Source organism: Gilliamella sp. Lep-s35, from assembly GCF_009795845.1.
GTDB lineage: Bacteria > Pseudomonadota > Gammaproteobacteria > Enterobacterales > Orbaceae > Gilliamella.
This window is the reverse complement of sequence record NZ_WTEX01000008.1, coordinates 1-97628: the sequence shown is the minus strand read 5'-3', so window position 1 is coordinate 97628 and position 97628 is coordinate 1. Positions and strand designations below refer to the sequence as shown.

81 protein-coding genes and 3 pseudogenes are annotated in these 97628 nt (G+C 35.3%); 41 read left to right on the top strand and 43 right to left on the bottom strand.

Features of this window, described 5'->3' with window-relative positions; genetic code table 11:
* Positions 1-504 precede the first annotated feature (504 nt).
* The 7 genes and pseudogenes from GQ590_RS05460 to GQ590_RS12865 all read right to left on the bottom strand — a co-directional run bounded on the left by GQ590_RS05460 (position 505) and on the right by GQ590_RS12865 (position 7241).
* Complete coding sequence (locus tag GQ590_RS05460) at positions 505-1575, bottom strand: acyltransferase (protein WP_160405783.1); 1071 nt, start codon at positions 1573-1575, stop codon at positions 505-507.
* Positions 1576-1714: 139 nt separating this feature from the next.
* A complete protein-coding gene (locus GQ590_RS05455) occupies positions 1715-1975 on the bottom strand; it encodes a GNAT family N-acetyltransferase (protein WP_160405782.1) in 261 nt (86 codons plus the stop codon).
* A gap of 183 nt (positions 1976-2158) precedes the next feature.
* A complete protein-coding gene (gene pfkA / locus GQ590_RS05450; protein WP_160405781.1) occupies positions 2159-3121 on the bottom strand; it encodes a 6-phosphofructokinase in 963 nt (320 codons plus the stop codon).
* A 96-nt stretch (positions 3122-3217) separates the two neighbouring features.
* A complete protein-coding gene (locus tag GQ590_RS05445; RefSeq protein WP_160405780.1) occupies positions 3218-4111 on the bottom strand; it encodes a cation diffusion facilitator family transporter in 894 nt (297 codons plus the stop codon).
* An 11-nt stretch (positions 4112-4122) separates the two neighbouring features.
* Positions 4123-4698, bottom strand: a complete 576-nt coding sequence (yajL, locus tag GQ590_RS05440) for a protein deglycase YajL (RefSeq protein WP_160405779.1) — start codon at positions 4696-4698, stop codon at positions 4123-4125.
* A 51-nt stretch (positions 4699-4749) separates the two neighbouring features.
* Complete coding sequence (gene murA, locus GQ590_RS05435) at positions 4750-6003, bottom strand: UDP-N-acetylglucosamine 1-carboxyvinyltransferase (protein ID WP_160405778.1); 1254 nt, start codon at positions 6001-6003, stop codon at positions 4750-4752.
* Positions 6004-6885: 882 nt separating this feature from the next.
* Positions 6886-7241: pseudogene (locus GQ590_RS12865) on the bottom strand (transposase).
* A 203-nt stretch (positions 7242-7444) separates the two neighbouring features.
* On the opposite strand from GQ590_RS12865, the gene GQ590_RS05425 reads away from it, so the two are divergent.
* Positions 7445-7747, top strand: coding sequence for a hypothetical protein (locus tag GQ590_RS05425; protein ID WP_160405777.1), 303 nt, complete (start codon positions 7445-7447; stop codon positions 7745-7747).
* A gap of 308 nt (positions 7748-8055) precedes the next feature.
* Here GQ590_RS05425 and ybeD read toward each other — a convergent pair whose 3' ends face one another.
* Positions 8056-8322: a DUF493 family protein YbeD gene (gene ybeD / locus GQ590_RS05420; RefSeq protein ID WP_065636438.1), complete on the bottom strand. Its 267-nt coding sequence runs from the start codon at positions 8320-8322 to the stop codon at positions 8056-8058.
* Positions 8323-8513: 191 nt separating this feature from the next.
* Between ybeD and gss the strand changes: the two genes are divergently transcribed.
* The 13 genes from gss to GQ590_RS05355 all read left to right on the top strand — a co-directional run bounded on the left by gss (position 8514) and on the right by GQ590_RS05355 (position 28773).
* Positions 8514-10424: a bifunctional glutathionylspermidine amidase/synthase gene (gss, locus tag GQ590_RS05415; RefSeq protein ID WP_160405776.1), complete on the top strand. Its 1911-nt coding sequence runs from the start codon at positions 8514-8516 to the stop codon at positions 10422-10424.
* 245 nt (positions 10425-10669) lie between these two features.
* Positions 10670-12211, top strand: coding sequence for an SrfA family protein (locus GQ590_RS05410; RefSeq protein ID WP_160405775.1), 1542 nt, complete (start codon positions 10670-10672; stop codon positions 12209-12211).
* A gap of 9 nt (positions 12212-12220) precedes the next feature.
* Positions 12221-15247, top strand: a complete 3027-nt coding sequence (locus GQ590_RS05405; protein WP_160405774.1) for a virulence factor SrfB — start codon at positions 12221-12223, stop codon at positions 15245-15247.
* The gene (locus GQ590_RS05400) at positions 15244-17916 is read left to right on the top strand and encodes a putative virulence factor (protein WP_160405773.1); all 2673 of its coding nucleotides are present in this window, start codon (positions 15244-15246) and stop codon (positions 17914-17916) included. Before GQ590_RS05405 ends, GQ590_RS05400 begins: the two co-directional genes overlap by 4 nt.
* Positions 17917-18042: 126 nt before the next feature.
* Positions 18043-19044: a hypothetical protein gene (locus GQ590_RS05395; protein ID WP_160405772.1), complete on the top strand. Its 1002-nt coding sequence runs from the start codon at positions 18043-18045 to the stop codon at positions 19042-19044.
* 72 nt (positions 19045-19116) lie between these two features.
* Positions 19117-21021, top strand: a complete 1905-nt coding sequence (locus GQ590_RS05390; protein WP_368669137.1) for a vWA domain-containing protein — start codon at positions 19117-19119, stop codon at positions 21019-21021.
* Between the two features lie 19 nt (positions 21022-21040).
* Positions 21041-21757: an ABC transporter ATP-binding protein gene (locus GQ590_RS05385; RefSeq protein WP_160405770.1), complete on the top strand. Its 717-nt coding sequence runs from the start codon at positions 21041-21043 to the stop codon at positions 21755-21757.
* A 3-nt stretch (positions 21758-21760) separates the two neighbouring features.
* Entirely contained in the window at positions 21761-22981 is a 1221-nt protein-coding gene (locus GQ590_RS05380) for an ABC transporter permease (RefSeq protein ID WP_160405769.1), read from the top strand.
* Complete coding sequence (locus GQ590_RS05375; RefSeq protein WP_202112889.1) at positions 22971-24560, top strand: SUMF1/EgtB/PvdO family nonheme iron enzyme; 1590 nt, start codon at positions 22971-22973, stop codon at positions 24558-24560. The genes GQ590_RS05380 and GQ590_RS05375 overlap by 11 nt, the downstream gene beginning before the upstream one ends.
* Positions 24553-25242 (top strand): hypothetical protein, encoded by a 690-nt coding sequence (locus GQ590_RS05370; RefSeq protein ID WP_160405768.1) that lies wholly within the window; start codon positions 24553-24555, stop codon positions 25240-25242. Before GQ590_RS05375 ends, GQ590_RS05370 begins: the two co-directional genes overlap by 8 nt.
* A gap of 2 nt (positions 25243-25244) precedes the next feature.
* Positions 25245-25727: a hypothetical protein gene (locus GQ590_RS05365; RefSeq protein WP_160405767.1), complete on the top strand. Its 483-nt coding sequence runs from the start codon at positions 25245-25247 to the stop codon at positions 25725-25727.
* A gap of 81 nt (positions 25728-25808) precedes the next feature.
* The gene (locus GQ590_RS05360) at positions 25809-27224 is read left to right on the top strand and encodes a VWA domain-containing protein (protein WP_160405766.1); all 1416 of its coding nucleotides are present in this window, start codon (positions 25809-25811) and stop codon (positions 27222-27224) included.
* A gap of 103 nt (positions 27225-27327) precedes the next feature.
* Positions 27328-28773 (top strand): VWA domain-containing protein, encoded by a 1446-nt coding sequence (locus GQ590_RS05355; RefSeq protein ID WP_160405765.1) that lies wholly within the window; start codon positions 27328-27330, stop codon positions 28771-28773.
* A 269-nt stretch (positions 28774-29042) separates the two neighbouring features.
* Here GQ590_RS05355 and gyrB read toward each other — a convergent pair whose 3' ends face one another.
* The 7 genes from gyrB to GQ590_RS05320 form a co-directional block, all read right to left on the bottom strand.
* Positions 29043-31454: a DNA topoisomerase (ATP-hydrolyzing) subunit B gene (gene gyrB / locus GQ590_RS05350; protein WP_160405764.1), complete on the bottom strand. Its 2412-nt coding sequence runs from the start codon at positions 31452-31454 to the stop codon at positions 29043-29045.
* Between the two features lie 42 nt (positions 31455-31496).
* Positions 31497-32570 carry a DNA replication/repair protein RecF gene (gene recF / locus GQ590_RS05345; protein ID WP_160405763.1) on the bottom strand — a complete coding sequence of 358 codons (1074 nt, stop codon included), beginning with the start codon at positions 32568-32570 and terminating at the stop codon, positions 31497-31499.
* Positions 32571-32618: 48 nt separating this feature from the next.
* Positions 32619-33722, bottom strand: a complete 1104-nt coding sequence (gene dnaN / locus GQ590_RS05340) for a DNA polymerase III subunit beta (protein WP_160405762.1) — start codon at positions 33720-33722, stop codon at positions 32619-32621.
* 15 nt (positions 33723-33737) lie between these two features.
* Positions 33738-35096 (bottom strand): chromosomal replication initiator protein DnaA, encoded by a 1359-nt coding sequence (dnaA, locus tag GQ590_RS05335; protein ID WP_160405761.1) that lies wholly within the window; start codon positions 35094-35096, stop codon positions 33738-33740.
* A 162-nt stretch (positions 35097-35258) separates the two neighbouring features.
* Complete coding sequence (ompA, locus tag GQ590_RS05330) at positions 35259-36353, bottom strand: porin OmpA (protein ID WP_160405760.1); 1095 nt, start codon at positions 36351-36353, stop codon at positions 35259-35261.
* A 193-nt stretch (positions 36354-36546) separates the two neighbouring features.
* Positions 36547-37455: a recombination-associated protein RdgC gene (locus GQ590_RS05325; RefSeq protein ID WP_160405759.1), complete on the bottom strand. Its 909-nt coding sequence runs from the start codon at positions 37453-37455 to the stop codon at positions 36547-36549.
* Positions 37456-37571: 116 nt separating this feature from the next.
* Positions 37572-38321, bottom strand: a complete 750-nt coding sequence (locus GQ590_RS05320; protein ID WP_160405758.1) for a MipA/OmpV family protein — start codon at positions 38319-38321, stop codon at positions 37572-37574.
* A gap of 189 nt (positions 38322-38510) precedes the next feature.
* Here GQ590_RS05320 and GQ590_RS05315 point away from each other — a divergent pair, with 189 nt between their 5' ends.
* The 3 genes from GQ590_RS05315 to GQ590_RS05305 all read left to right on the top strand — a co-directional run bounded on the left by GQ590_RS05315 (position 38511) and on the right by GQ590_RS05305 (position 41891).
* Positions 38511-39899, top strand: a complete 1389-nt coding sequence (locus tag GQ590_RS05315; protein WP_160405796.1) for an aminotransferase class III-fold pyridoxal phosphate-dependent enzyme — start codon at positions 38511-38513, stop codon at positions 39897-39899.
* Positions 39900-39972: 73 nt separating this feature from the next.
* Positions 39973-41022, top strand: coding sequence for a GNAT family N-acetyltransferase (locus tag GQ590_RS05310; protein WP_160405757.1), 1050 nt, complete (start codon positions 39973-39975; stop codon positions 41020-41022).
* A complete protein-coding gene (locus tag GQ590_RS05305) occupies positions 41019-41891 on the top strand; it encodes an arginase family protein (RefSeq protein ID WP_160405756.1) in 873 nt (290 codons plus the stop codon). Before GQ590_RS05310 ends, GQ590_RS05305 begins: the two co-directional genes overlap by 4 nt.
* 74 nt (positions 41892-41965) lie before the next feature.
* Here GQ590_RS05305 and GQ590_RS05300 read toward each other — a convergent pair whose 3' ends face one another.
* From GQ590_RS05300 to GQ590_RS05285, 4 genes are read right to left on the bottom strand one after another with little or no spacing between them, the layout of a single operon-like run.
* Complete coding sequence (locus GQ590_RS05300) at positions 41966-42367, bottom strand: multidrug efflux SMR transporter (RefSeq protein ID WP_160405755.1); 402 nt, start codon at positions 42365-42367, stop codon at positions 41966-41968.
* A gap of 1 nt (position 42368) precedes the next feature.
* Positions 42369-42725, bottom strand: a complete 357-nt coding sequence (locus tag GQ590_RS05295) for an EamA family transporter (protein WP_160405754.1) — start codon at positions 42723-42725, stop codon at positions 42369-42371.
* Positions 42725-43558 (bottom strand): carboxylesterase, encoded by an 834-nt coding sequence (locus GQ590_RS05290; protein ID WP_160405753.1) that lies wholly within the window; start codon positions 43556-43558, stop codon positions 42725-42727. The genes GQ590_RS05295 and GQ590_RS05290 overlap by 1 nt, the downstream gene beginning before the upstream one ends.
* Before the next feature lie 9 nt (positions 43559-43567).
* Positions 43568-44281, bottom strand: a complete 714-nt coding sequence (locus GQ590_RS05285; RefSeq protein WP_160405752.1) for an MtnX-like HAD-IB family phosphatase — start codon at positions 44279-44281, stop codon at positions 43568-43570.
* A gap of 177 nt (positions 44282-44458) precedes the next feature.
* Here GQ590_RS05285 and GQ590_RS05280 point away from each other — a divergent pair, with 177 nt between their 5' ends.
* The 3 genes from GQ590_RS05280 (at position 44459) to glnS (ending at position 48481) form a co-directional block, all read left to right on the top strand.
* Positions 44459-45187, top strand: coding sequence for a winged helix-turn-helix domain-containing protein (locus tag GQ590_RS05280; RefSeq protein WP_160405751.1), 729 nt, complete (start codon positions 44459-44461; stop codon positions 45185-45187).
* Positions 45184-46527, top strand: coding sequence for an ATP-binding protein (locus GQ590_RS05275; protein WP_160405750.1), 1344 nt, complete (start codon positions 45184-45186; stop codon positions 46525-46527). Before GQ590_RS05280 ends, GQ590_RS05275 begins: the two co-directional genes overlap by 4 nt.
* A gap of 277 nt (positions 46528-46804) precedes the next feature.
* Entirely contained in the window at positions 46805-48481 is a 1677-nt protein-coding gene (glnS, locus tag GQ590_RS05270) for a glutamine--tRNA ligase (protein ID WP_160405749.1), read from the top strand.
* An 87-nt stretch (positions 48482-48568) separates the two neighbouring features.
* Here the strand turns inward: glnS and GQ590_RS05265 are convergent, their stop codons facing one another.
* The 3 genes from GQ590_RS05265 to dnaK form a co-directional block, all read right to left on the bottom strand.
* Positions 48569-48808 carry a hypothetical protein gene (locus GQ590_RS05265; RefSeq protein WP_160405748.1) on the bottom strand — a complete coding sequence of 80 codons (240 nt, stop codon included), beginning with the start codon at positions 48806-48808 and terminating at the stop codon, positions 48569-48571.
* Between the two features lie 199 nt (positions 48809-49007).
* Complete coding sequence (gene dnaJ / locus GQ590_RS05260) at positions 49008-50144, bottom strand: molecular chaperone DnaJ (RefSeq protein ID WP_160405747.1); 1137 nt, start codon at positions 50142-50144, stop codon at positions 49008-49010.
* A 128-nt stretch (positions 50145-50272) separates the two neighbouring features.
* Positions 50273-52192 carry a molecular chaperone DnaK gene (gene dnaK / locus GQ590_RS05255; RefSeq protein WP_160405746.1) on the bottom strand — a complete coding sequence of 640 codons (1920 nt, stop codon included), beginning with the start codon at positions 52190-52192 and terminating at the stop codon, positions 50273-50275.
* A 229-nt stretch (positions 52193-52421) separates the two neighbouring features.
* Between dnaK and satP the strand changes: the two genes are divergently transcribed.
* Complete coding sequence (gene satP / locus GQ590_RS05250; RefSeq protein WP_160405745.1) at positions 52422-53000, top strand: acetate uptake transporter; 579 nt, start codon at positions 52422-52424, stop codon at positions 52998-53000.
* Positions 53001-53070: 70 nt separating this feature from the next.
* Here the strand turns inward: satP and GQ590_RS05245 are convergent, their stop codons facing one another.
* The 12 genes from GQ590_RS05245 to polA form a co-directional block, all read right to left on the bottom strand.
* Positions 53071-54015: a hypothetical protein gene (locus tag GQ590_RS05245; RefSeq protein ID WP_160405744.1), complete on the bottom strand. Its 945-nt coding sequence runs from the start codon at positions 54013-54015 to the stop codon at positions 53071-53073.
* A gap of 109 nt (positions 54016-54124) precedes the next feature.
* Positions 54125-54568, bottom strand: coding sequence for a PTS sugar transporter subunit IIA (locus GQ590_RS05240; RefSeq protein WP_160405743.1), 444 nt, complete (start codon positions 54566-54568; stop codon positions 54125-54127).
* Positions 54569-54583: 15 nt separating this feature from the next.
* Entirely contained in the window at positions 54584-55081 is a 498-nt protein-coding gene (locus GQ590_RS05235; protein WP_160405742.1) for a PTS sugar transporter subunit IIB, read from the bottom strand.
* A gap of 32 nt (positions 55082-55113) precedes the next feature.
* The gene (locus GQ590_RS05230; RefSeq protein ID WP_160405741.1) at positions 55114-55974 is read right to left on the bottom strand and encodes a PTS system mannose/fructose/sorbose family transporter subunit IID; all 861 of its coding nucleotides are present in this window, start codon (positions 55972-55974) and stop codon (positions 55114-55116) included.
* 43 nt (positions 55975-56017) lie between these two features.
* Entirely contained in the window at positions 56018-56845 is an 828-nt protein-coding gene (locus tag GQ590_RS05225; protein WP_202112887.1) for a PTS sugar transporter subunit IIC, read from the bottom strand.
* Between the two features lie 49 nt (positions 56846-56894).
* A complete protein-coding gene (locus GQ590_RS05220) occupies positions 56895-57875 on the bottom strand; it encodes a D-isomer specific 2-hydroxyacid dehydrogenase family protein (RefSeq protein ID WP_160405740.1) in 981 nt (326 codons plus the stop codon).
* A gap of 333 nt (positions 57876-58208) precedes the next feature.
* Positions 58209-59882, bottom strand: a complete 1674-nt coding sequence (gene asnB, locus GQ590_RS05215) for an asparagine synthase B (protein WP_160405739.1) — start codon at positions 59880-59882, stop codon at positions 58209-58211.
* 163 nt (positions 59883-60045) lie between these two features.
* Positions 60046-60390, bottom strand: coding sequence for a YdbL family protein (locus tag GQ590_RS05210; RefSeq protein ID WP_160405738.1), 345 nt, complete (start codon positions 60388-60390; stop codon positions 60046-60048).
* 102 nt (positions 60391-60492) lie between these two features.
* Positions 60493-60678, bottom strand: a complete 186-nt coding sequence (locus GQ590_RS05205; protein WP_160405737.1) for a YnbE family lipoprotein — start codon at positions 60676-60678, stop codon at positions 60493-60495.
* A gap of 11 nt (positions 60679-60689) precedes the next feature.
* Positions 60690-62324 (bottom strand): YdbH domain-containing protein, encoded by a 1635-nt coding sequence (locus GQ590_RS05200; protein ID WP_160405736.1) that lies wholly within the window; start codon positions 62322-62324, stop codon positions 60690-60692.
* A 78-nt stretch (positions 62325-62402) separates the two neighbouring features.
* Positions 62403-63827 (bottom strand): glutamate--tRNA ligase, encoded by a 1425-nt coding sequence (gene gltX, locus GQ590_RS05195; RefSeq protein WP_160405735.1) that lies wholly within the window; start codon positions 63825-63827, stop codon positions 62403-62405.
* A 280-nt stretch (positions 63828-64107) separates the two neighbouring features.
* Positions 64108-66876 carry a DNA polymerase I gene (gene polA, locus GQ590_RS05190; protein ID WP_160405794.1) on the bottom strand — a complete coding sequence of 923 codons (2769 nt, stop codon included), beginning with the start codon at positions 66874-66876 and terminating at the stop codon, positions 64108-64110.
* Between the two features lie 218 nt (positions 66877-67094).
* Between polA and folE the strand changes: the two genes are divergently transcribed.
* The 5 genes from folE (at position 67095) to ispH (ending at position 73189) form a co-directional block, all read left to right on the top strand.
* Complete coding sequence (folE, locus tag GQ590_RS05185) at positions 67095-67754, top strand: GTP cyclohydrolase I FolE (protein ID WP_160405734.1); 660 nt, start codon at positions 67095-67097, stop codon at positions 67752-67754.
* 122 nt (positions 67755-67876) lie between these two features.
* Positions 67877-68815: a bifunctional riboflavin kinase/FAD synthetase gene (ribF, locus tag GQ590_RS05180; protein WP_160405733.1), complete on the top strand. Its 939-nt coding sequence runs from the start codon at positions 67877-67879 to the stop codon at positions 68813-68815.
* 37 nt (positions 68816-68852) lie between these two features.
* Positions 68853-71660, top strand: coding sequence for an isoleucine--tRNA ligase (gene ileS / locus GQ590_RS05175; RefSeq protein WP_160405732.1), 2808 nt, complete (start codon positions 68853-68855; stop codon positions 71658-71660).
* Between the two features lie 106 nt (positions 71661-71766).
* Positions 71767-72240 carry a signal peptidase II gene (gene lspA / locus GQ590_RS05170; protein WP_065636580.1) on the top strand — a complete coding sequence of 158 codons (474 nt, stop codon included), beginning with the start codon at positions 71767-71769 and terminating at the stop codon, positions 72238-72240.
* Position 72241: 1 nt separating this feature from the next.
* Positions 72242-73189, top strand: a complete 948-nt coding sequence (gene ispH / locus GQ590_RS05165; RefSeq protein ID WP_160405731.1) for a 4-hydroxy-3-methylbut-2-enyl diphosphate reductase — start codon at positions 72242-72244, stop codon at positions 73187-73189.
* Position 73190: 1 nt separating this feature from the next.
* On the opposite strand, the gene GQ590_RS05160 is transcribed toward ispH, so the two are convergent.
* Positions 73191-73445, bottom strand: a complete 255-nt coding sequence (locus tag GQ590_RS05160) for a YfhL family 4Fe-4S dicluster ferredoxin (RefSeq protein WP_065636578.1) — start codon at positions 73443-73445, stop codon at positions 73191-73193.
* A 268-nt stretch (positions 73446-73713) separates the two neighbouring features.
* Between GQ590_RS05160 and GQ590_RS05155 the strand changes: the two genes are divergently transcribed.
* Together GQ590_RS05155 and GQ590_RS05150 are read left to right on the top strand one after the other, a co-directional pair.
* Entirely contained in the window at positions 73714-74904 is a 1191-nt protein-coding gene (locus GQ590_RS05155; RefSeq protein ID WP_202112885.1) for an efflux RND transporter periplasmic adaptor subunit, read from the top strand.
* A 1-nt stretch (position 74905) separates the two neighbouring features.
* A complete protein-coding gene (locus tag GQ590_RS05150) occupies positions 74906-76873 on the top strand; it encodes a MacB family efflux pump subunit (RefSeq protein ID WP_160405730.1) in 1968 nt (655 codons plus the stop codon).
* A 111-nt stretch (positions 76874-76984) separates the two neighbouring features.
* Here the strand turns inward: GQ590_RS05150 and GQ590_RS05145 are convergent, their stop codons facing one another.
* Both GQ590_RS05145 and GQ590_RS05140 read right to left on the bottom strand, forming a co-directional pair.
* Complete coding sequence (locus tag GQ590_RS05145) at positions 76985-77710, bottom strand: DsbA family protein (protein WP_160405729.1); 726 nt, start codon at positions 77708-77710, stop codon at positions 76985-76987.
* Positions 77711-77724: 14 nt separating this feature from the next.
* Positions 77725-77994, bottom strand: coding sequence for a YihD family protein (locus tag GQ590_RS05140; protein ID WP_065636595.1), 270 nt, complete (start codon positions 77992-77994; stop codon positions 77725-77727).
* A 145-nt stretch (positions 77995-78139) separates the two neighbouring features.
* Here GQ590_RS05140 and mobA point away from each other — a divergent pair, with 145 nt between their 5' ends.
* Entirely contained in the window at positions 78140-78727 is a 588-nt protein-coding gene (mobA, locus tag GQ590_RS05135; protein WP_160405728.1) for a molybdenum cofactor guanylyltransferase MobA, read from the top strand.
* A gap of 242 nt (positions 78728-78969) precedes the next feature.
* Here the strand turns inward: mobA and GQ590_RS05130 are convergent, their stop codons facing one another.
* From GQ590_RS05130 to GQ590_RS05120, 3 genes are read right to left on the bottom strand one after another with little or no spacing between them, the layout of a single operon-like run.
* On the bottom strand, positions 78970-80127 hold the full coding sequence (locus tag GQ590_RS05130) for an ABC transporter permease (protein WP_202112884.1): 1158 nt from the start codon (positions 80125-80127) through the stop codon (positions 78970-78972).
* Positions 80124-81275 (bottom strand): HlyD family secretion protein, encoded by a 1152-nt coding sequence (locus GQ590_RS05125; protein WP_202112883.1) that lies wholly within the window; start codon positions 81273-81275, stop codon positions 80124-80126. The genes GQ590_RS05130 and GQ590_RS05125 overlap by 4 nt, the downstream gene beginning before the upstream one ends.
* Before the next feature lie 57 nt (positions 81276-81332).
* Positions 81333-81830, bottom strand: coding sequence for a MarR family winged helix-turn-helix transcriptional regulator (locus tag GQ590_RS05120; protein ID WP_065635343.1), 498 nt, complete (start codon positions 81828-81830; stop codon positions 81333-81335).
* Positions 81831-82119: 289 nt separating this feature from the next.
* Here GQ590_RS05120 and nirB point away from each other — a divergent pair, with 289 nt between their 5' ends.
* The 5 genes and pseudogenes from nirB to GQ590_RS05095 all read left to right on the top strand — a co-directional run bounded on the left by nirB (position 82120) and on the right by GQ590_RS05095 (position 88627).
* Positions 82120-84642: a nitrite reductase large subunit NirB gene (gene nirB, locus GQ590_RS05115; protein WP_160405727.1), complete on the top strand. Its 2523-nt coding sequence runs from the start codon at positions 82120-82122 to the stop codon at positions 84640-84642.
* 1 nt (position 84643) lies between these two features.
* Positions 84644-84976, top strand: a complete 333-nt coding sequence (nirD, locus tag GQ590_RS05110) for a nitrite reductase small subunit NirD (RefSeq protein ID WP_065635341.1) — start codon at positions 84644-84646, stop codon at positions 84974-84976.
* A 26-nt stretch (positions 84977-85002) separates the two neighbouring features.
* Complete coding sequence (gene nirC, locus GQ590_RS05105; RefSeq protein ID WP_160405726.1) at positions 85003-85770, top strand: nitrite transporter NirC; 768 nt, start codon at positions 85003-85005, stop codon at positions 85768-85770.
* A gap of 37 nt (positions 85771-85807) precedes the next feature.
* Positions 85808-87178, top strand: coding sequence for a siroheme synthase CysG (gene cysG / locus GQ590_RS05100; protein WP_160405725.1), 1371 nt, complete (start codon positions 85808-85810; stop codon positions 87176-87178).
* A 368-nt stretch (positions 87179-87546) separates the two neighbouring features.
* Positions 87547-88627: pseudogene (locus tag GQ590_RS05095) on the top strand (IS3 family transposase).
* Positions 88628-88667: 40 nt separating this feature from the next.
* Here the strand turns inward: GQ590_RS05095 and GQ590_RS05090 are convergent.
* Positions 88668-88820 (bottom strand): annotated as a pseudogene (locus GQ590_RS05090) (IS5/IS1182 family transposase); the annotation flags it as partial.
* A gap of 150 nt (positions 88821-88970) precedes the next feature.
* The gene (locus GQ590_RS05085) at positions 88971-91415 is read right to left on the bottom strand and encodes an AAA family ATPase (RefSeq protein ID WP_202112882.1); all 2445 of its coding nucleotides are present in this window, start codon (positions 91413-91415) and stop codon (positions 88971-88973) included.
* Positions 91416-91569: 154 nt separating this feature from the next.
* Here GQ590_RS05085 and GQ590_RS05080 point away from each other — a divergent pair, with 154 nt between their 5' ends.
* From GQ590_RS05080 to GQ590_RS05050, 7 genes are all read left to right on the top strand, one after another.
* Entirely contained in the window at positions 91570-91839 is a 270-nt protein-coding gene (locus GQ590_RS05080; protein ID WP_160422552.1) for a hypothetical protein, read from the top strand.
* A gap of 23 nt (positions 91840-91862) precedes the next feature.
* Positions 91863-93524 (top strand): DNA repair protein RecN, encoded by a 1662-nt coding sequence (gene recN, locus GQ590_RS05075; RefSeq protein ID WP_160405723.1) that lies wholly within the window; start codon positions 91863-91865, stop codon positions 93522-93524.
* 52 nt (positions 93525-93576) lie between these two features.
* Positions 93577-94803: a bifunctional phosphopantothenoylcysteine decarboxylase/phosphopantothenate--cysteine ligase CoaBC gene (gene coaBC / locus GQ590_RS05070; protein WP_160405722.1), complete on the top strand. Its 1227-nt coding sequence runs from the start codon at positions 93577-93579 to the stop codon at positions 94801-94803.
* Entirely contained in the window at positions 94787-95245 is a 459-nt protein-coding gene (gene dut, locus GQ590_RS05065; RefSeq protein WP_160405789.1) for a dUTP diphosphatase, read from the top strand. Before coaBC ends, dut begins: the two co-directional genes overlap by 17 nt.
* Complete coding sequence (slmA, locus tag GQ590_RS05060; protein ID WP_160405721.1) at positions 95242-95835, top strand: nucleoid occlusion factor SlmA; 594 nt, start codon at positions 95242-95244, stop codon at positions 95833-95835. The genes dut and slmA overlap by 4 nt, the downstream gene beginning before the upstream one ends.
* Before the next feature lie 59 nt (positions 95836-95894).
* Entirely contained in the window at positions 95895-96743 is an 849-nt protein-coding gene (locus GQ590_RS05055; RefSeq protein ID WP_160405720.1) for a mechanosensitive ion channel domain-containing protein, read from the top strand.
* A gap of 529 nt (positions 96744-97272) precedes the next feature.
* The gene (locus GQ590_RS05050; RefSeq protein ID WP_160405719.1) at positions 97273-97491 is read left to right on the top strand and encodes a transposase; all 219 of its coding nucleotides are present in this window, start codon (positions 97273-97275) and stop codon (positions 97489-97491) included.
* A 35-nt stretch (positions 97492-97526) separates the two neighbouring features.
* Here the strand turns inward: GQ590_RS05050 and GQ590_RS12860 are convergent, their stop codons facing one another.
* Positions 97527-97628, bottom strand: coding sequence for an integrase core domain-containing protein (locus GQ590_RS12860; RefSeq protein ID WP_160405718.1), 102 nt, complete (start codon positions 97626-97628; stop codon positions 97527-97529).

Here is a 97628-nt window from a genome sequence, read left to right as displayed (position 1 = left end):
TTTTAGTCCGTAGACTTTTATCTTTTGTCTCGCAAGTGCCCACACAGATTGTCTGTTTCTTCTTTTTAAAGAGCTGACAGCTTTTAATTAACCCAACATTTCGCTGTTTTACTTCGCTGTCTCAAGGGTTGCGTATACTACGCTAACCTTTTTTATTCGTCAAGATCTTTTTTTAAAATTTTTGATCTTGCCTACCGACCTTATTCACCGTCTGCTTGTCGCTGACTGCGTGTCAGTGGGTGCGCATTATAGGGCCTTAAAAAAATCATGCAAGCGTTAATTGCAATTTTTTTTCTATTTGCGTTTTATTTGTTCAAATCTTTATGTTCTATACATTTGACATAAATAAAATAAGCGTAATTTGCTATAGAAAAAAACAATTTATTAACTTAATTTATATGAAAATATGAAGAATCTCATATTTTTAACATGGATCTAGAACATTAATTTATATTCTAAATTTAATAAAAATATTTCAAAACACCAAATCAATTAATAAGATATCTAACGAATTGCGCCAATAAGGTATTTTGCTTTATTTTTGAAAAGTAGTGTTATTATTTTAGCAATACTGACACTTACGATTAAAGTTAACACTAAAAAGATTACAGCCCCTAATGATGCTAACCAACCATTGTCGGTTTTGATTACATAACCTAGAGGAGAAATATACAGTAGCTGTTCAAGTTCTAAAACAATAATTTCATGAATAAAATAGATAGGAAAACTAATATTTGCCATATAAGACAAAAATTTATAAATTCGTCCTTCATTAATCTTATGATTCAATTTATCTAAAAAGTAAAGTGCTAAGATAAATAAAATGATTTTTTGTAATGTATCGTAATAAAGTTTTTCAACAATTAAGTGGTTCATATAACGATAAGCAAATGGAATCCAAAAGCATAAACAAAAAAAGAATATAACCAAAAATAAATTACTTTTTACAGATTTCATAATGGTTTGATAGTTTTGTTTTATCATCATACCCGTTAAATAAACAGGACCATAATGCAATAAATTTAAAAAGGGTTTAGTGAAATCAGGCTTAGTAAACATAACTACCCAAAACATAGCAATCAAACCAGCTATAATTAAACTCTTTTTCGATAAAAAATATAATAAAGGAGCCATTAAGTAGATAATGATGATCATCGGTATAAACCATAATGGCAATAGTTGTGTTCCTGTCAACATCATTTTAGTTATTGCGCTAATTATGTTAGTTTCAGTTGACGAATACCAAGGTAAACTTGATAAATATTGATAATGAAAAAATATAAAACAGAAAATAGATATTGAAATGTAAGGACATACAACCGTCTTAAATTTTGATAAATAATATGTTTTAGTATCAAATTTGTATGTTAGATGTTGAAATAAAAAACCGGCAATTAATACAAAAAATGTCGTAAAATTAAATGCAAATAGATTCAAGAAAGAAAATAAATAACTGTTAGTAATTAAGTTGGTGTTTTTAAATACACCTAAGCAGTGACTAAAAACAATCATGATAATTGCAACGCCACGTAAAATATGAATCGAATGAATTTTTTGCGGTTTTTCTGTTACCATTTTAGATACTGTAAATAATGAAATAAATTAGCATACATTATCACATTTCTCTGTGACTGAAACTATAATTATAAAAATAAATCCCCAAACAAATTAAAAATAAAATATCATTTAAAATCAACTAATTAAATCCATCACTTCAATCTAATTTTCTAGCCAATTTCTTAATAGCAAACGAGCAAATAGGAATAATATCACGGTTTTCTTGTTGTAATCGTCTTACTACAATGTCTAATAAATTATCAGCAATACCTTGCCCTCGATAAGCAGGATTAACATAGGTATGATTAATAGTAGCTTTATCTTTTCCTAACCTTGTAAAAGTTATTTCAGCTATCTCTTTATTATTGGCATCACAAACATAAAAACGATCATTAGCTTCTAAAAAATGTAACGACATAAAAATACCTATATCATAATAGTTAATTATAACCATTTAATTAATAATAAATTTAGTATCAAATAATTTTAGAAAAATAAAAAAATAGGTAGCCATTGTTAACATTTCATTTCCAACAACTCACCTATAATAAAACAATTAAATCTTTCTCAATTAAGGTTATATTTTAATCACAATTAGTATTTAAAATAATCGTTTAGCAGTATTATATAGTTCTATATCAAATGAACGCTTCATATTATTGATAGCTTCGATGATATCGTGGTGCACTAACTTACCATTTTGTACACCTACACTTCTACCTGCATGACCTTCAAGTAATAATTGAACCGCATAAGCCCCCATACGTGACCCTAAAATACGATCATAAGGCACTGGTGAACCACCTCGTTGAACATGCCCTAAAATTGTTGCACGAGTTTCGTGATGGACTGCAGCTTCAATATCAGCAGCTAGTTTGTTTACATCACACATATGTTCTGTAACCGCTACAATTGCATGTTTTTTACCTTTCGCAAAGCCAAGTTTAATTTCTTCAATTAGATCTTCTTTAGTATAAGAAACTTCAGGAATAATCATAAACTCACAACCGCCAGCAACAGCAGCATTTAAAGTTAAATCGCCACAATCTCGCCCCATAATCTCAATAACTGATATACGGTTATGCGAAGAACAAGTATCACGTAATCTATCAATTGCTTCAACAGCCGTACTAAGTGCAGTAAAATAACCAATAGTGTAATCGGTACCACGAATATCGTTATCAATAGTGCCCGGTAAACCAATACATGGAAAACCTTCTTCAGTTAACCGCATGGCCCCCATATATGAACCATCACCACCAATAACAACTAAAGCATCAATTTGATGTTTTTTCAAATTAGCGATGGCTTTTTGTCTTACGGCTTTATCTTTAAACTCTGGAAATCTGGCTGAGCCAAGAAATGTACCACCACGGGTAATGATATCAGACACACTTGAACGCGCTAACTGAATGATACGGTCTTCACAAAGCCCCATATAACCATCATAAATACCAAAAACATCCAATCCTTCTGTTAATGCAGTTCTTACCACTCCTCGAATAGCAGCATTCATTCCTGGAGCATCGCCACCACTGGTTAAAATACCTATTTTTTTTATCATATAAAATAACTCCAAATGATTAACTTTTCGTTATTATAGAGCCTTAACAGATATCTAACAATAGAAGATTAATCGCCATTTTGATTGTTTTTTCTGCTACATCATTTCGTCTGGTACAACAGAAATGGGATCTTGATGAATAATAACAGTTGCTGGTGAAAACTGCTTTGAAATTTGCTTTTCAATAGAATCGGCAATAGCATGGGCTTTAATTAAAGGCATATTATCATCAAGTTCTATATGCAATTGGATGAATTTAACAGGGCCTGCCTGCCTCGTTTTTAAATCGTGAAAACCGTAAACCTCTGGATACTGACTAATAATTTCTGCAATCAATATATTATCGCTTTCAGGTAATGCTCTATCAAGCAAATCTTGAATAGCATTATAGGCAATATGAAAAGCATTATAACAAATATATAAAGCAATAAAGCATGCAAATATTGCATCAGCATAGGTAATACCATACCAACTAAAACAAAGAGCAACTATAACGGTAATATTCAGCAAGAGATCAGAAGAATAATGTAACATATCAGCTTGAATAGCATTACTTTTAGTAATTTTGATAACGTGCCTTTGGTATAAAACAAGAACACATGTAATTGCAGCAGAAATTGTCGAAACAGCAATTCCTAGCAAAGGAAACTGTAGTTCACTTGGCTGAATAAAAGATCGAATACTAGAAAATAATAAAATTATTGCAGAACCAATAATAAACGCACTTTGTGATAATGCTGCTAAAGGTTCTGCTTTACCATGGCCAAAGGTATGCTCATCATCTGCAGGTTTTAACGCATAACGAACTAAAAAATAATTAAAACCAGAAGCAATTAAATCAATACTTGAATCCAATAATGAAGCAAGCAAACTTATTGAACCTGTTAACCAACAAGTAATAAATTTAACTAAAATGAGAAAAATAGAAATTAAAACAGCACTTAATGTTGCTCTTTTAACTAATTTTTCATACAAATGTGAATTTGACATTTAGAGCCTATTTATTGATAGGTTTCAATCCCCAATGGAAGAACCAGCTGCTGAGCAACCTCAGCAGCCTTTGCTCGTCCTAGCAAAACCTCAATAATTTTTAAAGCAAAATCAATAGAGGTTGCAGGCCCTTGGCTAGTAATGACTTTATTTTGTTCATCAAAATAAACTCTATCATCTTTCCAATTCTGAAATGCCTCTTTAGTAGTTGGGTAACCAGTCATATTAGCATTAGGAAACAAATTATGATGTTGTAAAACCATAGCAGGAGAAGCACAGATTGCTGCAACAATTCCCCCTTTTTGATGTGTTTGTTTTAATTTTTCAATCAACAATGGGCAATCACGAAAATTTTCAGCGCCTTTCAAACCACCTGGCAAAATAACAATTTCAAAATCAATGTGTTGAATATCTAAAAGCGTTTTTTTAGCTAAAATTGTTACTCCCCGAGAACATTCAACCTCACGAGAGTTTGATATGCTAGCGGTAGTAACATTAATACCCGCTCGAGTTAATAAATCAATTGTTGTTACCGCTTCTGTTTCTTCGCAGCCATCTGATAAAAATACCAATGCTTGCTTTGTCATTACTTCGTTCCTTTTAAACAAACAACTTAATCATTTTTAGTTTGATGAAGTTTATTTTACTCTTTCAATATTAGCGCCTAATTTTCTTAGTTTAGCCTCAATATTGTCATAACCACGATCAATATGATAAATGCGATCAACCGTTGTTAAACCTTCAGCAATACAACCGGCTAAAACTAAACTTGCTGATGCACGCAAATCCGTTGCCATCACTTGTGTACCACTTAGCATTTCAACGCCGTGAGTAATTAGAGTATGGCCTTCAATTTCGGCCTTAGCTCCCATCCGAATTAGCTCAGGTACATGCATAAATCGATTTTCAAAAATCGTTTCTTTAATAATTCCTGTACCTTCGGCAACCATATTCAATAATGAAAATTGTGCTTGCATATCAGTGGGGAATCCTGGATGTGGAGCCGTATGAATATTGACAGCTTTTGCTCGTTTTCCTTGCATATCTAAACAAACCCAATCTTCGCCAACTTCAATTTTAGCTCCAGCTTCCTTTAATTTCGAAAGCACTGCATCAAGCAAAGTTGGATCAGTTTTTCGACAAGTGATTTTACCTTTAGATATAGCTGCAGCAACTAAAAAAGTTCCCGTTTCAATACGATCAGAAACGATCTCATGAATGCCACCACCTAAACGTTCAACCCCTTCAATCTCTATGCGCATTGTGCCCGCACCGGTAATTTTAGCACCTAGCATATTTAAAAATTTAGCTGTATCAACAATTTCGGGTTCGCAAGCTGCGTTTTCAATGATAGTTTTACCCTCAGCTAACGTTGCTGCTGACATAATGGTAACTGTCGCTCCAACACTGACTTTATCCATAACAATATGAGCACCTTTTAGGCGTCCATTTACCGATGCTTTTACATAACCGTCATCGAGTTTAATTGTCGCCCCTAATTGCTCAAGACCAGTAATATGAAGATCAACAGGTCTGGCACCAATAGCGCAACCACCAGGCAATGAAACTTGACCTTGCCCAAAACGAGCAACAAGTGGACCTAAAGCCCAAATTGAAGCACGCATGGTTTTAACTAACTCATAAGGTGCACAGTAGTTATTAAGGTGACTTGCATCAAGATGAATAAAATCATTTCTTTCACATTTTACGCCTAACTGGCTTAGCAATTCTAATGTTGTGTCAATATCTTTCAGCTTGGGAACATTTCGAAGCTCTACTGGTTTTTCAGCCAAAATTGCAGCAAATAAAATTGGTAGCGCAGCATTTTTTGCGCCAGAAATAACCACTTCACCATTTAACGCGGTTGGGCCTGTTACATGAAACTTTTCCATTATTAACTCTTATAAATTATTATGTTTGATAAATTATCGAACATTATAGAAGTTATTTATAAATAGATAAATGAATTTCATGAAAAATTGAAACACTAATTATTAACCAGAATTCATTTTAGCCATATATAGGACAACATCGCGTGGTTTACACTTCATAGTTAAAATAATTCGCTAAAAACGCATGAGGCGTTTGAGCTTTTGTTTCTCTCTTTTGAGTCGCTAAATACTGGCTAATTATATAACTTACCATTAACATACGTATCGCTATTTCGGCTTTTCCATTGGATTATGAGCTGGTGATTTTTGTCGATTTTTGGTTGATATGCTAGTTATTACTCATTTTATCTAACCTAATAATTTATTTAAATAAATAAAGACAGGATTATTTTGTCAAAAAGTTTCAGGAGTGTACTACATTTATGTATAAAAAACCTAAAAATAAAATAGATAACAGAAAGTGAATATTCTCTAGTTTGCTGTTTCGTTTGATTTTTAAGTAACGTTAAACCTTTGCTATTAACCTGTCGTATTTCGCTCAGATAGGTTTTGTTATCGCCTTTAGCTTGCTTTTTTAATTTATCTTCAATTGATTTTTATATTTTAATCAGATTGTTAACACCATAATTAATGGTTTTATAACGTTCATTTTTACTACTTAAAGGGATAAAAACTTTAATTGGGCTTTATTTAGCACGTGATAAGAGGTTTGGCTACAGACCATAAAGCGTTTAGCCAAATTAGTAATGGTTATTTTTCTTTATGATATCAGCGCCCTATCGCTTGACTGTGATAGAGCGTTCATTTTGTTTTTTATGGATACTTATAACAGTAATTTTTCAAATTACTAGGGGCAGTTGATCTTTGCTGTACATAAATTGCTCAACAATACATTGGCAGCCATATTAACATAAATGCCAGTGATACCATACTGGCATAATTCCTTTCTAACTTATCGTATCTAGTTGATATTGAACGATATTGCTTGATTCTAGCAAAGGCATTCTCGACTAAATGACGATAGCGATAAAGGCACCTATCCATACTGTTTTTATCTGTATCCTTACCATAATTACGTTTAGCAATCACCGTTCGTCCGCCTTTTTGACGAACAAAGCACCGAAAAGGCTCTCTTCAAACGTCATCCGATGCTCGGATTTATTATAAACTCGGCCGGTATTTTTCATTATTTGTAGTAGCTTTTCCCACCGTTTATCTGTTAGCATTGTTCTTGGCATGATGAATTGAGTTATGGTTGTTTTTTGCAGAATTATTATAACTCACATCATGCCGTCTAAAAAATAATCACGAAAGATCAACACGCCCTAATTACCCTGAAAGTAAAATAACAATATCTGATTACGAGGATATTTCTAATGATTTAGATGAAAAATGGATTTCAGCTCCCTTTCAAGTTAATAGCGAAGGTTTGGTGATAAATATGTCTGATGGTATAAAAAATTATAATATGATCTTAGATAGTGCTGCCACTACTTCAATTTTAAAAGAGCAATCACTTTCACCAAAAACAACTATAATTAATAATGATGGAAGCGATGATAAATTTGTATCTATTAATTTTAATAATATTATTAATGATAACATTGAGGCTGTTATTCTAGATTCTATTCCAGATGAAATTCAATCGGATGGTATAGTAGGACATGATTTTCTTAGTAAAAATATAGTAAAGATTGACTTTAAGAATAAGCGACTTTGGGTTAGGTTTTATGAACTAAAATAATTTTTTACTTTCTATTATTCAATGCTGAGAAAATAATAATTTCTACATATAATGCATAGCAATCTCCAAACTGTGGTGGTGCGAAGTAGCTAGTATTATAAATCACCTTTCTACTGTCTTCACTCCACCGTGTTTAAAATTGCACTTCATGTTTGAATTCAGGTTTTTCTTTATAGAAATGAAAAATTTATTCACAAATCAGTCAGAAATGTTATTGATTTTATTGGGTTTTTTATTTTGGTTATATTACTCAAAAGAGCACCTTATCAATACCAATAAAACGCCATTTTGAGTAGAAAAGCAAAACGCTATAAAACCATTCTTACAATATCGATTTCGCCCAATTCTTTATAAAGATTCTCGATCTGATCAATATGCGTTGCATTGATGGTAATTGAAACTGAATGATAATTACCTTTACTGCTCGGTTTAATTGATGGCGTATAATCACCTGGAGCATGCCGCTGAATAACAGATACCACTTTGTCGACAAGCTCTGGTTTGGCTTCTCCCATAACTTTATAAGTAAAAGAACATGGGAACTCTAATAATTCATTTAATTTTGTTGATTGCATAATTTTATTTTCTCAGTTACTGATTCGATATATTGGCATCAAGGATCATTAGTATATATAGACGATTTAGCATTCTTCAAGTAACCAATAATAAACATCGCTTTTTAAAGTATATATTTTAAGCTATGATAAGAAAATTCTAACATAGTGAAATAAACGTATCTTGCTATTTACTATAAGGCTAAAACATCATGTCATCTAATTCCAATCATAAAGAACCTTTCGGCACATTATTAGGTTATGCACCAGGCGGTGTTGCTATTTATTCATCTGATTATGAAACATTAGATAAAAATCAATATCCAAATGATGCGTCATTTCGTAGCTATTGTGGATATGAATATATGGGCTACAAATGGCAATGCGTTGAATTTGCAAGACGATTTTTATTTTTAAATTATGGCATTGTTTTTACTGATGTGGGAATGGCACATGAAATTTTTTCACTTCGTTTTTTAAGACAAGTTGTTAATGAGGCAATTTTACCTTTACAAGCATACGCTAATGGCAGTAAAAAAATGCCAGAGGCGGGCTCGTTATTGATATGGGATGATGGTGGCGTGTTTGATCGTACAGGTCATGTTGCGGTTATAACCGAAGTATTTGAAGACAAAGTACGAGTAGCAGAGCAAAACGTTATCCATATGCGACTACCTATTGGTCAACAATGGACGCGAGAACTAAAGATGACCGTAACAAGTGAAGGTTATCAATTACATGATACGTTTGATAATACTAAAATTTTAGGGTGGATGATCCAAACTGATGATACAGCATATAGCTTGCCACAACCAGCAGTGCCTAGCCCATTACTGACTATTCATAGCGCTCACCTTAAAAATGAAGGGCAATTTGATAAAAAATGGCTAAATGAGTCAGATCCATTAGACAACGCCTATGTATTAGCAGCAGGTCATGCTATTAGCCATGATGATCATTATCGTTATTTCATAATTTCGGAAAGTGCTGAACAAGAATTAATTCGAGCCACCAATGAATTACATTTAATGTATTTACATGCAACCGATAACGTTTTAAAAGATAATGATTTATTGAGGAATTTCAATATTCCCGAAATACTTTGGCCAAGATTGAGGCTTTCATGGCAGCAACGCCGTTACCAAATGATAACTGGACGATTAGATTTTTGTATGGATGAACGAGGCTTAAAAGTGTATGAATATAATGCTGATTCCGCCTCGTGCCATACTGAAGCGGGAGATATTTTACAAAAATGGGCTATTCAAGCTGGATTAAATCGAGGAACTAACCCTAGCAGTGGTTTACTCAATGCCTTAGCTAACTGTTGGCGACATAGCGATGCCCAACCTTTTGTCCATATCATGCAAGATAATGATAGTGAAGAAAATTATCATGCGTTATTTATGCAAACAGCGCTTACTCAGGCCGGATTTGATAGCAAAATCTTACGGGGACTAAGTGGGTTAAGATGGGATAAACGTGGTCGACTTGTGGATGATGACGATCGCCAAGTCACCTGTGTTTGGAAAACATGGGCTTGGGAAACGGTATTAGAGCAACTTCGTGAGGAAAGTGAAGCGCAAATTGCAGGCATACCAATTCGCACTTGGCATCCAGAAAATACAGTCAGGTTAATTGATGTATTATTGCGACCAGAAATCTCAGTTTTTGAGCCATTATGGACGGTAATTCCAAGTAATAAAGCTATTTTACCTGTATTATGGTCACTGTTTCCAAATCACCGTTATTTATTAGAATCCACATTTGAACTCAATGAAAGCTTAATTAAAAAAGGTTATGCTGTTAAACCAATAGCAGGACGCCGTGGAAGTGATATTCAATTAGTCAGTAATCAAGAACAGATCCTTGATAAAACAGTTGGACGTTTTGCTAAACAAGAAAACATTTACCAAGAGCTATGGTGTTTACCAAAAGTCGAAGATCGCTACCTACAGCTATGTACTTTTACTGTTGGTGGACATTATGGTGGAACTTGCTTACGCTCCGATCCTTCTTTAGTTATAAAAGGTGAAAGCGATATGCAACCATTGCGTGTATTAACAGATGATGAGTTTTTGAAACAATCTTGTGAAAAAGTTTCAGGAGAAGTACGTGTTTAAGTATAAAAAAGGACTTGTTAGTTATTGCTAATTGATTCTAAAATAAATATAAATCAATTGATTATTAGTATTTATTTATAATTTATACAAGTTGGTCTATTTATGACACAACCTAACAAAAATATGCTTAACACTCATAAGTCTATAATGACATCAATTACAATAATGGTGTTTTCTGTTAAACTTGTTTTTGTTGTAAAAAAATGTTAAGAAATAAAAATAATGTAAAAAATAGAAAGGAATATATGGCAAATACATTACTTAGAAGTGGCGATATCAAAGATTTCAAAATGTTGGGATATGATGGTAAAGCAGCTTATTTGGTAGCGACTCAAATTCGTGAAATGTTTAGAGTTAAGCTAGGTAAACAATATGCTGATTATTTAGCCATTCCTCAGCGTAATGATCAAGGTAATATTATTGATTGGTATATTCCTTTTGATTCAAATCAGCCTGATGGTCAATATGATATTATTCCTTGGACATCCGCTAGCGAATCAGAGCAGGAATCAGCGCTGATTTTGCTTAAAGAATTTGAACATAAAGTCATGAATTTGGGTAAGCAATTAGCTAGCAACCCAAATTTAGATGGCGATCAACTGCTTTTTAGTCGACTTATTTATGATCCCAAAAATAGCGTCGATAATGCTGAATCTAATTTGATGGCAATCCGTTTTCCAAGTAATCAGTTTGTTTACATTGTTAATGGTCAACCTGTCATTACTTTTTGGGGCTTTGTACATCCTCAAACGCCTCAAGTTAATTCACCATTCTATTGTTTAGAACCAGTAAAAAAAGTCACACCAGCAGCGACTGTTACTCCACCGCCGATACCAAAACCAATCAATACCAAACCATGGTGGAAACGTTGGTGGGTATGGTTATTAGGCTTGTTACCTTTGTTATTGCTTCTTTTAGCCTTCTTTTTATTACGAGGCTGCTGGTTAAATCCTAAAATATCGGTTAATCCGTCATTATCGTTACCTGAAAATGGTAATGTCAGTGTACCTGTTGTTAATGATGAAAAAAAGGTTGAAAAAGAACCAGAACGAGAGTTAAAAACTGAAAATGTTGTGGTAGATAATCGGTTAGGTGTTGCTGGTAACAGCATAGTAAATGGTGCGATTTCTGGCGATGCTAACACTATCCCTAATAATACTAATGTTGCTAGTGATTCAGCTGGCCATTCTATGCCGCTTGGCAATAACGAGGGCAATAATACACCAAGCCCTGATGCTCAAGATAATAAAAATGAGCAAATAGTGCCTCCTGATGTTGGTAATTCTGATAATAAAGATGAAAAATCGGCACAATCCGATAATACAAAAGATAATGCAGATGGGAAAAATGAGCAAAATAGCACTGTTCCAACATCTACATCATCAGATAATGTTAATCCTGCTGTTGATCAAACAAATAACTTAGCGCTACCTGCTGATGCAATAAAAGAGGGGTCAACAAAATTCTTAAATGGCCAATGGTCTGTCAATGGTGGTATTCAAGACAAAGCTACAGGTAAGCCATTGCAATTAAGTTATAACTTTAACGATGGAAATGGCGAGGTCACAGTAACACGTAGTGATGGCGTGAAATGTGTCGGTAAGGTTGGTACAAATATCAAAGATACTCATTTAGCTATTGCGGGTAACAATGAAGCGATTTGTAGTGATAATAGCAAATATCAACTACCAAACATTCAATGCACACCTGGCAACAATAATAAAGCTAATTGCCAAGGAATTTATAATAATGGGACTTCATTCCCAATAACGATGAAAAAACAATAAAGGTTATATATGCTTCCAGAATTACGCAATTATGGTCAAGAAGTCACACTTATTATGAATAGTGGTATTCAGTTTCTTGACTTTGCACTTAAAATCGATTGGAAAGATAATCAATGGCGCAGCAAAGTTAATGGGTGTTTTATTGATCCCTCAGAAAGTGGTGCACTAATTAGATTGATTGAAGATGTCGACAGTGGTCAATTTTTTACGCCTGATAACCGTGCGTTTGCAGTTAAACCAACACAAGAAATTAGCGTTGATCAATCATTAAAATTATTTGATGGTATTTGGCTACCTGTTCCTGTTTTACGTTCAATTCCTCCTGAACGTTTTGATAAAGGCCCACATAACTGGAGTCGAGTTCGAATTGTTAATATTCCCGAAGGGGAAGATCCTAACGGCAATACACACCGAATCACGTTTGCATTTGATACAAAAGTATTTGCGAATTTACAAGATGTTGCCTACCTTGCCCCAACCGAAAACGATGTAATGACCGGTGCTGTATTTAGTTTAGCACATCGTTCCGATCACGTGTCATGGTTTTTAGAACTTAAATGGATAACCAGTTGGTTAATTGATCTCTTTCAAGAGTTGGCGCCACAACCTGAGCGCTTAAAGATTCATAAAGATGATATTAATCAAGAAATAAAAAATAAAACTTACTATGGGCATTACCTAAACATTATCCATTTACTTGCTGATTCATTGCAATTGCCAACAATTAAAATTGTGTCAAATAATAAAGATGATATTGTTAAATCAATTCCTGTTGATATGATTTTAGATGTGGGAAATTCTCGAACTTGTGGCATTTTAATTGAAGATCATGCTCAAGATAAAGATAGTTTAAATCATCGTTATGAGCTTGAAATTCGTGATTTAACTCAGCCAGAGCATATCTATAATGAACCATTTGAAAGCCGTGTTGAATTTGCTCAAACTTTTTTTGGTAAAGAACATTTTTCATTGCAAAGCGGACGCCGTGATACGTTTCGTTGGCCAAGCATTGTTCGAGTAGGAAAAGAAGCTAGCAGACTTGCCAGTCGGCGTGAAGGTAACGAGGGATCAACTGGACTTTCAAGTCCAAAACGTTATTTGTGGGACCAAGACAAATACGAACAAGGTTGGCGTTTTAATTCTTATTATGTAAAAAGTGATCATGAACCATTTGCAACTGCTGAACCTTTCTCAAGTTTAATTAATGAATATGGTGAAGCACTGCACATTCTTAGCAATGATATTCAAGAAGAGTATGATCGCAAGATGCCGGTATTCCACCCAAAATACTCAAGAAGTTCGTTGATGACATTTATGCTATGTGAAGTGTTGATGCATGCATTAATGCAAATAAACAGCGTCGCTCAACGTAATAAACTGGAACACGCTAAAACGCCACGCAATTTACGCTCAATTATTTTAACTATTCCACCAGCCATGCCAAAGCCAGAGCAAGCAATATTTAAAAGTTGTGTATATCAAGCAATTGGCTTAGTTTGGAAAAGCCTTGGTTGGGATGGCTTAGATGATAATATTGATTTTAACAACCCAGAACAGCTAAAAAGTGTATGGCCGAATATTCCTGAAGTCCATATTCAATGGGACGAAGCAACTTGTGGCCAAGTGGTTTATTTATTTAACGAAACACAAAATAATTATAATGGTCGTTGTGAAGAGTTTATTGCTTCAATGGTGCGTCCAAGTAAAGTAGATAAACAAAAGCTAACTATTGCAACCGTTGATATTGGTGGTGGTACGACGGATTTAGTGATTAACGACTATCAATTAGATTACGGAGCAAATGGGCAAGCCAATAGCAGTAATGCTTATATTGTACCAACACAGCGTTTTCGTGATGGATTTAAAGTTGCAGGAGATGATATTTTACTTGATATCATCCAAGATACGGTGTTAACCGCTTTGACAAATGGCTTAAAACAAGCAGGTATTGCTGACCCTAACCCAATTTTGTCCACCATTATTGGCTCTCAGCAACTGTCTATTCAAGATGCGGTATTGCGCCAGCAACTTACCTTACAGCTATTTACACCAGTTGGATTACAAATATTAAAAGCGTATGAACTTTATGACCCATTACACTCAGAAAAACACGATTATCGTTCAACCTTTGGTGAATTATTACAACATAACACAATGACTGACAATGTGCTTAATTTTATTAATGAACCTATTAAGCGCGCATTAAATAATCCTGATTTTTCAGTACTTGATTTGGATATCGAAATTAATCTAAAACGCATTCATTATCTGTTTATTCGTGGTGATTATTATAATATTTGTAAAACATTTGATGCACTATCCGAAATTATTAGCTGCTATCAGTGTGATGTGCTTTTATTAACGGGTCGTCCTTCTCGTTTACCGGGCGTTCAGAGTTATTTCCGATCACGTTTATCAATGCCTGCAGGGCGAATTTTACCGTTACATGGTTATTATACGGGGGGATGGTATCCGTTCCATAAGCAAGAACGCATTGATGACCCTAAAACAACCGCAGCGGTGGGAGCAATGCTGTGCTTTTTAAGCAAAAATCTAAGGTTACATAATTTTTATTTTAGATCCTCAAATATAGATTTATATTCAACCGTTAAATACATTGGACTTTTAGATAATCTTAATATGATTAAAAAAGAAAATGTCTATTACCAAGATATTGACTTAGATAATCCTGATTATGACTTTCCTGAGCACTCGTTCGAAATTAGAGGTACCACAAGGCTTGGTTTTAGGCAACTTGACGTTGAAAGGTGGCCAGCATCACCTATCTATATATTAACTATTGAAAATAGTGAGGTGGCTAAGCGTTTAAGTGCCGATGGTGTGATTTTAGAAGTTACATTAGGAATTAAAAATAAACAAAAAACGGTTGAAAATTTTTATATTAAAGATGTAAAAGCCTCGGATGGGCGTGCTTGTAATAAAAATCAGGATATTAAACTAAGCTTAAATACTATGGTTAATTCTGGATTAATTAGCACACAATATTGGCTTGATAGTGGAATGATAAAACGATGAAAAACTTAAACGAACAACTACCTAAATCTTGGGATCAGGTCTATCAAGCATCGGCAGAGGCCATTGATTGGGTGAATCAAACACGCCATTCATCTAAACGTTTAGATAGTGAAGCGGATAATTTAATTTTAGATTTACGCCGTTTACGAAACAGTGCAAAACGATTGGGCGATGTATCAACTAAATCTGTTGCGGTTGGTTTTTTTGGTTTATCACAAGCGGGTAAATCTTACCTTATTTCAGCACTTGCTGCAGGTGAAAACGGTAAACTAGAAACAGTTGTCGATAATGAAGTGTTAGATTTTATTGACCATGTTAATCCTGTCGGTAGTGGTAAAGAGGCAACGGGACTAGTGACACGTTTTAGTCGCATTGCTAAAGGCGGTATAGCTAACTATCCATTAGAATTAAAATTATTTAAAGAGATAGAAATTGTAAAAATCTTAATAAATGCTTATTTTAAAGATTTTGATCAGCAAAAAATCTCCAATAAAATCGACTTTTCACAGTTAAACCAGTTGATCCAACGTTTAGAAAACAAAAAACAAGCCCACTATGTTGGTGGTGTGAGTGAAGATGACATTGTTGACCTATACGATTATTTATCTGAAAACTTTGGCAACTCGCTTGAAGAATTAAAAGGCGGTTATTGGGATAAAACCATTCACCTTCTGCCTTATCTAACAACAGCTGATAGAGGTGAGCTGTTTTCGGTTTTATGGGGTGGAATTGCTGAACTCACCAATATTTATACACAATTGGTGTCAACTTTATCAAGTTTAAGTTATGCTGAAACAATATACGCGCCACTTTCTGTCTTAATCAAAGATAATAATGGTACTAAGTCACAAATCGATAGCATTATGAATGTTGATATTCTTGAACGATTGAATACCGACAAAGATTCTTCAGTCACCATAACACCATTAAATGGCGAACCCGTTGCAATCTCTTTAGCACAACTTGCTTTTTTAACTGCTGAATTAATCTTTCCATTAGTCAATAAAACTAGAGTACCAACGTTTGAAAATGTGGATTTACTTGATTTTCCTGGATATCGAGGGCGTTTAAATTTGATATCGATTTCAGATGTTAAAGAAGGTAACCCAATTGCTCAACTTTTATTACGTGGTAAAGTTGCTTATCTATTTGAAAAATACACTGATAGCCAAGAAATGAACGTACTTGTTGTCTGTACACCATCAGATAAACAATCCGATGTTAATGATGTAGGTCCTGTACTTGAACGCTGGATCGATAAAACACAAGGCGAAACGGCTGAAAAAAGAGCCACTAAAAAAGCAGGGTTATTGTGGGCAATTACCATGTTTGATAAACGCATTGGCACATCATTAACGCTATCTGAAGATAATCTTAAAAATAGCTGGGGTAAAGGCGGTTTACTACAGCAAACAATTTTAGAACGGTTTGGTAGTTATGATTGGTTAAGTAACTGGTCAAACGATCATAAATTTAATAATGTCTTTTTAGTCCGTAAACCTGGATTCGATGTGCCATTTTTAAATGTCGAACCAAGCACTAGCCAAGAGCTTGATTATAGAGAAAATTATCAAGATAAAATGAATGTATTAAAAAGTACATTTGTGCAAAATAGTGATATTAAAGAATATGTGTTCCAGCCAGAAGAAGCATGGGATGCCATGTTAAAGCTTAATGATGGTGGCATAGGGCGAATTAGCCAATACCTAGAACAAGTTGCTATTACAGAAGTTAAACAACAACGAATTGTTGAACAACTTAACGAAAAAATTGAGTATATCATCAATATGCGTTTTGATACTTGGTATCAAGCGGACAATGATGAAGCATTAGCTAAGAAAAAGCAGATCATTGCCGATGTTGTTAAAGAGTTACAAAGTAAAGCATTATTGTTAGGCGAACTACTCAAAACCCTTGAATTACCAGACCAAACTATTAGAGCTCTTTACCATTCTAGTACTATGGATAATGAAACGGCTCAAGATGGTAACGATAATTTATTAGATAATTTATCAAACGATTTTGGTTTAAATGCTGATTTTGAATTGTTTTCTGATTCAAGTTTATCACTAACAGCTAAATCAACAGAAGTATTACCAACTGAATCAAAGTTTGCAACAACAGTCTTTTCGGCATGGTTAGAACATTTAAGAAATATTGTGTTAGATAAGCATATTCTGCAATTTTTTGGTATTGATAAAAAGTCACTTTCTTTTATTATTGAAGAACTTATTACTGCTGCAAACCGAATGAAATTGGAAGAAAGTTTAACTAAACGCATTTTAAATAATGAAAATATAGGTAGTAAACGTGATGATCTTGAGTCTAGACAGATCAGTACTATTCATACTTTGCTAGCAGACTTTATTGCTTGGCTTGGTTTTATTCAAGGACAAGCAAGTGATATACCAATGAGTCGAGTTAATCAAGGTAAGCCGATATTTTCTTCACCATCAAGTGAATTTAATGCCCAATCATCGAATTCATTACCAAAACTGAACGATCACACTAAAAATTATTCTCAGTATGCGATATTTGATTGGTTTATTGCGTTTGCAACACTGGCGCAAGAAAATGTTGGACATCATGCAGGGCGAGAAATTAGCCAAGAGCAAAATAGCCGATTAGGCGAGATTCTGGCTTCTTTTAAACAATCGCGGATTAATTAAAAATAGCATCACTACACAATAAAACATAACAGGAAAGCTAATTTTGCATAAACGAGCTTACCTGCTTAATAGTAATAGATTGCATGAAAGATACTCACATATTTGAGTATAAAAATAGAGGATATCATGGCATTAAGAATTGAGTTAAGTAGTTATAAACCCGGTATTGTGAAGTTTTTAGCTCAAAAATGGAGCGGTAGTTCTGATATTGATATACTTATCCAACGAAATCAAGATGGTTATTATTTATCAGCCATTAATCAATGGAGCCCTGAAAAAAGTTGGCACCCCCTTGAAAACATGTCAGTTGAAAATGAACAATTAACAGGGTATGTTGGCGAATGGTTAGTTGACTCTTTGGTGATACAAGAAAGTCAGCTCCGATTTCTTATACAAGTTCGTGATAAGCAAAATCAAAGTTATGTTGATAGTGGTGTTGTTAGTATTGAGGATGATGTTCTTCCTTCCATTGCATTAAGCACACAAACAGCCCAACCGAATGTTCAACAAGCAGAACCTATAATTGAGCCAGAGGTTCAAGAGAACTCACCATTAATTGAAGAACCTAACCTTGATGCTGAACCGGCGACATTAGACGAACCTATTGAAAACAACGCAGACCCTGAACCTAAAGCAATAGAAACAAAAGAAGTTGTTAAACCCAAAAGCCATCTTGGGCTAATTTTGGCAATTGTGATTGCGTTGATGATGTTAATTGGATTGGGTATTGCTGTGTGGTATTTTTTATTTTTCAAAAATCAATCACTGCAAATCCCATTAGTACAAACTAGTGGACAATGTAGTGTCAGTAATGCGAATACCGATGACTTAACTTTTATTCAACAATGCTTACAAACCAAACCCAAATCGGATGAAATTATTCAAGTCATTACGGAAGCTAAAAAAGCAGAAAAATGCAATATTGCTCAGCGATTATATGCAAATCAGGCACAAACCGATGCCAAAATAGCTATGTTATATGCAAAAGAGTATGACGAAAAATTTTATAAAGCCAATAACTGCTTTAAATCAGATAAAGAAACAGCTATTTATTGGTACGAAACATCGTTAACCAAAGAACCTAATAATAACTTTGTTAAAGATCGTTTAACACAATTACAAAATTAGTGAGGAGCAAGAATGAATAAATTAGCTGTCTCAAAATTCATTTCGACGATAGGTCTAACATGTTTACCTTTGATGGGGTTTGCTATTGAGCCATTAAAACAAGATGGTAAAACAACCCTATACCAACGCGTATTAAGCACACCAACATGTGAATTAAAAACCAATATTACCGATTCTAAAGGTAAATCAGTTCCTGCTTTTTCACGTTATTATGTTTATGAGCGCAAAAATAATAATAATCAAGAGTGGCTTAAAGTAGGACCTGACTCTTATGGTAAAACAATAGGTTGGATTAACAATTCGTGTGCAATTGCTTGGAATATGCAAATGACATTAGTTTTTACTAACCCCGTTGATCGTGATCCTTTATTATTTTTCAAAGATAAAGCGACATTAACCAAAATAGTCGATGCAGACAAACCCGAAACCTTATTAAAACCGATTCGTGATGCATTAAAAGCCAATAAACAAGTAACAGAAGTCGTTGCTCAGGAGCCAAAAGAGTTTGTTGATTTTAAAAGTAACTTCTATTTATTGCCTATTTTGCAAGGTGAAGAAGTCATGAATGGGCAAGGATTTTATGAACGTGTATTAGAAGTTGCCTCAGTAAGCAAACAAGATACTTTGATAAAAAATAACACCAAATCAACCACAAACCAAACGACAGATGATAGTACTAATCAAGTTGTCCCATTTAAAGCTGCCATTGTGTTTGTTATCGACTCGACTATCTCTATGGATCCTTATATTTCAAGAACTAAAGAGGCGGTAGAGCGTGTTTATCAGCATATTGAAAAAGAAAACTTACAAGGGCAAGTTAAATTTGGATTGATTTCATTTCGTTCTAGCTTAAAAGCATCGGATAAACTTGAATTCGTCACTAAAGTTTTTGCTGATCCCAACAAAGTCAAAGATAAAGAAGATTTCAAAAAACTAAGTGCTTCACTTAAACAAGCTTCTGTTTCTACCTCGTATTTTGCCGAAGACTCTTATGCGGGGGTTGCTCAAGCATTAAATGACATTAATTGGAATAGCTTTGGTGCACGTTATATGATCTTAATCACCGATGCTAGTGCCATTCCAGGCGATGATAAGCTATCAAGTACAGGTATGGATGCTGCTCAGTTACGGCTTGAAGCTCAGCATAAAGGTGTTGCCATTTATGCGTTACATTTAAAAACACCAAGTGGGGGTAAAGATCACCAAATTGCAGCAACGCAATATTCAGATCTAACTTATAACGATTTTATTCATAAATCACTTTATTACCCAGTTAACGCAGGTGATGTGAATGAATTTGGTCAAAAAGTGGATTCATTAGCAAAAGCACTATCAGAACAAGTAAAACTTGCTTATCAAGGCGAAGCGTCTGTTGGTAATGCGCTTAATGCAAAAGATAGTGATACAGACATGTTGAAAGATGCATTATTACTTGGTAAAGCAATGCAGCTTGCCTATTTGGGGGATGTTAACGGTACTAAAGCACCGTCAGTTTTTAAAGCTTGGATTGCTGATAAAGATTTTGTTAAACCGACCATACCAACGGCTGAACCGCGCATTTTATTAACTAAGTCTCAATTAAGTGATCTAAGCGATATTGTTAGCAAGATCGCTAATGCAGCTAATGATGGATTGATTTCTGCCGATGATATGTTTTCGCAACTTCGCTCTGTTGCTGCCGCAATGGGACAAGATCCAAGTAAATTAAAATCAGATTCTGTCACAAAAATTGCTGATTTAGGCTTGTTAGGTGAATATTTAGATAATATTCCATATAAAAGCGATGTAACGGGGCTTGATAAAGATACATGGAAAAGCATGAGCGGGCTTGAGCAAGAAAAGTTCATCCGTAATTTAAATAGTAAAATTCGCTATTACCAAAAATGTAATGCGGATGTTGACCGTTGGATATCATTGGCTGAGGGAAGTGATCCTCGTGAAAATGTGTATCCTATCCCATTAGAAATGTTGCCATAATGCTGTGTTATTAGAAAACATGTTAACTATCAACCAACTTGCTATTTCGCGCTCAACAGGCAAATCCTTTTTTAGTGTTTGCCTGCCAAATCTAACTGTAAAAGCGGGTGAAGTCGTTGTTATTCAAGGCGATAGTGGTGCCGGTAAAAGCACCTTACTTGAAATGGTAGGAATGATTTTAAAACCAGATAACATTGGTAGCTATACCATGGCTATAGATCATTGTGATATCGATATTGCAACGCTAATTAAGCAAAATAAGATCGATCAATTAGCTAATATTCGAGCTAAATATTTAGGTTTTATGCTACAAACAGGTGGATTATTGCCATTTTTAACGGTTCGTGACAACATTTTATTATCATTAAAGTTATTACAAAAAAAAGTGGATAATAATCGGTTTGATTATTTAGTGCAAAAACTTAATATAGCGCATTTAATCAATAAATACCCCAAACAGCTATCAATTGGTGAAAGGCAACGAGCCTCTTTTATTCGCTCAATTATTCATAAACCTGCATTATTACTTGCCGATGAACCAACTTCGGCATTAGATCCTTATAATGCGAATTTATTGTTTGATCTAATAATTGAACAAGCCCAGCAAGATAATATAGCAGCGATGATAGTCACTCATGATTGGCAACGCATAGCTGATAAAGGCTTATTTACCTTATCAGCTAAGTTAACTTCATCACAATCATCAGAATTTTTACCATTACAAGATAAGGCGTAAAAGATGACTAAAGCACTATCAAAATGGTTACTTATTGCTCGTTTATCTTTAGCAGACTTATGGTATGACAAAAAAGTATCATTTTGTATTATTGCCTCAGTGATCTCAGTGATTACACCACTATTATTACTATTTAGTTTAAAATATGGCATAGTTTCGCAACTTCGTGAGCAATTAGTAAACGATCCACAAAATTTAGAAATCAAAATTGTTGGTAATTTACAACTTAATGACGAAATGTTTAATTGGATAAAAAAGCAACCTGAAACCGCTTTTGTGATCCCACTTACACGCTCGTTAAACACGCAAGCTGATTTAATCAAAGACGCTAGCCATTTTGTCAATAATGCCGAAATCATTCCCACCGATAAAGGCGATCCAATAACCTATGGATTAGTATTATTGAGTAAAAATCAGATCCTATTAAGTGCACTATCGGCCGAAAAAATGCAGGCTAGCGTAGGTAGCCATATAAAAATGGCAATTACTAGGCAGCTTGATGGAAAACTTGAAAAAGGAATAACCGTATTAGAAGTTATGGGCATTATTCCCGAAAATCGTTATAACCGAGCTGCGGCTTTTGTCTCTTTAGATTTACTTATTGCGATGGAAGATTTTTATGATGGTTATCAAAGTGACATATTCAAAACATCCACAGGACAATTAAACCCACTTAACCACACATCGTTTGCTCGCGCACGTATTTATGCTAACGAACTAGATAATGTTGCGCCATTGGCCTTTAAATTACGAGAAAAGCATATTGAAACTCGAACGCAATCTAACGCAATCGAAAACGTAAAAGCGATCGATCGTGTACTTAATTTTATTTTTAGTGTTATTGCGATCACGGCAGGAATTGGCTGTATTTTATCATTTTCTGGCTCATTTTTATCCAATATAGAACGTAAGCGCAAGGATATCGCTTTCATGCGACTAATTGGTTTTCAATCTAAAGAAATTATGTTTTATTTAATCAATCAAGCGATTACATTAAGTTGCTTGGCATTTTTTATCTCTTTTGTGCTATTTTTATTAGGAAATTATGCGTTTAATACGATTTTAGGTGAAAATTTAGTTTCACAACCTATTGTAAGTCGATTACAATTTTATCATTTTATTATTGCATTTATGCTGATCCTATTTATTTCAGCTCTAGTTGTAGCCATAGGAGGTCGACGTGCTATTAAGATCCAACCAGCAGAAAGCCTGCGTGAAGCATAATTATACTCAATTAGCATGTTTTGGATTGGTAGCAATCTGTTTAATTCCGTCGTTAAGTTTTGCAGAACCTTGGGACAGCAAATTTTACAACCCAAAGCCCGCAAAAGATGACGTAATTTTACCTATGCCGTGTGATGGCAGTTTAGTCATGAAAAAGGTCTTCACACCAACTAATAAACCACTTGATGATGTCAAAATTATTTTAGGTAGTAACCAAAAAGAGCTTGGTTTTGCTGAATATGCAACACCAAATTATATTTCTGGTAGCTTTTCTGACTCGGGCAATGAAAGATATTACCTAATAGGTAAATATGAAATTACTGCACTACAATACCAAGCAGTCATGAATGACACTTGCCCAACAGCTAAATTAAATCTTTCTTTTCCTATCACTGATATTAGTTGGTTTGATGCTATTGCATTTACTGACAAATATAACCGTTGGTTAATTAAAAATCAGGCAAAAATAAAATCAAATTCTATTCCTAAAGGATATATTCGTTTGCCTAATAATACGGAATGGGAATATGCAGCACGAGGTGGGGCAAAAGTAACTGAATCGGAGTTCCGTGAATCACGATTCCCTATGACAGGTAATCTTGAAAGCTATGCGTGGTTTTCTGGCGCTAAGTCAGCTAATGGTAAATTACAGCTTATTGGAAGATTAGAACCAAATCCGCTAGGTCTTTATGATATTTTAGGCAACGCTAGCGAAATGATGTTTGACTCATTTAGAATGAATAAACTTGATCGCTACCATGGTCAACAAGGTGGAATGATTGTGCGTGGTGGCAGCTATTTAACGCCTGAATCATCAACCACTAGTGCTTTTCGTACTGAAAAACCTTTTTATGATGATAAAGGCGCTTATAAAAGTAAAGATGTTGGGTTTCGTTTAATTTATACCACAGAAGTAATGAATTCTAATGATAAAATTAAAGAGCTAGATAAAGAATGGAGCGCATTAGGCAACGAAACAGACAACACCAAAAGTAGCAATGTTGTTGGTGAGCTTGAAAAAATCACCAAACAAGTCGAAGATGAAAAAACCAAAAAAGAATTAAATCAACTCAACACACTTTTACGCAGTGCAAACCAAGCGCGTGACGAACAACGCGATCGCTCCATACAATCAGCATTACAATTAGGCGCATTTTTGTGTGCTAATGTTTCAGATTTAAATAGCAAGTTTGAATATAATGACAACTTATATAAAACAATGGTTAATGAAGTGTGTGATCCAAAAGAAACAGACACACTAGATGACAGCAACATGTGTTCAAAAGTGAAATTAGATAATTTAAAACAGGTTGTTGATGAATCCAAAAGTGCGCGGGATTTTATATTAAAATATTATTCCGATACCATTGTTAACACTGCATCAAACTATGAAAAAAAGACAATTAATGATCAAGCTAAATCAACACAATTTATTTTAGAAAATAGTGGCAAAGCAAATATGAGCGATTATTTAAAACTTTATTTCAAGCATATTAATCAATATGTTGAATCAGGGAAAATCGAACGAACAGCTTGGCTACAAACATGTAATGAAATAAAAGGAAAAAATAATGAATAAAATTATAGTAGCCATTACTTTATGTTTATCGCTGATTTTAACAGGTTGTCAAGGGGCTGGTGGAGTAAGCTCTAGAAACGTCGATCCTGCATTAACTAAAAGCAATACAGCCAAATTTTTTAGCAAATCAGCATGGCAATCTTGTGCTATTGGTGCGGGTTTAGGTGGTATTGGCTGTGTATTAGCAGGTGGAAAAACTAAGGTATGCCTTGCATCTGCGGCGGTTGGTTGTGGTGTGATGATGGGCGCAAACTATTATCTTGATTCTAAACGTGCTCAGTACGCTGATGCCGAAACACGTCTTGATGTTTATATCCAAGACATTCAAAAAAATACCTACGAAGTGCAAGCTGTGACCGAAACAGCTAAAGCTGTATTAGATAAGAATTTAGCAACACTTAAGATATTAAATAATCAAATCAAAAAAGACACATTGAATAAAAAACAAGCTCAAACCGATTTAGCACAAATTGATGCCAATATTGCCTATTTGACAGATAAGTTACAGAGTATGAAGAAAGTTGAAAATGATTGGATTTTAATATCATCCCAAGAACAACAATCTGGTGTAAAAGTATCAAAACTTGATAAACAAATAAACCAATTACATAAACAAATTTCAGTACTTGAAAATCAAATTACTCTTGTTACAAAACAACGTTCAGCAGTTAAGGTTAGCTAATTATGAAAAAAAGATATCTTTTATTACTCAGCCCACTTGTTTTTTTAGCGGGTTGTTCAACAACACTTGAACAGTGCGATCCCAAAAATACAGATATTGGTATTATCGATAAAATTAGCTGTAATTATTCAGGAAATTACCAAGCTCGGGTTGATCATAAACAACAAATTCTTGAAAATGAAAAAAGAGCCAATCAGCAGTTTAAAGAAATTTATGCCACTATTGAAAAACAAAAAAATGATAGTGCATTAAGTATTAAACAAAAACAGGCACAACAACAAAAACTGAAAACTGATTTAACTAAACTCACTAACGAAATTAAACAAAAAGCTAAAGGTCGTAATGACTTACAAGCCCAAGTATCTGATATTGAGCAACAACTTAAAAAAGTGAACAGTTCAAGTAGTTCAGAGCTTGAAAAACAAGTTGAGTTAGACAAGCTAAACAAAAAACTACAACAATTACAAAAAGCACTCAATATATAACTATATTGCTTGTTCAATAAAAGCTGAAATAAAAACAGAAAAAGTTAAATGAACACCTAAGTAAAGAGAAGAGCATTAGCAATGCAACGAATAACAAGAATTGTGTTTGATCATAATAATATTGAAAAGAAGTCTTTATTAGAACAATATCATTCTTTATTAGCATTGCTAAAACCTCATTTAACTGAACGGACATTTTCAATTTTAGCTATACCAAAATTAATTGATGATAATCAATATATTGCTTGGCATACTCCGTTAGAGGGGCAACCAATCTTATTGAGCAATATCAGTAATGAATCACAAAAAAATAAGATAGAAAAAACTCTACAAAATCGCCTCAACGATATTGAAGAAACAGTTAAATTAATTGCTGTTACTGACCAACAACGAGTATTTCTTTCATCATGGTTACCTAGGCTAAAAAGCTTACGTAACTCTATTTATGTCATTAATGATGATCCTGTTATTGTTAACACCTTTGAAGATCCTATTTTACCTGCTTTAGCTCCTGTTCCCATTATTGCAAAAACATCATTTTGGCGTTGGTGGGATTTTTTACTTTTAGGCTTATTACTCCTTGGACTACTTGGTCTGCTTTGGTATTTATTTTGCCCATATGGAAAAGAAAAGCCCGTAATTGCTGAACCAGTACTAACTCAACCAGTTGAAGAAAAGAAACCAGAACCTACTATTATTGAAACACCTAAGAAAGAGCAACCACCTGTTGCAAAATCTGAGCCTGAACCGATAGTACCAGCCCCCATACCTGCGCCAATACCAGCACCAGTACCTAAAAATTGTATTACTCGTCAACAAATTGCGAATAATGCTGACACACCTAAAATGGTTATGATATTTGACAATTCAGCATCAATGAAATTGACATTGATGGAAACGCCAGAATCTATTGATAAATACTTGCATGCTGATTGGTATTCAATGAGCGAAGATGAGGCCGACGCATATCAAAAACGCATGACACGTTTACCTAATCGTTTATCAAGTAGTAAAAAGGTTGCATTGTCAGCCATTGATAAAATACAACCAAATATTAATATTGCGTTAGTTACGCTTTCTTCTTGCCCTGTGGCAGAAACGACTTCGTTTTACAGCTATAATAATAGAGGTAAGCTAAAAAATAAAATTAATCGATTAAATCCATTAGAAAGCCACAGCTCAACGCCTTTATATAGCGGTATACAGCAAGCTAGTAAAATGCTTAATGGTGTAAAGCATGATGATTACATATTAGTAATTAGTGATGGTGCAGATAATTGCACCAAAGCAAATATTTGTACTTTAGCGAGCGAAATTGCCGCTAAAAAACCTCGCCTAAAAATCAACATTGTTGATATTGCAGGCGAACATAAAATTGACTGTGTAGCTAATAAAACGGGTGGTAAAGTTTATATAGCTCAAAACCCAACACAGATAGTCAAACAAATGAATAATGCTGTTTCGAATATGAATATTAGTAAACCGATATGCGAATAACTATTTTTTTAAACAATAGGCTATAATTAACTATCGAATTTATTATAAATTTATTTGTAATGACTATAAAAATAATAATGAAATGTAAGGACTTAAACTCACAATGCAACGAATAACACGGATAGCTTTTGATTCTAATGACCCTGATACAATTCCTCAGTTAGAACAATATCATTCCTTACTTTTATTATTAAAACCACATTTAACTGAACGTACTTTTTCAATTTTAGCCACACCAAAGCTAATTGATAATCAGCAATATGTAGGTTGGTATACTGATCTTGAAGGGCAACCGCTTTTACTTGATAACATTATCAACCAATTGCAAAAAGACGAGATTACCCAAACATTACAAACACGCCTTAATGACATTGAAACTGCAATAAACCTTATGCCATTAAGTAACGAAGAGCAAAATTTAGTTTCGATGTGGCTTCCTAAAATTAAAAGCTCAAGCAACTTAATTTATGTCATCAATGATGAACCTGTCATTGTTAATACTTTTCAAGAAGGTGTACAACCTGCACCTGCGCCAATTGTTGCGCCAATACCATTTTGGCATTGGTGGCATTTTTTACTTTTAGCCTTATTTTTAGTTGGACTACTTGGCTTACTTTGGTACTTATTTTGTCCGCTTGCAAAACCTAAAATTGTGCCTGCTGAGCCAGTATCGAAGCCAGTTATTTCGGCACCGGTTGAAGAAAAACAGCCAGACCCTGTGCCAGAGCCAGCAACAAAACCACAACAGCCCGAGCCACCGGTGGTGTCTGAGCCTATTGTAAAATCTGAACCAGCGTTAACACCAGCGCCAGTGCCTAAGGTAAAAAATCCGCCTAACTGCATAACCAAAGAAGAGATTAAAAAAAATTCTAATCCTTCAAAAATGGTTATGATTTTTGACAACTCATTATCAATGACCGTCACCTTAAATGAACCACCCCATGAGGTTGAAAAATACTTCCAATATATGTCCTATGGTTATGGTCGTAACATGTCAGAACAAGACAGAATCAATTATGAAAAACGCATGACACGCTTACCAACTCGTTTATCAAGTAGTAAGAATGTAGCAACCTCAAGTATTGATAAAATACAACAAAATATCGATATTTCGCTTGTCACCTTAACAAGTTGCCCAACGGCCGATGTTTCGCCATTTTATAATTACACAAATCGAGGAACGCTAAAACGAAAAATAAAACGACTAACACCAACAGCGGCAGGTGGTGGTGGAACGCCTTTATACAGTGGGCTACAAAAAGCTAGCCAAATGCTTGATGGTATAAAACGTGATGATTATATTCTGATAATCAGTGATGGCGAAGACAACTGTTCAAGAAATAACATCTGTACACTAGCTAATTATATTGCATCACAAAAGCCACGGTTAAAAATTAATATTGTCGATATTGCTGGCGAACACAAAATTGATTGCATTGCTAATGCCACAGGTGGCAAGGTTTACATAGCCCAAAGCCCTAAAGATATGATAAAGCAGATGAATAAAGCGGTATCAAGCTTAAAAATCAACAGACCAACTTGCCAGTAAAAAACAAACTGTGCCAAATTATTCGTTTGGCACACTAAGTTAGTTTGTGGTTGGCACATTTGAACGCTTTGAAATTTAAAAAATATAAGCACATTTTATAGACTTAAAATAAAAAAGACATTATCTTTTATAAAAAATTGGTCAGGAAAGATATTGATTTTATTTAGGTTTTTTATTTTTCGCCAAAAACAGCTTTCTCACAATCCTTATTCCCAATAAAAAACCAGACATGACGTCTGGTCTTTTTCCGTTTTTTATTACGGTAACATTTAGAAATCTAAATTCGCCGCTTTAAGGGCGTTTTCTTCAATAAATAGTCGGCGTGGTTCAACTTCATCACCCATTAATGTAGTAAATAATTGATCCGCTTCAATTGCATCTTTTATGGTGACTTGCAACATGCGACGACTGGTTGGATCCATTGTGGTTTCCCATAACTGTTCTGGGTTCATTTCACCAAGACCTTTGTAGCGCTGGATCGTTAAACCACGGCGAGACTCTTTAATTAACCAATCAACAGCTTCATCAAAAGATTCTACGGGTTGTTTGCGTTCTCCACGTTGAATAAAGGCGCTGTCTTCAAGTAGATCTTTTAATTGTGTACCAAGGTGGCAGATATTACGGTATTCATTACTATGGATGAATACTTGATCTAATGGATAATTAGTATCTACACCATGAGTTTTTACTTTAATGATTGGCACATATAGCTGTGCTTTTTCATTATATTCAGCTGAATAAAGGTAGCTGCTGCCATGTTGTTCTTTGTTTGTTAGTTTTTCAACAAGTGTTTTTGCCCAATTTTCGGCCTGTTGTTGATTTTGTAAAATACTTTCGTTTAATACATCATGATAAACCAATTCACAAAGCAATGCTTTCGGGTAACGGCGCTCCATTTTGGTGATAAGCTTTTCAACTTTTTGATATTCTGCAATCAGTCGTTCTAATGCTTCGCCTGCAAGTGCAGGTGCATGGTCATTGACATGTAACGAGGCATCTTCAAGTGCTAAGGCAATTTGGAATTGCGTCATGGCGTCATCATCTTTAATGTATTGTTCTTGCTTGCCTTTTTTGACTTTGTATAAAGGCGGTTGTGCAATATAAACATAGCCACGCTCAATGATTTCAGGCATTTGGCGATAAAAGAATGTTAATAATAAAGTGCGAATATGCGAGCCATCAACATCGGCATCGGTCATGATAATAATGCTGTGGTAACGCATTTTATCTGGGTTATATTCATCACGCCCAATTCCACAACCTAATGCGGTAATTAGTGTTCCGACTTCTTGAGATGAGAGCATTTTGTCAAAACGGGCTTTTTCAACATTAAGAATTTTCCCTTTTAGTGGCAATATCGCTTGGTTTTTGCGGTTACGCCCTTGTTTTGCCGAGCCACCCGCAGAATCCCCTTCCACTAAGTATAATTCAGATAAAGCTGGGTCTTTTTCTTGGCAGTCAGCAAGTTTACCCGGCAAGCCACCTAGGTCTAATGCTCCTTTGCGTCGTGTCATTTCGCGCGCTTTGCGTGCTGCTTCACGTGCTCTTGCTGCATCAATAATTTTGCCAACCACAATTTTGGCATCGGATGGGTTTTCTAGTAGGTATTCGGCGAGTTTTTCGCCCATGACAGATTCAACGGCTGATTTGACTTCTGATGAGACGAGTTTGTCTTTAGTTTGTGACGAGAATTTAGGATCAGGCACTTTGACCGATACAACTGCAATGAGTCCTTCACGAGCATCATCACCTGTGGCGCTAATTTTGGCTTTTTTACTGTATCCTTCCGCTTCCATGTAATTGTTTAATGTCCGCGTCATTGCACCACGAAAACCCGCTAAGTGTGTTCCACCATCGCGCTGAGGAATGTTGTTAGTAAAGCAGTAGATATTTTCTTGATAACCGTCATTCCACTGTAATGCTACTTCGACACCAATATCGTCTTTTTCGGTGCTGAAGTAGAAAATTTTAGGATGAATCGGATTTTTGTTTTTATTAAGGTATTCAACAAAAGCCTGAATACCACCTTCGTAATGATAATGCTCGCTTTTTCCTGTGCGTTCATCAAGTAATTTTATTGATACCCCTGAATTTAGGAAAGAGAGTTCACGAAGTCGTTTAGCAAGTATTTCGTAAACAAATTCGATATTAGTAAATGTTTCAGGACTTGGCCAGAAGCGAACGTATGTACCTGATTCTGTGGTTTCACCAATGATGTTAAGTGGTGCTTGTGGTACCCCTAAGTTGTAAATTTGTTGGTGAATTTTTCCATCACGATAAATGACAAGTTCTAATTTATCTGATAAGGCATTAACAACCGAAACCCCAACGCCATGCAAGCCGCCAGAAACTTTGTATGAGTTGTCATCGAATTTACCACCTGCGTGTAATACGGTCATGATAACTTCAGCAGCTGAAATACCTTCTTCTTCATGAATACCCGTTGGAATTCCACGACCATCGTCACGAACAGAAACCGAGTTATCAGGGTGGATGGTGACTTCAATATGGTGGCAATAACCCGCTAATGCTTCATCAATGGCATTATCGACCACTTCAAAAACCATATGGTGAAGTCCTGTTCCATCATCAGTATCACCAATATACATACCTGGACGTTTACGGACAGCATCAAGCCCTTTGAGTACTTTAATGCTGGAAGAATCATAAGAATTAGACATGGATTTCTCGACTTAATTGATTGTTTATATCATTCTGTATACTTACAAAATTATACCAGATTTTATGTGAAAAATCTTATCATTTTCATCGATCATATGGCTAATTTGATCTTGGCTAACTGCAGTAATAAACACTTGTGAATTAGCTAATTTTAATCGTTTTGCTAGCAAGTCACGTTTATTTTGGTCTAGTTCTGAAGCAAAATCATCAATCAAGTAAATACAAGATTGTGCATTTTGTTTTGAGTAATATTCACCTTGAGATAACCGTAAAGCACACATCATTAGCTTTAGTTGACCTCGGGATAAAAGATCTTCGACAGGAATATTATCGATACGTAATTTTATATCCGCTTTATGTGGTCCAAGGGTGGTGTAATTAAGGAGCTTATCGCGATCGTACTGCTTTTGTAGCTGTTTGGAGTAATTAATTCCATGATCCCAACCTTGATAATATTGACAATTAAGTTGATATTCAGGTAAAAAATCACGGCAAGTCTTAGTAATTTCAGGAAAAATATGGTGTAAATAATCGGCTCGAATTTGGCTAATTTTTTCGGCAATTGGGGCGATCTCTTTGTCCCACGGTAATAATTGTTTATAACTGTTGGCTTGTTTTAACAGTGCATTACGTTGCTTAAATAGGCGTTTTAAATTGTTCCATAAATGAACAAATTCAGGGTAATGATGAAAACATCCCCAATCGATAAATGCACGGCGATATTTTGGACCACCACTCAATAAATCAAACCCTTCAGGCGTCACTAATTGTATTGGTAATAATTTGGCTAAATCGGCCAATCGAAAGCCTCCGTCTCCATTTATTTTTATTTTATTTTCGTTATTGCGTGATTTTGCAAGACCTATTGAATGAACTTGCTGATTGGTACTTTTTATCTCACTAAATAATATAAGCTCAGGTTGTTCATGTTGAATAATTCGATTTGATTGGGCATGCCTAAATGCTCGTCCATGACCAAGCATATAGATAGCTTCAAGCAGACTAGTTTTGCCACTGCCATTATCACCAACAATGAAGTTGAAGTATGGTGATAAAACAAGCTGTGCATAATCAATATTACGAAAATGATGAACGTTGATGGTTGAAAGAGTCATATACTGTCAATTATTCCGGCCGAAGCCGGACAATTAAATAAGATTTGATTATAAGCGCATCGGCATAACAACATAAGTGGCAGATTGATTGTTGAGATCTTCAATTTGTACACTTGATACTGAATCAGTAAGTAATAGTTGTACGCTATCACATCTTAATGTGTTTAATATGTCGAGTAAATAAGTAACATTAAAGCCAATTTCAAGCTCTGATGACTCATATTTTACATCAACAACTTCTTCTGCTTCTTCTTGTTCCGGATTATTGGCTGTGATTTTTAGTTGATTGTTATGGGCATGAAGTCGAATTCCACGGAATTTTTCATTAGATAAGATAGCAACCCGTGACAGGGCATTTCTTAGCTCTTCGCAGGCGACTTCAAGTGGTTTATCTGGATTACGAGGTAATACCCGTTTATAGTCAGGAAATCTGCCATCAATAAGTTTTGATGTAAATGTGAAATCACCAAGATTAACGCGTAAGTTATTATGACCAATTTGCATTGTGATAAGTTCGTCGTTATCACTAACTAATTTTGCCAGTTCAAGCACCCCTTTTCTTGGTAAAATGACCGCGTGGTGATTTTTTATATTTTGCTCAATGGGCTGTGCGCATAACGCTAGTCGGTGTCCATCGGTTGCGACAGTTTTTAATAGGCTATCTTCAATTTCAAATAACATGCCATTTAAGTAATATCTGACATCTTGATTTGCCATTGAAAATTGTACCGCATCAATAAGTCGTTTTATTGTTCTTTGTGGTACTGAAAGATCAACATCACTTTGCCAATTTTCTAAATTAGGAAAATCGTTAGCAGGTAGCGTTGCTAAAGAAAATTTACTACGACCCGATTGAATCATTAATCGATTATCGTCAACACTTATCGATATCTTTGCATCATTAGGTAGGTTTCGACAGATATCAAGAAATTTTCTTGCCGGTACTGTAGTTGCGCCAGGTTCACTTGGCTCAATTAATGGTAAATGAGATATCATCTCTATTTCAAGATCCGTTCCTGTCATTGATAGTGTGTTGTCATTAACTTGTAATAATAAATTTCCCAAAATAGGTAACGTCGGGCGATTACTCAATGGGGCGCTGACAAGTTGCAATGGTTTTATCAGTTTTTCACGATCTATAATAAATTTCATAGTATTGATTCTTTTTTAAGTTGATAATGTTCTAATTAAATTGGAGTAATCTTCTTTAATTGCATTGCTTTCTTCTTTTAATTCGGCAATCTTTCTGCATGCATGTAATACGGTGGTGTGGTCTCGCCCACCAAAGCCGTCACCGATTTCAGGCAGACTTTTATTAGTAAGTTCTTTGGCAAGCGCCATTGCGACTTGTCGTGGTCTTGCAACTGAACGAGAACGGCGTTTAGAAAGTAAATCAGATACTTTAATTTTATAATATTCCGCAACTGTCTTTTGTATATTTTCAATAGTGACAAGTTTTTCTTGTAAAGCGAGTAAATCTTTTAAAGCATCTTTAACAAAATCTATGGTAATAGCTTTACCAGTAAAATTAGCGTTGGCAATAACTCGATTAAGCGCGCCTTCCAACTCACGAACATTCGAACGTAGTCGTTTAGCAATAAAAAAAGCGACCTCTTCAGGTAATCTGATATGATTTTCTTCGGCTTTTTTCATTAAAATCGCAACCCGTGTTTCAAGTTCGGGCGGTTCGATTGCAATGGTTAGTCCCCAACCAAAACGTGATTTTAGGCGATCTTCAACGCCATCAATCTCTTTAGGATAACGATCTGATGTTAAAATAATTTGCTGATTGCCTTCTAATAACGAGTTAAAGGTGTGAAAGAACTCTTCTTGAGATCGCTCTTTATTGGCAAAAAATTGAATATCATCAATCAGTAAGGCATCAACTGAACGATAGTAATTTTTAAACTCTTCTATCGCATTGTTTTGTAAGGCTTTTACCATATCTTGGACAAAACGCTCTGAGTGCATATAAACAACTTTAGCATTGTTTTTTGCTGCCATTATTTGATTACCCACGGCATGTAATAAATGCGTTTTACCTAAACCCGTCGAACCGTATAAAAATAAAGGGTTATAAGCTTTGCCTGGGTTTTCAGCTACTTGTTTGGCTGCAGCAGCAGCAAGTTGATTTGATTTACCTTCAACAAAACTATTAAAAGTGTGCTTATGATTAATACCCGAACGATAAGTATGATTGTGATTTGTCTCTTTTGTTGTTTGCCAAGCAGGTAAAACTTCTGCTTTACGTTGGTTATTTTGCGTTTTTTTATCTTTGGATACGGTTGAACCAACTTCAAGAAATAGTTTTAAAGAATCGTCATTGAAAAGCTTATTTAGCAATTGGGATATCGTAGTTAAATATTTATTTCTTACCCAATCTAACACAAATCTATTAGGTGCATAAATATAGAGTTTATTATCGACCATTTCCGCTTGCAACGGGCGAATCCATAAATTAAATTCTGTCGTAGGGATTTCTTCTTGTAACTGAGAAAGGCAATCTTGCCAAATTGCGGTAGGCACGGCAACTCCTTCAACTTTTCTTACTAACAATACTGAGAAGCAGTATAATATCTTTTGTGGATAATTTGTAGATCTAAGTCAATATATAATTTAGTTGTTAACAAAAAAGAGATAAAAAACCCGGCTTTTAACCGGGTCTTAATGAATAACTAAAAACAAAAATTATTTTGTTGAATTAGTTACTTGAACTTCTTGAATGTTACGTGCTTTAACTTCAATTTCAACACGACGATCTGGGGCTAAACATGCTTTTAAGTTAGCGCCACGAAGTGCATTACATTTAGTACCAGTAACTGGTTGAGATTTACCTACACCACGAGCACTGATTAAGTCAGCAGGAACACCTTTAGCAACTAAGTATTTCATTACTGAGTGAGCTCGTTGTTCTGATAATTTTTGGTTATAGCTCTCTGAACCAATACGGTCAGTATGGCCAATTACCACTACTGCGCTTTCAGTTGGGTTGATTTTAACAAGATTTGTTAATAAGTTATCTAATGCTTGACGACCTTCAGCTTTTAAGTCAGCTTTTGCATAAGCAAATAGCACGTCTTCATTTAATACATAACGTTTTACTTCAGTTTTTAATTCAACTGGAGCTGGTGTATCTAATGTTGCTAAACGGTAAGTAACACCTAAGCTTACAGTACCCGCATCTGGAGATGCGTCAGTTTTAGTGTGAATATGTTGCACGTATTGGTATTCTAAACGAGTTGATAAATCGTCAGTTAAACGATAGTCAACACCTAAAGCATAAACTGGAGAAACGTCTGTTTTTGAACCATGATCAAGTTTTTCGTATTTTTTTACTAAACCGCCATTTTTCCATTTAGCGATAGTGACCATACCACCTGCACGACCATAGATATCTAGACCGTCAATGATAGGGTAGCTCAATTTACCAGTTAAAGATACGCCTTGAGCAGATACTTTACTATGACCTAGATCATAGTTTTTACCTGCATAGTGGAAAGATCTTTTATATTTAGCAGATCCTAACCAATCGTAGCCTAATTCAAATGCTAAATAAGGGTTTGCTTGGAAACCAAGGAAAGCACCACCAGCAACATTGCTGCGATCTGAAGTGCTGACTCCGACGTTATCCCATACGCGAACTCTATTTGCATCTAAACGATAAAGTTCTGACCAACCTAATTTAGCACCTGCATAAAAAGAGTTATTTTCATATGCCGCATTAGCTGCAGTAGCTGTTAAACTTGCAACTGCAATCGCTAGAGCTAGAGTAGTTTTTTTCATTTTATTGCCTCAACTTAAATGTTGTTATAGACGATGTTTAATTTCTTTATTGTTTAAAATTTACTTTAAATAAAAAGAACAATTATTTATTGTTATATAATTATGTTACCCATAATCTGTTGCGTAGTATAGCATAGATAATAGGCAAATCTATAGTTATTGCTATCTAATAAAAAATATTTAAATAATTTTATCAAATGATTTTGTTAATAGTCATATAAAAGTCATTAATGGTATTGGCTAATGAATTAGCCATAATAAAGAAGTCAGCTTCAAGTCTTTTATTAAACTCATCTGAACCGATATCTTCATTTTCATCTAAAATAACCGAATCAAATTTAATTCGTTTAAAAGTTAAATCACTATTAACAATAAAGCTGACGCCTCTTTCATCGATAATTTTAATTTTAGTGAGCCATTTACCAGAATCGAAATGAACACGCATTTCATCACTGGTGATTTCTTGATTTTTGCAACTGATAATTCCATTACCTTCAAGCGGATCTTTAAGCTCGGCCTGATCGCCCAATAAAAATGGTGGGAAATTTAGGTTTTCCCTTGTCCATGTGGTCATGATTTGTTCAAGTGGTTTATCAATAGATAACGGCGTTAATGCAAGCGAGCCAAGCTCTTTACGCAAAATAGCTAAGATATCTTCGGCTTGTTTAAAGCTACTACAGTCAACAATAATGCGTTTATTATGCGTATCTAACCATAACCAATAGTGATTATATTTACTAAAAGCTCTTGGCATTAAGTCAATCATGACCTCATCTTTTAAAGTGGCTTTTTCGTTTTTGGTTAACTTCCTACTTAGCGCTTGTTCTTGTTTATCAATTTTTTCTAATAAAGCTTGTTTGATTACTGGAGAGGGCAATATTTTTGTCTCTTTTTTGATGCGTAATAATAAATGCCCTTGCATATCAACAATAAAATCCTCTTGATTATTATCATGATAAGGCGAAACCCAGCCCATTTTTGTGGTATCTAAATTTCCACAAGGTGTAAAAGGGTGTGATTTTAGTGCGTTTTCAATCGCATCTTTATTAAGTAACGTGTCGTTATTGAGTTGATAAATGATGGCATTTTTAAACCAGAGCATACTTTTCTATTTCCTGAATTTTTTGTAATAAAGATTTTATTTCATTTAAACAGCAATTACTGATTATCGTAAGTATTGCTATTATGATTTTGATATTGAGTTTCAATCAATATTAATTAAAAGTTATAAGATAACCCCATATAAACCGAAGTGATAGCACTATTGTCAACCATAGGACTACTTGCCGCATCGCCAGTTAATTTGTCGATATGAATACCGCCAAAAGTCGCTATATTTTTGGTTAATGAATATTGTGCAGCTATTTCGGCATAAGGTGTTAATGAACTGTCTGCATTAAAGTATCGCAATTTTGAACGAGACGATTCTTTATGCGAAATACCATAATAATAATTATTATGTTTACTATTAGCCCAATTTATACCAATAGACGGCGCTATAATTAAATTACCCTGCATATAAGGGACAGTATAATCGGCATTAGCTAAAACACTATTACTTTCGTTTAATACATCAGCGCCGATACTACTAGAAACCACTCCCCAATTGGTCACAATAGAATATTCTATTTCTGCCAGTAATGTTGAGTGACGGCTATTAAGTTGCCTTAATTGGTGATTATCTGAATTGTGTGGTTTAAATTCATTAGATAAGTAGCGAGCACCTATTGAGACACTTTGATTATCAGTATTATAAGCATAAACGCCAGCAGATAAATCATCAATAAAAAATAGCCCATTGTCATAATCGATATGAGGAATAGGGTAATAATTATCATTATAATTTTTATAAGGTGAATTTGCCCAACCCATGCCTAAACCAAGGGAAGTTGGCTCAGCTAATGCAAACTGTGCAGTTCCTAAAGTGATTATAGATAAAATAGAAAGTCCACAAAGTGTTTTTTTCATTTTTTTATGCTTATATAAAAAGTGAATGTTTATTACAAATTAATAAGATTTAATTGTTTAGCTAATCGTCACACAATCTATACATTAACTGTACATTGTAACAAGCAAATTTCTTGAATAATAATGCCACATTTTATTGTATTTGAATATTGATTAGTGAGATAAATTATGAGTAAACCAACTTTAGAAATGACTAACAGTCGTCCTGATGATGCTACATTGTTAGCTGATGAAGCGAAATATTGCTCTTTTGGTGATACCGTACATTATGTTGAGCCACCAAAAATCTTTGACGGTTGTGAAGGTAGCTACATGTATGACAAAGAAGGTAAAGCTTTCCTTGATCTACAAATGTGGTACTCAGCATGTAACTTTGGTTATGCCAATGAACGCTTAAACAATGTTCTTAAAAAGCAAATTGATACCTTACCACAATGCGCTAGCCAATATTTACATCCTACAAAAATTGAATTAGCCAAAACCATTGCCCAAGGTATGGAAAAGCGATTTGGTTATGAAGGGCGGGTACATTTCAATGTAGGTGGTTCACAGTGTATTGAAGACTCGTTAAAAGTAGTGCGTAATGCAACAGGTGGTAAATCACTAATGTTTGCTTTCCAAGGTGGATACCACGGCCGTACACTTGGCGCCTCATCAATCACATCAAGTTATCGTTACCGTCGTCGTTATGGTCATTTTGGTGATCGAGCGATGTTTGTTCCATTCCCATATCCTTTCCGTCGTCCTAAAGGTATGACTGCTGAAGAATATGGCGAACATTTAGTTGCTGAGTTTGCACGCCTATTTGAAACCGAATACCACGGAGTTTGGGATCCAAAAGTAGGGCAAGCCGAATACGCGGCATTTTATGCTGAACCTTTACAAGCAACGGGTGGTTATATTGTTCCTCCTCGTAATTACTTTAAAGGTCTTAAAAAAGTTTTAGATCAGTATGGTATTTTATTAGTCGTTGATGAAATCCAAATGGGCTTTTATCGTACAGGTAAACTTTGGTCAATTGAACATTTTGATGTTAAGCCTGATGTTGTGGTTTTCGCTAAAGCATTAACTAATGGTCTTAACCCACTTGGTGGTTTATGGGCGCGCGAAGAATTAATTAATCCTGAAGTGTTCCCTGTTGGCTCAACACATTCAACATTTGCATCAAACCCACTAGGTACGGCAGTTGGTCTTGAAGTATTAAAAATGACTTCTGAAACTGATTACGAAAAAATGGTTATGGATAGTGGAGCTTACTTCCTTGAAGGCTTAAAAACACTAGAGAAGAAACACAAAGAGATTGGCGAAGTTGATGGTTTAGGTTTAGCTCTTCGTGCAGAAATTTGTACAGAAGATGGCTTTACAGCCAATAAAGCACTTGTTGACAAAATGGTTGATATTGGTATGTCAGGTGATCTTGATTGGAAAGGTACCAAAATGGGCTTAGTACTTGATATTGGTGGTTACTATAAAAATGTGATTACTTTTGCGCCATCATTACATATTTCTCGTCAAGAGATTGATCAAGGTATTGAGCTTCTTGATCAATTAATTACACGAGCTAAAAAAGAACTTTAATCATTCATCTTAAATTCCCGCCAATATTTATTGGCGGGCTTGCGTGCTACAGCCAATCATTTATTTGAACGTTATGAAATACATCAACCAGTTAGAACCCAATGAATTAATAGACAATTTTCTAGATCATCCGCCACAAGACTTTTCAGCATGGCTTAGTGAAGATGGTGTGCCTGTTTTTTCAGCAAAGTTTGATCTTTTGACTACTGCCGATGATGATTTCAGACATAAAATTCAAAAGCTTCCTTTTTATCATAAATGGCAACGCTACTTAAAACCCAATACCTGCTTTGTTGGAGCAACAGTTTCTGAATATGCGTTATTAAACGATAAAGTTGATGAAAATCAATTGGCTGAAAACATAAAAACGGCTTACGCTAAACGATATCCTTTTTTGATTGTTAAAGATATTCCTGTTTCATCGCCTTTATTGAGTGAAAAAGACAACGACTATTCATTGCGCTTTATTTCATCACTAAAAGCACAAGGTTTTATTGAAGTTGAAGGGCAAGCACTGGCTTGGGTACCGATTGATTTTAGTGATATAAATGAAGTCTTTTCCCGTTTTTCGTATAGTCGACGTAAAAATTTTAGACGAAAACTAAAATCACGCAATAAACTAGCCATTCATATTTTGCATAGTGGTGATGAGTGTTTCTATGACCAAGCAGTTTTAGATGAGTATTATCAACTTTATCTTAATGTTTATGAGCAAAGCGAAATACATTTTGATTTATTGACTAAATCTTTTTTTACTCAGCTATTACAAAACAAACCCCAAAATGCGCATATTGTAACTTATTATCATGATGATAAATTGGTTGGGTATAATATTTGTTTTGTGGTTAATAATATGTTAGTTGATAAATATATTGGTATGGTTTATCCACAGGCAAGAGCGCTTAATCTCTATTTTGTAAGTTGGTTTGTTAATCTTGAATATGCTTTACAGCAAGGTTTTAGTCACTATATTGCAGGTTGGACTGATCCCGAAGTAAAAGCTTCGTTAGGTGCAAAATTTACCTTTACAAAACATTTAGTTTATATTCGCAATCCATTATTAAGAGCTGTATTAAGAAGATTGATTAGTCATTTTGAAAGTGACAAGGAGAAAGTAGCATGACATGCCCTATTATTCTCAACTTTGATCAAAGTGTTGGTAAAATTGATTATGCTAACACAATTGATGTTACCCAGTGGCAAGATACAATTCGTTTTGGCTGTACTAAAAAGACGTTTAACCAATTTAACAATGTGTTACAGCAATTTTTACCAGAAAATTATGGTACAGTACTAATGGGTAGTGGTGATTTTCATCATATTTCATTATTGCTTATTGAACGTTTAGCAAAGCAATATTCTGCTGATAACCCGATTCAAGTTGTGATTTTTGATAATCATCCTGACAATATGCGTTATTTGTTCGGTATCCATTGTGGATCATGGGTAAGTTATGTGGCAAGTTTGCCTTTTGTGAGCCATGTGCATGTGCTTGGTATTACCTCTCATGATATTGGGCTTGCTCATTTTTGGGAAAATCGATGGGCGCCACTGTTTCATAAAAAGTTGACCTATTGGAGCTTAGATGTCAATGTCACATGGGCCAAAAAAATAGGTTTAGGCCATGCTTTTCGGCATTTTGCGACACCAGATGATCTTATTGCTAACTTTCTATCGGAACAATATCATAGCGCACAGCCTGTTTATGTCTCGATTGATAAAGATGTATTGAGTGAAGAGGTTATTCACACCAACTGGGATCAAGGTAGATTACAAACTTACCACCTACTTGATACTATTTCTTCAATTAAATCTAGAATTGTCGGTAGCGATATTACGGGGGAACTATCAATATGGCAGCCAGCAAATTGGTTTAAGCGTTTGCTTAGTTCGCTTGATAAACAACCTACCATATCACCAAATAACCTTGTTAATTGGCAACAAGAGCAACATCAGCTTAATTTGACGTTATTAAAGGCATTAGCAGTATAAATTTTTGTAAAAAAGTTTCAGGAAAGTACGTGTTTAAGTATAGAAATCACTTACTTTCCTTGCTATATCAGAACTTAACGTTGAAGATTGTTTGACTCTTGTTTAGATAATTTACTTTCTGCTAACGCTAAAAAAAGAATGCCAGAAACAATTAGTATTGTGCCAATTAACTTGAATAATGTAATTGGTTCGTGAAATAGCCAGATTGAAACAACCATAACTGTTACAACCTCAAAGTGAGATGCTGCAAAAGCAGGGCCTACAGGGGCTTTTTTTAGTAACGTCATCCAAGTAAAAAAAGTTAAAATATACCCAGCTATTGAGATATAAATCCATGGATTAGTAAATACACGAACTAACCAATCAACGCTCATAGCTAATGGTTCTGCATGTATTGCAGTTAATTTAAAACTACACTGTGCAATAGTGTCAAAAAACAACAATACGGTAAATCCAATGATATAAAATCTGGCCATATTAAGACATTCCTACAAAAATAACGCCTGCTGTGATTAATAGCATGCCAATTAAGCGATAAATGGTTAGCAATTCCTTAAAAATAACTCGACCTACTAGCATGATAGTAATGATATTAAATGAAGCAAGTAATACGCCTTGCGAAAGCGGTACTAATGTTAAAAAAGCCAACCATAATAAAAATTCAGCTACATAAGCGATAATGCCAACCCAAATCCACTTATTTTTAGCTAGATCTAACCAATAGTACCAACCATCGCGGTTATTGGGAGCAGTGGCGGCGAATTTAAAAGCAACTTGCCCTAATGTATCAAAACAGATATTACTAACCCAAAGAATGATAACTAATGGCGACATTATGCTTTGATTCCTTCAGCAATATTATCAAAAAACGACGCGCACTCTTTGATTACTTCACGGCGTTGGCTATCAATTGTAATTAAATGATAACTATCATTTAATACCACTAATTTTGTTGGACCTGATACCGATTTTTCAACTAATTTGGCATTGGTTTCTATATTAGCAATATCATCATTACCTGAATGCATAATTAAACAGGGTGATGTCACTTTAGGTAATTGCTGACGCATGGCTTTTGCCAGTAATTGCATTTCGGCAAGTGCAGGAAACGGGTTACCAGCAAGCCCTGCTGATGCCGCATCGCCACTTAACATACTTTCAGAAACCACAGCTCGAATACGCTCGTCTTTAAGCCCGTAAGGTGGTTTTTCAATAAACACTTTCTTTTGGAAAATACCCAATTTCTTAAAATAAACCAGTAAGAAAAACAGTTTTTTTGCCCAAAACGGCATACTCCAACCATCATAACAAAATGTCGGTGCTAACACGCCAACACCTTTAATTTGTTCAGGTCTGTCTGCGGCCAATTTTAGTGCCAATAATGCCCCCATTGATAAACCTGCTACAAACATATTCTCTACATGCTGTGCTAAATAATCAGCCCCATCTTGCACGCTTTTATACCAATCTTGCCATGTTGTTTTACACAGATCTTCTTCAGTACCACAATGCCCAGCTAATTGAATGGCATAAACGGTAAACCCTGCTTTATTTAAACCATTAGCTAAAATTCGCATTTCATTCGGAGTGCCAGTTAAACCATGAATCAATAACACGCCGTTTTTATTACCAGGTAGAAAGTAAGATAAATCTTCAATTTTACTCATTAAAATTCCTTATTCTTTTACCATCATGACAGGAATAACCCTTTGTTGTGCCTGTTTTAATGCGTTAGTTACATCTGCAAAGCTAGTGATTTTACGGTGTACTATTTTATTTTTTTCACAATAATTAACGAGCTTATCTTTGGCAAAAACAAAATCAACATTATGTGATACGCAATAGTCTGAAGTACCATCGCCAACATAAAGAATCTGCGTAAAATGCTGTTGTTTTTTAACATGGTTACATTTGCAGTTACCACTTTGCTTAATACAGCTTTTATTTGTGTAAGGGAATTCAAGACGCCAACTACGCGCATTATTATGCATCAGTTTATTGGCAAAAATAGGTAAATTTTTAATACCATGACGCTTTAAAATAAACTCAATGGCATAATCCAATCCATCACTCACCACATGAACGGGAATACTATTTTGTTCGGCGTAATTAATAAAAGCTTTAAAAGCAGGATCAATCTCAATTTGTGATAAAACGCAATTAAGCTCCTCTAAGCAGGCGTCCATTAAAGCAATTTGTTTGCTCATACACTCTTGAGAGCCAATTTTGCCATTAACCCATAATTCTTCAAGCTCATCACAACCATCTTGACCAAAGTGGCTAAGTAACGTGTCAGTCACATCTTTTACGCTAATTGTGCCATCGAAATCACACAAAACAATTGGTGAGTGATGCTGTGTATAAGATGGGTGAAAGACCGTATTTGTCATCGACGAAAAAGTGTTCATTTTTAATATAAAAATAGTCTAATTATAGATATTGGCACAAATTCTCTCATAGAGTGGCAATAAACTTTGTAGGCTCTTTGTATATATTTTGTAACGGAGAATAAATTGTCTGTATAATGAAGTATCTTCAGTACAAGTAGTGGTAACTAAAAGCAGATAATGAGTGAACGTATATTAATCATCGAGGATGATCAACGGTTAGCCAACTTAATTCAAGTTTATCTTATTCGACAAGGCTATTTTGTGGAGTGGCATAATAGCGGTGCTGGCGCTGAAGAAAAGATCCAACAACTAAATCCTGATTTAGTCATATTAGATGTCATGCTACCTGAAAAATCGGGTTTTGACATCTGCCGAGATATTCGCTCATGGTTTACTAACTATATCCTAATTATGACGGCTAGCGAAGATAATATTGATGAAATCGTAGGACTTGAATTAGGCGCTGATGACTACTTGGCAAAGCCTGTTGAACCAAGACTACTGCTTGCCCGAATTCGAGCACTATTACGTCGAAAACAGATAGAAACCGACAAAGAAAACACAAAAGAACTTGTTATACCTCAGAATAATAAAACATTAATTTTCGAACAATTAGCTATCGATGGCGAAAATCGCAAAGTCCTATTGCAAGAACACGAGATTGATTTAACCACCGCCGAGTTTGATCTGCTTTGGCTATTAGCCAGTAATGCAGGAAGTATTTTGTCTCGAGATGATATATTTTCACAAGTTCGCGGTATTGATTTTGATGGCAGTGATCGTTCCATTGATGCTCGAGTCTCAAGACTTCGCCGAAAATTACTTGATGATCCCGATAATCCGTCACGAATCAAAACCGTTCGAGGCAAGGGCTATTTATTTATGCGAGAAGGGGAAAACCATTGAGACAATTACTTGCTAAGCCGCTATTTTTTAATCGCCGAATTGTCTTTTACCTCGTTATTTTACTATCATTGCAATGCATTATTGCCTATGGTGCATTACTGGTATTTGATTCGTTACCTTCATCATTAACTGATATGCCCGATGATCATATTGTCTTTCGAGAATCACAACGTGGCACGGTCAACTTGATTCGTATGCGCATTGATGAAAACAAAGATCGCCCTCTACAAAGTGTTGTTGACGAATTACAGCCCTATTTTGGCTATCCTATCACCATTCTACCGACTAACAAAAAACTCCCCAACACTGTGAACAAAGAGTTAGAAAAATTAGGATTTTCATATGATAGTGATGAAGAAGTCATCTATATTGCTCTAAAAGACGGCCATTTGTTGCAACTAGGTCCAATGGTAATGCGAGATATTTTAAAATCCAATACAATGTCATTATCTGTGTTTTTAATTATCTGGGCTTTGTTTAGCGCGATTATCTTTTTTATTTTAATTTATATGGCTTTTAGCGCTGTCTGGAAAGATTTAGTCAATATCAGACAAACAGCTGAACAGCTAGGGCAAGGTAATTTAAAAGCACGGACTGAAAATGTTAAAGGTTGGTTGTTTAAGCCGCTTGCCAACGTACTAAACAACATGGGCATGCACATTGAACACTTAGTCAGCACCAATCAAACCATATCCCACGCAATGGCACACGAACTGCGTACGCCACTGGCTAGAATGCGATTTGAACTTAGCATGCTTGAAGAATCTAACGACGAACAAGAACGCTTATTGTTACAAAAAGGCATGGGTGATGATATTAACGAGCTTGAAACATTAATCAACGCCAGTTTAAATTACTTTAAAATGCAACAAAGTAATATTGAACTCAACTTAACGCGTATATCGCTAAAACAGTGGGGAGAAAGAATCTGTCAATCGTTAATATTATTTAAACCCAAAGACTTTGAACTTACTTGCAATAGCCAAAATGCTCAAGCAACTATTGACACCAATTTAGCTGAAACAATCGTCAAAAATCTGCTGCTTAATGCCTTTAAATATGCCACCCATAAAGCCGTATTAAACATCAGAAAACAAGAAAATCGTGTTATTATTGAAATTGATGATGATGGTGCAGGCATCCCCTTCGATGCACGAGAAAAGATCTTCATGCCTTTTGCTAGACTTGATACCAGTCGCACCCGCTCAACAGGCGGATACGGGCTTGGTTTAGCTTATGTAAAATTAATGGCAGAATTTCATAACGGCAAAGCGTTTGTTGTTACAAGTCCATTAGGGGGAGCAAGATTTGTGGTTTCATTAAAATCAGGGGATGAATAACCGCTGTATTTATTTGTAAACGTGGACAAAAAGTTGTCAGGAAAGGGATTGATTTTATTTGGTTTTTATTTTTGTTTTTTAGTTACCTAGATTAGGTCTTGGTTATTTTGTTAAAAAACAACATTGTTTAACCAAAAGTTAATTTTGTCGATACAAATACCTGTTTTCCGTTTCAGAAATAACAAAAATTTGTTATATTCATCCACCAACACAAAAAGTAACGGCAAGAAAATATTCTTAATTTGTTATTAATAAATATATCATCAGAGGTTTTTTTATGAGCGGTTCATTACCGACAGAGACTGAAACTCGTCCAACTAACTTTATCCGTCAAATTATTGATGCGGATCTTGCTGCTGGCAAATATAAAACAACGCATACTCGTTTTCCGCCAGAACCAAACGGCTATTTACATATTGGTCATGCTAAATCAATCTGTTTAAACTTTGGCATTGCACAAGACTATCAGGGTAAATGTAATTTACGTTTTGATGATACCAATCCAGCTAAAGAAGATGTTGAATATGTTGAATCGATCAAACAAGATGTTCGTTGGTTAGGATTTGAATGGGATGGTGACATTTGCTATTCGTCTGATTATTTTGACCGATTATATGAATATGCCATTGAGCTTATCAAAAAAGGACTTGCCTATGTTGACGAGCTATCTGCTGATGAAATTCGCGAATATCGGGGCACATTAACTCAACCAGGTAAAAACAGCCCTTATCGTGATCGTCCTATTGACGAAAACTTAGCACTGTTTGAGCAAATGAAAGCGGGTAAATTTGCTGAAGGAAAAGCCTGCCTAAGAGCTAAAATTGACATGGCATCACCATTTATCGTTATGCGTGATCCTGTGATATACCGTATTAAGTTTGCTGAGCACCACCAAACAGGTAACAAATGGTGCATTTACCCAATGTATGACTTTACGCATTGCATTTCTGATGCGATCGAAAACATCACACATTCACTCTGTACGCTTGAATTCCAAGACAACCGTCGTTTATATGATTGGGTATTAGATAATATCACTATCGAAGCACGCCCACATCAATATGAATTTTCAAGATTAAATTTAGAGTATGCCATTACCTCTAAACGTAAATTAAATCTATTAGTATCAGAAAAAATTGTCGATGGTTGGGATGATCCACGCATGCCAACTATATCTGGGCTGCGTCGCCGTGGCTACACACCAGCGTCGATCCGTGAATTTTGTCGCCGAATTGGTGTTACCAAGCAAGAAAATACCGTTGAAATGAGCACGCTTGAGTTTTGCATTCGTGAAGACTTGAACGAAAACGCACCTCGCGCAATGGCGGTGCTCGATCCTGTTAAGGTTGTGATTGAAAACTTTTCAGACAATATTGATGAAATACTTAGCATGCCAAATCACCCAAATCGTCCAGAATTAGGCACGCGTGAAGCGACCTTCACCCGTGAAATCTATATAGACCGAGCCGATTTTAGGGAAGAAGCCAACAAAAACTACAAGCGCCTAGTACTTGGTAAAGAAGTGCGTTTGCGTAATGCCTATGTAATTCGTGCTGATCGTGTTGAAAAAGACGCCGAAGGTAACATCCAAACAATCTATTGTAGCTACGATCCGGCTACATTAAATAAAAACCCAGAAGACGGACGTAAAGTGAAAGGCGTGATTCATTGGGTTTCGGCTAAGTTTGCAAAATCTGCTGAAATTCGCTTATATGATCGCCTATTTAACACACCAAATCCAGGCGCTGCTGAGGACTTCTTAGCAACCATCAATCCAACATCTTTAATCATTAAACAAGGTTTTGTTGAAGCAAGCTTACAAAATGCCAAGGTTGGAATGGCTTATCAATTTGAACGTGAAGGCTACTTCTGTTTAGATAGCAAATATGCAACCGACGATAAGCTAGTGTTTAACCGAACCGTTGGTTTAAGAGATAGCTGGAGCGAAGCATAATTTAACTCAACCATTCGCCGACTTATTGGGTCGGCGAATGATTGTAGTTGCCGCCTCATTTACATTACTTCAATCTAATTCAATAAATTATTCTTCGTGTTTAAACAATTTTGTTTGTTGTTCTAAATAGCTCAGCACATCAGATATTCGGTGTTTGCCTGACATTGATTGTACGCTATTGGCTGTATTTATTAGCGGCATGCCTATCGAGGTAACATATAGTGGGTGCTTACTTTGACCACGAAGAACTTCGATCAAATACTCGCTATTGCCTGAAAACGGCTTTTTAGCAACACCAATAATAGGAATGGTTTTGTGCTTGTCCAATCACTAAATAACACGCTATTTAGATTTAGTAATACAAAAAATTTCTGAAAAATGGATGATGGCTGAATCAATAGTCACCTTGAAATGCTAATACACAAATTTATTTATAGGATTTGACTAACAAGAAAGTTTTAATGTTTAGCTTGTATGCAGTTGAACAATTTATTTTGCTGTTCAACCGCATTATAGCTATATTAAATTAACCAAAAAACTTTTTCACTTTGTCAAAAAAGCTTTTTTCTTTGGGACTGTGTTTAGCATTTTTATCGGCTTTAAAACTTTCGCCTAGCTCTTTGAGTAACTCTTTTTGTTTACTGGTTAAGTTCACAGGCGTTTCAACCACAACATGGCAATAAAGATCCCCAACGGCACTATTTCGTACGGATTTAATACCTTTTCCTCTTAAACGGAACATTTTACCTGTTTGGGTTTCTGCTGGAATGGTCAAGCTAACTTTACCGTTTAAGGTTGGTACTTCCACTTCACCGCCAAGCGATGCCAATACAATGTTAATTGGGATTTCGCAATGTAAGTTTGTACCATCTCGCTCAAAAATAGCATGCGGTTTCACTTGCACTTGTACATATAAATCACCAGATGGAGCACCATTTAAGCCGGCTTCACCTTCACCAGAAAGTCGAATACGGTTACCAGTATCAACACCGGCAGGAATTGTAACCGATAATGTTTTTGTTTTTTGTATTCGGCCTTCACCGTGACATTTTTTACATGGATTTTTAACTACTTTACCGCGACCATGACACGTTGGGCATTCTTGCTGTACTGCAAAAAAACCTTGTCGCATTTGAACAGCACCAGAGCCATGGCAAGTGTTACAAGTTACAACATCAGAAGCCTTTTGTGTACCTTGACCATGGCAAGTATTACACGTTACCCAAGTTGGGACCTTGAGTTCTTTTTCAACACCTGCTGCCGCTTCTTCAAGTGTTAGTGTGATATTGTATTGTAGATCTGCACCTCGAGAGGAGGTTTGTCGACCACCACGACCACCGCCAAAGAAGTCACTGAATATATCATCAAAGGCAGAACCGCCACCAAATCCGCCAAAACCTCCAAAACCGCCAGCACCAGCGCCACCATGACCTTGTTCAAAAGCGGCATGACCATATTGATCATAAGCGGCTTTCTTTTGTGGATCAGTTAAGATTTCATAAGCTTCTTTGACTTCTTTAAATTTTGCTTCGGCTTCGGCTTTATTGTCCTGATTTTTGTCAGGGTGATATTTCATTGCTAGGCGCTTATAGGCTTTTTTTATCTCACTTTCACTGGCACTTTTACTGACGCCTAATGTTTCATAATAATCTTTCTTCGCCATAATTAACCTTTATTTTTATCTCTTTTCATAAACAACTAAACGGGCTTGAGGAGACCTCGTGCCCGTTTAATGTGTTATATGTTTAAAATTTGTTGAAATAACGCATTAAAAAACATACTAATTAATGATTATTTTTTATCTTCATCAACTTCTTTGAAGTCAGCATCAACAACGTCATCTTCTGCTTTTGTGTTTCCACCTGCAGATTGACCCGCACCTTGGCTTGCTTGAGCTTGTTGTTGTGCTAATTCAAGCAATTTTTTAGACGCTTCCATTAAGGCATTAATTTTTGCTTCAATTTCGGCTTTATCTTCACCACGAGCGGCAATTTCTAAAGCACTTACTGCATCTTCAATTGCTTTTTTATCATCAGCTGATAACTGATCACCCGCTTCAGTCACTTGTTTACGAGTTGAGTGAACAAGGTGATCTGCTTGGTTACGAGTTTGAGCTAACTCTTCAAACTTACGGTCTGCATCGGCATTAGCTTCCGCATCATTAACCATTTTTTGAATTTCTTCTTCACTTAAACCTGATGAAGCTTTAATAGTGATATTTTGTTCACGGCCAGTATTTTTGTCTTTCGCTGATACATGTAAAATACCATCGGCGTCAATATCAAAAGTTACTTCAATTTGTGGCATACCACGAGGTGCCGCTTGAATGCCATCTAGGTTAAATTGACCTAGCGATTTGTTATCACTTGCACGTTTACGTTCACCTTGTAATACGTGGATCGTTACCGCTGATTGGTTGTCTTCCGCTGTTGAGAACACTTGACTATGTTTTGTTGGGATAGTTGTGTTTTTCTCAATCAAGGCAGTCATAACACCACCCATGGTTTCAATACCTAATGATAATGGCGTTACATCAAGTAATAAAACATCTTTTACATCACCACCAAGTACACCACCTTGAACCGCAGCACCAACAGCAACCGCTTCATCTGGGTTTACATCTTTACGCGGCTCTTTACCAAAGAAGTCAGCAACGGCTTTTTGTACCATTGGCATACGAGTTTGGCCACCAACTAAGATAACATCTTTGATATCAGATACCGAAAGCCCTGCATCTTGTAATGCAGTTTTAACAGGATCCATTGAGCGTTTTACTAAGTCTTCAACTAAAGCTTCTAGTTTAGCGCGAGTCACTTTAATATTTAGATGTTTAGGACCACTAGCATCAGCAGTAATATAAGGTAAATTAATATCAGTTTGTTGTGCTGATGATAATTCGATTTTTGCCTTTTCTGCCGCTTCTTTTAAGCGTTGCATTGCAAGTGGATCGTTTTTCAAATCAAAGTTTTGTTCACGTTTAAATTCGTCAACCAAATAATTGATTAAGCGTGAGTCAAAGTCTTCACCACCTAAGTGAGTATCACCATTTGTTGCAAGTACTTCAAAAGTTTTTTCGCCATCAACATCATCAATTTCGATAATAGAGATATCAAATGTACCACCACCAAGGTCATACACAGCAATAGTGCGGTTACCCACATCTTTATCTAAACCGTAAGCAAGTGCTGCAGCTGTTGGTTCGTTGATGATACGTTTAACTTCTAAACCAGCAATACGACCAGCATCTTTTGTTGCTTGACGTTGTGCATCGTTAAAGTAAGCAGGAACAGTAATAACCGCTTCAGTTACTGCTTCACCAAGATAATCTTCTGCTGTTTTTTTCATTTTCTTTAAAACTTCAGCTGAAATTTGTGGTGGAGCAATTTTTTGTCCTTTAATATCAACCCATGCATCGCCGTTGTCTGCTTTTACAATTTTATACGGCATAATACCAACATCACGTTGTACTTCGGCGTCTTCATAACGACGTCCAATTAAACGTTTAATCGCAAATAATGTATTTTGTGGATTAGTTACTGCTTGACGTTTTGCTGGTTGGCCAACTAAGATTTCCCCATCTTGTGTGTAAGCAATAATGGAAGGAGTTGTGCGGTCACCCTCTGCGTTTTCTAAAACTTTTGCTTGACCGTTGTCCATTACAGCAACACATGAATTTGTTGTACCTAAATCAATACCAATAATTTTACCCATAGTCTATTCTCCTCAAAACCTGTATTTTATTTCTTGTATATAGGTCTTAAATATTAATTTTCAAGCCCTTAAATTCCACAAGAAATGTTTTTGTTTTCACATAAATGGGAACGTTATTGTTAATATCAAGGGGAATAAAAAAATAATTTTCTTAAATCTTGATTATAGCCTTTTCAACACTTATCATTGCCGCTCTTTTTCATTATCAAAATTAATTTATAGGATCTTTATGGAACAAGCAAAACTTGCAAATCCAGGCCCTCTTGGTTTGATGGGATTTGGTATGACAACAATTTTATTAAATATTCATAATGCAGGGTTTTTCCCGGTTATGACGGCGATTGCATCAATGGGTATTTTTTATGGTGGTCTTGCTCAAGTGATTGCAGGTATTTTAGAGTTTAGAAAAGGTAATACTTTTGGAACAACTGCATTTACCTCTTATGGTTTCTTTTGGATTGCATTAGTTGGTATTTGGTATTTACCAACCTCACCAGCAACAGCACCATCTGACGCAACTTTTGTTGGTATTTTCCTTGCTTTATGGGGTATTTTTACTGGCTTTATGTTTATTGGTACATTAAAAGGCAATCGTGCTTTGCAATTCGTCTTTGCTAGTTTAACTATTTTGTTTGCTTTGTTAGCTATTGGTAATATTTCTGGTAACCATGGCATTATCCATGTAGCTGGTTTTGAAGGTATTATTTGTGGCGCAAGTGCTATTTATCTTGCAATGGCAGAAGTACTTAATGAACAATACGGACGTACTATTTTACCAATTGGCGCACCTAAAGGCGCTGCGCATTAATTGATGTATCACCCCTACCTAATTATTTGGGTTGGGGTGATTTCTTATCTTCACAATAACGTTAGCTCTACTATTTATCATTATTGGTACTTATCAATGATCGACTTATTTCAAGCAGTGATTGAGTATGTTTGTTTATCACTTTATCGGACAAGTAGTTATCTTTTGCACTATGGGCATTTTTTATAACAATTTTACCATTTTCATCTATATCACCCGATGTGATCATGATGTAATTGGGTATTTGTGTTTCCATTTTGCCACTGTAAAAAGTAATATCTTCTAGTTGTAGATTTGATTGTTGCGGTTTTAGAAAAATTAACTCGTTACCATTGCCAATACTATCGATAAAAATAAATTTTTTGTCTTTCATTTGGTTAGAATAGCTTTCCAACATTTTTAAACCATATTGGTTGCTATTGCCACCATCATATAAAACAAAAGCTATTTTTTTCTTCTCTTTTTTATTAAGTTTATTAATTAAATTTATGATGGTAATAATGCTTGATGAATTACAAACAAAGTTCTTTTGGTTAGGAATGCCACTTTTAAATTTAAAGACGAAAAAAAATAACAAAACCGTTGAAATAATTGAGCCAACTCCTGAAACACTAAAAAAACCTTGAGTACGGATATCAGGAATCAAAACAAAATAATTTAGTATCAATGAAGCAATGAATAAAATAATGATTGGCGCAATACTGATAAAGTAACTTAATTTACTAAATTGTGGAGAAAATGCGTATTTTTTTTGAATATTGAAGTTATTAACGCCAGTATCGTAATAAGTGCAAATAATTAATTCAGCTTTATTTAAATCACCAATATAAGCATTGTAATAGTTTTCATATCGTCTTGTTGCTAATTTCAACTTGGCTAGTTTAGCATCAACCATATAGCCTAATTGAATTAGTTCTTTAGATATCACTCTTAAAAAAGCAATCTTTTGTTTAGCAGAAAATCGTTTACCAAATATGACACAGTATCGGAGCACAAGATCTTTAAGTATTTTCATTATTAATAAACTAGTTAGATATAAAAATTAAACAATATAGTGAATATAACTTTATTAATCATATTCACTATACACTTGATAATATTATCAATTAGCAAAATTAAACTAATTAATAATCATCTTCATTCTGAGATTGATGGGAATGAGTAAGATTAGCAATAGCATCTTGAATATTATCATGACCGGCGTCAAGACACTCTTTGGCTAATTCTTGTACTGATAATGAGTCTCTATTACATACTGCATTAATTACCATAGGTAAGCTCATGCCGGTAATAACTTTAACATCCATACCCAATTCACGCCATTTGGGCACGCATTTCATTGAAGCATTGTAAGGAGAGGCTCCATATAGATCGACAAAAATTAAGACTCCTTTGCCTGAATCTAAAGATTTTGAACAATTAAATAGATCCGTTTTTAATTGATTAATATCTTGCCCTGGATTGAGTGATAGTGTTTCAAATTTGTCTTGTTCTCCAACTATCATTGTTACACTATCTTTCATCCCTGATGCCATTTTGCCATGGCTAATTAATAAGACACCTATCATTTTTACCTTCCTATATTATTCAAACATTTTGATTGCTTCATTTAATGTTACTTTTTTCAAAGAAGGTGTTGCTTGAAAATAGATATCCATATCCGGGTAACTATTTTGTAAATCGATCAATAGATCAAGTTGCTCTTTGTTAATCGATACTTCTTTAATGATTGATGTTGCCCCAGGAACTAGCGGTAAACCACCAATATTTAGGTTTGTTATTGGCACTCCTGCTTTAATAATTTTATACATTACTTCAATGTTCTTTGTAATTAAAATAACGTTAAAATCATCGTACTTGCGATCATTCCAATATCTTACTGCACCATCTTCTTTTAATACTCTAATTTTATGACCAGTGCTAGCACCAGCGCCTAGAATGATATTTTTTGTGAACTCGTCATTTGCTGAATAGTCATCTACCACAAATAAGGCATTAGCCCCAGCTGCTTTTGAAACATTAGTTGCAACTTGACCATGAATAAGACGACTATCTACTCGAGCTAAAACAACTTTTCCCATAATTTAAAACCTCTATTTTTTATATAATTATTTTATAAAATGCCAATTGCAGCTAAAACACCAAGTAGGATTGTTAATCCAATTAATGCATTGGTTACTTTTAAACCTTTTTTAGAGAAATAAAAATATAATCCCATTACAACAATAAGTGGTAACACTCCTGGTAAAATTTTATCCAATGTATCTTGTATAACGAACTCTTTGCCTGATAAGGTAAATTTTAAACTTGATGAAACTTTGATATAACTGGCAGCTAAGATACCCATCATAAACAAACCTAAAATAGATAAGCCTTCAATAAGCATCTGCATTTTATTACCAACAACTTCTGTTGCCGCGTTTTTCCCTAACTTAAATCCTAATTGAGCAAAATAATATCCAACAAAAAGTTGATAAATTACAAAGGCAAAGAAAGGAAATAATGCCCCAATTGCTAAACCTTCTTGTGCCCAAGGTAGTGCAATTGCGATAAAAATATATTGTACTGTGCCTGAGTCAATCGCATCGCCAATACCCGCTAATGCACCCATTAACCCAGCTTTAGTATTATAAAGTACATCATCATCAATACTGATTGGTTTATTTTGATATACTTCATCGGCTCTTACTGACTCAAGTGAGGCCATAATCCCCGAAATCGTTCCTCCACCCCAAGTTATTTGAGTATTAAAGAACAATAAATGTCTTTGGTAAGCCGCAGCCAGTTCACTTTTTGATTTATATAGTTTTTTTAGGATTGGCATTAATCCCCACATCAAAGATGCCGCAAGATAACGATCAAATGAGTGTGGGATTTCATTGGCATAATACCATCGTAACCACGCAATAGTGATATCCTTTTTAGTGATTGTTTCCGGCTTTAGATCAATACTTTCTTGTACGATTTCTGTCATTATAAAGTTCCTCTATCTAATTTATTAATCGAATATCTATAGATTAATAATCATCATCATCTTCATTATTATTGGCATTATTTCTAGGTTGGTCTGCTGCAGCGTTTACCGCTTCACTTTTTGCCAAGACAAAAATAAATGCAACAATAGCGCCAACAATTGCGTAAGTTACCATTGTTATATTGAGTGGTTTTGTAATTACCGCTAAAAAATAAGCCAATAAAAAGAATATGATGTAACTCTTTTTACCAATCACATAAATGGTTAATGCAATACCAACAGCTGCCAGCCCACCACCAATGACATTAAGGATATGGAAAACAAGTCCGCCCGCATTTGATTTAATCACATCGGCAATAATCGGTGCTCCAAAATATAATGCGACAAACATAAATGGTATAAATAGAGCACAACTACAAATGATTGGTAGTATGATTATAGAAAATGTTAATTTTGAACTATTTGCTTCTTGCGCATATTTTTCTGTTAATTTCATAATCATAGTGTTAAAGAAAAACCTTAGTTGATACAAATAAGATCCTAATAAACCAACGGGTACAGCGACCGCAACAGCAGCAGTGGGCTCCATTTTTCCGAGTAATGCTACTGGAACAGCAACTGCCGTAGCAATAGAAGGTTCTGATGGCATTTGACCACCAGGAGAAAATACACCCATATAAATTAATTGTATTGCCGCAGTTGTTATCATGGCATTTGTGATATCATTAAAAACTATCCCAACAATTAAACCTGTCATCATTGGGGTAAATCTTAATGTTAATGTTGCACCTCCTAGTCCCCTAGACATTACCATCGCAACCCATACAGAAATGATGGCTGCTTGAAGAAACGTTACATGCATTTCTTGCATATATAAACTCCTTAATGTTTTTATTATTACTTAAAAATTAAAAAAATAATTAAGAAACAATTGATTGTAGTTCTAATTTGTTAACAAAATTTTCTACATCTTGTACACATTTTTCTCCCATTCCTTGTAAGCATTCAATTGCATAAGCTGAGGTATGTGGTGTAACAAGTACTTTTGGATGTTTAACTAAAGGATTATCGTTGTATGATGGCTCGACATACATTACGTCTGTTGCATGCCCAGCTACAATTTCACTATCAAGTGCTTTTAATAATGCACTTTCATCAATCAATTCAGCTCGAGCAGTATTTGTGATATAAACGCCTTTCTTCATTAAAGAAAATTGGCGCTCTTTTAAAATATGGTAACTGGTTTCATTTAATGATGCGTTTAAAGAGATGATATCTGAATTTTGGAGTAAATAATCTAAATCAACAATTTCAATATTATTTTTACTCGCCCATTGTTTATTAACTTTAGGATCAACAACGAGTAGCCGAGCATTAAAACCATGCTTAAATATTTCTGCTACTCGACTGCCAATATTACCGCATCCAATAACACCAACGACTTTACCCGTAACATTAATACCTAAAAAAGAGGCTCTTTTCTTCCACTCATTTGACTTAACTGCAGCTTGAGATTGAACTGTTTGTCTGATTAATGCTAGTAAATTGGTTACTGCATTTTCAGCGACAGCATCTCGTTCAACTAAAGGAGGAACTATAGTAACAATCGTACCGTGTTCTTTGGCAGCAATAACGTCAACGTTATTAAACCCGATTCCATGGCGAGAAAGTAAAAATAAAGGATCTTTTTTATTATCAAAAAACTCTTTATTAAAAAATGGCCTAACGCTTGCAATAAATATATTGTATCCTTGCAATGCATCAGCTAGTTCCTTTCCTGAAATATTATTATCAAAAGTAAAATGTTTTACTTCACCTATTTTTTCTAATCGCTGTAAATGATCAGGAAAGTATTTCCCAAAACTACTGGAGTTGATTACTGCAATTTTATAATTTTCCACTCAATGCTCCTAGTTAATAAACCATTACAATTATATTTATTAGTAAATAAATACCGTTTATTTTCCATTCAGCTATTATGTGACTGGTAACATTTAGTATAGTTTATTAAATTTAGAAAAAAGTGAATTTAGATCACATTTTGAACACATTTTTTCTAGAAAATAGACATTTATTTAATGAATAACAAATTCTTTTAACTTAGAAAGTTTTAGATAAATATTGAGGAAATTTGGAATATGAGATTAGCAATCAGAAAGGCTATTATTACGTAAATTCAATCAATAAAAAAGGGCAACTATGCCCTTTTTAATCAGTTATAAAAATACAATCAATTATTTTTTATAAGCGTCGTTATGAACACCCACCGCCGCACGGCCTGATGGATCATTTAAGTTTTTGAATGATTCATCCCATTCAATCGCTTTAGCTGTTGAACATGCAACTGTTGGGCCACCAGGTACACAATGAGCCGCACTTTCAATTGGAAATAGTTCATTAAAAATTTCACGATACATATAAGCTTCTTTCGAAGTTGGCGTATTATATGGGAAGCGGAATTTTGCATTTTCTAATTGCTGATCAGTAATTTTACTTTCTGCAATTTCTTTTAATGTATCAATCCAACTATAACCAACACCATCAGAAAACTGCTCTTTTTGACGCCAAACAACCGATGCAGGTAAGTAGGACTCAAATGCTTCACGGACAATATGTTTTTCCATTTTGCCATTGCTACCACACATTTTATCTTTTGGATTAATGCGCATTGCGACATCTAAGAACTTTTTATCAAGGAATGGGACTCGAGCCTCAACACCCCAAGCCGCCATCGCTTTATTTGCACGCGCACAATCATACATATGTAGTGCTGCTAATTTGCGTACCGTTTCTTCATGGAACTCTTTAGCATTTGGCGCTTTGTGGAAATAGAGGTAACCACCAAACACTTCGTCAGCACCTTCACCAGAAAGCACCATTTTAATGCCCATTGCTTTAATCTTACGCGCCATTAAATACATTGGTGTTGATGCACGGATTGTGGTGACATCATAAGTTTCAATAAAATAAATCACATCACGAATCGCATCAATACCTTCTTGAATAGTAAAGTTAATTTCATGGTGAACTGTGCCTAGATGATCGGCAACTGCTTGTGCAGCTTTAAGATCAGGTGCACCTTTTAAACCGACAGCAAATGAATGCAACTGTGGCCACCATGCTTCTGATTTTTCATGATCTTCAACACGGCGCGCTGAGAATTTTTTAGTGATTGCTGAAATGACGGAAGAATCAAGCCCACCTGATAATAATACACCATATGGCACATCAGACATTAAATGGCTTTTTACTGATTCTTCTAACGCAATGCGAAGCTCATTAATGTCAGTTTTGCTATCTTTAACGTTGTCATAATCCATCCAGTCACGTTTGTAGTAGGTTTTGATTTCACCTTCAGTACTAGATAGATAACACCCAGGAGGGAATGCTTCAATTGTCTTACAAACAGGCACTAAAGCTTTCATTTCAGAGGCAACATAAAATGTGCCGTTTTCATCATGACCTGTATACATTGGAATAATACCAATATGGTCACGGCCAATAAAATAGCTGCCTTTGTTGATATCATAAAGGATAAATGCAAACATGCCTTGTAATTCATCAAGGCAATTAATACCTTTTTCTTGATATAAAGCAAGAATCACTTCACAGTCAGACCCTGTTTGAAATTCATAACGATCTTTGTACTGATTTCGGAGTTCTTGATGATTATAAATTTCGCCATTTACTGCTAAAACTAATGTTTTATCTTTATTATAAAGCGGCTGAGATCCTGTATTAACATCTACAATTGATAAACGTTCATGAGCAAGAATAGCTTTATCTGACGCAAAAATACCAGACCAATCAGGACCACGATGACGTTGTAGGCATGATAGTTCTAATGCTTTTGTTCGTAGTTGTTCTGGATCTGATTTAATATCAAGAATACCTAAAATCGAACACATTGATTTTCTCCATTTCAAATCGCATAAGCGATACAGTTACAAGTAAAAACTAACTAGATAAAAATTTCATAACATTTTTTACTTTTATTCAATATAAAAAATATTATGAACAAATATTTAAATAAACAGCATACACATTATTAATACACAATAAAAGCGTTAATTATTTTTTTAACCATTGGCCTTGTCGCTTAATATATTGCCCTGCAGGGGTCTTTTCTTGCGCTTTACTACCGGCCTTTTTTTCTACTTCATTTAAAGGAACATTACTTTCAGCTGATACTTTTTGATACTGTTCTTTACGAGCTTGATTAATAAGTTGTGCAATTTCAGAAGCGTTACCTTCGTTTTTTACTACACCTAAATAGCCATCAGCTTGTTCACCGACAATACCTTGTGCTTTGGCTTGGCTTAATGAATCAATTGCTTGTTCTAAATTTAATGCAAATACAGAAAAAGATAAAACAGTTGATAATAATATTATTATTGCTTTTTTACAGATAGTCATAATAAACTCCTTAATGAGTACATCATATTTTATTAATTTAAATATGAATAACAAAAATTTTTAATACCACGTATTTTGTGTTACACAATCAAATCGATCAATCTAGTATAATCCTGATTTATTGATAATATTATCTAATGCTTTATCGACCTTAATATTAATTTCATGGTCTATTTTTACATTCAAATTGATATTAATCGGTTCGCTCGGTGCTTGAACTTTGACAGTAGGCGAACATCCGATTAACGTTCCAGCTAATACCATAATTACCATAACATTTCGTACCATAAAATAACCTCTTATTTTGAAGATTTCCTTTTTAAATGTGCTTCAATACGTTTACGAATAGGCTCGCTAACTTGATCAGATAGCTGTAAACTCATAAGTAATTTACTGATATTTTCTTCAAGATTGATATTTAAATTCACTGCCTTGCCATTTTCAACATCTAAATTACTTCCTTGAATATTTAATCCTAGTTTGGCAATATCATTGGCATAATCAACCGTTCCTGATAACTTAGTATAATGAAAATTTTTAATAATATCAGCGAGTATTTTCATATTCGGGTTACTTTGTACATAATTTTTAAGTGCTGAGTTTTCAAATTGTAAATATCCATCTTTAGTGGTAATTAATTGGCCTTTTTTTATAACCGCTTCGATGATCGTGCCACCTTTTTTCTTGTTAGCCAATAATATAATCGGTAAGTTACCATCGATCGCCCCACTGCCAGCTAACCCTTCTGCTGGGTATTGAGTAAAGATATCTTTTAGTTGTATCTGTTTTATCTTTAAATTTAATTGTTGAGGTAATTTTGCTAAATTCAACTTGTTTTTATCAAGAAAGATAAGGCCAGAAAAGATACTCGCTTGGGCTTTAGTCCAGCTAATGGTTCCCTTATCGGGGGCATTAATTGAAGCAAAATACTTTCCAACTAATTTGATCTTTTCAAAAGATAACCCCATGTTGACTTCTTGTATATTCAACGCTGGACTCGAAATAGTAAACTGATTATTCTTCACAACAAGATTAATATTACCTGTCGCAGATTTTATTTCGCTGGTTTTATAAATACCATTGAGTTTATTAATAACAAGCTGTGTTGTGGCAGATAGTTGATTGTTGTCAAATGGAATGGCCGATTCAACTTGAAAGGTTAAATTACCAGATGAATCAGCTAAGATAAGATCATCAGAAAGACTAGCTTTAACTAAACTAATAGAAGCATCATTTAAACTTGATAAACTTAACTGTTTACGGTTAACCCAACCACTAAACGGTAAAGTTAGTTGCCCATTTTCAATACCAAATTGGTTTACTGTTGTGGTAAAAAGTCCATTTTGTATATCAATACGTGGCTCTGTTGTATTAACAGTGGTATTAAATTGTAAATTAGCTGATAGTTTCGCAACGTATTGGCTATTGGTTGACATGACCAACTGTATTGCTTCTTGCTGTTTGGTGATATCAATTTTCACGTTAAATTGCTCGTTATTTTGTGTATAAAATCTTAACGAATCAATATGAATTTTTGATGGTAACCAATAAAGTATTGTCGAAATGAATGACGCATCATCAGATTGGTTAACGTCCTGATTAAAGTTTTTATCAAGCGTTTCAACCACTTCTTTTTGAGTAGTATCTATTACTTTTTTATCGTCTGATTGCCAGTGAATATTAAGTTCATTAGCTGATAACTGCGACAATGAAATCAGCAAGTTTTTTGCTGTTAGTGAGTATTTTGATGGTTGAGAGACAGTGATTTCATCAATAGCTAAGCCATTAAAGCTCACACTGACACCATGCCAATCTGCCGATAGCTGGTATTTATCTTTTAATGATAGCCAATATTGCCTTACACATAAGCTCAATAGCATAATGATTAGTACAATACTGAGTAAAATCCAATAGCGTTTTTTTAAGCGAGCCATTTCTAAACTCTCAACTAAGCAAAGGAAGGGGATTGCCAGATTACTATATTATCTGGCAATAAAATGATACTGCTCTTATTATGCTTGTTCTCGTTGGGCGATATAAGCTAGTGCTTTATCAATTCGAGCAAGGGTACGGGCTTTACCAACCGCAAAAACAGTGGCATCAACCGATGGCGACTGCCCGATACCTGTTACCGCAACACGCAATGGCATTCCTATTTTGCCCATACCAATATTAAGCTCGGCTGCTGTTGCCTCAATAGCATGGTGAATTTTATCAATTTGCCAATCAAATTGAGCAATAGCTTCAATTTTTGCTTTAATTGTTTCTAATGGCTCTTTGGCGACTGGGCGTAAATGTTTTTTAGCTGCTTCTGCATCAAAATCATCAAAATCTTGATAGCAATAAGAACATGATTCAGCCATCTCTTTAAGTGTTTTACAACGTTCACCAAATAACTTAATAATAGTAATCAGATCTGGGCCTTTTGCTAAATCATAGCCTTGCTGATTCATATGCCAGACTAAATGTTGAGCCACATAATCGGCATCTAAATGATTAATATAATGGTGATTTAGCCAAAGTAGTTTTTCGGTATTAAAGGCACTGGCTGATTTACTCACGGCATCTAATGAAAAATAGCTAATCATTTCCGGAACAGAAAATATCTCTTGATCGCCATGAGACCACCCTAAACGAACCAAATAATTAAGTAATGCTTCAGGTAAATAACCATCATCACGATATTGCATTACACTAACTGCCCCATGACGTTTAGATAATTTTTGCCCATCATCGCCTAAAATCATTGATACATGCCCATATTCAGGCAATGGTGCACCTAAGGCCTTTAAGATATTAATTTGGCGAGGTGTATTATTAATATGATCCTCACCACGAATTACATGAGTAATTTCCATATCCCAATCATCGACAACCACACAAAAATTATAAGTTGGTGAACCATCAGTGCGGCGAATAATAAGATCATCAAGCTCTTTATTAGCGATTTCAATCGGACCACGAATTAAATCATTGAAAATCACAACACCATCAATTGGGTTAGCAAAACGAACAACATGAGGCTCGTTGTGTGAATGCTGTTTTTGTACCGAATCACAGCGGCAATGCCCATCATAACGCGCTTTTTCGCCTTTCGCCATTTGTTCTTCACGCAATTTTTCAAGACGTTCTTTAGAGCAATAACAACGATAAGCTGTGCCTTTGGCTAACATTTCATCAATGACTTGGTTATAGCGATCAAAACGTTTAGTTTGATAATAAGGTCCTTCATCCCATGATAATTTTAACCAATTCATCCCTTCCATGATTGCCTCAATTGCTTCAGGCGTTGAACGTTCAAGATCTGTATCTTCAATACGCAAAACAAATGAGCCTTTTGCATGACGAGTATATAACCAAGAATAAAGTGCAGTTCGTGCACCGCCTACATGCAAATAGCCAGTTGGACTAGGCGCAAAACGGGTTTTAATTTTCATGAAATAATCCTAATAAAAACAGAAATGAGGGCAAATACTGTAATGCAGTGATTTGCACTCTTTTTAATTCGACAATATCAATTAATAGAATAACATTTTGATATTCATTCATTTTAGTTGCTTATTCTAACATGCCTAAAGGTTTCGGCAATAGTTCGATTCATGTTAGAAAGTTAATATATAATTTGTGAAAAAGTTTCAGGAAAAGACGTGTTTAAGTATAAAATCAGCCTTTAGCTATTTGTTTAAGGCTGATTTATTACGTATTGATTTAGTATGATTAATGGGCTTCATCCCAATTATCACCCACACCAACATCCACTTTTAATGGTACAGATAGTTGATAACAATTTTCCATGATTGATTTTATCTGATTTTGATATTGCTCAACCCATTCTTCTTTTACTTCAAATACCAACTCATCGTGTACTTGCATAACCATTCTAATATGACCAACTGGTAAGCTTTTTATCCATTGGCTTACTTTAATCATCGCTGTTTTAATAATATCAGCGGCGGTACCTTGCATTGGGGCATTGATCGCTGCTCGCTCAGCACCTCGACGCTCAATACCATTGGTTGAAGTGATTTTTGATAAATATAAACGACGCCCAGATAAGGTTTCAACATAACCTTGCTCGGTAGCTAGTTGTCGAGTCTCTTCCATATATTGTTGAACACCAGGGTAACGTTCAAAATAACGGTCAATATAAAACTGCGCTTCTTTACGAGGTACATTAATTTGTTTAGATAAACCAAAGGCGCTCATACCATAAATCAAACCAAAATTGACGGCCTTAGCTCGTCTTCGCTCTTCAGAAGTCACTTCAGATTCAGTTTTACCTAAAATTTCACTCGCTGTTACACGGTGAATATCTTTATCGTTGGCAAAAGCGTTAAGCAAGCTTTTATCTTCTGATAGATGCGCCATAATACGCAATTCAATTTGTGAATAGTCAGCAGAAATAATCTTATAGCCTTTTGGCGCAATAAAAGCCTGTCGAATTCGACGCCCTTCTTCATTACGAACGGGAATATTTTGCAAATTAGGATCATTTGATGACAATCGACCTGTTATCGTACCAATCTGATTATAATTAGTATGTATTCGCCCATCTTTTGAACTAATCATTAAAGGTAATTTATCGGTATAGGTATTTTTAAGTTTAGCTAGTCCACGATGAAACAAAATCATCCTTGGTAATGCATACTCATTAGCCAGTTCACTTAACACTTCTTCACTGGTTGAAGGATCGCCTTTAGGCGTCTTTTTTAAAACAGGCAATTGATGTTTATCAAATAAAATCGCTTGAATCTGCTTAGGTGATGCGGGGTTAAATTTTTCGCCAGCAAATAATTGTAATTGAGCTTCGGTTTCTTGTAATTTTTGGCTAATTTCTTGAGAATATTCATTAAGCAATTTAGCATCAACAAGCACACCAGTCCTTTCCATTTCAGCAATTACAATTGCTAATGGCATTTCTATATCAGAAAATAGCTTGGTTAGTTTTTCATTTTTTTCAAGTGTTGACCATAATTTATTATGCAATTGAAAGGTAATATCGGCATCTTCAGCTGCGTATTGTGTGGTTTTTTCCACCTCGATTTCATCAATAGTAAACTGCTTTTTATCAATTTTAGTCAACTCATCGTAAGTAATCGTTTTATGATTTAAATAGCGTTTAGCCATACTATCCATATCGTGGCGTTCTGTGCTATTTAATACATAAGATTCTAGCATCGTATCAAATGCAATACCTTGCACGGTTATGCCATAATTGGCAAACACACTATAATCAAACTTCGCATTTTGGGCTATTTTTTTTATTGCCGGGTCTTCAAGCACCGGTTTTAGTTTTGCTAAAACTTCATCAAGCAATAATTGTTTGGGAACCCCTAAATAGTGATGAGAAAGCGGTACATAAGCAGCTTGATGAGGTTCAATACAAAATGAAATCCCAACTAATTTTGCATGTACATGATCAACGCTGTTTGTTTCAGTATCAAAAGCAAATTGTTGACTATTTTTTAATTTATCAACCCAATTATCTAGTTGTTCATGAGTTAAAATGCATTGATAATCTATTTCTTTATTTTCTAGTGATGATTCATCATTAGAAAATAGAGGCACCTCACCTTTAATATCAAAAGCTGATAACTGTTTTAAAAAATTGCCAGACATTAACTCTTTTTGCCAGCGATGAAATCCATAATTATCAAATAATTCAGCAAGTGCATTAATATCAATATTACTCACCATCAGTTGTTCATTAGTAAAATCTAATTTAACATCGGTTTTAATAGTCGCCAGTAAATAAGAAAGTTCGGCTTCATTTTGATTATCAATTAATTTTTGTTTTAATGATTTCGCACCTCGGATTGATAATTTTTCGATATCATCCAATCGATTATAAATATCTTTTATGCTATCAAACTCAGCTAATAAACCCTGAGCCGTTTTTTCACCGATACCAGGTACACCGGGTATGTTATCGGATGAATCGCCTCTTAAAGCTAAATAATCAATAATCTTTTCAGGGGGAACACCAAATTTGTTTATCACCCCTTGTGGATCAAGTACCGTATTATTCATAGTATTAATTAGGGTAATTTTATCGCTCACCAATTGCGCCATATCTTTATCGCCAGTGCTAATTAATACATCTAAATTCTCTTTTTCTGCTTGTCTAGCTAATGTACCAATTACATCATCAGCCTCAACGCCTTCAATGCAAAGTAGAGGTAACCCCATAGCTTTTAAAATAGTATGAATGGGTTCAATTTGAGGGCGAAGATTTTCAGGCATCGCTTCACGAGTTGCTTTATACTCAGGATAAATCTCGTTACGGAAAGAACCACCTTTAGCATCAAAAACCACAGCAATATGCGTAGGATTGTATTGGTTAAGCAGGCTACGAATCATATTAATCACACCAAAAATAGCCCCTGTGGGTTCGCCTTTGGCATTAGTTAACGGTGGGCATGCAAAAAAAGCACGGTAAAGATAAGAAGATCCATCAATTAAGATAATCGGCGTTTTGTTTGACATCATAGTTACTCAATCATTATTCAACACGATAGTGAACAGTATACCTTAATTAGCCATAATATTCTTATCATCACTAATAATTATAGTGTAAAGAAGTTTCAGGTTACTAGCTACTACTAGCTACTATCTGTTTCAATATAAAACCACAAGCAAAAAACTGTATATTGCCTTATAACTGTTATATAATATTTCATCAATTTTCGTCCGAGTATTTGATAATGACAGAATTAAGTCTTGCTGCGCAAAAAGTTAAAGAGGCACTCGCTGCTAAAAACCTTGAAACGCCATCCTGCCGTTTAGCCATGGATAATTGTGAGCGTAAAAGCAAAATTGAAGCGCATTTTCGTGAAATTATGAAACTCATGGAACTTGACTTAACTGATGACAGCTTAGCTGAAACTCCTCATCGAGTATCAAAAATGTATGTTGATGAAATATTTTCTGGTCTTTATTATGAAAATTTTCCAAAAATCACATTAATCGAAAATAAAATGCAAGTAGACGAAATGATAACCGTTCGCGACATTACTTTAACCAGTGTTTGTGAGCATCATTTTGTCACTATCGATGGCAAAGCAACGGTTTCTTATATCCCCAAAGATAAAGTGATTGGGTTATCTAAAATCAATCGTATTGTAGAATTCTTTTCACAACGACCGCAAGTACAAGAAAGGTTAACTCAGCAAATTTTAGTTGCTCTACAAACTTTACTTGGAACCGTTAATGTTGCTGTTTCAATTGATGCAACTCATTATTGCGTAAAAGCAAGAGGCATTAAAGACTCAAGCAGTATGACAACAACAACAGCCTTGGGCGGTGGATTTAAAACGAACCCAAGCACAAGGCAAGAGTTTTTACGCGCTTTAAACCATTATTAATTATTTGATATTAGCTATCACAAAAACAAAATATTCAACGAAAAAAGCTGTTTTATATTACGTGCATCTTCAAGAAAGATTGGTATAATTCTTGGCTATTTAGTATAAATAACATTGTTTTCATGAAGATTATCCGCGGTATAGCAAATTTTAAAAATCAGTTTTCTCAATGTGTTTTAACATTAGGGAATTTTGATGGTGTGCATTTAGGGCATCAACAACTGATTAACCATCTAATTAAGCAAGGTAAAAACTTAAATTTACCAACGGTGGTAATGCTATTTGAACCGCAACCATTAGAGTTTTTTACCCCTAATAATGCACCATCACGGCTAACGTCATTTCAAGAAAAAGTCATTTTTATTGAAAAGTTAGGTATCGACTACATTATTGTAATTCCGTTTACCCAAACTTTTGCCAATATGCCTGCTGATAGTTTTATCCAAGATTGGTTAATTAACAAATTGCAAGCTAAATATATTGTTATTGGCGACGATTTTCGATTTGGATTTAAACGGCAAGGAGATATTAATTTACTACAGCAATACGCGCACAATAACCACTTTTCCGTTGAAAGTATGCCGACATATGTTTGGAATAACTTACGAATTAGCAGCACCGCTGTACGTCAAGCGCTATTAAATAACGACTTTGAATTAGCGCATTGCCTTTTAGGACGAAATTATACAATTCAGGGGCGAGTAATACATGGTAATGCTTTAGCAAGACAGTTGGGATTTCCAACTGCTAACATCCATTTACATCGCAAAAAACCGGCATTACAAGGTGTCTATTTTGTTAAAGTTAAAAATATCTGTAATAATCAGCATTATCATGGTATTGCCAACATAGGTATAAGACCAACGATTCATGGAAAAACAGCAATTTTAGAAGTGAATCTATTTGACTTTTCAGGCGATATTTATGGACAATATTTAGACGTGAATTTTGTACAAAAATTGCGTGACGAGAAAAAATTTGATTCATTAGCCGATTTGAAACAACAAATTGCACGAGACGTTTGCACTGCGAAAAAGATCAGTGCACAATTAACTAATTAAAAAGTAGTATCAACAAAATTAACTGGAATAAATCAGCATGACAGACTATAAAAACACATTGAATTTACCGGAAACTGGATTCCCGATGCGAGGTGATCTTGCTAAACGTGAACCAGCTATGTTGCAAAACTGGTACGATAAAGAACTTTATCAAAAGATCCGACAAGTAAAAAAAGGCAAAAAAGCTTTTATTTTGCATGATGGTCCTCCTTATGCAAACGGAAAACTTCATATAGGTCATGCAGTTAATAAAATAATCAAAGATATTATTATCAAATCAAAAAGCTTAAGTGGCTATGATTCCCCGTATATTCCAGGATGGGATTGTCATGGTCTACCTATTGAGCAAAAAGTGGAAGAGCAAGTTGGTAAACCAGGTGTAAAAGTAACACCTGCTGAATTTCGTCAAATTTGCCGCGATTACGCAGCTTCACAAGTTGAACTACAAAAAGCGGATTTTATTCGCATGGGTGTACTTGGTGATTGGAAAAACCCTTACCTTACAATGAATTATGATACCGAAGCCAATATTATTCGCGCTTTAGGTAAAGTAATTAAAAATGGCCACTTAGTTAAAGGAGCTAAACCTGTCTATTGGTGTACCGATTGTATGTCATCATTGGCCGAAGCCGAAGTAGAATATTATGACAAATCATCACCAGCCATTGATGTAAAATTTAAAGCGGTTGATAATCAAGCTGTAGCAAATAAATTTGGCATCACAACAAACTTAACTATTTATGCCGTTATTTGGACAACAACCCCTTGGACATTACCTGCTAGCCGAGGGATTGCTTTAAATGCTGAATTTGAATATCAATTAGTTCAAATCAATGATAAAGAGTGCTTAATTTTAGCTGCTGATTTAGTTGAAGCTGTGATGAAACGCGCAAATATCAGTGATTGGAAAATCTTAGGTAGTTGCCAAGGTGATGCACTTGAATTATTACGCTTCAAACACCCATTCCTTGATTTTGATGAACCTATTGTACTTGGCGATCACGTCACAATTGATGCGGGTACTGGCGCAGTGCACACCGCACCAGGCCATGGTACAGAAGACTTTATGGTAGGTCAAAAATATGGTCTAGAAGTGGCAAATCCTGTTGGTGGTAATGGTTGCTACTTACCAGGAACTGGCGCAGGGTTAGATGGTTTATTTGTATTCAAAGCCAATAAAGTGGTAGTTGAAATATTAAAAGAACACAATGCATTATTACATTTTGAAAATATTGAACACAGTTACCCATGCTGTTGGCGCCATAAAACACCGGTGATTTATCGTGCAACACCACAATGGTTTATCAGCATGGATAAACAAGGTTTAAGGGCGCAATCATTAAAAGAGATTAAGCAAGTTCGTTGGATTCCAGATTGGGGACAAGCGCGTATTGAAACCATGGTAGCAAATCGCCCTGATTGGTGTATTTCTCGACAACGTACATGGGGCGTTCCAATGACATTATTTGTCCACAAAGAGACCGAAGAACTGCACCCAAATACGCTAGAACTGGTTGAAAAAGTTGCCAAATTAGTCGAACAAAAAGGAATTCAAGCATGGTGGGATGCCGATATCAAAGAACTACTTGGTTTGGATGCAGAAAATTATCGCAAAGTGCCTGACACGCTAGACGTTTGGTTTGATTCAGGATCGACATTTTCGTCAGTGGTGCGTGTTCGACCTGAATTTGAAGGACACGAAGCTGACATGTACTTAGAAGGATCAGATCAACATCGTGGTTGGTTTATGTCTTCATTAATGTTATCAACAGCAATTGATAACAAAGCACCTTACAAACAAGTGTTAACTCACGGTTTTGTTGTCGATGGACAAGGCCGTAAAATGTCAAAATCGCTTGGTAATATCGTTACTCCACAAGATGTAATGAATAAACTTGGTGCCGATATTTTACGTTTATGGATTGCCTCAACAGATTATTCTGGCGAAATGAACTATTCGGATGAAATTATCAAACGTTCAGCCGATAGTTATCGTCGTATTCGTAATACTGCACGCTTTTTATTAGCGAATTTAAATGGCTTTGATCCAGCTAAAGATATGGTAAAACCAGAAGATATGGTTGTCCTTGATCGCTGGGCGGTTAGTATGGCAAAAGAAGCACAAGAGCAAATTGTTCAAGCTTATGAAAATTATGATTTCCATAAAGTCGTACAACGTATTATGCAATTTTGCTCAATCGAAATGGGATCATTCTATTTAGATATCATTAAAGATCGTCAATACACAGCAAAAAGCGATAGTATCGCACGCCACAGTTGCCAAACTGCGTTATACCATATTGCACAGGCATTAGTTCGTTGGATTGCACCTATTTTATCATTTACTGCCGATGAAATTTGGCAATATCTACCTAGCTTACAAAAATCAGAATTTGTGTTTGAAGACGAGTGGTATAACTCACTATTTACATTATCAGATAGCGAAGCATTAAATAGTGAATATTGGGCGCAAATTTTGGCGATTCGTAGTGAAGTAAATAAAGTCCTAGAACAAGGTCGTAACGATAAAGTAATTGGTGGAGCGCTTGAAGCAGCAGTTACGCTTTATGCTGATGAAGCGATTGCTAACGCCTTAACTAAGTTAGAAAACGAATTACGTTTTGTTTTACTCACCTCGCAAGCGAGTGTAAAACCGTTACAAACAGCACCAGCAAATGCCGTGCAAAGTGATATTCAGGGCCTTAAAATTGAATTAGCTAAAGCGCAAGGTGATAAATGTCCTCGTTGTTGGCATTATACAACAGACAATGAACCAACAACGCATTTATGTAAACGTTGTGAACAAAACATTCACGGTAATGGTGAAGTTAGACATTTTGCATAATAAAAATCAAAACAGATAATAGCGCTAAGATTTAGCGCTATAAAAAATATCCCCATTTTCCGCCGGCAATTTGTCGGCGGAAATATAATAATGAGCACGAACTTATATGAAAAAAGATCATGGACTTTACTGGTTACTATTAGCAATGGTTGTATTTATTATAGATATTGCAAGTAAGTTTTGGATTATAAATAACTTCTTTCTATTTGAATCAGTAAACCTTTTACCTTTCTTCTCAATTACTTATGTGCGTAATATTGGCGCAGCTTTTAGTATTTTTGAAGGTCAACGTACAATGCTTGCCATTCTTGCCTTGGTTATCTGTGCAGTAATTGTACATATGTTATACCGCAGTACTCGCCAACAAAAATTAGAGAACTTTTCTTTATCACTAATTCTTGGTGGTGCATTAGGAAATTTATTTGACCGTCTTTACCATGGATTTGTTATTGATTTCCTTGATGTTAATTTTGGTGATTGGCATTATCCAACCTTTAATATCGCTGACTGTGCCATTTGTGTAGGTATTGGATTATTTATTTTATGTAGTTATAAAAAACCGAAGAAGGTAGCGGCATAGTATGCAGATTATTTTGGCCAATCCTCGTGGTTTTTGTGCAGGTGTTGATCGTGCTATTACCATTGTTGAACGCGCATTAGAACTTTTTGGTGCGCCCGTTTATGTACGTCATGAAGTTGTTCATAATCGCTACGTTGTCAATCGATTAAAAGAATTAGGGGCAATTTTTATTGAAGATATAAGTGAAGTCCCTGACAATACTATTTTAATCTTTTCTGCTCACGGTGTATCAAAAGCAGTTCGAGAAGAAGCAAAGCAACGTCAGTTGCGTGTTTTTGATGCAACTTGCCCATTAGTTACCAAAGTACATATGGAAGTCGCTCGCTCAAGTTATCGTGGTGAAGAAGTCATTTTAATTGGTCATGCAGGGCATATCGAAGTTGATGGCACTATGGGACAATATAACAACCCTGAAGGAGGTATCTATTTAGTTGAATCGATTGATGATGTACAAAAACTACAAATAAAAAACGAAAATCACCTCTGTTTTACTACTCAAACCACGTTATCAGTAGATGATACAGCCGAAATTATTGACGCTTTAAAAGCACGATTTCCCCATATTCGTAGCCCTCGTAAAAATGACATCTGTTACGCCACAACTAATCGTCAGCAAGCGGTAAAACAATTATCAGCACAAGCCGATGTGGTATTAGTGGTAGGATCTAAAAACTCATCAAACTCTAATCGATTAGCTGAACTAGCAAGGCGCAACAGTAAACAAGCATACTTGATTGATTTTGCTTCAGACATTGATCATAATTGGTTAACTAACGCCAGAACAATAGGCGTTACAGCAGGTGCTTCTGCTCCGGATATTTTAGTGCAAGACGTGATCGAACATTTAAAAAATTTGGGTTGCACCTCGTTAATCGAAACAGACGGTATTTTAGAAAACATTACCTTTGAAATTCCAAAAGAATTACGAATTGACGTTAAATCAAACTAAGCTAAGAAGAACTTTTAAGTAATTCAAATTTTGCCAATAGCTGATCTGGTGTTTCAATATGCTCGGGATCAGCAATAATTGCATTTTGAATTGGGCAAACACGCTGACAAGTCGAATGATCATAATAACCCACACATTCGGTACATTTATTGGGATCGATCTCATAAGTGTCAAACCCCATTGAAATAGCCTGATTTGGGCACTCTGGTTCACACATATCACAATTAATACATTTATTGGTTATTTTTAACGCCATTATCTTATTATCTTTATCAACTACAAAAAATTTGTGACATTATAGCGCAATCGACAATAAATCCGAACTAGGATCCTATTATTGCTTGTTAAGCAACACAATTATTCGTAAAAATTTTGAGTAAACTGGCTTTTTGGCATAAAAGTGATAACGTATGTGAGTTAGATTTTCATAACCATTACAGTTTGTTAAGAATAATTATCAATAACATTTAGTTTATTACGATAGAATGTTAAAATAACAATAAGAACATAAAAAGGTGAAAACATTGTTAAAATTGATAAAAATTAAATATCTAGTTATAGCCACCATTATCTTTGCAATTATTTATATTGCATACTTAATCACATCTAGTTCAAAGCCTGCAGTAAATTATATTACAGCGCCTGTAACTAAAAGTAATATTGAAAAAACGGTACTTGCTGATGGCACAATTAACGCTTTTAAACAAGTGAGTGTTGGTGCTCAGGTTTCTGGTCAGATCAAAAAACTGTATGTTGAGTTGGGCGACGAAGTAAAACAAGGCGATATGATTGCCGAAATTGATGATCTAAAACAAAGCAATGATTTAAAACAATCAGAAGCTTCTCTCAATAGTTTAGAAGCACAACGTGAGGCCAAAAAAGCCAGATTGATTAATTATCAATTAACTTACGACCGTCAACGAAAACTAGTCAATAAAGGGGCTGGTGCTCAATCCGACCTAGATGCAGCAAAAGCAGAACTTGATGCAATCAAAGCCGATATAGCAGCACTTGATGCCGACATTATGAAAGCACAAGTTGCTGTAGATACGGCAAAAGTTAACTTAGGGTATACCAAAATTCGTTCACCGATTGATGGTGTCATTGTTGCTATACCCGTAAATCAAGGACAAACGGTTAACTCTGTTCAAAGTGCACCAACGATTGTCAAAGTCGCGCAGCTCGACAAAATGACCATTGAAGCACAGATTTCTGAAGCCGATGTTATTGACGTTAAAAAAGGCATGCCGGTTTATTTTACTATTTTAGGCCAACCTAATAGGCGTTTTGAGGGGTTAACGCTACGAGCAATAGAACCCGCTCCTGAGTCAATCAACACAGAGACAAACTCTATATCAAGCTCATCAACAACCAAAAGTGCGATTTATTACAATGGACTATTTGATGTAGACAATCCAGATCATGTGTTAAGAATTTCAATGACAGCACAAGTTTATATCGTTTTATCTGAAGCAAAAAATGTACTAACTATTCCCTCTCAAGCTATTCAAAAAAAATTAGGCAATAATAAAGCGATTATTTATCTATTAAATCAATCTAAAGAAATTGAAGAGCACGAAGTCACTCTAGGTATCGATAATAATGTCAATGTTGAAATAAAATCAGGAGTAAAAGAAGGTGATACTATTGTCGTTAGTAGCGCTAATGGTGCTTTAATCGGTAATAACATAAGAGCACCAAGGATTCGATTCTAATATGACAAATAATATACCTCTTATCAAACTTGAGAATATTGTTCGAGAGTTTCCAGCTGGTGACTCAACCATACAAGTTCTTAAAAACATCAACCTGACAATTAATGCCGGCGAAATGGTGGCAATTATTGGAACATCAGGATCAGGAAAATCCACTTTGATGAACATCCTAGGTTGCTTAGATAAACCAACATCGGGAACTTACGCAATTAACGGACGCACAACCAGTGAACTGTCGCCCGATGAACAGGCCGAATTACGACGTGAACACTTTGGCTTTATCTTTCAACGTTATCATTTATTAAACGCACTAACTGCACAAGGAAACGTTGAAATCCCTGCCATTTATGCGGGTGTCACTAATGAACAACGACAAAAAAGATCAAGCGAAATACTAAGTCGTTTAGGACTTGCTGATAAAATTCATAATAAACCGAACCAATTATCAAGAGGACAACAGCAACGAGTTAGCATTGGCCGTGCTTTAATTAATGGCGGACAAATCATCTTAGCTGATGAGCCAACAGGCGCGCTCGATCACAAAAGTGGTTTAGAAGTCATGGCAATATTACGAGAATTGCATCAACAAGGTCACACAATTATTATTGTCACGCATGATTCAAATATTGCTAAAAGTGCTGAGCGAATTGTTGAAATTAGTGATGGAAAAATTATTTCTGATTCAATTAATCCTAATTACCAAACTGAGCAAGATGCTAATCGCCAAGCAAAACAAATCAAAACAACAAAAACTCAAGATAACTTGTTAGCAAAATACTACCGTTTTCGTGATGCGTTTAAAATGGCGATGTTATCAATGCTTTCACAGCGATTACGAACAATCTTAACAATGTTAGGAATTATTATTGGTATTGCATCGGTCGTGTCAGTTGTTGCATTAGGACAAGGCACCAAACAAAAAATCCTATCTAACATCAATTCATTAGGAACTAGCACGCTAGAAATCTATGCAGGTTCGGGCTTTGGCGATCGTAATGCTGACAAAATTACCACATTACGCTCATCAGATGCCGACTTTCTAGCCCAACAAAGTTTTGTACACAGCACTACACCGAATCTTGCAACCAGTGTTTATTTTCGCATTGGCAACCTAGCGGTAACAGGCACAGTCAATGGGGTTGGCGAGCAATTTTTTGCGGTACGTGGTTATACCATTTCGCAAGGAAAATCTTTTGATGAAACAGGCATTATTACTTCAGCACAAGATGCGGTAATTGATGAAAATACCGTTAAACGACTATTTGCAAATCAAAACCCTATTGGAAAAATTTTAATGGTTGGACAACTGCCTGTAAGGATTATTGGTGTTGCAACAAAGCAACAACAAGGGTTTGGCAGCAATGAAAGCCTAAATATTTGGTTACCTTATACCACCGTAATTAATCGCATGGTGGGGCAAACCTCGTTAAGAAGCATCACAGTACGAGTAAAAGATAATATCGATTTAACCATTGCCGAACAAGCAATTAATCAAATTATGCTTAAACGCCATGGTACAAAAGATTTCTTCATCTTTAACTCAGACAATATACGAGAAACAATTAACTCATCAGCTTGGGTCATGACGTTATTGGTTTCGGCTATTGCGCTAATTTCACTTATTGTTGGGGGGATTGGTGTAATGAACATTATGCTAGTATCAGTCACCGAAAGAACGCGCGAAATTGGCGTACGCATGGCTGTTGGCGCACGCTCAAGCGACATATTACAACAATTCTTGATTGAAGCGGTATTAGTGTGTTTAATCGGTGGCACAATAGGTATTTTACTTTCGTTTGCCATCGGGTTTATTTTTAATACCGTTGTTACATCATTTGCGATGAGTTTTTCAGCAATATCAATTATTGCAGCATTTAGCTTCTCAAGCATAATCGGTATTATTTTTGGCTATTTCCCTGCCAGACGCGCAGCTAGGCTTGATCCCATTTATGCGTTAGAACGAGAATAACCACCAAAATCCTAACGATAATAAAAAAATCCCTTTGCATCATTATATTGAACAAAGGGATTTAAATATCAAAACGAAACAATTAACTTATTCTGATTATCGCTAATCGCACTATTTTTTATCAGAATCCGTTTTTTTAACGATTTTTGCGTTAGGATCTAAACCTGCTACAAATGCAGTCACTCGTGCATAATCATTAATAAACGCATCTTCACTAGTCATATCAAGCCCATTTGGCACAATATAAAACTTACGATTAACGATAACAGTAGGAATAGATTCTGGTTTCATCTCTTTAATTGCTTCAGCTTGCTGTACCATAAAGGCTTTAACTAAAAAACCCTCTTTTGTTTTATCAAAATCTTCACCGCTAACCCCTAATTTTTCAAAAACAGCTTTGATATCATCAGCCTTTTTTATTATTTTATCTTTCTGAATGGCATTATAAAGTGCACCAGAAGCTTTATCTTCAATACCAAGCACATTCGCCACTGCCCATGCTTGCGCAAGCTCTTTCGCTAATGGCCCAAAGCTCTCTAAATGGTAGCGCTTAAATTTGACACCTTTTGGTAGAGCCTTACCAATAGCTTGTGGGCCTTGATTTTGAACTTCAAATCTAAAACAGCTAGGACAATTAAACGAAAAGAACTCAATAACTTCTTTATCAGGTGAGGGATTAGTTGGCAACACGATATATTGTTTATCTAATTCAATCGGAGCTTGTGTATTTGCAGTAGCTGCTTGTGATGCTTCAGCTTTGGTTGTTGTTTTTCCTTCATCTGCAAAACAACTTACAGAAGAAAGTAAGACACTCATTGCAATAAGTGTTTTTTTCATATTAATGGTTCTCCTTATTCTTTTATAATTCCACGCGCTTTTAATAATGCAGATTTAAAATCTTCTTCATAATCTTTTTTTAGCCCTGGAATAGCTTCATTCTTATCAGCGCCTCGCATTTTTAAATGATAAATTAAAATATCATCACTCAAGTCTTTTAGCTCGCCGTCAAACCCTGCTTCTTGAGACAATTTAGCTAAAAATTGTAATAAATTCAGGTCAGAATCACCTTCCCAAGCTGATTGTAATAATTCCATTACTTCATCAATACGATGACATTTCATAATTGTTACCTTTAATAGATCTTCAAACCCTTTGAAGATAATGACAAATAAGCAATCATTAAAAAATGATACGCTACGACTTGCAATAACTTTGCTATATAGTAATGTTATTTTGTTTTTTCGCAACGTAAAAGAGAAATAATTTATGGAAAACCCCTCTATTACAGCAATTATTCTAGCCGGCGGTAAAAGCACCCGCATGCATGGCAACGACAAAGGACTGTTATTATTACATCAAAAGCCACTTTATCAACATGTCATTGAGCGCATCAAACCGCACGTTGACGCAATTATGATTAATTGCAATCGTCATATCCAACAATATCAAAAAACAGGTTATCTTGTATTTAGTGATGACCTAGCAGGGTTTTGTGGACCATTATCCGGTATTTATAGTGGTTTATTACGCAGCAAAACTGATTGGAACTTATTTGTCAGTTGTGACACGCCCTTTTTGCCGGATGATTTAATTGACCGTTTAGCTGTTTATACAGCAAATAACAGCGCTATTTATCCATATGATGGACAACACCATCATCCAACTATCTTACTTATTCATAAAAAAAATACGCCACAACTACAAGCTTATTTAGAGCAAGGCGGACGCAAACTAATGCTGTTTTTAGAACAAATCAGCGCTAAATCAGTTGATTTTAGTGATAAAGCAGTTTGTTTTAGCAATATCAACACACAACAGGAGCTTAATATGTTTAACCACAAAGAAGATGAATAATTGTAACTACCCCCTAAAATAGTACAGCAAAAAAGTAGAAAATTCTCTATTGGAATGACAACACATTTTCAAACAACTCGGTGTTTCCCTATAAATCATTGTTGTGATACTCCAAAACAAAAGGAGGTATCAATAATAAATTTCACCCTAGGTGAAAATTCACCGAGGAGTGTAAAAAAGATGTGATGTTGTATCAAATTTTTACTTAAACGTAGGTGTTACCTGAAAGTTTTTGACAAAAATTAGTTCTTTTCTGTCTTTTTTGCTCGCTCAACAAACATCATCACAACAAAAGCAATGATCGTTAAGTAGATAATGAAAGCGCCATAAGTCGCAAACATATCAATTAGTGATCGTCCTCGCATAGCAAAATCTCGGAAAAAGCGAAATAACCAAACTAATGGGAATGCATGGCTAATATAATAAGTCCATATCGGCATAATACCTACAGCCATTGTTGAGCCCCCCATAATAAATCCAGGCGGTACTAGAAAGATCATTTTGCTTGCACCTTCGCCTGGGTTGTTGGTTTTCCAAGACAGTAAAAATCCTAGCCAACCAAATGCCAGTCCTGTCATAAATACACTTGGCACAAATGCAAAATAATTACCATCAAAGCGTAATTGTCCAAATATAACTAGTACGGCTGTAATTAGAGTTAATGCTGTTGTGTAAAATAGTGCATAAGGAACTGTTCTTGCTAATAATGAAACAAATCCTCTTTCTATTGCGGTTTGCCACATGCCTGTGACTTTTAAGCGTCCAACTATCATTAATGAGGTTAACCCATAAGTCAGTGACGAGAAAAAGTAAACAAAATAGATAATTGTCGATATGGTTGAGGAGCTTGCAGGGTTAAACATGTAGCGTGTTTTAAGCTGCATTGGTGATAAAGTTGCTTCGATACCATCGTGACCAAGCCCTAATGCGGCGACTTTACCAATACTGAGTTCGGCACCTAATTCAGGGATGTATTCATTTAAGCTTTGTAATACTTTAGCATTTTGTGCGTCATTGGTATCATCAGCAAAATAACCTAAGCGAACAGTTTTGTCGCCTTTTTTTAAGCTTTTTTCTAAACCTTTAGGAATATATAAAACACCTAAATTACGGTCGTGGGACACTAAAGTGATTGGGTTTACGGGTGCTCGGATCACTTCTGTCACTTCAATATAAGGCGATGTGTTAACTTTGCTAATTAATTCAGTCGAATAATGAGAACCATCAAGATCAATAACTGCAATTTTTCCTTCAAAAACAGCGCCGTGGCTTAATACAATTGAAAATATGAGCGAGACAATAGCCGCTAAGCCAATCGAGACTTTATAATAAGGAATAAAGTGACCTGACAGCATGGCGTCGAGCTCTTCAAGAATGGATTTAATGATGTTTTGCATCATTTTTCAACCTCAAGTGTCATGCCTGTTAATAGTTTTGGTATTGGTTCGATATAAATTCTAACTTGATAAGAAGTTAAATCAGCTTGTCCTCGTTCTCGTGTCATTCGTAAATCAGCAAAAGATGGCGCTGCTGTGGCAAAGCGAACTTTTCCTTTTACTTCTTTATTAAGCGCAATCACATTCGCTGTAACAGTTGTGTCTGGTTGGTAATCATTAACCATCTTTTCATTTACATAAATATCGATATATTTACGATCGGTTTCTAATAATACAGCTGGTGCGCCATTGGGTACCATTTCGCCATCTTCAAACATAAGTTTTAATACTTTGCCATCTTCAGGGGCTTTTAATGTTAACCGTTCATTATTGAGCTGTAATTGTTTTAATTCGGCTTCGCCTTGTGCCAGTTGTGCTTGTATTTGGGCAAGTTGATTTTTGCGGTTTTCGAGTTTTTGGCGTGCAATAGTGATAGATTGTATTGTCATACCTGTTGCCTTTTTTGTTTGCTGAAATTGGCTAATTTGCTCAGGTGTTGCGCCAATCATTAAAGTCGATAATTGACTTTCGATTTGAACAACTTGCATTTTGGCGGCAGTAAAGGCATGACGGGCGTTATCCAGTTGCGATTGTGAGTTACCACCTGTTTTGCGTAATTGTGTTTGGCGATCAAATTCAATGTTAGCTAAATATTGAGCAGATTTTGCGGCTTCTAAATTGGCTTGCATTTCTTCAATCTTGCGCCAAGTTGATAATTCTGAAAGGTTAGTTTCATTCTCTGTAATTTTGATAGCAGCTTGTTCTTGATTAACTGCGGCCTTTTGGCTATCAACAAGTGCTTGCATGCGATCGATAGCTAGCTTGGTATCAATATCTTCTAACTGCATAAGTGGATCACCTTTTTTTACCATTTGTGATTCTTGCACAAAACGTTTGGTGACTTTTCCGCCGACATTTTGAAAGGCAATATTAATTTCGTCAGCGGTTAATACTCCCGATTTGATACTTTTTGCAACCGTTACGGCATCATTCCTTGATCCTAAGAAAATTAAGAATGAGCCAAAAATTAAAAGGAGTAAAAAGATAAGTGGGATTTTGATATTTTTTTTCATCTCTGCATTTTTCATATTCATAGATAGCTTATTTTCCATTTATTTAGTCAGCTAATTATTTAAATAAAAAATAACCGTTGAGTATTTTAAATACGGCTATTTTCGTAATAATTTTCGTAACATTAATATTAAGGATTCTTGTTCTTGCGAATCTAGTACTTGCGCAAAAGCGCGGATTGCTTTTAGGTGATTGGGTAATGCATTTTGAATTAGTCTTTCCCCCGCATTTGTTAATGCGATTAGACGTGAACGACCATCATCACTATTTTTTGACATTGAAATTAATGGCTCAGATACTGATAACATTCGTTTAACCATAACAGATACCGTAGCGGGTGTAACGCCTATACGCAGTGCTAAATCACTGGCACAGGTTTCGCCTTCCGAAAACAATGACATCAGTAAGGCAAACTTACCTTCAGACACACCATAATCTTTATCTAATTGTGCGTAGATATTAGCGCGAATTAAATCAGCTGTTGTGATTAAACTTAGCACCAGATCAACCCCTGATACTTCAACAATATCATCATTAAATCTTTGTGCTCGTGCTAAGGTTTCACGAGAAGGCAGTGTTCTTGAATTATAGTTCAATTGTCATTACTCAATTTATTTAGTCGGCTAATTATATAAATTTAATGATACTTGGCAACTTTTTTTAATTTTTTATAGAAGAGTTAAGTAATTTAGTCGGATGTTTTTATCAATATTGTCTGCTTTTAGTTATTGTTAAGTAAGCGTAATTCATGGGATATTTTTTAAAATTATTATTCTTACTACCAAAGTGGTAATTCTTGAGGGTAGTTATAATCTGTACAAAGTTTCATACAATGTTATCAAAATAAAATTAAATCATTAAATTAAAATAAAATTGGAGTTTTGTATGAGTAAAACCAATCTCGTTATTATTGGTAATGGGATGGTTGGGCATCGTTTTGTTGAAGAATTAATCGATAAAGCACAGTCTAATCAGTTTAATATTACTATATTTTGTGAAGAACCACGACTTGCCTATGATCGGGTGCACCTTTCTTCTTATTTTTCTGGCCACACAGCAGAAGCGCTTTCTCTAGTTCGTGAAGGTTTATACGAAGAGAATAATATTAAAGTCTTACTTAATGAACGGGCTATTTTAATTAATCGTCAACGTAAGGAGATTCACTCTCAACAAGGGCGAATTGTTGCTTATGATAAATTAATTATTGCGACAGGCTCTTATCCTTGGGTTCCACCAATTAAAGGCGCCGATGGTTCGGATTGTTTTGTTTATCGTACGATTGAAGATCTTGATGCGATTGGGGAATGTGCAACGCGCAGTAAAAAAGGTGCGGTTGTAGGTGGTGGATTATTAGGGCTTGAAGCGGCTGGTGCGTTGAAAAACTTAGGTATGCAAACGCATGTGGTTGAATTTGCTCCAGTACTTATGGCAGAACAGCTTGATGCCATGGGCGGCGAGCAATTACGTCGAAAAATTGAAGAGATGGGGGTTGGTGTCCATACCAGTAAGAATACCCAAGAAATTATTCATACCCCTGAAGGCAAAATTATGCAATTTGCAGATGGCTCGGCACTTGAAGTCGATTTTATTGTTTTTTCGACAGGGATTCGGGCAAACGACAAATTAGCGCAAGAATGTGAGCTAGATATTGGACCTCGTGGCGGAATTGTGATTAATGATTATTGCCAAACATCCGATCCCGATATTTATGCTATAGGCGAATGTGCTTGTTGGCAAAACAAGGTTTTTGGTTTAGTTGCACCAGGCTATAAAATGGCTCAGATTGCCTTAGCTCATTTAATGGGTGAATCTGCCAAATTTGAAGGTGCAGATATGAGTGCTAAATTGAAACTGATGGGCGTAGACGTTGGAAGTATTGGTGATGCCAAAGCAAAAACAATTGGTAGCCGTAGTTATGTTTATTTAGATGAAACCGCATCAGTTTATAAGAAGTTAGTTGTTTCTAGCGACAATAAAAAGCTTTTAGGTGCAGTATTAGTTGGCGACACATCAGATTATAGCAATTTACTGCAATTAATGCTTAATGATATGGAGCTACCTGAACATCCAGATACGTTAATATTGCCAGCACATGCAGGTGCAAAACCGGCTATGGGCGTTGATGCGCTTCCTGATTCTGCTCAAATTTGTTCATGTTTTGATGTGACAAAAGAAAAAATTATTCATGCCATTAATGCCGGTTGCCATACCGTTGCCGCAATAAAAGCTGAAACCAAAGCAGGAACAGGCTGTGGTGGTTGTATTCCATTAGTTACTCAAATTCTGAACTTGGAGTTAGCTAAGCAAGGGATCGAGGTTAGCAATGCATTATGTGAACATTTTAAATATTCTCGTCAGGAGTTATATCATCTTATCCGTGTTGAGGGCTTAACGTCTTTTGAACAGGTGATTAAAAAACATGGACAAGGCTATGGCTGTGAGGTTTGTAAACCAACAGTTGGTTCGTTATTAGCATCATGTTGGAATGATTATATTCTTAAAGATAATTTGATTCCTCTACAAGATAGTAATGATATTTTCTTAGGCAATATTCAAAAAAATGGGACATATTCGGTGATTCCGCGTAGTGCAGGTGGTGAAATCACGCCAGAAGGATTAATTGCTGTTGGTCAAATAGCTAAAAAATATAATCTTTATTCTAAAATTACCGGCTCACAACGTATTGGTTTATTTGGTGCACAAAAAGATGATCTTCCTGCTATTTGGAAAGAGCTAATTGATGCTGGTTTCGAGAGCGGTTATGCTTATGCCAAAGCATTACGAATGGCAAAAACTTGTGTTGGTAGTACTTGGTGTCGATTTGGTGTGGGCGATAGTGTTGGTTTGGGGGTTGAGCTTGAAAATCGCTATAAAGGTATTCGTGCACCACATAAATTTAAGCTAGGTGTATCGGGTTGTACGCGTGAATGTGCTGAGGCTCAAGGTAAAGATATTGGTGTTATTGCCACAGAAAAAGGTTGGAACCTTTACGTTTGTGGTAATGGTGGTATGAAACCTCGTCACGCCGATTTACTTGCTGCTGATCTTGATAAAAATACACTTATTCAATATATCGATCGTTTCCTTATGTTTTACATTCGTACTGCCGATAAGTTACAACGCACATCGGTTTGGCTTGAAAATCTTGAAGGCGGCATTGATTATTTGCGCAGTGTTATTATTGACGATAAACTCGGTATTAATGCAGAACTAGAAAATGAAATGGCACGTTTACGCAAATTAATGGTATGTGAATGGAAGGAAGCGGTTGAAAATACAGAAGGTCAAATTCGATTTTCTCATTTTATTAATAGTAACAAACGTGATGAGAATGTCCAAATCGTACCTGAGCGTGATCAGCATCGCCCAGCTACCGCAGAAGAACGTAAAGTAATGTTAGGGGAATAATATGAGCCAATGGATAACAGTTTGTAAGCTTGATGAGATTTTGCCAGGCACAGGTGTTTGTGCGCTTGTTGGTAATGAACATGTGGCTATCTTTCGTCCTTATAATAATGCTGAAATTTATGCAATTAGTAATATTGACCCGTTTGCTAAGGCAAGTGTTTTATCGCGTGGCATTATCGCAGAACATGAAAATGAGTTATGGGTGGCAAGTCCGCTTAAAAAACAACGTTTTCGTTTAAAAGATGGTTATTGTCTGGATGATGAGCAATATTCTGTCACTCATTATGATGTAAAAGTTAATGATAATGGTGAAGTGCAAGTAAAATCGCAATAACTATATTTTAAAAAGGATAAATATTTATGTATACCGATACGATTAATAAATGTGCTGCTAATGCAGCGCGTATTGTCAGTTTGGCAAAAAATAATCCATTTGGCTTTTGGTTAAGCTCAGCTATGGCAGGGGCTTATGTAGGAATAGGTATTATTTTGATTTTTACTTTAGGAAACCTTGTTGATCCATCAATAAGACCTTTACTTATGGGGGCAACGTTTGGCATTGCTTTAACATTGGTTGTAATTGCAGGTTCTGAGTTATTTACAGGGCATACCATGTTTTTAACTCTAGGAGTAAAATGCAAAAAAATTACTCATACCCAAATGTGGACAGTATTGCCGCAAACATGGTTAGGAAATTTATTAGGTTCAATTTTTGTTGCTGCATTGTATTTTTATGCTGCAACACCGCTATTATCAACGGATACTAGTTTGGTACATGCAGCAGCTTTAGCAAAAACATCAGCTTCAGCTTCGGCATTATTTTTTAGGGGTATTTTATGTAACTGGCTAGTTTGTTTAGCGATTTGGATGGCTAATCGGGTAGAAGGCTCGGCAAAATTTATTGCGATTTGGTGGTGTTTGCTAGCGTTTATTGCTTGTGGGTATGAACACTCTGTTGCTAATATGACACTTTTTTCACTTTCTTGGTTTGGTCACCATAGTGAGGCTTATACATTAACTGGCATTGGTCATAATTTACTTTGGGTCTCGTTGGGTAATATTGTTTCTGGTGCTATTTTTATGGGATTAGGATATTGGTATGCTACACCTAAAGCTGAGCGACCATAATCTCAGCATAATTATAAAGGATAAGTATTGAGGTTTTATGGATTATTTTCCACTATTTTGTAAGTTAGAAAACCGAAACTGCCTGCTAGTTGGTGGTGGTGAAATAGCCGAGCGGAAAGCTCGGCTATTGCTTGAAGCTGGCGCTAGGTTAACGGTTAATGCACTTGAGTTTAATGAGCAATTTTTATGCTGGCAGGAGCAAAAGCAGTTAGTGTTACAGCAAGGTGAATTTGATGCTCAATTACTTGATAATAAATGGTTAGTCATTGCTGCAACAAACAGCCCTGAAACAAATAAAACAGTAAGTATTGAGGCTGAAAAACGATGCGTTTTTTGCAATGTTGTTGATTCAGCAAAAGAGGGCAGTTTCATAATGCCTTCAATTATTGATCGTTCCCCTATTATGGTAGCCGTTTCTTCAGAAGGACATGCTCCTGTTTTGGCTAGATTACTACGAGAAAAATTAGAGTCTATTTTACCTCAGCATTTAGGTAAATTAGCTAAATATGCAGGCTATTTACGCAATAAAGTTAAAATAACTTATCAAACCATGGCTGCCCGTCGTCGCTTTTGGGAGCGATTGTTTTCTCATGATAGATTAGCTCAGGCGATTGCAAATAATGACTCAGATCGCGTTGAAAGGCTGACCAATGAGCTATTTGATCTATCGCTTGATTCCCGAGGTGAGGTTGTTTTAGTTGGAGCAGGACCTGGTGATGCAGGATTGCTGACGATAAAGGGATTACAGCAAATTCAGCAAGCAGACATTATTGTGTATGATAGATTAGTATCCGATGACATTATGAATCTTGCTAGGCGAGATGCTCAGCGCATCTTCGTAGGTAAACGGGCTGGATTTCATTGTGTTCCTCAAGAACAAATAAACCAAATTCTTTTACAGCAAGCGAAGAAAGGTAAGCGTGTTGTTCGCTTAAAAGGGGGCGATCCGTTTATTTTTGGTCGTGGCGGTGAAGAGCTTGAAACCTTATTTAATGCAGATATTCCATTTTCTGTCGTGCCTGGTATTACTGCGGCTTCGGGATGTTCTGCCTATAGCGGAATTCCGTTAACACATCGAGATTATGCTCATAGTGTGCGTTTAATTACTGGTCATTTAAAAGATGGAAGCCATCTTGATTGGCAAAGTTTAGCTGCAGAAAAACAAACTTTAGTTTTTTATATGGGATTGTCTCAAGCAGAAAATATCGAAAAACAGCTAATTAAATATGGTATGGATGCAAACGTACCTGTTGCGATTGTTGAGGAGGGCACCACAACAAAGCAAAAAGTGGTATCAGGCGTGTTAGGTAATTTAACACAACTATCATTGCAAGCTCGTAGCCCAAGCCTAATTATTATTGGACCTGTTGTCGCATTACGTGAAAAGCTTAATTGGTTTTCTACGTGATACCCTTTACTTGTTCCGATATTTTAAATTTTGGGGCTCAAAAAGAGATGATAGATAAATTAATGAACAAAAATTATCAAAACAAATTAAACTCTTAAGGCTATTATGACAGATAAAAATCGGATAGAATTATTTTTTGAGCAAGACATGTAGAAATACACTTATGAACATTTGAAGGGAGTATAGAAATTCCTTGCGCTGTTTATAGGGCGTGTTGATCTTTCGTGATTATTTTTTAGACGGCATGATATGAGTTATAATAATTCTGCAAAAAACAACCATAACTCGATTCATTGTAACTGTCCCCCTAAAATAGCACAACAAAAAAGTAGAAAATTCTCTATGATAAAAGTAAAGAGGATTTAAACATGAAAAAAATGACTGAACACCAAATTGTATCGATATTAAAAGAAGCAGAAGCAGGTATTCCGGTTAAAGAACTGTGCCGTAAATATGGCATGGGCAACTCGACTTTTTATAAGTGGCGAGAAAAATATGGCGGAATGGAAAGCTCAGATATCAAACGCTAAAAAGAGCTTGAGGCAGAAAAGCGCAAACTTAAACAGATGGTTGCTGAGTTAAGTTTGAAATCCCAGCTTCAGGAAGAAATCATAAAAAAGCTTTAGTGCCCACAACAGCACGTAAAACGTGGGCACAGCAACTACAACAAAATCATTCAGTTACTATTACTATGAGTTGTGCCATTGTTGGCTTAAGCCGTTGTGCTTACTATTATCAACCTAAGTTACCGGATGACTCGATGATTATTGCGATATTGAGCGATATCGCAGAAAGACATTTACGTTGGGGCTTTCCTAAATGCTTTAATCGTATCAGAAAGCTCGGCTATAAATGGAATCATAAACGGGTGTATCGGGTGTATTGCCAATTAAAACTTAATCTCAGGGTAAAGCGAAAAAACGCATTCCTCCACGATGCCCGGAAAGGTTATTAGTCACCAATAAGCAAGGTGAATGTTGGTCAATGGATTTTATGAGTGACAGCAGTCAAAATCAACGTCGCTTTAGGACATTCAATGTGATAGATGACTTTAATCGTGAGGCGTTAGGTATTGATATTGCAGTCAGTTTACCTGCAGGTAGAATCATTCGTTATCTGGATAAACTCGCTCAATACCATGGTTATCCATTAAAAATACGGGTCGATAATGGGCCGGAATTTACTGGAAAAACCTTTATAAACTGGGCTAAATCACATGATATAACCATTGATTATATCCAGCCCGGTAGCCCTTATCAAAATGGCTATATTGAACGATTTAACCGAACTTATCGAACCGAGGTGTTAGATTTATATCTTTTTAACAACCTAGAGCAAGCAAGGAGAATGACTGAAGAATGGTTAACGATTTATAATACCGAAAGACCGCATGAGGCATTAAATAATATGACGCCGATTGAATTTAAAACACAAAAACAGGCAGCGTGATTTTCTATGTGAGTTTTGTACTAAGTTTGGGGTATTTACAATTAGGGCAATAAAGTGGTGCTACCGCTTCTCGAATAAATTCAAAATCAATGACTTTAGCTATTTTACGAACAAAGTGATTTTGAGGGACAAGCGCATCTAACGAAATTTGATCTATTTTTTCGGGTGTCGCTGGCGTTGGTTTTTTTAGCATAGAAGAATTCCTCTTATCATGGACTCTTCTCTATTAGATCAAAGAACTCGCCAAAAAGCGAGTTCTTTGTCATCAATCTGATGCGTATTTACAATACGCAATAAATAAATTTATAAAGATAACCTTTTAAACTACATATAAAGCAGTAAGTTATACTTCTTTTGGATACAAAGAATCGTCTGGTATCTCAATATCAATACTTTCTAACAGTGCATTATATTGGTTTATATCTTCTTGAACTTTTTTTATTATTGCGATAGCTGATTTTTTCATTTCTGGCGCGTCAATAATAAGTTCACCTCTTTCTAAAACGCCACACAGATGAGAATATTCGTTATGCACTCTATCGGTCATAAATACATAAAGATCATCACCCCAAAAACTTTTCAGTACTTGGGTTGTTCCATAAGATGGAGATGGAAATTTGTAAAAAGTATAAATTTCTAAAAATTTACGAGCATGATTACCAAAGTTATAAAATAAATCATAATTACTATCATCAATACTTTTCACTGTTGCACATTTATAGATTTTTTCAAATAAAAAATTAAATTCTGTTACAAATTTACTCAAGTATAAAGGCATACGTTTTATTGTCGAAATATGATCATTTCGTTCAATTAAATAATAACTACTATTTCTATTCTCTTCTTTTATTTTTTTGTTAGCAATTTTAGAATCTTTATCAATTCCTTGAAGCTGTTTTAAATACTTTAAAAATTCTAAGCTATGAGTTGAAATAAATAATTGCTTATATTTTTTATTTTTACAAATTCTTTCCTGAATTAAAGAAAAAATAAAGAAGATATGGTTACTATCTAAACTACAGATTGGATCATCTATCCAAATAATTGGGTTTTTATCTTGCTCAAGATCATCTTGGATTTTTGCTAAAAAATAACAAAAGGCAATAAGACTACACTCCCCTTCACTCAAATTATGTGCTTTAATACCATTTCGTTTAATTTCAAATTTGATAATTTTATTTTGAGAATCATCTAGTTCTTTTGCTTCTAAGCTCAAAGCGTTATGACCAAAATCATGTTGTAGTATTTCATTGATACGATTACAGGCCTCTCGTTCAGATTTCAGTTTATTTTCTTCTAACTTAATTTCGTTGAGAATACGATCCTTTTCTTTTATGTATAATTCCAATTGGTTTTCTAATGGTGGAATAGTAGCCTTAAGCTTTTCTATTTCAGCTAATTTATTGATATAATTGATATCTTTTAAAAAATTATAAACATTATTTAAGCGTAGATGATCTTTCGCTACTTTTTTTTGATGATTTAAATTGGTTGTTAATTCAATATGCTTTTGTCTAATGTTTTCAATCTGTTCTAGTTTTTTTCTTATCTCCTCAGAATAATCCGCGGGAGGTGAAAATTCCAACACACTAAATAACTGTTCTTGCTTTTTCGTTAAGTAAGATATAAGCATATCTGATGATTGGATTTGGCTTTGTAAAAGTCTTGAAAGTTCTGTTTTTAATTCATTTAACTCAGGATGAAAATTTTCATAAAAAGCATTTACATCGATATTAACGGTCATAGAAGCTTTTTCTTCTTCTAAATATTCAATACATTTTATAATACCTTTTTTTAATTTTGTTGATTCTTCATCAAAGTGATTACGTAGAGCCTCTAAACGCTCGTTAGTAATACTATTTGAGCAAAAAGCACATGTATTTCTTTTTTCATGGTGATGCATCCCCTCTTCTACCCATTTATTGAGATGACCATTATTTACCAATTCCTCTATTTTTTTTGATTTTCCAATTTGGGTGTTAAGTATCTCTTTGACTAATTTAATTATCGTTTGGTAATTGATTGTAAAAGAAGGTATCTTATTGGGAGCTTCTTTTTCTACTTGTAAAATAAGTTTTTCATATGAATATCTTTGGTTTTTATCTAATGATTTATAAGTTGTTTTTAAAACCTTAGGAATATCTTTTTCTTTTAGTTTTGTGATAGTATAATTTTGATCGCCATATTTTTCAGGTTGTTTTCTTATAGAATCTTCACTTTTTGTAGCTCTATCTAAAAGTAATTTATCTAGTTCTTTTTGCTTATCAGAACAAACATTCGTTGCCTTATTCAAATTTTTTTGTTTTTCTTTAATGGATAAATATATACCAGTTTCGGCATCTTGTTTATCTGTACCAAGTTTATCGTTTAATGCTTGAATACGGTTCAAAACTTTTTGGTTATCGTCGCCTAAAGTAACTGAAAATGATTCAATGTCTTGTGAATCATCATAAATAAACTTTAAGTTTTCTTTTACAAAATCAGAATTATAAACATAAATTGGATAAGAAAAAGAATCAAGCTCAGATTGTTTAATAGTTTTATTATGTTCTAAGCAAATTTCAAACTCAGGATTTTCATATTTACTAGAAATGTTTTTAGTTTCTAATGATCTAATTATTTTAGAAAGACTTGTTTTTCCAGAATAATTTCTACCATAAAAAATATTAATCTTTTTAAAATTATATATTTCCTTTTTATTATTTTGTAGATAAGCTAATTCATTATCCCATTCAAAATTTCGAAAAATTCCAAAATTCTCGATTCGTTTTATTTTTAAAATTTTCACTATTTTTTATCCTTATATAACATCAGATTATTTTTAACAAAATATTCAAGAATGCTTATTTCTATAGATTTACCTTATAGGCATAATTTTTAATTAACAACTAAAGAAAAGTGATTAAAAAACAATCTTTTTTAATCTATTACAACATAAATTAATGGTCAATATTTTATTTATTCAATATAAAACACCCTTTATTATTAGTCAGAAAGCTGAAAATTATTATGACTGTGAGGCGCTAGAAAGTGATAAAAATGGTTTCATTGAGCAGAGGTTATACACCAATTTTGATTGGTTTTTATATGAGCTAAAGCAATTAGAAAAACATATTTATACAGATTGTGAACGCTCCCAAAAAAGACATCTCAAAAAAACAAAAACTGTATTTATTTACAGTGCTTTTACTGCTATACTGCTAGTATTATAACTAGCCTTATGTATTAATTTATTATGATAACTCAACTAACTATTAATAATTTTGCTATCGTCGATCGGTTGCTTGTGGATTTTTCTTTGGGGATGACAGCAATTACGGGTGAAACAGGAGCAGGAAAATCAATTGCTATTGACGCATTGGGATTATGTTTAGGAAATCGTTCTGATGCTTCATCTATTCGGCATGGTGCAGATCGTGTGGATATTTCGGCTTGTTTTGTGCTTGATGATACGCCAGCAGCTTTTAATTGGCTAAGCGAAAACCAACTTGATGAGGGCAATGAGTGTATTTTGCGACGAGTGATTAATCAAGACGGGCGCTCTAAAGCGTTTATTAATGGTCGCGCTGTTCCTATTTCGCAATTAAAAGATTTGGGGCAAATGTTGATTCAAATTCATGGACAACATGAACATCAGCGTCTGTTACGCAGTGATTATCAGCAATTGTTGTTAAATCACTATATGAATGAACCAACACTACTTGCCCAAATGCATCAAGCCTATAAGCAATGGAAAGAGGCAACACGAGCTTATCAGCAATACGAAACAACACGGCAAGAACGTGATGCACATATGCAGCTTTTGCAATATCAATTGAAAGAACTCAATGAGTTTTCGCCCATTGAGGGGGAATATCAACAAATTGATGAGGAATATAAACGGCTATCTAACAGTGAACAGCTAATTAATTTAAGCCAACAATCTGTTATGTTGTTAGACGAGGCCGACGACTATAACATCAGCAATTTGCTAAACAGTGTAAAAAATAGCGTTCAAGAACTAACCTCGCTCGATCCAACGTTAAATAATGTTTATAACATGTTGGAAGATGCATCTATCCAAATTAAAGAAGCAAGCGATGAGCTTCGTCACTATAGTGAACGTTTAGAGCTTGATCCTGCTCGAGTTATGCAACTTGAACAGCGGTTATCTAAACAAATTGCTTTGGCGCGTAAACATCATGTCTCGCCCGAAGAATTGCCAAATTTACATCAAACTTTGTTAGCTGAATTTAAGCAAATTAATCAGCAAGATGAGCAAAGTGAACAACTTAAAAATGATATTACTAAATACCATCAAATCGCTGTCGAAATTGCCACAAAATTACATCAAAAAAGATTAACAATAAGCAAAACATTAGCCAAAAAAGTGACCACTATCATGCATGACTTATCAATGCCAAATGGTCAATTTAGTATTGATGTTGCTTTTGATGAAAATCGATTAAATGAAGACGGTGCCGATCAGGTAACATTTTTAGTCAGCACCAATGCAGGACAAAGCGCACAACCGCTTGCGAAAGTGGCTTCTGGTGGTGAACTGTCGCGTATTGCTTTAGCAATTCAGGTGTTAACCGCTCAAAAAATGGACACACCTGCTTTAATTTTTGATGAAATTGATGTTGGTATTAGTGGACCAACAGCAGCTAAAGTCGGTCAGCTATTAAGGCAACTTGGTGAATCAACGCAAGTGATCACAGTAACCCACTTACCACAAGTTGCTGGACAAGCAAATCAGCACTATTTTGTTAGCAAACAAACCAACGGCAAGCAGACATCAACCGATATGCAAAAGCTAGATAATACGGGTCGTTTAAACGAGCTTGCTCGGCTATTAGGGGGCGACAAAATTACTGACGCAACATTAGCCAATGCAAAAGAGCTACTTATTATCTAACTGAATTGTGGTAATATAGCGCTTTCATTTTAGGTAGGAAGGAAGCTAGCTTATGAGTCTATCGGGTAAACGTATCTTATTAGGAATTACTGGCGGCATTGCTGCTTATAAATGCCCTGATCTGGTTCGTCATTTAAAAAAATGTGGCGCACAAGTGCGTGTTGTTTTGACTGATTCTGCTAGCCATTTTGTTACCAAAATGACATTACAAGCAGTTTCGGGCAATTCGGTATCGAGTGATTTATTTGATCCATCTGCCGAGCTGTCTATGAGCCATATTGAACTGGCCAAATGGGCCGATTTAGTCCTTATTGCCCCAGCAACTGCCAATATTATTGCCAAAATGGCAAATGGTATTGCCGATGATTTATTATCAACAGTTTGCTTAGCTACCCCGTCGCCAGTTGTCATTGCACCAGCTATGAATCAACAAATGTATAAAGCGGCGGCGACGCAACATAACTTATCAGTATTAGCATCAAGAAACACCTTAATTTTAGGGCCTGACAGTGGCTTTCAAGCCTGTGGTGATATTGGGCCAGGGCGAATGTTAGAGCCTGAAACAATTGTTGAAAATATTAAACAGTATTTTTCAGCCACTGCGGCACTTTCAGGCATATCGATAACGATTACAGCAGGGCCAACAATTGAAGAAATCGATCCTGTCCGTTATATTAGTAATTACAGTTCGGGTAAAATGGGTTTTGCAATTGCAAATGCCGCGGCGCAAATGGGAGCAACGGTCACCTTAATTAGTGGACCTGTTCATTTAGATACCCCAAATAATGTTAACCGAATTGATGTTAAAAGCGCTAGGCAGATGTATGACCAAGCATTGGAACATGCCCAAAAATCGACGATTTTTATTTCTTGTGCCGCCGTTGCTGACTATCATGCTAAAACAATTGCGACGCAGAAAATAAAAAAAACCGGCGATAACGATGAGCTTGTGATTGAATTAGTAAAAAATCCCGATATTGTAGCTAGTGTTGCCGCATTAAAAGCACATCGCCCTTTTGTCGTTGGATTTGCTGCCGAAACCAATGATGTTAAAGCTTATGCGCTAAAAAAATTAACGACAAAAAAATTAGATTTAATTTGCGCTAATGATGTTTCAGACAAGAGCATCGGCTTTAATTCTGATCAAAATGCATTAACACTATATTGGCAAAATGGTGAGCAAACGTTACCATTAAGCAATAAACAACAATTAGCAACACAATTACTTGAAACCGTTATAACACGATATAAAGTGAGTCATGATGAGAAGAAAAATTGATATAAAAGTATTAGATAAACGTTTAGGAAATGAATTTCCACTACCTACTTATGCAACTGAAGGATCAGCTGGTATTGATTTGCGCGCAATGTTTGATAAAACAACTGAAATCAAAGATGGCGAAACCATTTTAACACCAACAGGTTTATCAATGCATATAGCCGATCCTAGTTTAGCGGCATTGGTGTTACCGCGTTCAGGACTTGGTTCAAAAAATGGTATTGTACTTGGTAATTTGGTTGGTTTGATTGATTCGGATTATCAAGGTCAATTGTTTGTTCCTATTTGGAATCGAAGCCAGACCCCTTTTGTGATTGAAGCAGGCGATCGAATTGCCCAACTAATCATTGTTCCGGTTGTACAAGCCGAATTTAACATTGTTGATGAATTTATTGAATCAGCACGAGGTGAAGGTGGATTTGGGCATTCGGGTAAAAAATGATTGTGACAAATAAAAATAAAAATCGTAAAGAAGACATATTACAAGCATTAGCCAAAATGCTTGAGTCCAATGAAGGCACACAACGTATTACGACAGCTAAATTAGCCGCAACAGTTGGGGTTTCTGAGGCTGCGCTTTATCGACATTTTTCAAGCAAAACCAAAATGTTTGAAAGCTTAATTGTCTATATTGAAGATATTTTGTTGTCCCGTATAAATGTAATAATGAATGAAGAACCAAATACATTTACTCGGTTACAACTTATTCTTGCTTTGATATTAGGCTTTTCTGAAAAAAACCCAGGATTAACTCGAATTATGACTGGGCATGCATTAATGTTTGAACAAGATCAATTACAAGAACGCATTAGCCAACTATTTGAACGAATTGAAACACAAATTAAGCAAGTCTTACGTGAGCGTAAAATTCGTGAAGGCGTTGCTTTCAGGACTGATGAGCGTATTTTATCTAGCCAATTATTGGCTTTTTGCGAAGGTATGATGGCGCGTTATTCTCGTTCAGGTTTTAAACATCTACCAACAACCGATTTTGATACTCGTTGGGCTTTATTGGCCAAACAACTTATTTAGTGCATGCTGATAAAACACGTTGACAGAAATATCTGTTACCTATTACTGAGGATAATAAGATGAATTTTGAAGCTTTTTTAAATCATAGCATTTCATTTATCAAAAAATACGACGGGGTTGTATTTAGCTATATCGCTCATTTTTTCTTTGCTATTCTTATTTTTGTTATTGGTAGAACTATCGCTAGGTTTATTAGCAACCAATTAAGACGCATATTATCAAATCGCCATGTTGACCCGACTGTTGTTAAATTTGTCAGCGCCTTATCGTATTATGCTATCCTTGTTATGACATTGGTGGCAGTTTTAGGCCAATTAGGCGTACAAACAGCGTCAATTGTCACTATTATTGGTGCGGCCGGTTTAGCCGTTGGTTTGGCATTGCAAGGCTCACTATCTAACTTTGCTGCCGGCGTTATTTTAATTATTTTTCGCCCATTTAAGGTGGGTGAAACAGTTGCGATTAATAGCCAACAAGGTGTGATTGATTCAATACAAATTTTTTCAACATCTATCATCACATCCACTAATGAACTGGTTGTGATACCTAATAGTCAAGTCGTCAATTCTAATATTGTAAACTACACTCGTTTGCCTGAAAGACGTTTAGATTTAGTGATTAATGTTGGGTATGATTCTGATATTCAGACCGTTTACCGAGTATTAAAACAAGCAGTTGATAAAACAAAAAACATATTAACAACCAAAGAGCCAACTATTCGATTAGATGTTTTAGATGCTTCTTCAATGAATTTTAATGTATTAGTTTGGACATTAAATGAAAACTACGGAGTAGTAAAAGGTGAACTACTTGAAAATATCAAAAATGCATTGAATGAAAATAATATTAATATTCCATATCCAACGATGGATGTAAATGTTAACAGTAAGTCGTCCCTTATTAAATAGCTACTTATTAAAAATGCCGTCGATACCTATCAACGGCATCTTTTATCATAATTTGTAGAAATCCCTCGCGTTGTTTACAGTAATTTGAGAAAAGACTGTAATAAATATCCATAAAAAAATTAACTCCTTATCACAGACAAGAAATATGGCGCTTATATCATAAAGAAAAAATAACCGTCACTGATTTGACTAAACACTTTATGAACAGTCGCCCGACCATTTATAACGTACTAAAGAAAGCTCGATTGAAGCTGTTTGTGCCTATGGCCAGTAAAAATGAACGTTATAAAACCATCAGTTATGGAATTAACCGTCTGGTTAAAGTCGAAAAATCGATTGAAGATAAATTAAGACGGCAAGCTAAACGCGATAACAAAACCTATTCGGGTGAAATGCTACACGTTGATACCAAACGTTTACCTTTACTTAAAAATGAAACAAAACAGCAAACTAGAGAATTGATCCTCGCCCAAAAAGTGGACAAAAGTTGCCTCTATGATATAAACAAAAATCATAGGAGACAAACATCATGGTCAAAAAATTTAGTATCGAATTTAAACAACAATCAGTGGATTATGCGTTATCTAATGCACACCTTTCTATCAGCGAACTTGCCAATCATCTAGGTATGGATAAATCAACCCTAGATAAATGGATTAGGCAACTTTCCCCGAATAAAACCAGCCGTCGAGAGTTAACAGCTGAGCAACAGCGGATTATGGCGTTAGAAAAAGAGATTAAAGTGTAAATACCCCATTTTTAGCACAAAACCTACATAGAAAATTACGCTACCTGTTTTTGTGTTTTAAATTCAATCGGCGTCATATTATTTAGTGCCTCATGCGGTCTTTCTGTATTATAAATGGTTAGCCATTCTTCAGTCAT

Bases quoted from the DNA above. Each gene is read 5' to 3' on its own strand.
- asnB (WP_160405739.1), bottom strand. From the start codon at position 59,882: ATGTGTTCGATTTTAGGTATTCTTGATATTAAATCAGATCCAGAACAA.
- gltX (WP_160405735.1), bottom strand. From the start codon at position 63,827: ATGAAAATTAAAACCCGTTTTGCGCCTAGTCCAACTGGCTATTTGCAT.
- glnS (WP_160405749.1), top strand. From the start codon at position 46,805: ATGAGCGGTTCATTACCGACAGAGACTGAAACTCGTCCAACTAACTTT.
- GQ590_RS12860 (WP_160405718.1), bottom strand. From the start codon at position 97,628: ATGACTGAAGAATGGCTAACCATTTATAATACAGAAAGACCGCATGAG.
- GQ590_RS05380 (WP_160405769.1), top strand. From the start codon at position 21,761: ATGACTAAAGCACTATCAAAATGGTTACTTATTGCTCGTTTATCTTTA.
- GQ590_RS05425 (WP_160405777.1), top strand. From the start codon at position 7,445: ATGTCTGATGGTATAAAAAATTATAATATGATCTTAGATAGTGCTGCC.
- GQ590_RS05205 (WP_160405737.1), bottom strand. From the start codon at position 60,678: ATGGTACGAAATGTTATGGTAATTATGGTATTAGCTGGAACGTTAATC.
- GQ590_RS05460 (WP_160405783.1), bottom strand. From the start codon at position 1,575: ATGGTAACAGAAAAACCGCAAAAAATTCATTCGATTCATATTTTACGT.
- GQ590_RS05145 (WP_160405729.1), bottom strand. From the start codon at position 77,710: ATGAAAAAAACACTTATTGCAATGAGTGTCTTACTTTCTTCTGTAAGT.
- GQ590_RS05230 (WP_160405741.1), bottom strand. From the start codon at position 55,974: ATGACAGAAATCGTACAAGAAAGTATTGATCTAAAGCCGGAAACAATC.
- GQ590_RS05445 (WP_160405780.1), bottom strand. From the start codon at position 4,111: ATGTCAAATTCACATTTGTATGAAAAATTAGTTAAAAGAGCAACATTA.
- GQ590_RS05365 (WP_160405767.1), top strand. From the start codon at position 25,245: ATGAAAAAAAGATATCTTTTATTACTCAGCCCACTTGTTTTTTTAGCG.
- GQ590_RS05360 (WP_160405766.1), top strand. From the start codon at position 25,809: ATGCAACGAATAACAAGAATTGTGTTTGATCATAATAATATTGAAAAG.
- GQ590_RS05280 (WP_160405751.1), top strand. From the start codon at position 44,459: ATGAGTGAACGTATATTAATCATCGAGGATGATCAACGGTTAGCCAAC.
- GQ590_RS05050 (WP_160405719.1), top strand. From the start codon at position 97,273: ATGGTCAAAAAATTTAGTATCGAATTTAAACAACAATCAGTGGATTAT.
- nirB (WP_160405727.1), top strand. From the start codon at position 82,120: ATGAGTAAAACCAATCTCGTTATTATTGGTAATGGGATGGTTGGGCAT.
- GQ590_RS05125 (WP_202112883.1), bottom strand. From the start codon at position 81,275: ATGGAAAATAAGCTATCTATGAATATGAAAAATGCAGAGATGAAAAAA.
- lspA (WP_065636580.1), top strand. From the start codon at position 71,767: ATGAAAAAAGATCATGGACTTTACTGGTTACTATTAGCAATGGTTGTA.
- GQ590_RS05400 (WP_160405773.1), top strand. From the start codon at position 15,244: ATGAAAAACTTAAACGAACAACTACCTAAATCTTGGGATCAGGTCTAT.
- yajL (WP_160405779.1), bottom strand. From the start codon at position 4,698: ATGACAAAGCAAGCATTGGTATTTTTATCAGATGGCTGCGAAGAAACA.
- ybeD (WP_065636438.1), bottom strand. From the start codon at position 8,322: ATGCAATCAACAAAATTAAATGAATTATTAGAGTTCCCATGTTCTTTT.
- cysG (WP_160405725.1), top strand. From the start codon at position 85,808: ATGGATTATTTTCCACTATTTTGTAAGTTAGAAAACCGAAACTGCCTG.
- GQ590_RS05385 (WP_160405770.1), top strand. From the start codon at position 21,041: ATGTTAACTATCAACCAACTTGCTATTTCGCGCTCAACAGGCAAATCC.
- GQ590_RS05160 (WP_065636578.1), bottom strand. From the start codon at position 73,445: ATGGCGTTAAAAATAACCAATAAATGTATTAATTGTGATATGTGTGAA.
- GQ590_RS05295 (WP_160405754.1), bottom strand. From the start codon at position 42,725: ATGTCGCCATTAGTTATCATTCTTTGGGTTAGTAATATCTGTTTTGAT.
- GQ590_RS05285 (WP_160405752.1), bottom strand. From the start codon at position 44,281: ATGACAAATACGGTCTTTCACCCATCTTATACACAGCATCACTCACCA.
- dnaN (WP_160405762.1), bottom strand. From the start codon at position 33,722: ATGAAATTTATTATAGATCGTGAAAAACTGATAAAACCATTGCAACTT.
- mobA (WP_160405728.1), top strand. From the start codon at position 78,140: ATGGAAAACCCCTCTATTACAGCAATTATTCTAGCCGGCGGTAAAAGC.
- satP (WP_160405745.1), top strand. From the start codon at position 52,422: ATGGAACAAGCAAAACTTGCAAATCCAGGCCCTCTTGGTTTGATGGGA.
- coaBC (WP_160405722.1), top strand. From the start codon at position 93,577: ATGAGTCTATCGGGTAAACGTATCTTATTAGGAATTACTGGCGGCATT.
- ileS (WP_160405732.1), top strand. From the start codon at position 68,853: ATGACAGACTATAAAAACACATTGAATTTACCGGAAACTGGATTCCCG.
- GQ590_RS05300 (WP_160405755.1), bottom strand. From the start codon at position 42,367: ATGGCCAGATTTTATATCATTGGATTTACCGTATTGTTGTTTTTTGAC.
- GQ590_RS05325 (WP_160405759.1), bottom strand. From the start codon at position 37,455: ATGCTCTGGTTTAAAAATGCCATCATTTATCAACTCAATAACGACACG.
- GQ590_RS05290 (WP_160405753.1), bottom strand. From the start codon at position 43,558: ATGAGTAAAATTGAAGATTTATCTTACTTTCTACCTGGTAATAAAAAC.
- GQ590_RS05200 (WP_160405736.1), bottom strand. From the start codon at position 62,324: ATGGCTCGCTTAAAAAAACGCTATTGGATTTTACTCAGTATTGTACTA.
- GQ590_RS05225 (WP_202112887.1), bottom strand. From the start codon at position 56,845: ATGCAAGAAATGCATGTAACGTTTCTTCAAGCAGCCATCATTTCTGTA.
- GQ590_RS05410 (WP_160405775.1), top strand. From the start codon at position 10,670: ATGGCAAATACATTACTTAGAAGTGGCGATATCAAAGATTTCAAAATG.
- pfkA (WP_160405781.1), bottom strand. From the start codon at position 3,121: ATGATAAAAAAAATAGGTATTTTAACCAGTGGTGGCGATGCTCCAGGA.
- GQ590_RS05405 (WP_160405774.1), top strand. From the start codon at position 12,221: ATGCTTCCAGAATTACGCAATTATGGTCAAGAAGTCACACTTATTATG.
- GQ590_RS05245 (WP_160405744.1), bottom strand. From the start codon at position 54,015: ATGAAAATACTTAAAGATCTTGTGCTCCGATACTGTGTCATATTTGGT.
- folE (WP_160405734.1), top strand. From the start codon at position 67,095: ATGACAGAATTAAGTCTTGCTGCGCAAAAAGTTAAAGAGGCACTCGCT.
- dnaK (WP_160405746.1), bottom strand. From the start codon at position 52,192: ATGGGTAAAATTATTGGTATTGATTTAGGTACAACAAATTCATGTGTT.
- ribF (WP_160405733.1), top strand. From the start codon at position 67,877: ATGAAGATTATCCGCGGTATAGCAAATTTTAAAAATCAGTTTTCTCAA.
- GQ590_RS05210 (WP_160405738.1), bottom strand. From the start codon at position 60,390: ATGACTATCTGTAAAAAAGCAATAATAATATTATTATCAACTGTTTTA.
- GQ590_RS05305 (WP_160405756.1), top strand. From the start codon at position 41,019: ATGACATGCCCTATTATTCTCAACTTTGATCAAAGTGTTGGTAAAATT.
- GQ590_RS05130 (WP_202112884.1), bottom strand. From the start codon at position 80,127: ATGATGCAAAACATCATTAAATCCATTCTTGAAGAGCTCGACGCCATG.
- GQ590_RS05150 (WP_160405730.1), top strand. From the start codon at position 74,906: ATGACAAATAATATACCTCTTATCAAACTTGAGAATATTGTTCGAGAG.
- recF (WP_160405763.1), bottom strand. From the start codon at position 32,570: ATGACTCTTTCAACCATCAACGTTCATCATTTTCGTAATATTGATTAT.
- murA (WP_160405778.1), bottom strand. From the start codon at position 6,003: ATGGAAAAGTTTCATGTAACAGGCCCAACCGCGTTAAATGGTGAAGTG.
- GQ590_RS05140 (WP_065636595.1), bottom strand. From the start codon at position 77,994: ATGAAATGTCATCGTATTGATGAAGTAATGGAATTATTACAATCAGCT.
- GQ590_RS05315 (WP_160405796.1), top strand. From the start codon at position 38,511: ATGACTAACAGTCGTCCTGATGATGCTACATTGTTAGCTGATGAAGCG.
- recN (WP_160405723.1), top strand. From the start codon at position 91,863: ATGATAACTCAACTAACTATTAATAATTTTGCTATCGTCGATCGGTTG.
- GQ590_RS05390 (WP_368669137.1), top strand. From the start codon at position 19,117: ATGGGGTTTGCTATTGAGCCATTAAAACAAGATGGTAAAACAACCCTA.
- GQ590_RS05310 (WP_160405757.1), top strand. From the start codon at position 39,973: ATGAAATACATCAACCAGTTAGAACCCAATGAATTAATAGACAATTTT.
- gss (WP_160405776.1), top strand. From the start codon at position 8,514: ATGTCATCTAATTCCAATCATAAAGAACCTTTCGGCACATTATTAGGT.
- GQ590_RS05080 (WP_160422552.1), top strand. From the start codon at position 91,570: ATGGTCAATATTTTATTTATTCAATATAAAACACCCTTTATTATTAGT.
- nirD (WP_065635341.1), top strand. From the start codon at position 84,644: ATGAGCCAATGGATAACAGTTTGTAAGCTTGATGAGATTTTGCCAGGC.
- GQ590_RS05395 (WP_160405772.1), top strand. From the start codon at position 18,043: ATGGCATTAAGAATTGAGTTAAGTAGTTATAAACCCGGTATTGTGAAG.
- dut (WP_160405789.1), top strand. From the start codon at position 94,787: ATGAGAAGAAAAATTGATATAAAAGTATTAGATAAACGTTTAGGAAAT.
- GQ590_RS05355 (WP_160405765.1), top strand. From the start codon at position 27,328: ATGCAACGAATAACACGGATAGCTTTTGATTCTAATGACCCTGATACA.
- GQ590_RS05370 (WP_160405768.1), top strand. From the start codon at position 24,553: ATGAATAAAATTATAGTAGCCATTACTTTATGTTTATCGCTGATTTTA.
- ompA (WP_160405760.1), bottom strand. From the start codon at position 36,353: ATGAAAAAAACTACTCTAGCTCTAGCGATTGCAGTTGCAAGTTTAACA.
- GQ590_RS05455 (WP_160405782.1), bottom strand. From the start codon at position 1,975: ATGTCGTTACATTTTTTAGAAGCTAATGATCGTTTTTATGTTTGTGAT.
- GQ590_RS05320 (WP_160405758.1), bottom strand. From the start codon at position 38,321: ATGAAAAAAACACTTTGTGGACTTTCTATTTTATCTATAATCACTTTA.
- ispH (WP_160405731.1), top strand. From the start codon at position 72,242: ATGCAGATTATTTTGGCCAATCCTCGTGGTTTTTGTGCAGGTGTTGAT.
- polA (WP_160405794.1), bottom strand. From the start codon at position 66,876: ATGTCAAACAAAACGCCGATTATCTTAATTGATGGATCTTCTTATCTT.
- nirC (WP_160405726.1), top strand. From the start codon at position 85,003: ATGTATACCGATACGATTAATAAATGTGCTGCTAATGCAGCGCGTATT.
- slmA (WP_160405721.1), top strand. From the start codon at position 95,242: ATGATTGTGACAAATAAAAATAAAAATCGTAAAGAAGACATATTACAA.
- GQ590_RS05240 (WP_160405743.1), bottom strand. From the start codon at position 54,568: ATGATAGGTGTCTTATTAATTAGCCATGGCAAAATGGCATCAGGGATG.
- GQ590_RS05235 (WP_160405742.1), bottom strand. From the start codon at position 55,081: ATGGGAAAAGTTGTTTTAGCTCGAGTAGATAGTCGTCTTATTCATGGT.
- GQ590_RS05055 (WP_160405720.1), top strand. From the start codon at position 95,895: ATGAATTTTGAAGCTTTTTTAAATCATAGCATTTCATTTATCAAAAAA.
- gyrB (WP_160405764.1), bottom strand. From the start codon at position 31,454: ATGTCTAATTCTTATGATTCTTCCAGCATTAAAGTACTCAAAGGGCTT.
- dnaJ (WP_160405747.1), bottom strand. From the start codon at position 50,144: ATGGCGAAGAAAGATTATTATGAAACATTAGGCGTCAGTAAAAGTGCC.